Origin of the sequence: Neobacillus drentensis (assembly GCF_036962125.1) — a bacterium.
Classification (GTDB): Bacteria; Bacillota; Bacilli; order Bacillales; family Cytobacillaceae; genus Neobacillus; species Neobacillus drentensis_B.
The window spans coordinates 233,645-348,987 of sequence record NZ_JBALOA010000005.1 but is presented as its reverse complement, the minus strand read 5'-3'; the positions used below and the strand labels follow the sequence as shown (position 1 = coordinate 348,987).

At 38.6% G+C, this 115,343-nt stretch carries 85 protein-coding genes (2 of these 85 running past the window's edge); 7 read left to right on the top strand and 78 right to left on the bottom strand.

What is annotated here, in order from left to right; all coding sequences use genetic code 11:
• The 23 genes from V7121_RS06090 to V7121_RS05980 form a co-directional block, all read right to left on the bottom strand.
• A protein-coding gene (locus tag V7121_RS06090) for a S8 family serine peptidase (RefSeq protein WP_335546018.1) crosses the window boundary here: on the bottom strand, positions 1 to 2,005 show its 5' portion. The gene continues 1,988 nt to the left of window position 1, outside the view; the window shows 2,005 of its 3,993 coding nt (coding positions 1-2,005); it begins with the start codon at positions 2,003 to 2,005; its stop codon lies off the left edge, out of view.
• A gap of 196 nt (positions 2,006 to 2,201) precedes the next feature.
• Positions 2,202 to 3,857: a glycerol-3-phosphate dehydrogenase/oxidase gene (locus tag V7121_RS06085; RefSeq protein ID WP_335546016.1), complete on the bottom strand. Its 1,656-nt coding sequence runs from the start codon at positions 3,855 to 3,857 to the stop codon at positions 2,202 to 2,204.
• 183 nt (positions 3,858 to 4,040) lie between these two features.
• A complete protein-coding gene (locus V7121_RS06080; RefSeq protein ID WP_335546014.1) occupies positions 4,041 to 6,377 on the bottom strand; it encodes a YhgE/Pip domain-containing protein in 2,337 nt (778 codons plus the stop codon).
• A gap of 73 nt (positions 6,378 to 6,450) precedes the next feature.
• Positions 6,451 to 7,023, bottom strand: coding sequence for a TetR/AcrR family transcriptional regulator (locus V7121_RS06075; protein ID WP_335495259.1), 573 nt, complete (start codon positions 7,021 to 7,023; stop codon positions 6,451 to 6,453).
• Positions 7,024 to 7,128: 105 nt separating this feature from the next.
• Positions 7,129 to 8,097: a helix-turn-helix domain-containing protein gene (locus tag V7121_RS06070; RefSeq protein WP_335546011.1), complete on the bottom strand. Its 969-nt coding sequence runs from the start codon at positions 8,095 to 8,097 to the stop codon at positions 7,129 to 7,131.
• A 132-nt stretch (positions 8,098 to 8,229) separates the two neighbouring features.
• Positions 8,230 to 9,375 carry an iron-containing alcohol dehydrogenase gene (locus V7121_RS06065; RefSeq protein ID WP_420490555.1) on the bottom strand — a complete coding sequence of 382 codons (1,146 nt, stop codon included), beginning with the start codon at positions 9,373 to 9,375 and terminating at the stop codon, positions 8,230 to 8,232.
• Positions 9,376 to 9,463: 88 nt separating this feature from the next.
• Positions 9,464 to 10,291: a rhamnulose-1-phosphate aldolase gene (gene rhaD / locus V7121_RS06060; protein ID WP_335495533.1), complete on the bottom strand. Its 828-nt coding sequence runs from the start codon at positions 10,289 to 10,291 to the stop codon at positions 9,464 to 9,466.
• A 476-nt stretch (positions 10,292 to 10,767) separates the two neighbouring features.
• A complete protein-coding gene (locus tag V7121_RS06055) occupies positions 10,768 to 13,602 on the bottom strand; it encodes a family 78 glycoside hydrolase catalytic domain (protein WP_335546010.1) in 2,835 nt (944 codons plus the stop codon).
• A gap of 77 nt (positions 13,603 to 13,679) precedes the next feature.
• On the bottom strand, positions 13,680 to 14,573 hold the full coding sequence (locus tag V7121_RS06050; protein WP_335546008.1) for a carbohydrate ABC transporter permease: 894 nt from the start codon (positions 14,571 to 14,573) through the stop codon (positions 13,680 to 13,682).
• Entirely contained in the window at positions 14,573 to 15,439 is an 867-nt protein-coding gene (locus V7121_RS06045; protein ID WP_335495264.1) for a carbohydrate ABC transporter permease, read from the bottom strand. The genes V7121_RS06050 and V7121_RS06045 overlap by 1 nt, the downstream gene beginning before the upstream one ends.
• An 86-nt stretch (positions 15,440 to 15,525) precedes the next feature.
• A complete protein-coding gene (locus V7121_RS06040) occupies positions 15,526 to 16,851 on the bottom strand; it encodes an ABC transporter substrate-binding protein (protein ID WP_335546006.1) in 1,326 nt (441 codons plus the stop codon).
• Positions 16,852 to 17,078: 227 nt separating this feature from the next.
• Complete coding sequence (locus tag V7121_RS06035; protein WP_335546004.1) at positions 17,079 to 18,386, bottom strand: ABC transporter substrate-binding protein; 1,308 nt, start codon at positions 18,384 to 18,386, stop codon at positions 17,079 to 17,081.
• Between the two features lie 45 nt (positions 18,387 to 18,431).
• Positions 18,432 to 19,553, bottom strand: coding sequence for a response regulator (locus V7121_RS06030; RefSeq protein ID WP_335546002.1), 1,122 nt, complete (start codon positions 19,551 to 19,553; stop codon positions 18,432 to 18,434).
• 3 nt (positions 19,554 to 19,556) lie between these two features.
• Positions 19,557 to 21,323 (bottom strand): sensor histidine kinase, encoded by a 1,767-nt coding sequence (locus V7121_RS06025; RefSeq protein ID WP_335546000.1) that lies wholly within the window; start codon positions 21,321 to 21,323, stop codon positions 19,557 to 19,559.
• A gap of 233 nt (positions 21,324 to 21,556) precedes the next feature.
• Complete coding sequence (locus V7121_RS06020; protein WP_335546158.1) at positions 21,557 to 25,000, bottom strand: glycoside hydrolase family 3 C-terminal domain-containing protein; 3,444 nt, start codon at positions 24,998 to 25,000, stop codon at positions 21,557 to 21,559.
• A 205-nt stretch (positions 25,001 to 25,205) separates the two neighbouring features.
• Positions 25,206 to 26,774 (bottom strand): sugar hydrolase, encoded by a 1,569-nt coding sequence (locus V7121_RS06015; protein ID WP_335495272.1) that lies wholly within the window; start codon positions 26,772 to 26,774, stop codon positions 25,206 to 25,208.
• Positions 26,775 to 27,098: 324 nt separating this feature from the next.
• The gene (locus V7121_RS06010; protein WP_335495273.1) at positions 27,099 to 28,571 is read right to left on the bottom strand and encodes an apiosidase-like domain-containing protein; all 1,473 of its coding nucleotides are present in this window, start codon (positions 28,569 to 28,571) and stop codon (positions 27,099 to 27,101) included.
• Positions 28,572 to 28,917: 346 nt separating this feature from the next.
• Positions 28,918 to 31,758 carry a glycoside hydrolase family 78 protein gene (locus V7121_RS06005; RefSeq protein WP_335545998.1) on the bottom strand — a complete coding sequence of 947 codons (2,841 nt, stop codon included), beginning with the start codon at positions 31,756 to 31,758 and terminating at the stop codon, positions 28,918 to 28,920.
• 74 nt (positions 31,759 to 31,832) lie between these two features.
• A complete protein-coding gene (locus V7121_RS06000; RefSeq protein ID WP_335495279.1) occupies positions 31,833 to 33,557 on the bottom strand; it encodes a glycoside hydrolase family 3 protein in 1,725 nt (574 codons plus the stop codon).
• Positions 33,558 to 33,561: 4 nt separating this feature from the next.
• Positions 33,562 to 34,224 (bottom strand): beta-phosphoglucomutase, encoded by a 663-nt coding sequence (gene pgmB, locus V7121_RS05995; protein WP_335495281.1) that lies wholly within the window; start codon positions 34,222 to 34,224, stop codon positions 33,562 to 33,564.
• Positions 34,225 to 34,459: 235 nt separating this feature from the next.
• Positions 34,460 to 36,760, bottom strand: a complete 2,301-nt coding sequence (locus tag V7121_RS05990; RefSeq protein ID WP_335495282.1) for a glycoside hydrolase family 3 C-terminal domain-containing protein — start codon at positions 36,758 to 36,760, stop codon at positions 34,460 to 34,462.
• Between the two features lie 232 nt (positions 36,761 to 36,992).
• Positions 36,993 to 38,513 carry a glycoside hydrolase family 43 protein gene (locus V7121_RS05985; RefSeq protein WP_335495284.1) on the bottom strand — a complete coding sequence of 507 codons (1,521 nt, stop codon included), beginning with the start codon at positions 38,511 to 38,513 and terminating at the stop codon, positions 36,993 to 36,995.
• A gap of 67 nt (positions 38,514 to 38,580) precedes the next feature.
• Positions 38,581 to 39,873 (bottom strand): glycoside hydrolase family 1 protein, encoded by a 1,293-nt coding sequence (locus tag V7121_RS05980; RefSeq protein ID WP_335495286.1) that lies wholly within the window; start codon positions 39,871 to 39,873, stop codon positions 38,581 to 38,583.
• A 229-nt stretch (positions 39,874 to 40,102) separates the two neighbouring features.
• On the opposite strand from V7121_RS05980, the gene V7121_RS05975 reads away from it, so the two are divergent.
• Positions 40,103 to 41,089 carry an AraC family transcriptional regulator gene (locus V7121_RS05975; RefSeq protein WP_335495288.1) on the top strand — a complete coding sequence of 329 codons (987 nt, stop codon included), beginning with the start codon at positions 40,103 to 40,105 and terminating at the stop codon, positions 41,087 to 41,089.
• Between the two features lie 99 nt (positions 41,090 to 41,188).
• On the opposite strand, the gene V7121_RS05970 is transcribed toward V7121_RS05975, so the two are convergent.
• From V7121_RS05970 to V7121_RS05955, 4 genes are all read right to left on the bottom strand, one after another.
• Positions 41,189 to 42,475, bottom strand: coding sequence for an MFS transporter (locus V7121_RS05970; protein WP_335495290.1), 1,287 nt, complete (start codon positions 42,473 to 42,475; stop codon positions 41,189 to 41,191).
• 27 nt (positions 42,476 to 42,502) lie between these two features.
• A complete protein-coding gene (locus tag V7121_RS05965) occupies positions 42,503 to 43,540 on the bottom strand; it encodes an alpha/beta hydrolase (protein WP_335545996.1) in 1,038 nt (345 codons plus the stop codon).
• Positions 43,541 to 43,805: 265 nt separating this feature from the next.
• Positions 43,806 to 46,313, bottom strand: coding sequence for a GH39 family glycosyl hydrolase (locus V7121_RS05960; protein ID WP_335495293.1), 2,508 nt, complete (start codon positions 46,311 to 46,313; stop codon positions 43,806 to 43,808).
• A 15-nt stretch (positions 46,314 to 46,328) separates the two neighbouring features.
• On the bottom strand, positions 46,329 to 46,760 hold the full coding sequence (locus V7121_RS05955) for a MarR family transcriptional regulator (protein ID WP_335495295.1): 432 nt from the start codon (positions 46,758 to 46,760) through the stop codon (positions 46,329 to 46,331).
• Positions 46,761 to 46,906: 146 nt separating this feature from the next.
• Between V7121_RS05955 and V7121_RS05950 the strand changes: the two genes are divergently transcribed.
• On the top strand, positions 46,907 to 47,380 hold the full coding sequence (locus V7121_RS05950; RefSeq protein ID WP_335495296.1) for a DUF2798 domain-containing protein: 474 nt from the start codon (positions 46,907 to 46,909) through the stop codon (positions 47,378 to 47,380).
• A 73-nt stretch (positions 47,381 to 47,453) separates the two neighbouring features.
• Here the strand turns inward: V7121_RS05950 and V7121_RS05945 are convergent, their stop codons facing one another.
• The 12 genes from V7121_RS05945 to V7121_RS05890 all read right to left on the bottom strand — a co-directional run bounded on the left by V7121_RS05945 (position 47,454) and on the right by V7121_RS05890 (position 59,797).
• Positions 47,454 to 48,215 carry a DeoR/GlpR family DNA-binding transcription regulator gene (locus V7121_RS05945; RefSeq protein ID WP_335495297.1) on the bottom strand — a complete coding sequence of 254 codons (762 nt, stop codon included), beginning with the start codon at positions 48,213 to 48,215 and terminating at the stop codon, positions 47,454 to 47,456.
• A 285-nt stretch (positions 48,216 to 48,500) separates the two neighbouring features.
• Entirely contained in the window at positions 48,501 to 49,259 is a 759-nt protein-coding gene (locus V7121_RS05940; protein ID WP_335495298.1) for a tyrosine-protein phosphatase, read from the bottom strand.
• Positions 49,260 to 49,298: 39 nt separating this feature from the next.
• On the bottom strand, positions 49,299 to 50,138 hold the full coding sequence (locus V7121_RS05935) for a peptidoglycan bridge formation glycyltransferase FemA/FemB family protein (protein WP_335495299.1): 840 nt from the start codon (positions 50,136 to 50,138) through the stop codon (positions 49,299 to 49,301).
• Entirely contained in the window at positions 50,098 to 51,138 is a 1,041-nt protein-coding gene (locus tag V7121_RS05930; RefSeq protein WP_335495300.1) for a polysaccharide deacetylase family protein, read from the bottom strand. The genes V7121_RS05935 and V7121_RS05930 overlap by 41 nt, the downstream gene beginning before the upstream one ends.
• Positions 51,139 to 51,189: 51 nt before the next feature.
• Positions 51,190 to 52,479: an oligosaccharide flippase family protein gene (locus tag V7121_RS05925; protein WP_335495302.1), complete on the bottom strand. Its 1,290-nt coding sequence runs from the start codon at positions 52,477 to 52,479 to the stop codon at positions 51,190 to 51,192.
• The gene (locus V7121_RS05920; RefSeq protein WP_335545995.1) at positions 52,476 to 53,807 is read right to left on the bottom strand and encodes an O-antigen ligase family protein; all 1,332 of its coding nucleotides are present in this window, start codon (positions 53,805 to 53,807) and stop codon (positions 52,476 to 52,478) included. Before V7121_RS05920 ends, V7121_RS05925 begins: the two co-directional genes overlap by 4 nt.
• 77 nt (positions 53,808 to 53,884) lie before the next feature.
• Positions 53,885 to 54,997: a glycosyltransferase gene (locus V7121_RS05915; protein ID WP_335495306.1), complete on the bottom strand. Its 1,113-nt coding sequence runs from the start codon at positions 54,995 to 54,997 to the stop codon at positions 53,885 to 53,887.
• A gap of 81 nt (positions 54,998 to 55,078) precedes the next feature.
• Positions 55,079 to 56,020 carry a glycosyltransferase family 2 protein gene (locus tag V7121_RS05910; RefSeq protein WP_335495308.1) on the bottom strand — a complete coding sequence of 314 codons (942 nt, stop codon included), beginning with the start codon at positions 56,018 to 56,020 and terminating at the stop codon, positions 55,079 to 55,081.
• 27 nt (positions 56,021 to 56,047) lie between these two features.
• Complete coding sequence (locus V7121_RS05905; RefSeq protein ID WP_420490563.1) at positions 56,048 to 56,737, bottom strand: sugar transferase; 690 nt, start codon at positions 56,735 to 56,737, stop codon at positions 56,048 to 56,050.
• Positions 56,738 to 56,781: 44 nt separating this feature from the next.
• Positions 56,782 to 58,107 carry a UDP-glucose dehydrogenase family protein gene (locus tag V7121_RS05900; protein ID WP_335495312.1) on the bottom strand — a complete coding sequence of 442 codons (1,326 nt, stop codon included), beginning with the start codon at positions 58,105 to 58,107 and terminating at the stop codon, positions 56,782 to 56,784.
• Positions 58,108 to 58,374: 267 nt separating this feature from the next.
• Positions 58,375 to 59,055 (bottom strand): CpsD/CapB family tyrosine-protein kinase, encoded by a 681-nt coding sequence (locus V7121_RS05895; protein ID WP_335495537.1) that lies wholly within the window; start codon positions 59,053 to 59,055, stop codon positions 58,375 to 58,377.
• On the bottom strand, positions 59,045 to 59,797 hold the full coding sequence (locus V7121_RS05890) for a YveK family protein (RefSeq protein ID WP_335495313.1): 753 nt from the start codon (positions 59,795 to 59,797) through the stop codon (positions 59,045 to 59,047). The genes V7121_RS05895 and V7121_RS05890 overlap by 11 nt, the downstream gene beginning before the upstream one ends.
• A 270-nt stretch (positions 59,798 to 60,067) precedes the next feature.
• Here V7121_RS05890 and V7121_RS05885 point away from each other — a divergent pair, with 270 nt between their 5' ends.
• Complete coding sequence (locus V7121_RS05885) at positions 60,068 to 61,000, top strand: LCP family glycopolymer transferase (protein ID WP_335495314.1); 933 nt, start codon at positions 60,068 to 60,070, stop codon at positions 60,998 to 61,000.
• Between the two features lie 283 nt (positions 61,001 to 61,283).
• On the opposite strand, the gene V7121_RS05880 is transcribed toward V7121_RS05885, so the two are convergent.
• From V7121_RS05880 to V7121_RS05810, 15 genes are all read right to left on the bottom strand, one after another.
• A complete protein-coding gene (locus tag V7121_RS05880; protein ID WP_335495316.1) occupies positions 61,284 to 64,196 on the bottom strand; it encodes a family 78 glycoside hydrolase catalytic domain in 2,913 nt (970 codons plus the stop codon).
• 102 nt (positions 64,197 to 64,298) lie between these two features.
• Entirely contained in the window at positions 64,299 to 65,591 is a 1,293-nt protein-coding gene (locus tag V7121_RS05875) for an MFS transporter (RefSeq protein WP_335495318.1), read from the bottom strand.
• Between the two features lie 224 nt (positions 65,592 to 65,815).
• Complete coding sequence (locus V7121_RS05870; protein ID WP_335495320.1) at positions 65,816 to 67,084, bottom strand: glycoside hydrolase family 1 protein; 1,269 nt, start codon at positions 67,082 to 67,084, stop codon at positions 65,816 to 65,818.
• Positions 67,085 to 67,249: 165 nt separating this feature from the next.
• Entirely contained in the window at positions 67,250 to 68,275 is a 1,026-nt protein-coding gene (locus V7121_RS05865) for an AraC family transcriptional regulator (protein ID WP_335495322.1), read from the bottom strand.
• A gap of 269 nt (positions 68,276 to 68,544) precedes the next feature.
• The gene (gene rhaA, locus V7121_RS05860) at positions 68,545 to 69,798 is read right to left on the bottom strand and encodes an L-rhamnose isomerase (protein ID WP_335495324.1); all 1,254 of its coding nucleotides are present in this window, start codon (positions 69,796 to 69,798) and stop codon (positions 68,545 to 68,547) included.
• A gap of 21 nt (positions 69,799 to 69,819) precedes the next feature.
• Positions 69,820 to 71,238 carry a rhamnulokinase gene (rhaB, locus tag V7121_RS05855; RefSeq protein WP_335495326.1) on the bottom strand — a complete coding sequence of 473 codons (1,419 nt, stop codon included), beginning with the start codon at positions 71,236 to 71,238 and terminating at the stop codon, positions 69,820 to 69,822.
• A gap of 186 nt (positions 71,239 to 71,424) precedes the next feature.
• Positions 71,425 to 72,471: a rhamnose ABC transporter substrate-binding protein gene (gene rhaS, locus V7121_RS05850; protein WP_335495327.1), complete on the bottom strand. Its 1,047-nt coding sequence runs from the start codon at positions 72,469 to 72,471 to the stop codon at positions 71,425 to 71,427.
• 70 nt (positions 72,472 to 72,541) lie between these two features.
• The gene (locus V7121_RS05845; RefSeq protein WP_335495329.1) at positions 72,542 to 73,552 is read right to left on the bottom strand and encodes an ABC transporter permease; all 1,011 of its coding nucleotides are present in this window, start codon (positions 73,550 to 73,552) and stop codon (positions 72,542 to 72,544) included.
• 1 nt (position 73,553) lies between these two features.
• Positions 73,554 to 74,561, bottom strand: coding sequence for an ABC transporter permease (locus V7121_RS05840; RefSeq protein WP_335495331.1), 1,008 nt, complete (start codon positions 74,559 to 74,561; stop codon positions 73,554 to 73,556).
• 54 nt (positions 74,562 to 74,615) lie between these two features.
• The gene (locus tag V7121_RS05835; RefSeq protein WP_335495332.1) at positions 74,616 to 76,106 is read right to left on the bottom strand and encodes a sugar ABC transporter ATP-binding protein; all 1,491 of its coding nucleotides are present in this window, start codon (positions 76,104 to 76,106) and stop codon (positions 74,616 to 74,618) included.
• 198 nt (positions 76,107 to 76,304) lie between these two features.
• A complete protein-coding gene (locus tag V7121_RS05830) occupies positions 76,305 to 77,924 on the bottom strand; it encodes a response regulator transcription factor (protein ID WP_335495333.1) in 1,620 nt (539 codons plus the stop codon).
• A complete protein-coding gene (locus tag V7121_RS05825; RefSeq protein ID WP_335545993.1) occupies positions 77,917 to 79,773 on the bottom strand; it encodes a cache domain-containing sensor histidine kinase in 1,857 nt (618 codons plus the stop codon). Before V7121_RS05825 ends, V7121_RS05830 begins: the two co-directional genes overlap by 8 nt.
• Entirely contained in the window at positions 79,733 to 80,770 is a 1,038-nt protein-coding gene (locus V7121_RS05820) for an autoinducer 2 ABC transporter substrate-binding protein (protein ID WP_335495336.1), read from the bottom strand. Before V7121_RS05820 ends, V7121_RS05825 begins: the two co-directional genes overlap by 41 nt.
• Before the next feature lie 145 nt (positions 80,771 to 80,915).
• Positions 80,916 to 81,242 (bottom strand): L-rhamnose mutarotase, encoded by a 327-nt coding sequence (locus tag V7121_RS05815; RefSeq protein ID WP_335495337.1) that lies wholly within the window; start codon positions 81,240 to 81,242, stop codon positions 80,916 to 80,918.
• Positions 81,243 to 81,262: 20 nt separating this feature from the next.
• Positions 81,263 to 82,765, bottom strand: coding sequence for an L-fucose/L-arabinose isomerase family protein (locus V7121_RS05810; protein WP_335495339.1), 1,503 nt, complete (start codon positions 82,763 to 82,765; stop codon positions 81,263 to 81,265).
• A gap of 206 nt (positions 82,766 to 82,971) precedes the next feature.
• Here V7121_RS05810 and V7121_RS05805 point away from each other — a divergent pair, with 206 nt between their 5' ends.
• Positions 82,972 to 83,991, top strand: a complete 1,020-nt coding sequence (locus V7121_RS05805; protein ID WP_335495340.1) for an AraC family transcriptional regulator — start codon at positions 82,972 to 82,974, stop codon at positions 83,989 to 83,991.
• 17 nt (positions 83,992 to 84,008) lie between these two features.
• Here V7121_RS05805 and V7121_RS05800 read toward each other — a convergent pair whose 3' ends face one another.
• The 8 genes from V7121_RS05800 to V7121_RS05765 all read right to left on the bottom strand — a co-directional run bounded on the left by V7121_RS05800 (position 84,009) and on the right by V7121_RS05765 (position 94,494).
• Positions 84,009 to 86,849, bottom strand: coding sequence for an alpha-L-rhamnosidase (locus tag V7121_RS05800; protein WP_335495342.1), 2,841 nt, complete (start codon positions 86,847 to 86,849; stop codon positions 84,009 to 84,011).
• A 168-nt stretch (positions 86,850 to 87,017) separates the two neighbouring features.
• Positions 87,018 to 88,289, bottom strand: coding sequence for an MFS transporter (locus V7121_RS05795; RefSeq protein ID WP_335495343.1), 1,272 nt, complete (start codon positions 88,287 to 88,289; stop codon positions 87,018 to 87,020).
• Positions 88,290 to 88,647: 358 nt separating this feature from the next.
• Positions 88,648 to 89,091 (bottom strand): pyridoxamine 5'-phosphate oxidase, encoded by a 444-nt coding sequence (locus V7121_RS05790; RefSeq protein ID WP_335495344.1) that lies wholly within the window; start codon positions 89,089 to 89,091, stop codon positions 88,648 to 88,650.
• A gap of 14 nt (positions 89,092 to 89,105) precedes the next feature.
• On the bottom strand, positions 89,106 to 90,284 hold the full coding sequence (locus V7121_RS05785) for an acyl-CoA dehydrogenase family protein (protein WP_335545992.1): 1,179 nt from the start codon (positions 90,282 to 90,284) through the stop codon (positions 89,106 to 89,108).
• Between the two features lie 20 nt (positions 90,285 to 90,304).
• Positions 90,305 to 91,261 (bottom strand): VOC family protein, encoded by a 957-nt coding sequence (locus tag V7121_RS05780; RefSeq protein ID WP_335545990.1) that lies wholly within the window; start codon positions 91,259 to 91,261, stop codon positions 90,305 to 90,307.
• The gene (locus V7121_RS05775; RefSeq protein WP_335545988.1) at positions 91,254 to 92,195 is read right to left on the bottom strand and encodes a fumarylacetoacetate hydrolase family protein; all 942 of its coding nucleotides are present in this window, start codon (positions 92,193 to 92,195) and stop codon (positions 91,254 to 91,256) included. Before V7121_RS05775 ends, V7121_RS05780 begins: the two co-directional genes overlap by 8 nt.
• A 284-nt stretch (positions 92,196 to 92,479) precedes the next feature.
• The gene (locus V7121_RS05770; RefSeq protein WP_335495351.1) at positions 92,480 to 93,439 is read right to left on the bottom strand and encodes an alpha/beta hydrolase; all 960 of its coding nucleotides are present in this window, start codon (positions 93,437 to 93,439) and stop codon (positions 92,480 to 92,482) included.
• Entirely contained in the window at positions 93,439 to 94,494 is a 1,056-nt protein-coding gene (locus tag V7121_RS05765; RefSeq protein ID WP_335545986.1) for a quercetin 2,3-dioxygenase, read from the bottom strand. The genes V7121_RS05770 and V7121_RS05765 overlap by 1 nt, the downstream gene beginning before the upstream one ends.
• 233 nt (positions 94,495 to 94,727) lie before the next feature.
• Between V7121_RS05765 and V7121_RS05760 the strand changes: the two genes are divergently transcribed.
• Positions 94,728 to 95,633 (top strand): LysR family transcriptional regulator, encoded by a 906-nt coding sequence (locus V7121_RS05760; RefSeq protein WP_335545984.1) that lies wholly within the window; start codon positions 94,728 to 94,730, stop codon positions 95,631 to 95,633.
• Between the two features lie 51 nt (positions 95,634 to 95,684).
• On the opposite strand, the gene V7121_RS05755 is transcribed toward V7121_RS05760, so the two are convergent.
• The 6 genes from V7121_RS05755 to V7121_RS05730 form a co-directional block, all read right to left on the bottom strand.
• Entirely contained in the window at positions 95,685 to 96,896 is a 1,212-nt protein-coding gene (locus V7121_RS05755) for a 4-hydroxybenzoate 3-monooxygenase (protein WP_335495356.1), read from the bottom strand.
• A gap of 30 nt (positions 96,897 to 96,926) precedes the next feature.
• Positions 96,927 to 97,775 carry an extradiol ring-cleavage dioxygenase gene (locus V7121_RS05750; protein WP_335495358.1) on the bottom strand — a complete coding sequence of 283 codons (849 nt, stop codon included), beginning with the start codon at positions 97,773 to 97,775 and terminating at the stop codon, positions 96,927 to 96,929.
• A gap of 260 nt (positions 97,776 to 98,035) precedes the next feature.
• Complete coding sequence (locus V7121_RS05745; protein WP_335495359.1) at positions 98,036 to 98,221, bottom strand: 4-oxalocrotonate tautomerase; 186 nt, start codon at positions 98,219 to 98,221, stop codon at positions 98,036 to 98,038.
• A 13-nt stretch (positions 98,222 to 98,234) separates the two neighbouring features.
• Positions 98,235 to 99,017 (bottom strand): 2-keto-4-pentenoate hydratase, encoded by a 783-nt coding sequence (locus tag V7121_RS05740; RefSeq protein WP_335545982.1) that lies wholly within the window; start codon positions 99,015 to 99,017, stop codon positions 98,235 to 98,237.
• A 22-nt stretch (positions 99,018 to 99,039) separates the two neighbouring features.
• Positions 99,040 to 99,816, bottom strand: coding sequence for a 2-keto-4-pentenoate hydratase (locus V7121_RS05735; protein WP_335545980.1), 777 nt, complete (start codon positions 99,814 to 99,816; stop codon positions 99,040 to 99,042).
• A 17-nt stretch (positions 99,817 to 99,833) separates the two neighbouring features.
• A complete protein-coding gene (locus tag V7121_RS05730) occupies positions 99,834 to 101,297 on the bottom strand; it encodes an aldehyde dehydrogenase (RefSeq protein ID WP_335545978.1) in 1,464 nt (487 codons plus the stop codon).
• A gap of 218 nt (positions 101,298 to 101,515) precedes the next feature.
• Between V7121_RS05730 and V7121_RS05725 the strand changes: the two genes are divergently transcribed.
• Together V7121_RS05725 and V7121_RS05720 are read left to right on the top strand one after the other, a co-directional pair.
• A complete protein-coding gene (locus tag V7121_RS05725) occupies positions 101,516 to 102,298 on the top strand; it encodes an IclR family transcriptional regulator (RefSeq protein WP_335545976.1) in 783 nt (260 codons plus the stop codon).
• 17 nt (positions 102,299 to 102,315) lie between these two features.
• Positions 102,316 to 103,251, top strand: a complete 936-nt coding sequence (locus V7121_RS05720; protein ID WP_335495365.1) for an amidohydrolase family protein — start codon at positions 102,316 to 102,318, stop codon at positions 103,249 to 103,251.
• Between the two features lie 110 nt (positions 103,252 to 103,361).
• Here V7121_RS05720 and V7121_RS05715 read toward each other — a convergent pair whose 3' ends face one another.
• The 10 genes from V7121_RS05715 to V7121_RS05670 form a co-directional block, all read right to left on the bottom strand.
• Entirely contained in the window at positions 103,362 to 104,624 is a 1,263-nt protein-coding gene (locus V7121_RS05715) for an MFS transporter (RefSeq protein WP_335495367.1), read from the bottom strand.
• 183 nt (positions 104,625 to 104,807) lie between these two features.
• Positions 104,808 to 105,563: a cyclase family protein gene (locus V7121_RS05710; RefSeq protein ID WP_335495369.1), complete on the bottom strand. Its 756-nt coding sequence runs from the start codon at positions 105,561 to 105,563 to the stop codon at positions 104,808 to 104,810.
• A gap of 96 nt (positions 105,564 to 105,659) precedes the next feature.
• Complete coding sequence (locus tag V7121_RS05705) at positions 105,660 to 106,565, bottom strand: fumarylacetoacetate hydrolase family protein (RefSeq protein ID WP_335545974.1); 906 nt, start codon at positions 106,563 to 106,565, stop codon at positions 105,660 to 105,662.
• A 75-nt stretch (positions 106,566 to 106,640) separates the two neighbouring features.
• A complete protein-coding gene (locus V7121_RS05700; RefSeq protein WP_335495373.1) occupies positions 106,641 to 107,585 on the bottom strand; it encodes a VOC family protein in 945 nt (314 codons plus the stop codon).
• Positions 107,586 to 107,618: 33 nt separating this feature from the next.
• Positions 107,619 to 108,725, bottom strand: coding sequence for an alpha/beta hydrolase family protein (locus tag V7121_RS05695; protein WP_335495374.1), 1,107 nt, complete (start codon positions 108,723 to 108,725; stop codon positions 107,619 to 107,621).
• A 56-nt stretch (positions 108,726 to 108,781) separates the two neighbouring features.
• Positions 108,782 to 109,912: an FAD-dependent monooxygenase gene (locus tag V7121_RS05690; protein ID WP_335545972.1), complete on the bottom strand. Its 1,131-nt coding sequence runs from the start codon at positions 109,910 to 109,912 to the stop codon at positions 108,782 to 108,784.
• Positions 109,913 to 110,219: 307 nt separating this feature from the next.
• On the bottom strand, positions 110,220 to 111,971 hold the full coding sequence (locus V7121_RS05685; protein WP_335545970.1) for a sigma-54 interaction domain-containing protein: 1,752 nt from the start codon (positions 111,969 to 111,971) through the stop codon (positions 110,220 to 110,222).
• A 36-nt stretch (positions 111,972 to 112,007) separates the two neighbouring features.
• On the bottom strand, positions 112,008 to 113,753 hold the full coding sequence (locus tag V7121_RS05680; protein ID WP_335545969.1) for a sigma-54 interaction domain-containing protein: 1,746 nt from the start codon (positions 113,751 to 113,753) through the stop codon (positions 112,008 to 112,010).
• Between the two features lie 163 nt (positions 113,754 to 113,916).
• Positions 113,917 to 114,789, bottom strand: a complete 873-nt coding sequence (locus V7121_RS05675; protein ID WP_335495380.1) for a sugar phosphate isomerase/epimerase family protein — start codon at positions 114,787 to 114,789, stop codon at positions 113,917 to 113,919.
• A 20-nt stretch (positions 114,790 to 114,809) separates the two neighbouring features.
• Positions 114,810 to 115,343: the 3' portion of an MFS transporter gene (locus tag V7121_RS05670; RefSeq protein ID WP_335495381.1), read on the bottom strand. 702 nt of this gene lie beyond the right edge of the window; the window shows 534 of its 1,236 coding nt (coding positions 703-1,236); its start codon lies beyond the right edge, outside the window; the stop codon is at positions 114,810 to 114,812.

The following is a 115,343-nucleotide window of genomic DNA, read 5'->3' as shown; positions in this document are numbered from 1 at the left end:
AATCAGCAAACGGATAAGGCGATTCAAAGCGGTTTACATTATATTTGGTATCTGCATAAATTCCAACAAGATTGCCAGATTCATCAGTTAAACTTAAACCTTCTACATTCAAACTTGGTGCGATATCAGAAAAAACGTTTAAATGCAATGAATCCTTAACAAATGGTGATTTTTCTTGGCCTCCTAGCGCACTTTGTCCAGTTAACAACAAGTTCCCGCCATTTGATAAGTAATCTTTTAACATTTCAGTGTCTGCAGATGTTAAAGTTGTACCTTCCTCTGTAAATATTCCAAATCCATTTCCTGTAAACCACACCACTGCATCAAATGCGGCTAATTTAGATTTATCAATGTAATTTGAAAGGGATGAGTCAGAATTTACTGTTATGGTTGTTAGCGAAGAATAGCCGCTCAAAAGTTCTTTTTGATAAATAGGTAAATAATTTTTAAATAAGCTTGAAATTTCTGGATCACCTTTAAACATTTCTGCCAGGTCACTTTCATCATCTTGGACCAGAAGAATGTTCTTAGTTGAATCCACTCCTATATAATCTAGTGCTCTGTTAAAAGCATCTTGTCTTTGTGCCCCGGATAATTTTTCGTATCCAATGCCATCATAAATTGCTTTGTAATTTCCCCCGTTGATTTCTGCCGATGCTCCTGGCTGGTCAAGACCAATTGCTTTTAGAACGTCGTCCATCGGATATTTAGGAACAGAACTTAAGATATCGACACCTGGTGCAGCAACATCAACGGAATTGAAGCCATAATTGGAGAATGGAGCTAGTTTCCCTTTATTATCAACCGCTGCTACAGATAATATATTGGTAGATTCGAAGCCAGCTGGATAAGATCCGCCTTCATCGTTATCCATTCCATCATTTCCAGCTGCGGCAACAAATAAACTACCACTATTTGCTATGGCTTCTTCTAGCAAGGGGTCATATTCTTCTCCGCCCCAACTGTTATTCGTAATTTTTACGCCCATCGTTTTCGCATAAGCAATGGCCTCGATCGCATCTGCCGTTGTTCCCCCATCAGGACCTAGGAATTTTATCGGTAAAATCTTCACGTTTGGAGCAACACCGACTACACCTTTATTTGTACTAGTGTCTGTTCCCTCTAACTCAGCAGCAATGGTTCCAGACACGTGCGTTCCGTGCATGTCCCCATCAAGTGCATCATAGACAGTGTTATCTTTATGATAAAAATCCCACCCATTGAAATCGTCTATATAACCGTTTCCATCATCGTCTTTTCCCTCTTCACCATCTATTTCAATTTGATTTCTCCAAATCTTATCTTCTAAATCAGGATGACTAATATCAACACCCGTATCAATGACACCGACGACAACTTCCGGAAGCTTGGAACCAAAATTTCCCCAACCTTCTGGCGCATCTACATCTATGTCTACTAATCCATTAATCTCTTTGATCGCTTGTCCACTATTGTTTAGACCCCATAACTGATCATAATAGTTAGGAGCACTGTTTAAATCCGAAGGATAATATTTGTAATTAGGCTGGACAGATTCAATTGTATTATCGTTTTCTATTGTTTTAATATAATCAGTCATACTTTGCCCGGTAGGAATTTTGACAACCTCTGCATTAACTGACTTTAATTTCTTCATGGATTTTAGCGAAAATTTCTTCTGGAATGTGCTGATTTCCCCAGTCGTCACTTTCTTCTTATATTTTATGATTACTTCGCCTGTTTGATATGTACTCTTATTTTGTGAGCCCTGTTTATTTAGTTTTTCCTTGATTGCTGTTTCTAGTTTACTTTCTGGCTCCTTATTAATAGAAACCTTGTTGCTTGCTTTTTCTACTGCTTTCATTTGGCTTTTTCGAAGTGTGTTAGTAGAATTCACCTGACTTGCTGAAAGTACGGAACTGCTCTTCACTGTGGTTTGTTGTGTAGCCTGTACGGGCCCTGGAAAAACTGTTGATAATAACAGAAAGGCAGTAACCGGTAAAGATAAAAGTCTTTTTTTCTTCATTCTGCACCTCTCAAAATAGATTAATAGGATCATTGTATGAGAAAGCTCTTTATGTCTAGCAGAAGATAGTACTACTTACTCATATATTGCCATCATATACCAAAAGTAAATTTTTTGGTATAAAAATATTTAATTATCTTAAGAGAGGCTTAACGCCCGAAAACACTGTTTCCGGGCGTCATATTAAGGTTTAAGTTCAATCGCAAGGAGTCACAGCATCCCTTATCTCTCCGTCAAGTTCCTCTAGATATTGGATCGTTTGTTCCTCGTTCCAGCCAAATTTGTCTCCCATAAAAGCAATGACTTCTTCCTTCCATGTATGGACCCAGTTGATGTAAAAAAACAACGCCCCTGTACGGCGGATAAAGAAATCTGAAGGAGTTAACGTCATTTCATGCTCAATCGAGTACATTAATTGCGCAAAAACTGCTTTTGGCAATTTTACGTTTTCTAGATCATCAAATCTCTTGAGGTATAAGAAAATATCACTCGCATTTGAACCGTACCTTTGCACCAATTGCCGGGCTTCCTCTTTTGTTAATCCATATTCCATTGCTTCCTGTTCTTTTAGAAAAATAAATTGTTCAAATCCTTGAGAACCTCCGACTTTACCTCCTGAGATTGGATAGTTTTTGGTTTGTGATGCTTTAAATATTTGCCCATTCTCTAAAAGACGTTTTGAAATCAAGTCAACCACTGATTCTGCCATCTTCCGATACCCAGTGAGCTTTCCCCCCGCAATCGTGACCAAGCCACTTTCGGCCTCCCAAATTTCATCCTTACGTGAGATCTCTGAAGGGTCCTTGCCTTCTTCATAGATTAATGGACGGACACCTGCCCAGCTTGATTCGATATCTAAGTTGGTTACCTTTACCTCTGGAAACATAAAGTGAATGGCCTTTAATAAATAGTCACGGTCATCCGCACATACTTTTGGATGGGTTGCATCACCATCAAAAAAGGTATCAGTTGTTCCCACATACGTTTTCCCGTCACGGGGAATAGAAAACACCATCCGGCCATCGGGCGTGTCAAAATAGACCGCTTGGCGGAGCGGGAACACAGAATGGTCAATCACGAGATGAACACCCTTTGTTAAACGTAACTGTTTGTTATTTCTTCCGTAGTCTTTATACCGAATCTGATCCACCCAAGGACCTCCTGCATTGACCACTTTTTTCGCTCGTACGTTAAACACCTTGTTTGCATGCAAGTCCTTAACCCTGACACCCGTTATTACCTTATCTTGATAGATAAATTCCTCCGCTTTTACATAGTTCATAGCATTTGCCCCGTTCTCTACGGCTGCTTTTATTACTTCAATGGTTAGCCTCGCATCATCTGTACGGTATTCAACATAGTAGCCACCACCTAAAAGTCCTTCTCTTTTGATAAGCGGTTCTTTAGCAAGCGTTTCATTCCGTGAAAGCATGCTGCGGCGTTCTGTCTTTTTCACCCGTGCTAAAAAATCATAAATACGTAAACCGATGGAGGTGCTAAACGGACCAAATGTTCCACCTTGATGGAGCGGGAGCAGCATCCATTCAGGAGTCGTGACATGGGGACCATTCTCATAGACAATTGACCGCTCTTTTCCTACTTCTGCTACCACGTTGACTTGAAATTGCTTTAAGTACCGCAAACCGCCATGAACAAGCTTTGTTGACCGACTGGATGTGCCAGCAGCAAAGTCCTGCATTTCCACAAGGGCGACCTTCATTCCGCGAAGGGCCGCATCCAAAGCAATTCCTGCCCCAGTGATTCCTCCTCCAATGATAAGCAAGTCATATTCTTCCTCTGACATGATTTTAAGCCGGTCTTCCCTTTGTAACGCTGAAAATAATTCAGTCATTTTTGCTTCCTCCCAGGTGAATTTGGAAAAAGAAAGGCCAAAACTGTATTATAGCAAGAGCTATAACTATAGTTTTGGCCTCTCGAAATCTCGTTTCAATCGATATTAATTTAATTATAACAAACATATATATTACTTTAAAGTAATAAAACGCATCCCTTTGTCGGATTTTTCCAATTTTAATTATTGCAGCTGTAATTGAGGCCGACGTTTAAATTTCACAATGAAAAATGTCAAGGTTGCTGCAAGGAATAAGATAAAGAAGATCGCAATATGCCCAATATTATTCCACATGAAGCTAAAGTCACCAGAAGAGATAACTGCTCTAAAGCCAGAAATTGTATAGGTCATTGGCAGGTACTCCATAATATTTTGGAGGAATTTTGGACTTAATTCAATCGGATAGGTTCCTGCACTGCCTGTTAATTGCAAAATCAAGATAATAACAGCTAAGAATCGACCAGGATTATCAAGAGCCGTAACTAGGAATTGAATAATCGCTAGGAATGCCCAGCTGGTAAAAATACTTAGCAAGATAAAATATGGTACACTCTTCACGTCGAGTCCAAGACCTAATAACATGACCGCGTCTACCAAAAGCGCCTGGCCAATTCCGACAGCTAAAATGACACCTGTTTTTCCGATAAACCAACTAAATCCATTCTTCGGCTTCGATGCTGGTTCATACATTGGAAAAATAACAGAAAGCATAAGTGCACCGACAAATAGACTAAGAGACAAGAAATAAGGAGCCAATCCACTCCCGTAATTGGGAACATGATTGATTTTTTTATCCTCAAGATGAACTGGTGTTGCAAACATTTCATAAACTTGATTATTAGCCTTCACGTCACTGGTATCCTTAGCCCCATCAGCTAGTTGATTGCTCAATTCTTTCGAACCGTCCGCAAGTTTAGTCATCCCGCTGTTTAATTCCGCTGAACCACTGGAAAGAGAGGACATCCCGGTAGTTAAATCCTGTTCACCCTTATAAAGGGAACTAGTGCCTGTTGCTAATTGATTGGAACCCTGAGCCAGCTTACTTGTTCCATCTTGTAATAAAGTGGAGCCAGAAGCTAATTTTCCTAACCCAGTGGTTAAGCTGCTTGAACCACTTTCAATTTTACCAAGTCCAGATTGCGCTTCATCCAGTTTTGAACCAAACAGGGTAAGCCCTTGCGTTAACTGTCCTTGTCCGTCTAATACCTGCTTCGACCCATTAGATAATTGGTTGATCCCAGCCGCCAATTTAACTTGACCTTGATTCAACTTAGTAGCACCAGCTGCTAACGAACCTGCGCCCTGTTTTAATTGTCCTGCACTAGTCGACAATGTATCGACACCAGTAGCCACTTGCTGGCTGCCTTCAGATAATTGTGCCAAGCTGTTCATTAGCGCATTTAATTTTTCCTTCTCAGTGGGATCATTCGTATTTTCCACCATGTTGCTTACTTGACCCAACAGCTGCTGAAGTCCTTGGCTGACGGTGTCTGCCCCGGTTTTTGTTTGGTCTGCTCCAGTTTTCCACTTATCTAAGGAAGCAGACAAATGTGATGAACCATCCTCCAACTGCTTTGTTCCTGTTTGTAAATCAGGTAAATTTCCTGCAACTGAAGCTAAGCCATCTGATAATTGCTTTGTGCCCTCTTCCGCTTTGTTAGCACCTGCTAACAGCTTTGTGTTGCCATCTTTCAATTGTGTAAGTCCTGTACTGAATTGCTTCAATCCACTTTGAAGCTGCTCAGAACCAGAGGAAGCTGATTCCACTCCATTGGAGAAAGCGACAGCTTTTTCGGCTAAAACTCCAAGGTTTTGCTTGATCGTTTTCGCACCTTTATCCACGGATTTAGCACCGTTGGCTAACTTTTCAGCACCGCTCCCAGCCGATGTAATGCCATCTGATAAACTTCTAGTACCTTCTTTGGCTTCAACGACCCCGTCATAAAGCTCCCCGGCACCGTCACTTGCCTTATTTAACCCTGTAGCGACGTCTTTAATATTGTCGAACATGGATTCGGCGTACGTCTTCGTTACGGAGCTAGACACTGCTTCTTTTATTTTCTCAACAGCAGAATCACCAATTTTTGATGATAAATAATTATTTCCTTCATTAACAGTATAGATCAGATTAAGTTTTTTGGGATTGTCACTTTGCAGTGTGGTCGCATTTTTTGAAAAATCCTTTGGAATTTCAATTTCTAAATAATACTCTTCATTCATTAACCCTTGTTTTGCCTTACTAGCGCTAACAAACTCCCAATTAAATGTGTTTTTCTTCTTTAAATTATCAACCAAATCCGTGCCAATCGTTAATTGCTTTCCATTGTACTCGGCTCCATGGTCATTATTGACAATCGCAACCGGCATTCTGTCTAGGTGGGCATATGGATCCCAAAAGGCCCATAAGTAGGTTCCGCTGTATAACACAGGAATCGTCATTACACCAATAATGGCGATGAGCAATTTACGTGTGCGAATAATCCGAAGAAATTCACTTTTCATTGATGATAAAACTTTCATGTTACTCACCTCATTAATATTTACTGACTATAATGACCACAATCCTCATTCAGTCATTTTTAGGTAAAAAAATTTAATTTTTTATACCTTTTAATAAAAAAACCTTGATAATCTCTGCAATTTGCTCGGAACTTAATGGTTCATGACTTTTTTCCCAGTCTGAAACCAATGCAATATACATTTTAAATAGTAAAAAACTCGTCAGCTCCAGGTCAGTTTTAGGAATAATCCCCTTAGAAGATGCTCCTTCAATTTTCTGCTTGATATAGGTGAGAATTTCATTCTCTATATGCTGGAGCATCTCCGAAACGGCTATTGTCCCCATCTCTTTTTCTTCCTGTATCAGTTTAATCATTAGCTGGTGATGCGAACGAAACTCTAATAAACGAAATAAAGCACGATGTACATTTTCCGTAAATGGCAACCCCGGCTGAATAACCGCTTCAGCCTCATTTTTCATCTCATTCACTAATGATGAAACAATTTCAGCAAATAATTCTTCCTTGTTTTTAAAAAAGGTATAGATTGTGCCTTTTCCCACATTAGCTAATTTTGCTACCTGATCCATCGTCGTTGCCTTAAATCCAAACAACGAAAAAGATTTTGCTGCTGCCTCGATAATCAATTTTCTACGATCCGTGGCCATTGATTTCACTTCCTAATTGACCGTTTTAGTTTTTTAGTCATTTTTCACTTTACAAATATAACACACTATATTTTTTGATTCAACTATATTGTCAAATAGTCTTGTTTATAATCTTAAGGTCCTTTTTCTGAATTCCTTTGGTGTCAGTCCATATTTCCCTTTAAAAATTCGATAAAAATAACTGATATTATCATAGCCAACTTGCTCTACGATCGAAGCAATTGCCATATCGGTTCCTTCCAGTAATTCTTTGGCTTTGACAAGGCGCCTCTCCTGGAGAAGCTCTTTAAATGTGTGCGAGGTGCCCTTTTTTATCGTTTTACTTAAACCATAATGAGATTGTTTCAGTCGATCTGCTAATTCATATAACGAAGCATCCTTGAACTGTTTTTCAATATACTTCAGTGACTCAACAACCAAATAATGATTGATGGAAGCTTCTTCTTTTCTCTCGACTCGGTCGGAATTTTTAATCAGTTCAATCAGGAAAAGACCCATATAAAGCTTTATGGTTGATTCAGAAAAAGTGGAAGGATGCATGATTTCTCCTATCATTTTTCCAATCATACCTTGAATCTCAGGAACATCTGCCACTTTAAAATATAGAAATTGTCCGTTCTGCGTATTGTTATAAAGGCTATTGATGAGAAAATCACTGACAATATTTTCGGAACTTAAAAAGGAAAAAATAAAATCAAAGAAAGCTGGGCGGATGATGAAATTAATGACGATGTCATCTTTTGCACAGGCTTTTATTTCATGTTCAATATACTGATTTAAAAGGAGTAGTTCACCTTTTTTTAAGGTAATTTGTCTACCCCCAACCGTTTGATTCAATTCTCCGTTAAAGACATAATTCACTTCTATATAGTCATGCTTATGTAAGGGAAAATCTACAAACCTTGTGTGCTTGCGCACCATAATCATCTTATCTTTACTAAGAAATTTTTCACTTTCAATGATAAAATTGGTTTTACTAGTATAGATGTCTTTACTTACTTCTGTTTTTTGGTCAAGGATGTGCTTTTCTTCATCCGTTATTAACAAGAGCTCTTTTAGAAGGTCATGATTCACGTAATTCACCTATTCACTTAGATTTACATCTACTATCAATTTTAGTATAAGCAAAATCATAACATACTTACCTCCAACCATCAGAAAAAAAGAGCATCGGTATTCCGATACTCTTTTCATTCTTATTTTATATTAGACAATTTCCTTAAACATCTCAATAACTTCTTCTTTTGTCGGCTGGAATGGATTACCTGGTGCACAGGCATCATTTAATGAGTTTACTGCTAATTTTTCCAAATCTACTTCGTTCACTCCTAGCTCTGATAATTTGCTAGGGATTCCTACTTCAACAGAAAGAGCTTTTATTGCGGCAATAACTTCCTCTGCACATTGTTCATCTGTTTTTCCAGCTACTTCAAGACCAGCAGCTTTGGCAATCGCTCGGAATTTTCTTGGATCTCGTTTTGCATTTTCCCGTTCCACGATTGGAAGCAGCATGGCATTACAAACACCGTGTGGTAAATCATAAACGCCTCCAAGCTGATGCGCCATGGCATGAACAAAACCAAGACCGGCATTATTAAAGGCAATTCCGCCTAAGAACATAACGTACGTCATTTGTTCACGGGCTTCAATATCATGGCCGTTCCTAACCGCACGTGGCAAATAATTAAAGATGATTTCCACCGCCGCAAGAGCAGTCGCATCAGTTACCGCATAAGCTCCTGGGGTAACTATGGCCTCAATCGCATGTGTTAAAGCATCCATTCCTGTCGCTGCTGTTAACGATGCTGGCTTATCTACCATTAATTCTGGGTCATTTACGGAAATAGTAACTAAACTATTTTTATCAACCATAACCATTTTTACTTCACGTTCTTTATCGCTAATCACATAGTTGATCGTAAATTCACTGGATGTCCCGGCCGTTGTGTTGACTGCTATGATTGGAATAGACTTATTCTTAGTTTTTCCAACCCCTTCATAATCACGAATGTCCCCTCCATTGGTTATATAAAGACCAACTGCTTTTGCCGTATCCTGTGGTGAACCGCCGCCAACTGATACTAGACAATCACATTGGTTGGTTTTAAATACATCTGCTCCGGTATACACGTTTTCAATTGTTGGATTTGGCTTTACTTCATCATAAACAATATATTCAAGATTGATAGAATCTAGTTCTGCAAGAACTTTTCCAGCAACTCCACTTTGATTCAGGAATTTATCGGTAACAACCATCGCTTTTTTAAAGCCAAAATCTTTTACTAGTGGAGCAAGCTCCTTTAAACAGCCTCTACCCATTAAATTTGTACTTGGAACGTAATAAACACTCATTATAATTCCTCCTCTAATATGTTCACTATTTCACAAATTTATTTTTAAAATTAAGGGACGATGACGTCCCTTAATCATAAATCAGAGTCTATAAATTTAAAATTCCAGGTCTAGGGACTACGTTAAAAGCATCCGCAAGGTCTTGTAACTGCTGGTCAGTAATGGTTTGCTTTTTACCACCTTGGGCACATACAAGGGTATAAACTTGAGCAGCTTTTTCGGCTGTTTCAATCAAGCCAAATGTTTCATCCATTGTCGCCCCTGCCCCGAAAATACCATGGTGCGGCCAAACAACTAGGCGGACATGTTCCATTTTCTCAGCTGTTGCTTCACCAATTTCATTCGTACCCGGAATGATCCAAGGAATTACACCAACACCATCAGGGAAAACCACAATACATTCTGTACACATTTCCCAAAGTGTTTTAGTAAATTCTTCTTCCTTCAAACTATGTGAAAATGTCATGGCAATCAAATTTGTCGCATGGCAGTGCATAATCACGCGGTGGTTTTTGTCTGCTGCTAAACGCTTCATGTGATTCATTAAATGTGTTGGTAGCTCACTTGTTGCTACGCCGCCATCTTCTAGACCCCAAAGAATTTCGTAACTCTTCCCATCAGCTGCAATGCGAATAACTCCTAGGTTAGAAGCCGGATCTTCCTTCACATTTTTAAAGTATTTCCCAGAACCTGTAACTGCAAAATATCTTCCTGCTAGCTCAGAAGCATTAAAATTCATTGGTATTGTTCTTACCACATTTTCAACATCTAAGTAAGGTAGAACTTCATATTCATTTAACAGGTAACTAATATTTCCACCATTGCGTTCATCCCAGCCTAGTCTATATAGATTCGATGTCGCTTCAATCATTTCTTGAATAAAAGGGGCTGTATATATTAAATTTCTCAATGTCATACTCATAACCATTCTCCTCTTATAAAATTAATTTTTTTAAATGACTTACTGATTTTCTTCACATTTACATCATACCTCGATAATCCACATAAAACAACATAAACAAAAATTATATTTCTGTTTATTTCCGTTTTATTAATAATTTTGTCACAAATAACATTCATTTGCTTCTGGATAAACAAAATAAACAGACCGAAGAGGTCTGTTTATTTTTGTTCTTTTATAAATTATTCATAATCCTCAATCCGCCATTCATCTTTCCAATCTAGATAAGCCATTTTTCCATCAAATCGGAATGGGAGCCATACATAATCTGCTTTTGTTGTATCGACAACAAACTCAGGTCCCCTCTCTATTTCATTCTTATCAAAGTCCGGATTAAAAATTTGCTCAAAAATCTCTGCTGACTTCCTCAGCTTCTTCTTCCATTACCATGAAAACAAGCCAAACTTATCGTTTAAGTTTGGCTTTCAGAGTTAACCTATTTTCTTACCATTCACGAGCACTCTCGTTTTTTCAGGGGCTGCAATCTGAACATCAATTTCCTCCGGCAAGGTAATTTGCAAATCAATATACTCCCCTAAATCCTTACAATAAATATCAATTTTCCCTTGTGGAATGGGGACCGATCCTTTTATCCACTTTAATCCATTTAAGTTTGGAGATACCGCTACTTTCGTAAATCCGGGTTCTAATGGTTTTACGCCTAAAAAGAGCACTCCAAATACATAGGTTGGGGCTGCGGACCAGGCATGACAATGACTACGGCTAAAGTCTCCTTCGATTAATTCCCAGCCTTCCCAACACGTGGTCGCATCATTTTCAAGCATATAACCATAGATATCCTTGATATTTTCGAGTACGATATCATTCTTACGTAATTCCATTAGTGCTTGATAGTAGAAAAAGAGGACAAAGGGACTTTTAATTTGGACAAAGCTCTCTGGTGGGTCAACCAGATATTTTTCTATAACTTCTCTGCGCTCCCCTTCAGCACAATTTGTTAAATAAACCATTAGATTGGTTTGGATACTACGAGTTTTAGACGGCGTTCCATCATCATGAATACTATCAACAAAAACTTTTCCTTCTTCATCCCATAAATTTTGGTTGATCGCTTCTTTCAATTGATGAGCGAAAGTTATAAAAGCTACTTCATCCTCATTCTTCCCCAGGACGGACGCTAAGTACGCAGTCTGTTTTAAGGCATCTACTAGGAGTGCATTTTGATGCGTGACGATGGTTTGTTCAGTATCCATCGGTGCCCAATCCAACATATTCCAAGCTGATATTTCTAATAATCCTTCTTTATTAATAAATTCTTGAAATCGTTGAACTGTCAGTTTGAGTTCAGGATAAATCTCTTGAATAAAGGCTAAGTCTCCTGTAAAACGATAGTATTCGCGGCAGGCCTTCATCCACAGAATTGACCATGCAGTTAAAACATTCTGCCAGCCACTTGGTACATGAGATTCTGGAAGCGGCGACCGGTAAACTGATTTAGATATTAATCTTAAACAACGTTTGACTAAATCATAGTTTCCAAATGTATAGTAATTCATTAAAGAAATGTTATATGAATCGCCTGTCCAAAGTGCCTGCTCATAGGCTGGACAGTCAATGATAGTGTCTTGGGCACACATCCGAACCGTATGCTTTGATATTTCCCAAATTTTATTTAAGAGATAATCCGAACTGCTAAATGATCCTACATTTCCAGTAGGGAAAGTAGTTACATCTACCTTAATATTGAATATCTTACAACTTGTTTTTAAATTTCGAATGGTAAGCAGCATATATCGGAATCCTCTAGGAATAAAGGATCGGTACACTTGCCGGCCGTTCCTGGTAATATATCTTAATGAATTGTTCAATGAAAAAGTATGCTCGATTCTGCCATCTTGATGAATACTTTCAAATAAAAAAAAGTCAAAAATCGTCCCTTCTGCAGCCTCTACTTCGAACTCAATGTGTCCTAAATATTCCTTCCCAAAATCGATGAGATATTCTGTATCCCCTCGTTCCATTGGGTTGACCTTGGTAAAACTTTGATTCGGCAAGACCATATTATGATGCTGAAAACCAACTGGAAACGTTCTTAACTCATCTTTAAAAATCGAAAGAAGGCTAACATTATCAGTACAAACATGTTCATTTGGAATAGTTTTTGCCCACATTTTAAAGGGTTCTAACTCACTAAGGGATGATAGATGCTTCATTTGTAAATATTCATTTTCGAGAGGAATAGACCATTCGATTGGTTTTCCAAGTTGAAGCAAGGTCGTTGAATAAAAAGGGCCAAACCCTAAAAATCTAGTATGATCTTCACTGAATGGGGCTGTTACCTTTATTTCTTCAGGGAAATCAAAAGCAAGATGGATTGTTGGTTCGTGAAAGGAACCCCCTACATCTACAATCAATAAATTTGTACCTTTTCTTAGATTCACTTTTTCATATGTACCATTTTGCGTTTTATACTCTATTCCATTTATGGTAAATTCCCGTTTGGCCTCGGCATGTGCATCAAAGGTTAAGGTGATAACTCCGTCAACATCTTCGTTTGAATGAAGTTCAGTGACTAGATAACCTTGGATGATTTTACCTGAGTTACAATCCAACTCACCAGGAAAAAAGGTTGGTTTTAAATCAATCGAAAAGTGTTGTGATATTGGTCTCACTGCTTTTAACGATAATACACTTTTCGGAATAATAGGTTCATTGGTTAAATGGGGAATATCTCTAGGATTAAGAGTCCTCCACGGCTCTATTCCGTATGGACCGATTATTTCTGCATTAGCCCATTCTGTGTCGTCAAAAGAAAGCTGTTCCCATTCACCATTGAATAGATTTGCATCATATACCTCTGCCCAGGATAAACAATTGGACATCTTGACAGATTCTTTAATAAATCCATCATGGATGGCCGTCTTCCACTTTTCATTGGTAAGGAGCTGCCCAATCACCTCACCCTGATTATAGAAATCTATCTGCGCTAATAATCCGCCTCTTCCTTCTATATAATGCATGGTTCCCATACCATAATGATTAACTAAAACAGCAATAACATTTACCCCTTTTTTTAGTCTGTTTAACTCGTATTGGTCATTATACCATTCAGTGGTCCAGCCACGGACGGGACCAGACCCTATTTGTTCTCCATTCAGATAAACAACATATTTGGTATCCGCAGAGATGGATAATATGGCTGATTCATATTCCGAAGTGATTGTAAAGGTTCTTCTGAAGCATGTCCATTGATTCCTCGGATGTTCCCCGCTTAGGTCCCAAATCCAATTTGCTTTCCAATCCATCTTTCTTCCTCCAATGCACAAGACCCGACTCATTTAGGTAAATCTAGAAAGAATCGGGCCTTAACTTTATAGTCTTCTTACTTAACCGAGCCGGCTGTCATTCCGGCGACAATCTTCTTGTTAAAAATAATAAATAGAATGAGAGGTGGAATAGAAATTACTAGTATATTCGTAAAAAGTAAATTCCATTTTGTAATGTACATACTCATAAAGTTATAAAGTGTTAACTGTAATGTGGCGTTTTCCGCACCAGGAAAGAAGTATAAGGGATTAACGAAATCATTGTAGACACTTACGGCCGTTAATACAACCACTGTAGCAGATACTGGTTTTAATAATGGCAAAATAATATGAAAAAATAATTTAAACCTTCCGCATCCATCTATTAATGCAGCCTCATCAAGTGACTTAGGAATCGTAACCAGAAACCCTCGATACAAAATAATCGTAAATGGTAAGTTCAACGCCACCTCAACAAGCACAATTCCTGGCATCGTTTTAAACAGACCAATTTCTTGGAGCACCCATATGGTTGGAACCACTGCGGGAGGAATTATTAATCCAGCTAAGATTAAAAAATTAATATACGGAGTTACTTTTGAAACTTTACGCTGTAAGACATATCCGGCAGCAGCACCAAGGAAGATTAAGAGAATAATTGATAACCCTGTAATCATCACACTGTTATAAAAAGCATGGAGAATCATTCCATCTCTGGCACTTAAAACCTCTTGTAAATTCTCGATGAAATGGGAAGCACTTGGCCAATCCATATTTAACAATGATGATTCCTGGACATCTTTAAACGCATTGATAATAACAAAATAAAAGGGTATTCCAAAAATCCCCAATGTGGCTAAAACCGCGAAACATTCGATTAGCAGCTTCGATAATTTTTTGCGAGTTATTACCTTACTTTTGTCTGGAACTAAGGGTTTTGTTCCGATCCCATTTATGACAACCTTACTCATTATAAGTCCACCTCTTTACTATTAAGATACGCGTACAGAGGGAAGGCTAATGCAGAAACTAGGATGAATAAAATGACATTTCCTGCAGTTGAAAGGCCAAAAAATCCTGCCTGGTATTGCTTATATATAATAGAAGCAATCAGGTCGGTACTAAAACCTGGCCCCCCTTTTGTCATGGTCCAGATTAAATCAAACGAGCGTAACCCGCCAATAAAAGAAAGAATGATAACCGTGTTCATGGCAGGCCGGCTAAGAGGTAAGATGATATTCTTAAATTTATGCCATGCGTTTCCTCCATCAATCATAACTGCCTCATAATAATCTTCTGGAATCGACATAATTCCAGCAATAAAAATGACGGTCGCCATCCCGATTCCTTTCCAAACATCAACCAAGGCGACAGATAATAGAGCAATCTGGGTATTCCCTAACCAATCCGGCCCAACAATTCCCAAACCTTTTAGCACAATATTGATCAGTCCTTGTGAAGGATGCATCAGCATGGTAAATGCAATCCCAACGGCAATTGTACTTAACAAGGTTGGGAAGAAGATCATGGAACGAATAAATCCGACAGTTTTCAGTTTTGTACTTAGAAAAACACCAAGTAACAGTCCGAGTATGACTTTTAAACCACATGTGACCACCGCGTAGATTAGAGTATTTTTAAAGCCTATGTTTAAAGACGGTTCAGTTAAGAATGTTTTAAAGTTGTCAAACCCAATAAATTTCCAATCTGTTAACGTCCACCATGTCATACTGAAAAACAGGGACATAATGGTTGGCAACAAGAAAAAGGCGAAGTATACGATACCCGCTGGTAATAGAAAGTAATACGTGTACGTTTTATTTGTTAACTTATTCATCTGCTGTTCCTCCCTTCCATCCTTTATAAGATATTGGCCCTGCTAGAAACTAGTCAGGGCCAATAAATGAATAGTTTAATATTTTATTACCAACCCTCAAGACCAAGTTGTTTTGCTTGTTTTTCAACATCTTTATCGTATAGCTTAGCTCCCTCTTTGGCCGAACTAATGCCACTGCCCACTTGAGTTGTAATTTGCTCTAGATTAGGTCCTTTGACTGGGCTTAAGAATTCAAGTGCAGGAGCTGTATTGCCTGATTCAAAATATGGAAGCATATCCTGTACTGCTTGGTATACATCGCCGGAAAGCTTTATTCCTTTTATCGCTACAGGACCAGTTGGTTTGATTTTTGCAGTATATAAATCAGTACCTTCTTGTGATACATAAAACTCTAAAAATTTCTTAGCTGCATCAATATGTTCACTATTTTTATTGATAAAGATTCCAGCCGGCATCCAAACCGTTAAACCATTCTTATCCGCACTGTCACTTGGTTGTGGGAAGAAGCCAATATCTTGCATTTTGTCAGGGGAAGTTGCGGCAAGATTAGCCAATGCGAAAGTAATCATTGGATAGTGTACACCAGTACCATCGGCCAACATTTTCAACCCTGCATCATAACCAGTTGAAAGGAAATCTTTGTTTAAGTACCCTTTTTTATTCACATCTGCTAATTTCTCAAAACTGCGAAGGGCAGCTGGAGTAGTAGAAATTTTTGCTTTGTTTGCCGTAAAATCAGCTGCGAAATTCGGACTTTCCGCAAGGACATTGTAGTTATCAGCAAGAACAATCACCTGTGATGTCCAAGTATCTTTATACGTAGCAATAACAGCCGTTTTACCAGCTTGTTTAATTTTTTCATTATTAGCCATCAATTCATCCCATGTTTTGGGAACAGTAAGACCTAGTTCTGCATAAACTTTTTTGTTATATAACCAGCCACCTGCATTCGTTGGTGTGCCAGGAATTCCAAACACCTTCCCATTTGCGGTAACTGCTTCCTTGAAACCATCCATAATATTTTCCATGAAAGGTTCTTTACTTAAATCAACAAAATTTTGTTCCGGGTTAAGTGCCTGTAACTGTGATCCTGAGTTATTCCATACTAAATCATTCATATCACCAGTTGCTAATCTAGTTTTGATAATATTGTCACCCTCTGAGCCGCCAGGGCGTGTCTCAATTTCTACCTTAATATTAGTCTTCTTCTCAAATGCATCGATTATGGCATTAATTCCATCTAATTGTGTTTGATTGTCAATTAAAAATGTTACTTTTTCAGGTTCTTTTTCCTTACTTTTAGTACCACCCGAAGTGGTTTCTTCTTTGCTTGTACATCCAGCTAAAATCCCTGCCATTAGTGCACTGCTTAGCAATAATGAGGCAATCTTCTTTCTTTTATTTTGGATCATCTTTTTTCCCCCTTTTTAATTATGCGAACCTAGCCCATTTATGGCATTACTACTTGGTGATTACTTTAATTTTAAGCGCTTTCAACCTAATTAATAAGTGATGCTTTTTTTTGAATTATGTCCGTTTTTTTCAGAATGGAGTAATTATTTTGATTTTGATAAAAAAATAGTCTTTCTATCATTAAATGAAAGAAAGACTATTTTTTGGTAATTAACAAAACTCCCTTTTACCATCCTTGAAGACCGAGCTGTTTTGCTTGTTTTTCCACATCTTTATCGTATAACCGGGCACCAGCTTTTGCTGAAATTTGTCCACTGCCTACTTTTATCGTAATTTGCGGTAGGTTAGGACCTTTTAATGGGCTGAGATATTCAAGGGCGAGCGTTGTTTTTCCAGAATTAAAATAGGAGAGCATATCCTTTACCGCTGGGATCGTATTATTTGGTACATTTATACCCTCTATTGCAAGCGGTCCAACGGGACTCTTATCGGCAAACAACGTTTTAACACCTTCAGGAGAAACAAAATAGGCTAACCACTTTTTGGCCGCTTCCAAATGCTGTGTATTCTTATTTACATAAATCGCGGCTGGCATAAAGATTGTCATTCCATTTTTTTCAGGGGAGTCTCCAGGCTGAGCAAAGAATCCAATATCTTTATACTTTTCTGGATGGTTCTTTTCGATCGCCATTAATTTTCCAGAAAGCATAGGGTATTGGACACCTGTTCCATCAATGAGCATTTTCAAACCTTCTTTATTGTCAGCTGATTGAAAGTCCTTATTTAAAAGCCCCTTTTTATACACCTCTGCTAATTTTTCAAAGCTTCGTAATGCCGCGGATGTAGTAGTAAATTTTGCTTTATTTGCTGAAAAATCTGCCGGAAATGTCGGAGCCTCAGAAACAACATTATGAAAATCGGCCAGAACGATTAGCTGTGAAGTCCAGTCATCCCTATACGTACCAATTACTGCTGTTTTTCCAGCAGCCTTTATTTTTTCGCTGTTTGCTATTAATTCAGCCCACGTTCTTGGAACTGATAGACCCAGTTGTCTATAAACGTTTTTATTATACAGCCAACCGCCAGCACTGGCACTACCGATGGGGAGCCCCATGACCTTTCCGTTGACGGAAACTGATTTCTTAAAAGGGTCGACTATATTTTTCATAAACGGTTCATTCGATAAATCGACAAAGTATTCCTCCGGATTAAGAGATTGTAAGAGTGAACCAGAATTATAAATAACCAAATCGGCCATATCACCCGTTGCTAATCTGGTTTCCATCACTTGGTGACCTTCCACTCCACTTGGACGAGTTTCAATTTCCGTTTTTATATGATATTTGCTTTCTATTTTTTTAACGACAGCCCTGATTCCATCTTGATCTGCTTGATTTTCAATTAAGAGGGTCAAGGTAACTTCCTCTGGGGTTGAATGATTTGGCCCGTTACTATTGTTACTACAACCTGCTAAAATACAATATATTAATAGAATAGTGGATATAATTGATAATATTTTTCGATTATTCATCATACTTTCTTCCGCACTTTCTTTTCGTTCTGTTTGATTATGATAAGGTTAATGTAAAGTAAAAGAGTCTCGATATTGGCCCGGATTTACACCGACATGTTTCCTAAATAGTTCGGAGAAATGTCTATAAGTATGGTAACCTACTTTCTCACTCACATCTCCTACTTTATTCCCATCTTGCAAAAGTTCCTTAGCCCGCTCCATTCGTAGCTTGGTTAAGTATTTAATATATGATAGCTTCATTTCTTCCTTAAAAAGAAGACTAAAATATGTCGGATTCATCCCAACATGTTCCGCCACATCTTGTAATGTTAAATCTTTTGAAAAATTTCTTTCAATGTATGTACATGCCTTCTCGACTGCCTCATGTTTTCTATCCCTTCGTACCAGGAGGACACGTAACGCTTGGATTGCTTCTTTGTAGCTAATGGATGCATCAGTTAAGCTTGGATAGGTTTGTCCTATACCTATTGATATTCCATTCTCGTCCATTAGATATAATAACTGATCACGCAATTCTGCTGAAGTATCTTCAAAGTGATATATCACAAGTAAATGCTCGGCTCCATTCCGGATGTATACTGAAAAATAAGAAGGGTGACAAGGTAAATCCGGACCTTTTCCTGATAGTGCGAAAACGGTTACAGCCACTATGTTCTTTGCTTCTTTTTCAAAGTTTCTTCTCCACTTAGGTAGTGTTTCTTCCCCCTGTAGAAGTAAATCTAAGGTTGCTTTTTCTATTAGTTCGATTCGGCTGTCCTCCCATTTTTCTTTTAAGGAAAGAACGGTTTTCTTTTGAAGAAATTTTTCTAAGATTCTTTGGATCGTTTCCTCAATCATTGGGATGGTGATGGGTTTTTCCAAATAATCGGAAACACCGAGTTTTAAAGCTTTTTTAACATATTCAAATTCATTGAACCCACTAAAAACAACACAAATGATCTCAGGTGCAGCTTTTAGGACCTTTTCTACAACCTCCAGGCCATCCATTCCAGGCATGCGAATATCGGTAAAAACAATATCAGGAGAATGCGTTTCAACTAAATCAATTGCTTCGTACCCATTACTAGCAGTACCGACTAACTCAATCCCGTATTTTGACCAGTCAATCATCTTTTGCAATCCTTGAAGAACAATGTATTCATCATCAAACAATACTGCTTTAAGCAACCATTACTCCCCCTTTGCAACATTACGAAAACTAATCTCTATACAGGTTCCTTCATTAACCTTACTTGAGATGAAAAGTGTACTTTCCTCTCCGTAAAACAATTTGATTCGCTCACGAACATTCTTTATTCCAAAACCGGTATCGGTCTTCTTTATATCCTCTATTCCTATTCCATTATCCTTGATTGTAAACGTAATCCAGTCCTCAGAGATTCTTCCGATTAATTTAATGGTCCCCTCCCCAACTTTTGTCTCAAGCCCGTGATAAATTGCATTTTCAATAAATGGCTGAAGCAATAGTTTAAGAATCGGCTTTTCGAGTAAGGCTGAATCCACATCCTCGATGTAACGGAACCGGTCTTGATAGCGGAGATTCTGGATGGTTAAATAGTGGTGGATATGCTCCAATTCCTTTGAAATCGGAATCATATCTTCTCCATTATTTAGACTTAGTTTAAAACTTTGTGATAAGGCTACGGCAATCTCTGCGATATCCTCATTGTTTTGCAGAATGGCCATCCAATAAATGGAGTCAAGTGTATTATATAAAAAATGCGGCTTAATTTGAGCTTGTAATGCACGAAGCTCTGCTTCCCGTTCTTTTAACTGGGAATGTATAAGCCGCTCATTTAGTTCCTTATTTTCCACTGTTATTCTCTGGAATGTTTCACCGATTACATCTATGGTGTCAGATTCATTATCTTGTCCTGATCCCCAAAGCCCTTTGGCCCAATCAACCGTCATCTTCTTTAATTGCACCCATGGCTTTGCAACTTTACCAGATAATATGTAAGAGATTAATAAAGCGATAAAAGCAATAATTGTAGAAATACTAGCTGTAATAATTCCAATCTTATTTGACTGCTTTAAGAGTTCCTTTTCTTTAGTAATGTTTGCGAAGGTCCATCCTGTTGAATTATTTGTATAACTACTAATCAGATAACCTTTTTGTTCCAAGTTTTGAAACATGGATAAGGTATTCTTCACTCGAGACAATTCTTTATCCAATGTAGTGGAATTACTAAAAACCGTATTAACTCGATTATTAGAGGAATCGATTACAGCAATAACACTGTTACTATCATTTGATAGAACTCTAGAAAACATTGATTTTTTAATATTAACAACTAATAAGCCAATTTGCTTTGGGTTAAATACATTTTGTGGGTCACGCAATAGTTTAACTGAAGAAAAAGTAGTAACATCCTCTGTCTTTAACAAGACATTTTCACTAAAGAAAATTGGTCTGCCCTGAGCTTTAACGCTCTTTTGATACCATTCTGAATTAGTAATCTCCTTATACCTATTGTTAGTATCATAATTTCCAATGCTATTATGATTTCCATAGCAAACAGGGCGAAAATGTATATCAAAAAGACAGACCGAATCAATATCTTCAGTATCAATAAAATAACTAGAAATTAAATCTTGCATACGTTTGGTTGTATTGTGGTCTAGAGCATTCTTCCCCACTTCTGAAAAAGCAGCACTGTCAACTAATTCTTGGCGGACACTATTGCTCCATGAAATGACACGTTCCATATTGATGATATTTCGAAATAAAAGGTCAGTTACTTCACTGGAGGTGCGGAGATTATTTCCGGTTGTCTCCACTTGATTTTGAACTAGTGTATTTTTAGCTATATTAAAAGAAATAAACCCAAGTAATAATAGTGGAAATATGGAAAGGCAGAGCATAATAAAAAAGTATTTATATCTAATTTTGTCACTACGAATATAATTTCTGATTCTTCTGAATACTACATCCATACTTAGCCACCACTTTTAATTAACTTAATATTTTCATCATAACGGCAAATGAATCGTATTTCTATATGAAAATAAAAAAAGTTTTTGTTTCTGTTTGTTTTTTCTATAAAAATTGTTTTTTTGCTTCCGTTTTAAATATACCACAGCCCATACCTACAGGTAAGGGCTGTGATATTTACTACTTCATAAAGTGCTTTTATCTAGCACTAGTTAATTAATCACCGGAGGCTTAGTTATTTGACCTCAAATGCTAAGTTGTCAATTCGAAGGTCAGGTGCTTCAAAAACAATATAAATCGTATGCTGTCCTTTCGGAGTATTTTCGCCCAAGTCAATACTTACATTTTTATAACCTAACTCGTTTACCTGCACTCCAGCATTATTAATTGTATAAGTATTCTTCCCTGTCGTTGGAACATCAATTTCCGCAAAAGATGCACTGTCCACGGAATCAGCATGCAACGTTATTTTTCCGCCAGCACCATCGGAAGCAACACTTGCTGTTACCTTTTTAGAACCGGTCAGTACCATTTTCGGAATAGCGACCCAAGAACCACTTTGTTTAGAATGGACGGCATAATAACCGCCAACAACCTTCTTTGCTTTTAAGTTTTCAGCCGTTCTAGCCTTTGAAACTTCGTTATAAATAACTTGATTCGAAGCAAACGCATGGTCGAACACATTTATCTGCTTATTTGTTGGCAGCGCTGCAACCGATTCGCCAGAAATCTCGATTTCTTTCTCGTCTTGGATGTCCTTTGATGAAGCTCCAACCATAAGCTCATAATCTCCATCCTCCACAATGAAATCACCCGCATTTACGTCCCAAATCGCAAAATCTTTAGGGTCTACTGCAAGTGTTACTGTTTTTGTTTCACCGACAGCTAAAGCAACTTTATCGAATGCTGCTAATTGCTTTTGAGGTGCATGACTGCCGTAAGACGATTTTTTGTTTTTAACATACAACTGGACGACTTCGGAAGTATTTACCTTTCCAGCATTTTTAACTTTTACAGTTACTTTGAAAGGAGCCTTTCCATTCGCAATTTTCGGTGCAGTGAAATCGCTATAGGTGAACTTGCTGTATGAGAGACCGTAGCCGAATGGATAGGTTACCTTTGCTTTTGTGTACATATAGGTCAACTTTGATTCTTCTGGATCGGCATTCGTCATATCCACGGTATAGCGTGGATCGACACCGTCCAAGGTTACAGTTGTATTTCCTTCAGGAATCGAGTACTTATTGATGGCAGGGAATGCAAACATATCAGCATACCATGTAGAAGCTAAACGACCCGTCGGAGCGTAGTCACCATACAAAACCTTTGATAATGCATAGGAATCATATTGTCCACCATATGGTTGGTAAAGAATTGCAGTTACGTTTGGATTGTTTTGAATCTTTTCTATTCCAACAGGGAAGCTAGATTTAACAACAACCACTGTCTTTTTCCCTTTCGCTGCAAAAGCGGAAGATACTTTATCAACCAATTGGTAGTCAGCATCGCCCATATTCAAATCAGAGCGATCGGTACCTTCGCCTGCGCTGTGACGCGGAATTGCTCCTACAAATACGACAGCGTAATCGTCTGTTTCTGCGCGCTTAACAGCATCTGAGCCTACTTCCTTCACAACTGTTTGTTCAAATTTCACATCATCATTTCGATTCGCAGCGTTCGCTTTGTTTGTTAGTGTTGTGCCCGCGGTTTTCAGTTTACCATCGGAACTTGTTGTAATAAAGCGGCCGTTCGTGTAATACCAATTCGAGAAATCTCCGTTAAATCCAGTCCGGTACCCGCTCGAAATAAGTGAGACAGTCTTGTCTGAATTCTCCTCGATCCGAATGGTCGGGGGAATTGTACTTGTACTGCCTAGCATCTCGGCAAGATTCCAGTCATTATTTGTTAGGTTTAATGCCGTATTATTTGTGTTTTCAACAGCCGCATTCCCAGCAGTAGGAGATGTTACCCAACGTCCATTCTTTTGAGAACGAATGCTGTAACCCTTTTGTCCCCAATCAAACACTTCAAATAATTGGGCTGGGTTATTCACATCGAAAGGATTAGACGTCGTTACCAACTGGGAACCATTTGCAACATTTGCAGCATTTTCATTAGCCGTAACGATTTGGTTGTTTAGTTTGGATTTTAATGCTACGACTTTAGCTCCAGAAGCGTATGATACGTTATTAGCCCCATTTGCTTTAATAATTGCCAGTAACGGGGAGATACCAGAGTTTTCGATAGCTGGTGTCGTTCCAACCGAGTAAGTCGTTTTGAACCTCGCATCTGCATATACTCCTGAAACAGCAGCTTTCTTGTTCTTTGCAAGTGGCAGAGTACCATCGTTCTTGAGCAATACAATGCTCTCCTCTGCGGCACGTAGGGCTACTTGTTGGTGTTCAGGTGTATTGAAATTGGCTGGCGCCGTTCTTACGTCCTTTGCCTCTTCGGCAAATGGGTAATTTTTCGGAATTCCATTAGCGTCCACTTCGTTAAAGATACCAACTCGAACCATTTGATTTACATGCGGACGTGCTGCTTCGATTAAGTCCTCTTTTGTAAGACCGTATTTGCCTTGTTCTACTGCATTTACGATAGCAGCAACATCATCTTTTGCATTCTGTTCGTTAGGTCCTGGACGGCCTGCGTTTGCCTTGGCCAAAATCATTAAAATTGAGGCGTTCGTACGGTCTGTTGCATACTTCGTATCGTACCCATTCCCTTGCGAACCTTCTTGGAAAACAAGTTGGTCAGCATTAAAATCCGGAGAGCTGTAAACTCCGTACTTAGAAAAATTATTGGCATGACGTTGGTACGGAGAGAGAATGTTTGGAATTCCGTTCGTACGTCCGAAAGAAGTCATAACACCGCCTACCGATCCCGAGCTAAGCGCCTTCAAAGGACTCCTGGTTTGATATTCAAAAATCGACCGGGCACTTGCACTGTTACTAGCTGTTTGACGGAACCACTGGGCATTATAAACAGAAAAATGCTTCGTTCCTACCACAGCACGCGTCCAAAACCCATTATCACTCTTTTCTTGATCGGTACCGCTAAGACCCGATGCCATCTTATCGACCATCGTAGCAGCCATGTTTGGATCTTCGGAGAATCCTTCGTCAAATCTTCCACTTAGCGGATTAATTCGCATGTCACTAACGACTGTGAAGGCAACAGTCGCCGAAGCATTTGCACCACCGTGAATGTTAGATTCACCTTGTTTTACCTTTAAAGTACTGATTTTCTCGCTCCCCATCACTTTTCCAATATCAGTAAGAAGCTCCTTGTTCCAGGTTTGTCCCATACCGACAAGGGCTGGGAAATCTGTGGATATCCCCTGAACATTATCCGCTGCTGAAAGTGCACCAGGGATTACTCTGCCGGCATTTGATCCTCGCTGTAAAGTATAATGATTCCTTGAGCCAGTAGCATATACAGCTGGTCCTTCTAAACCAGTATAATCAAAATAAGCATCGACAAATGCATCAAGATGATTAGGTACGCCATCAAACAATGGCATTCCATCAAATACCCCGCCGACTTGCTTTTTAAATACAGTTATTTCTTCGGCTTTTTTCTTAGGTGCATGGAAACCAACTAAACCTGCTGCAAGTGTAGTAGTAAGGATTATTGATAGAGTTCTTTTTCCCATCTTAGTGAGCTGGGATGTTTTCATCAAATTCACACTTCCTCCCCTAAAAATTAAAGCGTTTCCATTTCTTTTCGAAAAATAAGGACCGGTCTCCTATACAAATATCATAGCCTGCACCATGATTGTTTGATAGTGTCAGATTTTTCTGATTAATGTACGCATTTTTTAGAAAAGGAAATTAATTGAAGAAAGACAACCAACTAATTGATTGTCCTTTCAAAAGTGCGAATTATAAGGCATACTTCCTAATTAAATAGGTCGGTGTGCAACTCCAAGCATGGCAATAACTGTTGATTAGATTGCTGCCATAGGGAGAAAAGTCTTTATTGTTGGGATCATATAATTCCCAAAAAGTATCTGCCCCATCTTGAATCATTCCGCCCCAGTAAGATTTCATTTCCTCGATTGCTCGATCTTTCTCCCCAGATACTAGCAGTGCTTCAACAAGATGGTGGTACATGTATGGGGTAGCGATACCAACTTCCGGATTTTCTGCTAATAAATGCTTCATCAGTTTATTATTTTCTTCTTTTGTCCAAACACCTGCAAGAACCATCCAAATTTGGCTAGCCCAAGAAACTTGGCGATCAGTTCCACTGATAAAAAATTGCTGTCCTTTATCCCATAAATGAGTTTTACTTGCCTCCACTATTTCCTCTAACCGTGCTTTTAAATTATCCTTTTCTGATATGTTTAATTCCTCAGCAAGAAGGATAGCTTGTTTCATGGTGTAGATTAACACTCCTTGAGATGGAGTTTGCTTGTTTAATCCTTCCTGCCAATCTATGAATGACCACCAATCAGAAGAATCTTTTAAAATATGATTTTCATCCAATCTTTCCAGCGCAACTTCAATCTGGCGATACGCAGTTGGCCACAGCTCTTTTAAGGTTTCTAAGTCATTTGTTGCAACATAATAATCATGTAAGGTTGCCACAAAGAATAAGGAATAATCGAAAAGATAGGTATCATCGGCAATTAGTTGTGGGGCTACAAATACATTGGCCGAAACCTTTCCCTTGTCATCCGGAACACCTGCAAATAGGTAAAGACATCGCTTAACGAGTTCATTGTTACCGAATGTTTCATAGTTTGCTAATGCTTGTAATCGCAAGTCACCGAGCCAGAGTCTGCGATCGCGTTTCGGTCCGTCTTCAAAAACATCCTGCATGCAATCTGCAAGTGTTTTGATACTGATTTCATCCATTCTTTGAAGTTCCGCATCTTGGTGAGAAATCTTTTGGACAGTATTTATATTTGCTGATGAAACAGCTCTGCATTCCACACTTTCAAAGACAACCTGATATTTTGGCGAGGTATCGATTACGTCAAACTTTACATATCTAAAACTGTATCGTCGCGGCAAGGTAATCACAGCTGGTAAAACATCCACAAAAATAGTTTCTTCCTGCAGCCACGAACTGCTGAGCCATCCCTTATAATTTTCAAAAGGCTCTGCAATCTCAACAGGCATCTCGCCAATTGTCAATTTAAGTTTAAGCGGTGCATCTGGCGGGCTTCCAGCAGGACGAATCTTCAATGATAGATAGCCAACCTGATGGTCACCAAAATCCAGAACAAACAAATCATTTTTCCCAAATTCAGAGTCTGAAAGAGTTGACGCGGGGGCAACAACCTCTGAACTCCATCCATGAATTGCTTCAGAATCCGCTTTAATTGCAACGATCGATGTAGGCTTTACAATGGTTTCATGAAGTTGTGGCTTCAGTTCTTCTGCGGTTTCTATAAAATTCTCGTTCCTCATTATTACTTGATTTACTAGTTTCTGAATACTCATCCCGCTTCCCCCATTTCTTCGGGTGGACTGTCCCGATCACTTTTACAAACATCATAGCCTAAGCTTTCGCCGGACAATAGTGTACCATTCTTTTGATTTATGTACTTATTTTTTAGAGTTGTAGTTAGGCTTGAAATAAAAAATTCGAGATGGAACCCCTTATCCTATATAATTAGATAAATAAATTTCAATTATCCTCTAGTAATGACTTACCGATTCTAGCAAGGGGTTCTTACAGAATCGAAAATGGATTAACTAATGTTTCATAAAAAAGACCGAATGTTGAACAATGATTTAATTGTTCAATATTCGGTCCTTTTTTAATTACCACATAAACGTTTTCTTGATTTCAGATGGTATAGGCATTTCACCGTACTTCCTTGCTTTGCCGGGGATTGATGTGTGACTTTTTTTATTCTCTATCACACAAACCCAATCCTTCTCTCTACCGCTAGTTGGTGTTTTTAATTTTAATACACCACTATTTATCACTTTTAAACTAATGGGTTTATCTGTTATGACATTTTCTTGGGTATAGCATTGTCCATCTCTGGGATTCAACCACCAAATCTGAACTTGATCTATTTTCAATCTACTTGTATCTATAGTTTCTTCTCCACCTGATGGGAAGTATAGATAAGCAAAGTTCCCTTCCTTTTCTATACATGCCTGTATGTGTTCATCTATAATATCTTCCTTCTTACCGTTTTGTTCAATTAATAATTCCTGACACGGTATACACTGACTTAAATCTCTAGATTCCAAAAAATCACGTAAGATTTTCATGTGCCATGCTCCTGGTTGGTCTAAAGCATCAAACCAAGAATATCTTCTGAAACTGTCTCTTTCCTTTTCTGAAATCATCCAACACACCGAAGGATGCCCATATGTATGACCAAACGCCCCGGCGAACAAACTCCAATAGGCACGTTTTCTCACCATCCATCCCCCATGAAAATCTGATCCAATCGGCCAAGTTGTTGGCATTTGTTCATAAGCAGGTTCTCCGTCAAAAACAGGCATGGGATTTTTTCTATTATAATCATTTTCCACCAATTCATAGTTTTTAGGTGTTAATCCATGACCAGATTGAATCATAATAAATGAAATCCAAGCTTCATCATCTGTCCAATAGGACATGGTTGAGCATTCCCCTGTCTCCGCTTCATGGCATGCATGATAAGTTATTAAAAGCTTTTGCCAATCAGGATCCTTGTCGTTATGTTTAAGATCTTTTAGTAGCACCCCATTGGCAATCCCTTCCGCCATATCTCGCCAAACATCTTTGTAATCCACTCCTAGATGAATCGGCTGCCGGTCCCCGCCTAGACACCAAATGATATTCGTTTTATCTTTATAGCGATTTCCAATCCATTTTCCGTATTGAAAAGCATTCTCCTTAGTGACAATCTTTTCTGAAAACTCACCCATCCAGTTATGACCTACCACAAGTTCTCCCCAAACAGGCAACAATAGTACATAAAATCCATATTCCGCTGCTTTGTAGATGATCCAGTCTAGGTATTCAAAATATTTTTCATTTGGAGTGTTCAAATTATCATTTAATAGAGCCTTTTCTCCGGTAGGATTTCTCATTTCCTTGTCCTGTTCCGGGTCAAGTGCTACAATCTGCAATACAGTAAATCCTTGTGATTTTCGCTTCTGCATCAAATATTCTGTATCGTCCCATTTTAATCTCTGTGCAATTGTCCAATCAGTATCTGCCAACCAAATAAATGGTTTCCCGTCCTGAAGTGTAAAAAATCTTCTATTCTCTGAGATTTTTAACCTATCCATTTTTTTCTCCTTTTTGAAAAGAATGCTAGTCTTTTATATTACCATTAAAATACAGGGTACCATCCCAAACAATTCCAGTCTTTTGGAGTAACCGGACCATAACTATGAGGTCGAAACGGTCCGGTTGGTGAATCTGCGATGAGGATTTGAGTCCCTACATTTTGAAAGGCTGATCTAAAAGGAGCGACTAGAAAAAATGAGCCCATATAATAATAACATTCTGGTGCCCAATAGATCTGTCTGCCCAGAAGTCTCCATGATTCATGACTTAAAATGTAAGGAACCCGTATATTGATTTTCATCAGTTTTCATCCGGCACTTCTCCACATAAAGTCTCTTTTTTAGGTTACTGTACTACGACTTTAATTTCCTTTAACTTTAAATCTAACTCATCCAGGATCTCTACCGAAATTGGCAAGAATGGCATATGGGACAGTTCTCTTAACGATTGGTGGCCTAAGTTGGTTAACATCTCCCTAGGTAAAGAAGCGGCTTGAGGCACAGTCTCTTCTAATACACTTTTTACTTCATCATTACTAGCCAATTCACTTAATGGCATATGTGTACTGTAGTATTTGATATATTCAACTTCTGGCATATATTCGAATTCCCAAGTTCCACTGTGTAACTCCACCTGCACCTTTTTACCGTTCTGACTTGCAATAACTCCTAAGCTACTTAAAGACTTTCTATTCACTTGGACGTTTTCCATGTCAGCATCAGGTAATTCAACGGTAGCTGTAGCATTAAAAGGAATAACAAACTTAAATGTCAATTGTCCATCTTTTGTTAGTTCCCACTGACTTTCGTATAATCCTGCCGCAGAATCCAGGGATGCCTTAGCATACTTCAATCGATAATCAGGTTGCGGTGCCAATCGAACATGTCTAAAACCAGGCTTATCTTCCACTGGGTTGATCCCTGCCACATATCGGTACATCCATTCCACAATGGAACCATATGCATAATGATTCAAAGAGTTCATATCTGTTCCACTAATTTTGCCGTCCGGTAATACGGAATTCCAACGTTCCCAAATCGTTGTCGCCCCCATAGTTACCGCATACAACCAGCTTGGATAATCTTTGTTTAGCAATAGAGTATAAGCTAAATCATTGTCTCCGTTCTCAGAAAGCACTCTGCACAAATATGGCGTGCCGACAAATCCTGTCTTCAAATGGTTTTTATCCTTTTTCAATCTTTCATGCAAATCAGTTGCTAGTCTATCTCGATGCTCCTTTGGAACAAGATCCATAAATAATGAAACAACTAACGCTGTTTGTGTGTTCAAGGCAAGACGTCCAGTCAATGTATAGTATTCGGATTGAATTGCCGCCCTTACTTCATTTGATAACTCTTCATATTCCTGTGCCATTTCCTTGCCTAATACCCTTGCTGCCTTTGCGACTAGCATCGAGGAATAGCAATAATAAGCTGAAGAGATAAAAGCTGTTTCTGTTCCACCCATCGGTGAATTCGGATCCTCTCCGTCTAATGCAAGCCAGTCCCCAAAATGGAAGCCTGTCGTCCATAGCCTTTTGGCACCTGAAGCATCATCGGCCCTTTTGATAAAATCAACCCAGCCCTTCATACTCTCGAATTGCTGTTCCAGTATGGCTTTATCACCATAATGAAGATAGACGTTCCAAGGGATTACAGTAGCCGCTTCTCCCCATGCACTTGAACCGCCGCCTTTAACAGTGGCCATTGGGACTACCATTGGAACCATTCCATCTAATGCTGCCTGTTCCTGAGCAAGGTCATACCCGTACTTACTAAAGAAAGCGTAGGTATCCATATTGAAGGCAGCTGTTCCTGAAAAGACTTGAGCGTCGCCAGTCCAGCCCATGCGTTCATCACGCTGAGGGCAATCTGTAGGCACATCCAAGAAATTACCTTTTTGACCCCATAAAGCGTTTAGAAATAATCTATTAACTAATCGATTGCTAGTTTCAATACTTCCGGTTTGGTCCATATCCGAATATAAGACGCATCCTGTAAAATCTTCCTTATTTACTTCACCGTTCCAGCCAGACACTTTCACATATCTAAAACCGTAAAAAGTAAAATGCGGCCTTACAGTAGATTCCTCTCCATTGGAAATATACCTGAACTCTGCCTTTGCTGTACGCAGATTGTCTTGATAAAAATTACCTTCCTGAAGAAGTTCGGCATACTGTAAAACAATTTCAGAACCCTTAGTAGCATTGGCTTTAAATTGAACCCACCCCACCATATTCTGACCCATATCTAGGACTGTTTCACCGGCTGGAGTAATGATAACCTCGATTGGCTTTAACTCTTCCTTCACCACTACAGGAAGGCTCAATCTTGCCTTTAAACGATTGTATCCCAAATCAAATTCCTTAACATCGTAGCAGGTGGCATCATTTGTCGATGTATCGTAAATTTCTCCGTCATAAATACCACTAAATAGAATTTGACTCTTTCTTGCTTTCCAAGAGTCATCCGAATTAATAACAGTTGTCGTTCCATCTGCATGATTTATGACAATCTCACATAAAAGGGCAAATTGATCACCATAAATTTCAGTTTCCCCGCCTTCAAACCCAAAGCGTCCCTTGTATAACCCATTTCCAAGACAAACCTCGACAGTGTTTTGGCCAGTTTTAATTAATCCTGTAATATCATAGGTCTGGTATTGTAGCCATTTGTCATAAGCGTTGAAATAAGGGGTGAGGTATTCATCCCCGGCCTTTTCACCATTAATCTCCATTTCATATAAACCCAAACCACAAACATAGGCACGTGCAGAAACAATTTCCTTGGGCAGGTCGAATTCCCTGATTAACACCGGATGAATTTCCTTGTCTAAAACTGGAGAAATCCACTTGGCACTCCATGGCTCTGTTAGTTTTGCCGTTTCAAACCATGCTAGTTCACTTGTTGCCTTATCGCCGTTATCCGCCCAAACCGTAACTTGCCAATAGTAGCGTGTACTTGGCTCTAAGTTAATCGGAAGTTCAAAAGCCAGGCTGTCAATCGCCTCGCTCACGCCACTATCAAATACAATGTTTGTAAACTCTTCATCAAGTGCAACCTGGATTTGTGCTGCTGTTTGTTTTGTAGCCGCAGTGTCGAAGGTTACAAAGGATAACCGTGGTTTTCCTAAGTCAAATCCTAACGGGTTTGTCATACGGTTGGTTTTCATATTTTTAATTCTCATTGTTCACTTTCCTTTCATAATCGTATCTCTATAAAAAGACGACACTTCATCTCAAAATGAAGTGCCCCAGTATTTTAGAGTCTAGTATCCCATTTTCCACAAAACGGATCTACTGGATTCATCCCTTTAAATTCCGATTTACCTAAGATTTTCTCGACAATAGCCTCTACTACAAATTCATTAGATGAGTAGGAATTAATATAGGTCTTGACCATTGGCACATCCTGAAGATGGTACGGATTAGCAACCGAGATAAACAATGTAGGAATATCTTTCACAAACCATGGAGCATTCGCATTCAAAGGCTGCTGCCAATTAATTCGTACTGTCGTCTGGTTACTTGCCGTTTCAAGGTTCGCTACGTATATAACAAGATCATATTTCACTTTAAAATCGTTCACACTCATGAATAACTCTTGGAAATTAACTTGCTTATCATTATAGAGATCCACTTGGAATCCAGCATTTTCAAGAGAGTTGATAAACGGTTGGGTTACCGAACCACTTTCTTTTAGCCCGCCTTCTTGATCACCTAGTACATAGAGGCGAACTCGTTTATATTCTTTTGCACTTATAGGCAACAATTTTTGTGTATCCTTTACTAATGTGACGGATTGGTCTGCACATTTTTTTGCCCAAACCTTGTGCTCTTCACACTGTAATACAGATAATTCAGCTTCACTGGGTACTAACGTGCCTTGTTGCTTTTGGACATGCAAACCTAGCGAAGCTTTTAGAGCCAGGATTCTTGTAACGGCTTCATCAACTCTCTCCAAAGTAAGGATTCCTGTTTCAATTCCCTTCAACATGAACTCATAATCTTCTTTAATATTACGATTGAAAAGGAACATATCACAGCCAGAAGCAATGGCTTTTGGTACCGCGATTTCTCTCTTTTCTGATACAGTGAATCCTAACATTGGAGACGCATCCGTTACAACCAACCCATTAAAGCCTAATTGTTCTCTAAGCAACCCGTTGAGTAATTCCGGAGCAAGTGTAGCCGGCATTATATTTTCATCTTCAATTCCGGGTAATAGCTTTCTCGAATATTCAGGAAGCATAATATGCCCCGCCATAATCGACTTCGCTCCGCTTTCAATCATCTCTTGGTAAACCATGCCAAATGTTTGATCCCATTCTCCTGTAGATAGACTATTTACAGATGATAAAAGATGCTGGTCCCGGTCATCTACCCCATCACCCGGGAAGTGTTTCACGGCAACGGCAAGTCCGCTTTCATGAATACCATTCATAAACGATTTAGCCATATTAGCAACTCGTTTTGGATCAGAACCGAACGTTCTAACGTTAGTAATCGGGGTACGATAATTCATATCAATATCTACAATTGGAGCAAATGCCCAGTTGCAGCCAACTGTCCGGCCTTCACGGCCAGCTACTAGCCCTAGCTTGTAGGCCATATCTACATTATCTGTTGCAGCCACCTGCATTTGTTTTCCGAAATAGGTACCATCCGTAGCAATCCCATTTCCTCCGGCTTCCAGGTTAGCTGAAATCAATAAAGGTACGGGAGAAAGCCCCTGTAACAACCGATGGGTTTCCTGTATTTTAGCGCCTGTATCTGGCCGATACATGATACCGCCTGGATGATATTCTTCTATAAATGCTTCTAATTCTTGTTTATTGTCTGAACTGCCAATCGGACAAAATAATTGCCCCACTTTTTCATGCAAGTTCATAGACTGAAGTGTTTCTTCGACCCATTCGATTTCTTTGTCATTAAGAAAAAAAGGTTTGTTTTTTAAGTGTGCTATGGTGGCATTTAGTTTAATCATGGGATCAACTCCTAAATTCGTTTACTTCTAATAATTGGTCTATATCTAAATTAGTGAGATCGCTTAATTTCATATCAGCATTTAAGCAATTCGCTGCTGACCCTATACCTACCGCCTTCATTCCGGCAGCTTTTGCAGCATCAATTCCTGCTTGAGCATCTTCAATAACAGCACATTCGACTGGTGGTATTCCTAACATTTTCGCTGCTAGTAAAAAGACCTCTGGATCGGGCTTACTATTTTTGATACTATTTCCATCCGCTATGGCATCAAAATTAGAAGTTAAACCTATTTGTTTTAAAATAAATGGAGTGTTCTTACTGGAAGAACCGATTGCTACCTTTATATTTCTTGCTTTTAAACTCAATAATAGATCAATAACCCCAGGCAAAATGTCGTCTGGCGATAACTTGTTAAGCAGTTCACAATAAATATCATTTTTCCTCTGTGCAAGAAGTCGTTTTTCATTTTCACTGTAGCTTTTATCAGAATGACTCAAGATAATATCCAGACTTTCCATTCTGCTTACTCCACGTAGTCTTTCATTTATTTCTCTATCAAAGTAAATTTCTTCCTGATCACTGATTTGTTTCCAAGCCTGGTAATGATATTCATCGGTAGAAACAATCACACCATCTAAATCAAAAATTATTGAGGATATTTTCATAGTTCCCATCCTTACATTGTTTAGTAAGCGACGTAACCACCAATTGTGGCAACATCTGAAAGCGTTTCCTTATACAATCATTATATAGGAACTGACTCATAACTTCTTTCCCCTTTTTGACTGAAAACAGGCCGATATTTGTTCTAAATACTTTTATTAGCTTGAGTAATCAGCAATAAAAAAGAGCCCGGCAAAGCCGCGACTCAGTTAAGAAGAGAATTTCTAATGATAGAAATCAATTTGAAGAATGAAGTTCGCTTAATTCATTTCCGTTTAATCTCTCAATAAGAGCATTTAACCTATCTTCAGAAAATTTTTCAGTGTTGAAAGTTGCTAATGCACGGAGAGGCAAAAACTTCATAAACGCCTGAAACATTTCAGCTGCATCAGGATCTTCTCCCATTGCAAATGGGCCTACGCCTTTTAATCTAGCTAAAGCTTCCTCATTTAAAATTCTTGAGAGTATAGGATCTTTCAAAACATCACCCATTGTTGTATTTCTGTGGATTAATTTCTTAACTGAAACTGTCGAGCTAACCTGTATACTCCCTTTTAATTGGATATCGACTGAGGATTTGCCTATTAAGATCTCAAAAACACCGCTTTCTACATGCCAGTCTTTAAGATCAACGTTGTAATAGGCAAATGCTCTTTTATCAAGGACAAAAGTAACTTCTTTCTCCTCACCCGGCTGTAAATCCACTTTTTCAAAGCTTTTTAGTTCTTTTTCAGGGCGGATAACACTGCTTTCCACATCCCGTACATATAGCTGAACAATTTCCTTGGCGGCTACTTCACCCGTATTTTTCACCTTTATTGAAATTTGTACCGTTTCCGTATCATCCATTTCCTGTTTATCAATCTCAAGATTTGAATAATCAAAGCTGGTATAGCTTAATCCATATCCAAATGGGAATAACGGTTCAATTTCTTTTGCGTCATAATAACGATAACCAACAAATAGTCCTTCCTTGTATTCTACCTTATCGCTTTCGCCTGGGAAGTTAAGATAGGAAGGATTGTGACGTAATGCTTGTGGGAAGGTTTCCGCTAATTTTCCACTTGGGCTTTCATGACCAAATAATAAATCAGCAATTGCCCCGCCCAGTGCCTGTCCTCCAAGATAGCCTTCAAGCAGGCCTTTCACCTTATCAAGCCAAGGCATCTCAATAGGTGCTCCATTACTTAAGACCACGACAACATTAGGTTGAACCTCTGCAACAGCTTCAATTAAAATACGGTGGTTTTCAGGAATCCTGAGGTGCTCTCTATCATAACCTTCGGATTCGTATCGTTCTGGCAGCCCGACAAATAGTACAGCCACATCAGAATGAGACGCAGCCACCTTTGCCTCATCCAATAAATTTTCATCAATGCTATCACTCTTTAATTCATAGCCTTGTGCATAAAGAACACTTGCACTAGAGGATGCCTTTTCAATTTCTTCAAAGATATTCTCGAGTTTTGTTGGGTTCACATGTGAGCTCCCCCCGCCTTGGTATCTCGGTGATTTAGCAAACTCACCTATGACAGCAATGGTTCCTTCCTTTTTCAATGGAAGAATAAGGTTTTCATTCTTTAAAAGAACCATGCTCTCTTTAGCTACAACTCTCGCTAATTGGTGATGAGCCTCCTGATCAAAGGTGGCATTTTGTTTTTTGTTATCTACTGCCTTAAAGATAATGTTTAAAACTCTTTCCACTGCTTTATCCAATACGTTTTCGGAAAATTCTCCGCCTTGAATAGCTTTTACAATTTTTTGGTCTCCTGCACCACTGCTAGAAGGCATTTCTAACTCTAGTCCAGCTTTCAACCCATCTACCCGCTCATTTACAGCGCCCCAGTCAGAGACAACAAACCCTTCAAATCCCCATTCATCTCTTAAAATATCTGACAATAAGGTTTTATTCTCTGAAGCATACTCTCCATTTACTTTATTGTAAGAAGACATAACAGTCCATGGTTGAGACTTCTTCACCGCGTTTTCAAAACTAGCAAGATAGATTTCTCGTAAGGTTCTTTCATCGATGATTGCATCCACTGACATTCTGCGATGTTCCTGGTTATTGGCTGCAAAATGTTTAAGCGAAGTACCGACTCCTTGACTTTGAACACCTTTAATATGACTTGCAGCCAATTCTGAGGATAGATAAGGATCCTCGGAAAAATACTCAAAATTTCTCCCACATAATGGTGAACGTTTTATATTAGCCCCTGGTCCTAAAAGGACGGCCACATCCTCTGCTTGACATTCCTCTCCTAATGCAATACCAACTTTTTCAATCAATGGTCGATTCCATGTGCTCGCAAGACCGACTGCAGACGGAAAGCAAGTTGCCGGAACACTATCATAAATACCTAAATGATCGGCACTTTCAGATTGTTTGCGTAAACCATGGGGGCCATCGGTAACCAATAGTGATGGAATACCCAACCTTTCAATCCCTTTTAAATGCCAAAAATCCAGCCCTGAGCAGAGGCTGGCCTTTTCTTCAAGAGTCATTTTTTCTATTAATTGTTTTATATTTCTATCCATAAAAATTCTCCTCTTTAATTAAGGTTAAGAATACGGCTCCGTGTTATTACGGATTATTATTCGAAACCGTTTTCTATCATAATTTTATAATATTAGGAATCTTTGTAGAACGCATTCCCCTTTTTACCTGAAAATAGGAAGATTTTTGTCCTTAAATATTTTTAAGATATTAAATCTGTCACGACTTTTAAGATCAAAAAGTGCACCTAAACGGTGCTCCTACTTTAAGGAATTATTTATAATACTCAAACCAATCAAAATAAGCAGGGGCACTAGTTTTCTGTCTAGTTCCTGTTGCGTAAAGTCCAAAGTATACGCCCGTAAAGCCACCCGCGACTTCCGTCGATAACAAAGAACATTCCCCCGTACCTATAATAATAGACTCTCCTCCTGGCAGTTGATAGGAAAACGTATAATTCTTCGCATCGGCATGAACAGTTAGAATAATACCTTCTTCCCCATACTCATGCTCAGACTCCACATTCCAAAGTGAACCGATTCTCCGTCTCACAAAGACCTTTCTTACACCTTCTCGTATACCTAAGGCGATTTCATAATGAAATCTCTCATTCATAAAGACAGTTAGGCCTGCCTCTTCCCCCTCCTGAGTTGGAGAGAATTCTAGTAATGTTGAAACATTGCAGTCAAAATGCTGTTGCCGGCGTCCTACGAACGCTTGAGAATCTAAATCATTCAAACCTGTTGATGAGCCATATAACGTAAGGAAACCGGGTCTATCAGTTAAAGACCAGCATTCTTCACCAGAGTTCCGCAAGAAATTCCAGGAGAAGTCTAAGGCAGGCTCATTAAAGTCATCTTTTCCTTTCCACAGTTCTTTTTCTTCTATCTGCAGTGTTCTTCCGTCCATTTCAAATTCGACTTGAGCGCCAATGATCGGCCACCCTTCTTCTGTCCAGTCCACTGGTGCCAAGAAAGTCTCTCGGCCAAGATGATGATGTTTTCCGCTAAAAGGAATAGGAGCAGGACGTATGCCTAAAAACACAGTCCACCAGCTACCATCGATATATTGAACTAAATCAGCATGTCCGGTAGCTTGAATTGGGCTTGCAGTGCTGCGATGAGTAAGAATAGGGTTAGTCGGATGACTTTCAAAAGGCCCAAAAGGCTGTTTACTGCGCGCCATGGTCACCATATGCCCGTATTCTGTTCCTCCCTCGGCAATCACTAAATAATACCAGCCGTTAATATGATAAAGATGCGGTCCCTCAGAATGAGCGCCCCCTGAACCTTGCCAAATTAATCGTCGCTCAGTAAAAATTTCCCCTGTATTTACATCTATTTCAGCCTGATAAATCCCTGATGGTTCCGAACTAAAAATATCTTGTGTTCCTGTTAAATAAACCTTCCCATTTTCATCAAATAATAGAGATGGATCTATTCCAGGCCAATCGAGCCAAATCGGTTCGGACCAAGGGCCTTCAGGTTTTTCTGACCACACTATAAAGTTTTTACCTATTGTAAGATTAGTAGTAATCATATAAAACTTGCCATTATTGAATCTAATCGTAGGTGCAAAAATCCCCATTGAACTCTTTGCTTCATATAAAGGTAATTGACTTTTACGAGTTAAACAATGACCTATCTGTTTCCAATTGACAAGGTCCTTTGAGTGAAAAATCGGTACACCTGGGAAGTATTCAAAGGAACTAGTGACTAAATAAAAATCTTCTCCTGCCTTACAAATACTTGGATCTGGGTGGAATCCGCTAATAACAGGGTTATTATACTTCATATAGGAATTTCCCCTCTTAATAAACTTTTAATAAAAAGGCAGGGTAATACCTGCCTTTTGGAAAAAACTAAAGACTCTTGGAGGCTTGATCTGACTCATAATTCACTGCATTGTTCTTCGAAATCTTCCCCAGCACTCGGCCGCTTTCTTTTACCACTCTCTCTTGTGTATCACGATTTACTCCAATAACCCCAAAATGCGGTTCATAACCGAATGTCCATTCATAGTTATCAAACGTGGACCAATATAGATAACCTAAAACTTGAATTCCGTCCTCCATACAAGCATGCAGGCCTTTCAGTCCGTGTTGGATAAATTCGATTCGGCGGTCATCATGATCCGTTGCAATGCCGTGCTCTGTTACCAAGACTGGGATATCTAACTCTCTGGCTACATTGCGAATGGTACCTGCCAAGGCTTCCGGATAAAACTCATACCCCATCGCCGTTACTTCTGTTCCTTCTGGTAGCGGAACTTGACCCTCGGGACCGTATATTTCACGCGTGTAGTTCTGGACCCCGATAAAGTCGTCCCCTTCTATGACGTCTTTGAATTGTCCAAAATAATCATGCCAAACTTTTGCAGCCTGCTCTTTCCCACCTTCTATGGCTTGAATTTCAGGAAGTGCCAAGGAAAGTCCTACTTTCGTAGATGGATTTACCTCTTTCATCACCTTTCTTGCTTTGCGGTGGGCATCCTTAACAATATCTAAAGACGTCTCGTCGGAAGCCATGTGGAAGGTGAAATATTGATCGATAGTTGTCCCGCATTTTGCGGCGGCAGATTCTCGCCAGCCTGGGGCTGTCCAAGATTTAGCATCCATCCCAACAGGAGGCATAAAGTTCATATTAATAAATAATTCTTTTAACATAACTGGCAAATTGACTTCATTCATCGTCAAAACGTAAGGAATATCCTGGCCAAACTCCTTAAATACGACCTCACAATATTTAGTAAATAGATCTGCCGTCTCAGGATTTTTCCAGCCGCCAAGTTTCATCAGCCACTGCGGAGACGTAAAATGCATCATTGTTACAACTGGAGTGATATTGTTGTCATAGCATACCTTAATTACGTCATGATAATGATCCAATTCCTTTTGTGAGAATACTCCTTGCTCGGGTTCAATTCTCGACCACTCAATTGAAAAACGGTAGGTGTTTAAACCTAATCTAGCCATAACTTCAATATCCTGTTTGTACCGATTATAGTGATCGACAGCATTACCTGAAAAATCCCTGTAAGGAGAACCTTCTGAGTACTCTTCAGCCCACATATCTGATTTATCATTGTTTCCTTCTACTTGATAGGCAGATGTTGCCGTTCCCCAAAGGAAGGATTTTGGAAAAATATATTTCATTGCTATTTACCTCCTGGTCTCATTGAGTAATTAATACTAATAAAATAATAATAGCAATCAATTACAGAAGTCATAATGTTAAAAAACGAGTTAATGATTGCTCGAATCATAGTGATTACAATTTTAAATAAAAACTAGCCTTATTGACTTTTTGCACTTATCGTAGGAAGTATTTATAATAAAAATAAAGAAATGGATTACTCTAATCATTTATTCATGGGGAGAATTTATGGAGCGAATAGAACTTGAAGGCTATTTAGGCACCTATCATTTAGGGCCAATTGATAAAGAAAGAGTATTAAAAGAGTATAATCCTCTAACTGTGATGATAAATGGAGAGCCTGTTTATCTATTTAATAAAGCATTTGATATAAACGATTCACCCATTGAAGATAATATATCTATTTCTCAGCAACCATATGGCTCGGTTATTCCTCTTCACATGCATGATTACATTGAGTTGATGTTTGTCTATCGTGGAACATGTACCGTTTTAATAAAAGGAAAAAGGGTTCATTTGAATAAAGGGGAATTAATTTTCATTAACAAAGAAGTACCTCATAGCGTAGCTGCAACCACCAAAGATGATACTGTTGTTAATATCATTTTGAAGCAGGACTATCTTTCACCGAGCTTTTTGAGAAGATTGTCACAGAAAAGCATAATCTCTCAATTCATGATTGAATCACTCGTCAGTCACCGGAAGCACAATCAGTTCTTGATTTTTAAACCTGAAGGCATTAAGGTCACGGAAATTATGGAGAATATTATGTGTGAATTTTTGGAACGTGATTTTTGTTCTACAGAAATTATTGATTCTTATTTAATCGTTTTATTTTCTACATTAATTCGCACCAATAATGTTCAGACAAGATATGAAGCCGTGGACGATAAAAATATCGTTTCTTTACTTGATTTTTTGAAATACATTGAGGACAATTACCGGGACTGTTCTCTGGTTAAAATGGGGCAGACTTTTGGCTTTAATCCGAGTTATTTATCTACATTGCTTAAAAAGGGGACTGGGAAATCATTTAAAGAACTTCTCCAAATCCAACGGCTGAATCAGGCTGCTTTATATTTGTCTAATACTGATTTACCAATACCTGAGATTGCCCAAGAAGTAGGCTATTCCAGCGTTACGTTCTTTTATAAAAAGTTTAAAGAACTTTTTAAGGACACGCCACATAGCTACAAGGAAAAGCATAAACCATGACAAAAACCATCCAAGGATGGTTTTAAATTGGTATTATAAAAACAACGATAGGGATGAATCTATACTCTCGTATAATTCATCCCTATTGAAATTATGGTTTTAAACCGCTTCACCGATATCAGAACTGACTTCCGACTTTGAGCCCATTTCCGGAATTGGGAGAACAAAAACAGCTGAAAGTAAGGAGAAGGCAGCTAGAACTAAGAAGAAGAACGTATATCCATCTCCACCGAACATACTTACTCCTAAACCGATTAACGCAGGTGCTGTGAAATTTACTAGTGTTGAAGCTAAATTTGTCGTTGTATTCATAATCGAGATATCTTTTGCAGCATTCTCTTTGGAAGGAAGAATACGGTTTACTAGTGCATTGTCCACTGCATTGTACATTCCAAAACCAAAGTTGAAGATAAAGTTACCGACAATTACCCAAGTTACGCTAGGAGCGAAGGCAAATACGACTAAACATATCCCTGTTAGAATAGCTGCTCCGATAACAAAAGGCTTTTGTTTCTTTATCTTATCTGATAGGAACCCGCCAAGGATTCCAGCCCCAACCATCATCAAAATCGTCGGTGCCATAAGCCCCATAATTTTAAAGATATCTGCTTCCCCTAAGTGGAATCTTGCGATATAGAAAAGGGTTAACATCGTCATACCAGCATTTGTAAAATAGATAAACAATTTAGTTAATAAGGCCCATGTATAGGAAGGATACTTTTTGAAACTTGGATAGAAACCACTGATTCCAAATGACTTCTTCTCATTTTTTGTTGTGACAGCAACATAATTATCTTTTATTAGTAGAGCAGCTAAAGCCCCACCAATCAGTTGAACAATAATCATGGTAATCATTTTATCTTGAAGAGTAGACTTAGCAAAAACTCCCATAATCATTTGACCAGTCATGACAAATGCAGGTGCTGCTGCACCAAGTAGGCCCGAAACTCGACCAAACTTTTCCTGTTCGACTTGTTCCGGAACAATCGCATAACATGAAAGTGAAACCATACCATAAAAGAAATTCGTTAGACATAATGTAATGACAAACATTGGGATGGATGAAGCATAGGTAAGGGCTAACATGGATAAAGCTCCCCCGATACTTCCTGCAATGATCCAGAATCGCCTTCTCCCCATCTTAACTCGGGTTTTATCTGCAATGACCCCACTAAATAATCCAAAAACTACTATCATAATACCGGTAATTCCTGAGGCTGTAGCAAATGCAGCAGTTGCATGTTCTTGGCCAACAATTTTAATAACAATAAAGGTAGAAATCCCAAATCCTAGTAATACTAATGGTGCGATCGAGGTACCGACCCCAAGCATTGCTGCGATTAATAGTCTTATAAAAGGTGTTTTTTTCATTTTAGTATTCTCCATTATGTAACCTCCTTGTATTTAAACGCATTAATTATTCTTAAATAATTGCTTTATACTTGAGGCAATTTCCTCCGCACAATCCTCCGCCTGAGGAAAAATTCCTATTTTATCAATAAATGCGTGGTCAATCCCATTATATCGTATCGTTTTAACCTTAACTCCAGCTTGCGAGAGTCTTTGAGCGTACGCTTCACCTTCCAACCGCAAATAGTCATATTCAGCGGTAATGATTACTGTTTCTGGTAAATTACTTAAATCATTTGCCAATAAAGGTGAAACATAAGGATTTAGTAAATCTTCTTCTTGCTCAGAATAAATCTTTGAAACATCAGGCAACTCTAGCAAGCCAGTTATCGTACTTTCGATTAATTTATGGTTATTCTGAATATTATACTCATGCAAATCCCAAGTAAAATATTCATTTATTTCCCTAGACAGGATTACTGTTGGATAAATAAGTGCTTGTAGTTTAATCATATTTGTTCCAAGATCTCTATCCATCAATGCACAGGCTGCTGATAAATTCCCCCCGGCACTATCACCTGAAACAGCTATTTGATCTGGATGAATATTAAATTCGTTTGCATGCTCATGGACCCATTTTACAGAATCATAGCAATCATGGAATCCTTTAGGAAACTTATTTTCAGGTGCTAGTCGATAATCGACTGAAACAACAACTGCTTCTGCCTTCTCTGCTAAACATTTACAAAAGTTCTCGACTGCCTTTAAACTCCCTCCAAAGAAGGCACCACCATGAAAGAAAACAATCGCAGGCATTTGTTGGCCTTTTAATTGAGAGTAGATTCGAACAGGAATTTTTCCATTTCTGCCCTCTATTGTCTTGTAAGTGGTTTCAATTTCTTCTACAGTTACATCAACATTTTCAAATCCCATAAATGATCGAATGGTTTCGATTGGTAATTGACTGATATCAATATCGATTGGAGGTTTATTCTGTTGCTGTTGAATCAACAGTTCCTTCACTCTTGGGTCTAAATCACCACTAGCGTCTGAATCTGGAATTCTTTTAATCTTAATGTCCAGTCCTTTTTCTTCTTTCATCACAAAACGCTCTTTCATTAAAGAAACTAACTCTCGATAATCTGTATTCGTTAGGATGTTGACCACCTCCGACTAAATTTCCGATGATATCATTAATAACTTTTCAACTGGAAACGCTTCCTTATGTACTTCATTATAGAGAGATGAAAACCTTTTCACTATCCGATATTTGTTCAAAGCAGGTACGTAAATTGTCTTTTCTGTACTTTATGGTTCTTTTTTCCTAATCTACTGCAACAAAAAAAGGCAGGTGTTAGATACCTGCCTAAAGTGTCCTTTGCGGAATGATTTCATATAACTGCACTTCATGGGGCTTGAGAGTGGTTCCTACTACAAAATTTTCTTCAATCCTAACTTCACTAATATGTTGTTTAGGGATACTAGAATTGCTAAGATAGTTTATTTCCTCAGAATTCAATTGCTGTGGTGCTCCCATTTCAATCCATTTATCATAAGCACTACCGTTCTCTCGACTTAATTGGTGCTGTTTGATTTTATAGATTCCTTTATCTAATCCACTCAAAATTAGTCTCATTCGGACATCGTTTCGATCTAGGAATACATTATATCGATTTTCCATATTGATATTTGAATGCTGATTCATACAATAAAGCCGGTCATAATGACAATAATGATAAAGGATAATCTGATAACCCCTAGCACTTTTGGTTACAAAATACCCTTCACCTGAAGCGACTAACTGATCTCCTAATTTACTTAATAAATCATAAGCATAAAAAGCAGATTTAGGAATATTGTTATTTGTTATTAATCCAAGTCCGCCGTGAAATGTATTCAATGCTGCTCTTTGTTCCTCGATTAAATCAGTCACAGTCCAGTAGCCAAAACTTTGAATCGAATCCATATTTTCGAGAAGGTTCTTAACAATAAAAGCCGCCTTAAAACTGGTATCATTGGTTAAATCCCGATGAAAAGCAGTCGAATTCCATTCCGTTAAATGGATTTCAACATCGTTCAAGTGTTTCTCAGCTAAGATTTGCTTCAGACTACTAATCTTATGGTTTAAAAAGTCTTCATCTCTGGAGATGTATCCAAATTCGAATGAGCTTTCATCTGATAACTTCTTTTTCTTATTGATATCCATCTCTTCATGCGAATAGCAGTGAAACGAAATAAAATCAGGAATACAGTTTTCACGTATACAAAAATCTAGGAATTGCTGTAACCAATCACTGGTATTGATGGAGACAATACTCGGTCCGCCTACTCGGTAAGCAGGGTTAATTTTTTTGACCGTATCATAGGTACTTTTATAAAGTGAGCAATAATCTTCAAATGTTCCTCTCCAGAATACAAAGAAATCTGGTTCATTCCATACCTCAAAATACCATTGTTCCACTTCTTCAACACCATACTTATTTTCATAATGAACAATAAAGTTTTTTAGAAGAAGGTTCCATTTATCGATATCCTTTGGTTTACTGACTATGCTTTTTTTATAAAAGACCGTTTCATCAGGGTTTTCCGCCAGTTCACTCGGCATAAACCCTAATTCCAAAAAGGGCTTAACCTGGATACTCTGTAAAAAATCAAATAATTTATCAGTATATAGAAAGTTAAACTCAGACTCGCCCAGTTCATTTTCACCATAGACCATCATTTCATCATCAAATATTCCATGGAAACGAAGATAGCGAAAGTTTGTTGCCTTATTTATATTTTTAAGCTGCAGTTGGACATCCGTATTTAGACACTCTTTTGCTTTACCAACTGTCATCAGGTTTTTCCAGTGATGATGCAGTTTCGTTGTCTTCTCTTCAAAATTGATGAGATAACTTTTTTTAATCACCGCTTGATGATCCACTTCCATTGCTTGTCCTTCTCGAGGTAAAAACAAAAACAACTTCGAGAAGGCCTGACTCTTGTCAATTTCAACATAGTTAGCAAGTGTCACCTTATTGCTATCCGTTTTCCTTGGTTCCATTTCCACCGCACGCCGATACTCGCTTGGTGTCTGATGATAAAATTCTTTAAATGCCCTGTTAAAGGCCTTTACACTGGAAAATCCATTTTCGAGAGCAATTTGTGTCAGCGGGATATCAGTGAAGACTATATCCTTCACCGCATGATCGAGCCGAATACTATCCACATATTTTGAAAAAGGCATGCCTAAATGCTTTTGGATAAATTTTGACAGATAATGAACCGATAAGAATTCAACTTGAGCTAGTTCATTTAAGGTAATCTCTTGTTTGAAATTGTCTTTCACATAGGATGTAATTCGCAGTAATCGTTCAATATGTTTCTGGCTAGAGAGTTTGTTTTCCTTTTCTGTCTCTTCCTTAAAATTTTTGATTAGCAAGTAGATTAATTGAAAGTACAACGACTTTATTTGTAATTCGTATCCTTCCCCCTCTTTGTTGATGACCCACATCATCTGTGCTAACAAAGAACGCAGTTCATTAAACTCCGCTTGGTGGTTTTCTTCATATAAAAATGATTTACAAGAGAAGACAAAGGAATCTACATCCTTTATATTTTCTTTTAACTCGGGAATCGGCAGTTGAATGGTTAGTAATAAATTTTCTTCCTGGTGTTGAATGGCATGGATATCGTTGGCATTGATTAGAAAAACATCTTTTTCATTTAGCTCGAAGCGCTTATCGTTAACAGACACGCTCACCTTACCTTTTAGCAGGAAGATGACTTCAATGCTGTCATGCCAATGATTCGTTACATAATCCACGCTATTTAGAAAAATATGCATCGGTAGTTCTTTGTTCATTTCGATTATTTCATAAGTAAAATTCATGTTTGTCACCCAACTTTAATTAGAGGTATCATACCAATCAGTTTGTAATAAATTCTTTATTAAAATTAAATTATCTTGCCCTATTTTTTCGGCTATTTCTTTTTCGATTCTATGTTTGATTAGTAAGGTATCGGAACAATAATTTTTTCCTTTTTCCGTTAGGATCAATGATTTATCCCTTTGATTATTACGAATAAAATCAATAAACCCCTTTTCAATTAAACCCTGTGCACATTTATGAGCTGCTTGTCGTGTAAAGTTCATCTTTCTTGCCGATTCAGCTATTGTCACACTTTCTTTTTCTATAATACTGAGCATATGGGATTCAGTCTGGTTTATATTGCCCATGCCTCTTTCATGCCATTGAGTATTCACTTTTCTACGTAACTGTAAGTGCCGTTCGCTCAATAAATCCACCAAGTTCAGTCCTTGCAAATGGTTTTTCATAATTCCTTCCTCTTGATAAAAGTATTTGTATACATATTATTTTATACAGAAGATTCATTGTCAAATATGTTGACAATGGGAGATTTATCTTGCTAAAATAAACCGTCAACAAAGTTGACGATATATTCGACAAAGGGGAATAAATAATGGGAAATAATTTGAAAGAAAGACTCGTTTTCACTACTCTAATGTGTGCTTTAATGGTATTTGGAATGAGTCTATACAACTTAGTACTACTTGATGGATTTTCACCTGACCTAGTGATAGATCTATTACGTGGATATTTGCCAGGATTTGCTGTTGCATTAATTCTTGATATTTTTGTAGTTGGAAGATTTGCGAAAGGACTACTACTCAAATTTACAAGTGAAAGGGATCACACAGCAAAAAAAGTTCTTCTAATGTCCTTATTCATGGTTACTGGAATGGTGTTATTCATGTCACTGTATGGAGCATTGGTGAACGGAGGCCTCAGTGCTGAACTGCCTCATAAATATTTAACCGGTATTATTCAGAATTTCATATTCGCGTTACCACTCCAGTTATTAATTATTGGACCAATTGTCAGAGTGGTATTCAATCGGATCTATTCTAAGGCGGATATGCTACCTTCAAATTAAATGAACTCCGGCACTATTACTAGCTAATAGTTATAAACAAAAAACAGACCATTAAGCCTGCAAGGTTTATGGTCTACTCCACTATTACGATATTTATTTCTTTCTCTTCCAACTCTTTTCTCGTTTGTTCATCAATTTTCGAATCCGTGATAATACAATTTATCTTTAATAGAGGAGCAATCTGTGAAAAGGCCCGTGTTCCAAATTTACTGGAGTCAACCATTAAGATTGTTTCATCAGCTATTTCCATCATTTGCTTTTTTAATAATGCTTGTGACTCATTAAAATCGCTTAGCCCTCTTTGAAGATGTACCCCTTTGCAGGAAAGAAACGCTTTATTCACGTGATACATACTGATGGAGCGTTCAGCAAGCGGCCCAACATAGGATAGAGATTGCGAGAGCAATGTTCCACCGGTAGAAATCACCTTGATTTGTTCCTTTTTACTGAGCTCAATCGCTACTTTAATCGAGTTTGTTAAAACAGTTAAAGGCATATCAATTAGTTCCTTTGCCACATACCACGCAGTGGTACTAGCATCTAACACAATTTGATCACCAGGCTCAATGAAACGAACGGATGCTCTTGCAATCGCTCTCTTTTGTTCCGCGTTTGTGATTTCTCTTTCCAGATAAGAAATCTCTCCTTGGTCTTTTTCAATACTAACGGCACCGCCATGGCTCCTCATTAACAGATTCTCTTTCTCAAGTTTCTCTAAATCACGCCGAATGGTTTCTTCGGTAACAGTGAATATTTTGCTAAGCTCCGTTACACGAATACTTAATCGTTCATTAACTAATTCTACAATCTTTTTTTGTCTCTCGGCTACAAGCACTCATTCTACCCCTTTCTGTTGCTTTTTACTTATGTTGTTTTATGTTTGTTTTTTACACATTCTCATTATAACTATACCATATTCTTTTGAAAAACAAACACTAATTATTTGAAAATAGAGATTCAGCGGGATTGTAAAGTAACAAAAAAAACAGAAGGTTCATCCCCTCCGTTTTCCTATCAATTCATTAAAGATCTTTCTGTAAAACCAACCGAATAACCCTTTCTCCTCATATTTCACGCTTCAAGGCTTTTAGAGGAACTAACAACCACGCCCAACAATGCGTTAGAGGAGACCGAGGAGTTTGTTTCTGGTGACCATCGTGGGTTCGAGAAGGTTGATGCTCAGATTGTTGACTAATAGCTGACTGTTTTCGAGGAACCTATCATAATAATCTCTGCCGAATTTCCATTTAACTTCAGTAAGGGCGGTTCCGAGCAGAAAGGCTCTGGATGTTGTATTGTGTGCATCCGAGGCAATAAAATGGGTAAGGTTTGCTCTAATAAGCTTGTGGGAGAATTTTTGTACTTTACGTCCAAATTTCCCTTTTATGCTTCCCGCAGTGATTTGGGTTAAAGCACCTTGTTTCACAAATTCATAAAGCATGTATGGATGCTGGAGCAGTTCCTCGTTTCGTTCAGGATGGACAATGATTGGAACATATCCTGCTATCAGCAGTTCAAAAAGAACCTGCTCGAAGTAGCGTGGCACATGCCCATCTGGTAATTCAACAAAAAGATATTTCGAATGATTTAATGTAAGAAGTTCGTTATTCTTCATATCTTTCAGCATATCACCATTAAGTCTTATTTCCTGTCCCGGCAGCAGATTGAGAGGAATTTGTACCTTTTTGAAAAGTTTATTTAATATCGAGATATGGAGCTTAATATTTTCAGGTGTATTTTCATACCTTCCGTTTTTATGATGGGGTGTAGCAATGATTGTGGTAATTCCTTGTGCTACAGCATCGATTGCCATAGCAAGGCTTTCTTCTTCCGTTTTTGCTCCATCATCGAGACAAGGGAGAATGGGAGTGAATATCAATCACAGGATACACCTCCTTAATTTTGACTCTTAATTTATCTAAGGGAAAAAACCCCTTTCCTTGGCCTTGGTCTGTTCGTTTCGAACCATATTGCCCTTTATCCGTTCCACTTGGTTGCGCCACTTTATTTTTAATAGGAGGACAAATAGGCTTCCTTTCAGCGTTTGCGGAATAAAGCTCCGATACTCTGTAACTTCTTCTCCGCCAAAGCTTCGTTTAAATTGATTGATATTTTGCTGGTCCTTATTATTTTCATCCAGTGATATTCCATAAAAATCATATAAATGATAGTTTTCCTTTTTAAAGTATAGAATATCATGCCAGTGCAGATAACGATTGGCACGGCCTACATCGTTTTTGGGTATATCGGTATTGGTTAATCTTATGGAGCCGGAATAAAACATACCGGCACGATTACCATCTGCCATATATAAATGTCCTGCCAGTAGATCCCCATTCTTATGAAAAACATAGGTAATGTAGAGTTTTCCATTACCTGCCATTCCGTTTATCCGCTCATCTTGGAATAATTCTATTCCTTTTTCTTTAGCATATACGTTAAAGAAGCGTTTAAAATCCTCAAGATCATTAGTATTGGGATTTGTAACCACTCGTATCGTTAAATGATCTCTGTCCGCTTTATTAATTTGATAGCGAGTTGATTTATTAAGTTCGGTTCGTAACTGTTCTTCTGACTTATGCAGATCTATGCACAGTGTTCGTGTTTCTTTATGCAACGTATTCCTCTTTGACGAATGGATTAACCCTGGCTGCTGAAAAAACGCGTGAACATCTGCTTTCTGAAGTTTCTCCGAGCTTTCGACGTTTCCGTATATCTCATTTATAGTAAAAAACAGTTTCTTCCACTTTATAATCATTTCTATCCTCCTTTTCATGAGTTATATCCGAGGCCAGCTCATTCATATTCCTGGTTCTGAATCCATACGTTTTTTGCAATTGTAAAAAATGCTCCAATATCTTCTCTAGGAATGCCAGATTTTCACTCGTATTCCTGCCAAAGTCATGTGGATGCCACCATAGGTGGTAAGCTTTTCCCTGTTGGGCAGCTGAAGTCATGTCGCTTAGTATTCGTTTCATTCGCAAGCCTTCAAGCGATTTTAATCTTTCCGAGCATCTTGCTAGATATCTGCTCGATGGAATATTAAGGGGAAGGGCATCAGAGAATCGCTGCGGCAGTTCAAACGTCTGGTGTCCGAATATATTAATATATCTATCTAACAAACGTAAGGCCCGTTTCAGATATCTTTTTTTCTCCGTGGATTGTATACGGTAAACCCAACTCTCCTCATTCCCGCGATAAGCAATCAATCCTAACCGCTTGCATTCCTTTAAATACTCTTCTTTGATTTGATTGCGGGGAAAAACAATGGACTTTAGTTCCCGGCCTGACTGCCGACTTTTTTTCTGAGCAAGTTGCAGGTCTGACGAAAATTGCTCCACCGTTTGTCCATCTTCCAAACAGTAATAATGGGAAAATGTATGCGTAGCTATTTCCTGATTGGGTGTTGAGGCAATACGCTCAATTAAATAAGGGGCAAAGAATAGATCCTGATCTTTTTCACCTATCAGATGATCCTGGAAATAAGTATAGGAGGATAGTTTTTCATTTTTGTAGGTCGGCTTTAAATCTGGTACAATCCGTGTTAATTCCTCTGGATTTTGACAATATATCATTCCAACGACCGCCCATGTCGCATGAATTCGATAGTGAGTAAACATCTCCAATAAGGACAGGACGACATTATGCGCTCCTCGAACATTTTGTTCATACTGTTCTTTTTTATAAACATCATGTACACCCCAAAAAAGTTCAAAATCAAGTGAAATAATAAAAGTACCTTGCTTATCATTTTGCATAGTAAGTCATCTCCTTCATTAAGTGGCCCATATCTTAGTAAGACCTTCACTTTATCCGCCAGATACCCATTCCTTCTGAGATGGAGAATGAAACATTTCCGTTGGCTTGATCTGAATTACATGACGAATATTAAAGATAAAAACAGTACCCTCCGCTAAAAAAACAGCCGCAGCCATTCCAAATTCCCGGAATACGATGGTAAGAGGAATGGAAAAAACAACAAACACGATAGCTGCTACAGAATAACCTTTATTTAATACATGTGATAAACTAACGGCATGCATAATTCTTGCCATTAAGGTATTGGCAGTCGAAAAGAAGACCACAATAGAAAACACACCAATCAGTGAAACAAGAGCGGAGTCCTTTTTACCTGAAACGATAGTTGCGATTGGTTCAGAGAATGCAAATAAGGTGATTCCGATTATAATGGAGAACAATAACCCTAACCCTAACAGCTTCCTTTTAAATAAGTAGAATTGGCCCCTCTTATTTTCATACAAATCGCATAAATACGGATAAAGCGCTTGAGTAAAAGGCTGTGTTAAACCATAAAAAGCTCCTTGTACTTTTTCTCCAATCCCAAAATTTCCTGTGGCACGGCTTCCGGATATAAATCCTAAAAGAATAATTGGACCCTGGCTATAAAAGTTAATCCATAGAGTTGTCATAAAGATATGTTTTCCACGGTTCAGTTCATCTTTTATTTTTTGGATATCGCGGACTGTCTTATAATGGATTTTCAATTTTATCTTTACAAAAAAAATGGAAATGATAGCAGGAAGAATGAAATAAAAGGTTTGAAAAATAACGGCAAGGTTAAGGTCGTTAGTATTTTTTATAAAAATAAAAATTAACAGGGTCACGAATGCTTTTACCATTAGATTGAAATAAGTAATATACTTCATTCTTTCCAGACCTTGGTACAGCCAAAGAGGAAAAAGAGTGTTGCCAATGATAATTAGAAAGCTTAAAAGAAAAGTTGTTCTATGTTCACTGAAAAAAGGGACGGTGATAACAAGACTGAAGTAGACAATTCCCACGATGAGGACGAACATTATCTTAATGGTTAATATCATGTTGTAAATCTCATTTACCTTATCCATTCGGTGCTTATGAATCGAAATATCCTTTGTTCCCGAAATATTAAAACCATAGTCTATAAAAATATTTAAAAATTGCATCATTCCAACGCAAAATAACAGTACTCCGTAATTTCCCACACCTAACGTTCTTATTAAGTAGGGAAATGTAATGACCGGAAACAGGTAATTGCTCCCCTGCAGCACGATCAAGGAAATAATGTTTCCAATTAATCGATTTCCCTTTATATTTCTCATTGGATTTCCCCTTTTATAGCAGTAGAAGGTTCCTTTTTAAAAAATATGAGATAATAACAAAGGGCAATTAACACCCAAAAATGTCTCCAGTGAAGTGCATCAACAACGATAATATTAACCAGTGTCCCTACTAATGAACATAAAAGGACTAAGAATAGATTAAAATCCCCTCTATCATGAGAAAGACTTCGCTTCAGTAAAACACCAGCTAGAAATAAGAAAAACAGCATCAGAAAAATACCGGCAAACCAGCCGTATTCCGCAAATAACCTTAAATAGGTATTATGAGTATCCATATAATAGATGGACGTTATTTCTCCCGGCCCTATTCCAAAAGGATGATTTTCTGCAACTTTCAAGGTGAAATAATTAGCGTCAAACCTTTCATTATCATAAGATTGAAGTGTTGTTCGATCCTTTAATTGGTTCATGAAATTTAAACCAGGGAATATAAAAGGGACGGATAGCAAAACTGAAAATGGGACCAGAATAAACTTGATAACAAAACCCAGCCTAAGCTGTCCTTTTAAGATTTTAACCGCTGCATACAGGGCCAAGGCAATGGCAAAGTTAATCCATCCTGCACGCGACATCGCCAATACTAGAGCACCAACCATTAAAACAATAGAAAGAAATTTGAATAGTTTAGATTTAAATAAACTTGGAGTAATACTGTCCTCGATTACTAACATAATGGCAATGACTACAAAAGGACTAAAGATATTGGGATCCTGAAAAAAACCTTCCAGACGATTGCCTCGGCCCTGGCTTTTGCCAGCCAGGTACCCAATCACTCCCAGCATACTATTCAAAATGGCCCCCACTACAAAGCCTTTCAGAAAATAAACTAGCTGTTTCTCATTTTTGATAATTAATACAAGAAAGAAAGCACTGAGCACCAAATAGACCGTAATCAAATGCCATGCTGTGCCCCTTTGGATATTAATTGAAAAGAATATGGAGAATGTCCCAAACAAAACAAATAAAAAAAGCATAAGAAAGAGATAGTTGTTCAGCATTTTCCTATTAAAAGGAATCCTCTTGACTAGAAACAAAAGAATCATCAGGCAAAACATCATTTCATAGGGAGATGGATCATTGAGTTGAAAACCAACACTTAGCGCAAACAGAAATAATAATTTCTCCCATTTTAAAAGAAATAAAACAACAAGGCCTACAGATCCAATGATAGGAAATAGAATCACGGGGAAAATAGTATGATTGGGTATATAAAAAAAGAATGTCAGATATACAGCCATAAATCCTAACAGTAATGACAGGAGCGCAATGAGCATGGTTTTGGAAAAATAATGTTTCAGCTGATACATGATTTCAACTCCGTTATTTGGACGTTCCTTTAATTTATTGTTACTCGCCACGAGTAGTTGCCCTGTCTACTAAGTACTTATTTTTCATAAACTTCTTCTAGCCTATGAATCATATTCTCGATATGAAACTTTTGTTTAAATAGTTGATAGCTATTTTTTTGAAACCGATCATTCTCAGATTTATCATTTATTAATTTGTAAAGATAAGCTACTGCTTGAGGCACATCTCCTTGAGGATAGAGATATCCGTTATACTCGTGAATAACGAGCTCATTATTCCCTTCGACATTGGACGCGACAATCGGCTTTTTCATTGCCATAGCTTCAATAATGGAATAGGGCAAAGCCTCGTGAAGCGAGGTTGATAAATAAATATCTATTTCACTTAAGAATGAATCTGTGGAACGAAGAAACCCGCAATATTTGATTTGTGGATTTTCCTTTATTGCTTCTAAAAATTCCTCTTTAAAATAATCTCCGTCTCCTGCATACCAAACCTCAACGTTAGGATGCATCCCCACAATCAAGTTGGCTATTTCAAGAAAGGTTTGTGGATCCTTTGACTTGTCAAACCTTGCCAAAGTACCAACAATTATTTTTTTCATTCTATTGGGATTGGGATGCCCTTCAAGCCTCTTCTCCTCAACGCCATTGTAAATAACCTCGCTTTTATGCGACCCAAAAACGTTATAGTGAAGCCCTATAGCCTGCTCCCCTTTTGATACGTTAATCGTATAATCAGTGACTTTGCCCAGATATTTTTCAATTAATCCAAATACTCGTTTTATTTGTTTATCAATGTATGGATACTGCATGATATAACCATGTGGAGTATAAATAATTTTCCTGGATTTATAAAAGAGGGCAGCCAGTCTGCCGGCTCCCCCTGCCTTTGAACTATGGCAGTGGATGATTTCAGGCTGGAAATCCTTAATAATACGATTTAATTGCATGATAGCTTTTAAATCCTGAAAAACCTTAACCTCCCTTACAAAAGCAGAAATGGGATAGAACGTATATCTTTCTATATTTTTATGAGCAAAATCCAAAAATATTTCATCGGCCCGATCTTCTCCATACGCAATGGCAATTTCAAATTTTTCCGGTGAAAGATATTGCAAAATATTAATAATATGTTTGCGAACGCCCCCACTTAGGGTTTCGCAAATGATTAACACTTTTTTTCTCATGATCTATCCCCAATTTTTATATGAGTTTAATTTGAACGGCACAATTTATGATAGAAGAAGGAGATTTACTAATGGAGAGCACTAAAAATGTAAAATCCTTTTTTGGAACACAAAATACATCTTCAAAAGTACTTTTTTATTTAAAAGTGTGCCAAGGTAAATAAAATATACCTTTGTGGAAAACGGATAAGCTTTTATAGCAGAGTTAAGGAATTCGCGGCCCTTGTTGATTATAGACCTGTTCTGGCTGACGATTCCTATTCTAACCATCACTTTTGCCATATTTACGTGTAAAATATGAAAATCCTTTTTATTTAACTGGTTTATTAACGAAGAGTACTTTTTATAAAAGACATAATGACCCGCTAAAACAGATTTTATATTCGTGGTAATTCTGCTTTCATCATGTTCGTTATATAGAACAAACGCATCTTTCACTACACCAAATTCAGTAATTTGGGCCAGCCTAACATACAAATCCCAATCCTGGCAGCTTGGCAATTCAGGATCAAAGTTCCCCACTTCTAAAAGAAGGTTTTTCTTTATAACAACCGTTGATGTAGTACCTATACAATTTTTCTTTAATAGTTCGGTTAACAGGTTTCCACTAAGATGAGGATGAACCTCAGACCGGACCGATGTTCCTGATACATTTTTATAGCCTGTATAAACAATGCCTACATTGCTGTTGTTTTTAAAGACTTCCATTTGTTTTTCCAGTTTTGTTGGAAGCCATTGGTCATCAGAGTCAAGAAAAGCAATATATTCGCCTGTAGCCCTATGAATCCCGGTATTTCTTGCTTGAGACCCTCCCTGGTTATACTCGTGTCGAACATAAACAATCCGGGGATCCCTTTCATTTTCAATTCGGCTTTGTGTATTATCCGTTGAGCAATCATCAACTACAATAATTTCAAGATTTTTATAGGTTTGATTTCTTAAGCTGTTTATCGCATCCATAACCAGAGCTTCTCTATTAAAGGTAGGAATCACTACACTAATCTTTTCTAGCAGATTTACCATAAAAATGAATCACACTTTCTGCTTTTTTTAGTAAGCACCTTTCTTCAAAACCACGACAAGTAAAGTCCTAAGCAATATTTTTATATCAAAGTACATGGACTGGTGATAAACATAATATAGTTCCAAATCTACTCGTTCCGGATACCCAACATCACTTCGTCCACATACTTGCCAGTATCCGGTCATTCCTGGTTTCACAGCAAGGAGGTCATACCTTTTTTGTTTATACTCTTTCAATTCCTCCTCAACTATTGGACGAGGACCAACTAAACTCATTTCACCCTTTAAAACATTGATTAATTGAGGAAGTTCATCAAGGCTGCTTTTGCGTAAAAACCTTCCAAACCTTGTAATTCTAGGGTCTTCATCCTGTTCCAGTTTATAATTATTATGGACATATCTTTGATAAAGAACTTTATTACATTTAAGTATTTCATCCGCATTAACTACCATTGATCGAAACTTATAAATATTAAAGAGTTTTTCATTCTTGCCATACCTCTGCTGTTTAAAAAATAATGGCCCTTTGGAATCACCAAAGCAGTACCAAATCCCAATGACTAAAAAAAAGGGCAATGCAATTATTAATCCAATAGATGCTCCTATAATATCGAGACTGCGTTTTCCGAATGAATATAGTGGTGAGATTGAGGCTTTTTCTATTTCCGAAGCAGTTGAAGTATTGGAAGGAGCAGATTTAATCTGAGAGGTTTCCATACTCATTATGAATTATCACCCACTGCTTTATGTTAATGACCAAGTCAAACATAAGTCTTTATTTCTAGGTTTTTAACTGTAGCCCTTCCCACCGAATGATATTCAATCTTCTGCATTCTCAATGTTTCAAGATTAAAGCAATTCCTGCCATCAATCACAAGTGGATACGCCATTGTTTCAAATAACTTTGGATCCAAACTCTTTATCTCTTCCCACTCGGTAACAATTAATGCTGCATCACAGCCAAGAATAGCTTCCGAAGTGCTATTGGCAAACTGAACCCGGTTATAAAAAATAGACTTCGCATTCTCCATCGCTTCAGGATCATAGGCAACAACAATGGCTCCCAGACTCACTAGTTCTTCAATGATTGGGATGGAGGCCGCCTCTCGTATATCATCGGTATTCGGTTTAAACGCCAGTCCTAGGACAGCAATTCTCTTTCCTGCTAGTGAGCTGATTCGGCTTTTTAATTTTCTTAATAGGAGACCTTGCTGCTGTTTATTTACATTGACGACACCCTTTAGCAATTCGAAATCATAGTCCACATTTCCGGCAATCTGGATAAGTGCCTTTGTATCTTTAGGAAAACAGGAACCTCCGTAGCCAATACCCGCATTCAGAAATTGGTTTCCGATACGCTTGTCGAGGCCCATGCCGTTTGCTACCTCCTCTACATTGGCACCCACACGCTCACAAATATTTGAAATTTCATTGATAAAACTAATTTTTGTGGCAAGAAAAGCGTTCGAAGCATATTTAATCATTTCAGCACTCCGGATATCAGTTTTATATACCGGCACCACAAATGGCTTATTTATCACCTCCAGAATATTAGCGGCTTCCTCACTATTGGCTCCTATGACAATGCGGTCACCATGGAAGGAATCGTGAATGGCGGATCCTTCTCTTAAAAACTCAGGATTTGATACAATTTCTACCTTTACATCATTTATAAGGTTATTGTTAATTATTTGTTTAATTCTATCATTCGTACCAACCGGGACGGTGCTCTTTGTAACTACAATGGTGTCTTGGTTTATATATTTAGCGATATCTAGGGCTGCTTGCATGACAAAACTAAGATTAGCGGAACCATCTTCATTTTCAGGAGTCCCTACAGCAATGTAAATAATCTCAGATTCACCAAACCCTTGTTCAAGGTCTGTGGTAAAGGACAACCGGTTTGCCTCCATATTCTTTTTCATGTATTCACTTAAAAACGGTTCGAAGATAGGCGAGATTCCTCGTTTCAGCATCTCAACCTTTGCTTCATCAATATCGATACAGGTTACCTGATGGCCAATTTCGGAAAGACTGACACCAGTCACAAGACCAACATACCCTGTACCAACTACAGCAATATTCATCATTTCACCTCCTGTTAATACAGAAGAATATTATGCGGCTTTTTCCATATGGAAATTTTCCAGCATTACTATTACTTCCTGAATTTTTGTCATTCGGTTTTCCCCCAATAAACTTAAACTTCTTAGACAATTCTATTTTCATGATCAGTTACTCCCATAGACTAATTTAATCTATGAAGGAATTTTTATAGATATGACTATTTACTCACTAGGATAAAAAGTGACTTCGGTCTGGGAAGTCACTTTTTTATCTTTATATAAAGAATCTCAATAATAGTAGTAGGATTTTTTCTTGTCCGAGTCATTTAATATTGTTCCTAGAATCTTTCCATCCGCAGCTTTTAGTGCTTCTATGGCTTTTTGTGCAGCTTCAATTTCTGTACATTTACTACGAACAACTAAAATAGATCCATCACATAAATTAGCTAGAATTTTTGCATCTGTCACAATTAAAATGGGAGGCGTATCAATCAAAATGATGTCATACAGCCCCCTTGCTTCTTCAAGTAAAGTTTTCATTCTTTTTGAATCAAGCAGTTCAGATGGATTGGGCGGAATTGGACCACTGGTAAGGATATCCAGATTATCCACATCACTTGAAATAACTGCCTCATTGAGTGTTTTCTCACCAATCAGCACATTGCTAAGGCCCTGAGAATTATCCACACGAAAGGTATAATGTACAGTGGGCTTCCGTAAATCTGCATCAATAATCAGAACCGATTTGCCATGCTGAGCGTAGACAACAGCAAGATTTGCTGTTGTCATCGATTTCCCTTCCCCAGGAGAGGCTGAGGCCACGAGTATGACTTGTACTCCCTCCCCCACTGATGCAAAGTGTATATTTGTTCTGACTGTACGGTACTGTTCAGAAATAAGGGAACGTGGACTCAGTTTTGTAATTAAATAACGTATTTGTGAATAATTAGGTCGGTTCTTACGAGGCATCACCAAGCACCACTCCTTTTTCATCTTTGACAGATTCAGCCGCATCGTTGTTGGAGATTTCTTTCTCCCCGACGTGGGAAATTATACCAAGAACAGGTATCTGCAATTTTTTTAAAATATCATCTTCTGTTTTGATTTTGTTATTTAAGTATTCCATTAAAAAGGCTATTCCCCCACCTGCCATGGCGCCTAATATCATGGCAACAGCGATATTCAGCACTTTATTTGGAGAAACAGGTTTTGGATTAGATGGCACCTCTGCAACGGATAAAATTTTAACATTATCAACATTCATCAGATTGGGGATTTCTGTCTGGAAAGTGGTAACAATTGTATTGGCAATATTGGCTGCAAGTATAGGATCATTATCTGTCGCTAACACCGTAACAACCTGAGAACTCTCTGCACTAGATATTTCGATTTTTTCCACTAGATCATTACTTGGCATCTTCAAATTTAATTCCTCAGTGACACTGTCCAAGATCCTTGGGCTTAGAATAATTGCCTTATAGGTATTAATTAATTCAACATTGGTCCGTATATCATTCTCAGAAAACACCTGTCCAGGAGCGGTATTCTTCTGATTCACTATGAATTGCGAGCTATTTTGGTATACGGGCTTTAGGACAAAGAAACTAATTATGGCTGCAAGTATCGCCGCTCCAAAAGTCAAATATAGAATAAGCCACCACCATTTCCTAAAAACCATAAATCCCTCTCTTATGGATAACTTTTCTTCCATTGATCTACCTCCATTTTATTGGTGCAATTAGACATGGGTCTATTTCATAATTATTCCCGTCCAATAGTTTTGATGACCTAAAGATATAGTTTGAGATAGGAAGTAGGAAGTCTTTATTTTTCAAGACTAAGGGCTCATATTCCGCATTTAACTGGCATAGTCATTAACCGTAGTTCTCTTGTTATTAATTAATTTCTAGGTGTTTCTTATGATGGCAGTAATTAATTTATAGTTTACTAAGTCCACTGTTTACAGGAAAGGAAAAGGAGAATGAAGAAATCTATAGTAATCATCACATGTGTTGTTGCTTTAATTGCAATTGGAATTGGTGGATATGCCTTCTATTTATATGATTCCGCAAAAGAAACAGCTACTAAGATGCATGAAATTATAAAAATGAACAGGCCACAGACCAAGCCAGTAATTAGTTCCGCCCACCAGACTGCCGTTTCCTCGGAATCCCCCCAGCCAATCTCCATTTTACTAATGGGAGTAGACGAGTGGGCTGGAGACAAGGGCCGCTCCGATACCTTAATTGTTATGACATTGAATCCTAGAAATAAAAAAATGCAAATGGTAAGCATTCCTCGTGATACTAGAACAGAAATTATTGGCCATGGTACAATTGATAAAATCAATCATGCCTATGCCTTTGGCGGACCAAAAATGGCAATAGAAACTGTTGAAAACTTTACTAACGTACAAATGGATTATTATATTCGTGTCAATATGAGAGCATTGAAAGCCCTGGTGAATGCTGTTGGAGGGGTTACGGTTTATAATGAACTGGACTGGTTCGATGAGGGATATTATGAAAAAGGGTTTCATTATAAAAAAGGTAACATCGAGCTGAATGGAGATAAAACACTGGGATACGTTCGAATGAGACACTTGGATCCTGATGGCGACTTCGGCCGAAATAAACGTCAGCGGCAAATTATTAAGGCAATAATCACCAAGGCTACAAGCATTTCTTCTATCACCCGTTTTAATGAAATACTTAAGGCCCTTGGTGATAATGTAAAAACAAACATGACCTTCGATGACATGATGAATATACAGAAAAACTATCGCTCCTGCATAAACAATATCTCACAATATGAAATTCAAGGAACAGGAGCAAAAATCGGCGGAATATACTATTTAAAGATATCCAATGAAGAAAGAGCAAAAGTCACCAAAATGCTAAAGGATAATTTATAGAAAAACAGCTACCCCCTGCATGAATCTTATCCCGCTCTAATTAAAGAATTGAGCATATAGAGGAAGTATACTTTTATTCAAAAAAACCGCCAATTAGGCGGATTTACCAAGTCATTTTTTTACATTACCACTAGTCTTGTTATCGCGATATTCTTTAGGCGTCTTCATTAAATTTATTATAGAAAAAAATTCAGGATATATTAACAAATCCACCAACAACCGCAAAAAGAGGCTGCCCCAAAAGATCGTCGAATAGCGTCTCTTTTGGTTCTACCTCTTTAATCTATTTATTTACTAGTACAGCTTCCAATTCCAGCGCTTTTAACTCCTCAATAATGGCTTTAACCTTATCAACTGTTAGGTCCGCCTCTTGTAATTCTGCCAATTCCTTCAAGCTTCTAGCTTTTGTTGAAAAAATAGCAGGTGGTTTGGTGATACCAGGGGCAAATTTCTCTAAAACAGCAACTACCTCATTATAATCCAGGAAATCAATAATTGGTGTATCATCCGTAAAGCTTGGTTTCAATCCACCCTCGTTTCGATACATAAAATGATAAAATCCAGAGCCTACAGTGAGTCGTACACCATCTACTGTTTCCATATAGGAATGAATGTCCCCTGAAGCCAATGGTTTATTTCCTTCCCGAACATCTTTGAGACGAGCTCTAGGTAAAAGGATGTCTGCAGTTGTATTAGCAGGAATTTCAACCTCAACTTCTACTACTTCATTTGTTAGGTTCCAAGAGGATAAAATCCTTCCATACATGGATTCAAAGACAGCTTTTGCTTGAGTAAACGAAATTCCTGCAAATTTTGGTTCGATCTTTATTTTCTTATATGCTGATAATGCAGGATCCATATCAATCCCTGCTACGACTTTATACATCCAATTTCCAATGGAACCGTAGGCGTAATGATTGAAAGAGTTCATTTGGTCACTCCAGAACGAACCGTCTTGCTTAATGCTATCCCAATGTTCCCAAACGGTTGTCGCACCTTTTTTTACTTGGTAAAGCCAGGATGGGAAATCATCCTTCATTAATAATTTGACGGCTGTTTCATGATATCCGCCTTTGGAAAGCGCTAAACTGATATAAGGTGTCCCGACAAATCCAGTGTTCAAATGATAATCATTTTGAATGAGTAGTTGGTTTAACTCATAGGCTGTCCGGTCTTTGGCTTTTCCTTCAACCATATCAAACATTAGCGCAATGACATGGGCTGTTTGTGTTGGTGACACTAGTCTGCCTGATGGTGAGATAAATTCATGATTAAATTGTTCAATTATTTTGTCTAATAAGAAACTATATTCGTGAACTTCCTCCACATTCCCAAGTACCTTTGCGGCATTTCTAAGAATCCTAGTTGAATGAGCATAAAATACGGTGGCAATAAAGTCTTTTGCCGTGGCACCAACAAAGCTATTTTCTTTGGCATCTAAGGCTAACCAATCACCAAAATGAAAACCTGTATCCCAAAGATATTCGTTCTTTCCCTGTCTGCGGATATATTCCACCCATGCCTTCATACTGTCATATTGCTCAGCTAGTACACGTTTATCTCCGTAAGTTTGGTAAACAGTCCATGGTATAATTGTCGCAGCATCTCCCCAAGCGGCCGAACCCTTTCCACCTTCTACATTTGGAATCACAAACGGAACATTGCCGTCTGGAAGCTGATCAGCCTTCAAATCTCTGAGCCACTTTGTAAAAAATGGACCACCTTGATAATTAAAAAGTGCAGTTGGAATAAAGACTTGTGCATCCGCTGTCCACCCCAACCGTTCACTTCGCTGCGGACAATCTGTCGGTACATCTACGAAATTCCCTCTTTGCCCCCAAACAATATTCTCCTGAAGCCGATTAACTAACGGATCTGAACATTCGAATTCCCCAACCCGCTCCATATCCGAATGAATAACTTCACCCACGAAGTTTTCAAGCGGCAAACCGTTTTCCTGTCCCGGAAAACCTTCCACTTTTACATATCGGAATCCCTGGAACGTGAAATGTGGAGCAAATGATTCAAGTCCTTCACCTTTTGTAATATATTCTACCTTTTGCTTTGCAAATTTTAGATTGCCAAAATAAATATTCCCGTCTTTATCTAGAACCTCTGCATGTTTTAAGACAATACGGGTTCCAGTAGGAGCATTCACCTTCAATCTAATTCTACCGACCATGTTTTGACCCATGTCTAATATGGTATCACCCGCAGGGGTTACAAAAGTGTCAATTGGTTTTAGTACTTCTGTTACACGAGTGGGGACATTTTCTTGTGCCACCAGCTGGGTATTAGGCATTTCTTGAATAATCGTACCACTCCAATCCTGCTCATTATAATTGGATTGGCTCCAACCTTCTTTTTCAAGTCTTGCATCATACGTTTCCCCGTGGTAAATCTCCGAAAACACAATAGGCCCTGTTGAGGCTTTCCATGTATTGTCGGTTACTATGACTTCTTCTGTACCATCATTATAGGTTACATGGATTTGGAAGAAAGCAGCTCGTCTGTTTCCATAAATATTGCGGTTATTTTCCCTGACAAGATTTCCTTTATACCAGCCGTCAGCCAAGATAATGCCGATAGCATTTGTACCATCCTGAAGCTGCTTGGTCACATCATACGTTTGGTATTGGAGCCGGTTATGATAGCTCGTCCAACCAGGCGCGAGAAGTTCATCACTGACGCGTTCTCCATTTAAATATAGTTCATATAACCCAACACCAGTGCCATAAATACGGGCTGACTTAATACCGGCTTTTAGTGTAAATTCTTTTCTTAATAAAAAAGCGGGCTCGCTCAGTGGATTGATTCCTGCAGGATCGGGTGTGATCCATTCTGCTTGCCAATCTTCAGGGGATAACAGACCTGTCTCCAACCAAGCTGTTTCACTCCACTCTGTTTCACGATTAAAATTATCCCGGACCTTTACTTTGTAAAAATACCTTGTTTTAGACTTTAATTCTGGCCCTCCATATTCAATGTGAATGGATTCATCAGATTCAGTAATTCCTGTATCCCAAATGATTTCGGTAAAATCCTCTTCATACGCCACTTGAATATGATATGCCTGTTGCATGGTTCCGCGGCGGTCTGATTTAACTTTCCAGCTTACCCGTGGTCTTTTTATATCAATTCCAAGTGGGTTTTTTCGGTATTCACAGGTTAAATTTTCTACTTTTAATAGGGTCATTTTTCTAATTCCTTTCAATCATTACCTTGTTGATACTTAAAGACAATAGGGATGATTGTATACGGTATACATTCATCCCTCGTTTTATTTTACAGTAATTAATTAAATAACGATTTCATTTGTTGAATCATGGTTACTTTCTGTTTTGGATCTCATTTCAGGAATTGGCAAGACTACAACGGCAGAAAGGATAGAGAATACAGCAAGTACCAAGAAGAAGAGTGTATAACCATCTCCGCCAAACAAACTCGTCCCTAAAGCAATTATCGCAGGTGCTGCAAAATTCACTAGTGTTGATGACAAACTAGTTGTTGTATTCATAATCGAGATATCTTTTGCTGCATTTTCCTTAGAAGGAAGAATTCGGTTTACCAGGGCATTGTCCACTGCACCGTACATCCCAAAACCAAAGTTGAAGATAAAGTTACCGACAACAACCCAGGTAATGTTAGACGAGAAAGCAAAGGCGATTAAACAGATTCCTGTTACAAGGGCGGCCCCCATTACAAACGGCTTTTGTTTTTTCACTTTATCTGATAGAAAACCACCAAGGATACCTGCTACGACCATTAGCATGATCGCTGGAGCCGTAAGAGCCATTAATTGAAAAATTTTTGTTTCACTTAAATGGAATCTCGTGATATAGAAAAGGGTTAACATTCCCATACCAGCATTTGAAAAGTTTATAAACAACTTTGTTAATAACGCCCAGGTGTAGGAAGGATGCTTTTTAAAACTTGGATAGAAACCACCAATTCCAATTGACTTTTTCTCACCCTTTGCTGCCCCGGCAAAATAATTATCTTTAATCAGAAGGGCGGCTACTATTCCACCTATCAGTTGAACAATAATAATTGTAATCATCTTTTCCTCAAGTGTAGATTTTGCAAAAGCTCCCATCACCATTTGACCAGTCATTACGAAGGCAGGTGCAGCCCCACCGATTAACCCGGAAACTCGACCAAACTTCTCTGGTTCTACCTGTTCAGGAACAATTGCATAACAAGAGAGTGAAACCATACCATAAAAGAAATTCACTAGACATATAGAAATAATAAACATCGGAATGGATGTAGCAAAGGTAAGGGCTAACATTGAAAGTGCTCCCCCAATACTACCTGCAATCATCCAAAATCTTCTTCTTCCCATTTTTAAACGCGTTTTATCTGCTATCACACCGCTAAAAAGTCCAAAAATGACAACTGCTATACCGGAAATCCCCGTGGCTGTAGCAAAGGCTGCGGTTGCATGTTCTTGTCCAACAATTCTGATAACAATAAAGGTAGAAAGTCCAAAACTCAATAATACTAATGGAGCGATTGATGTACCGACTCCAAGCATAGCTGCAACGATTAATCTTCCAAAAGGTGTCTTTTTCAACATACTATTTTCCATATTATTAACCCCCTATAATTTAAACGCTTTAATAAATAAATCAACGCTTTGGGTTAAAACAAATAATACTATTTAAGAGGGACCACTCCTTTAAAGTTGTTTTATCTTTAAAATCAGCAAGCGGTTTCAAAGAATAATATTTAATAAAATTTAAACAATTTTCTTGTGCTAATCAAAGAATTGCTCTTTTTCGCCCACGAGCAGCACCCGGAGTCCCAAGAATTTTAGTTAGAAACGAATGAGTTCATTTTTGCAATACTTCCCAGACAACGTGCGCTCTCTTTTGCTTTTCGTTCTTGTGTGGTGCGGTCAACTTCAATAAGGCCAAATTTCATTGAGTAACCAGATTGCCATTCGAAATTATCAAAAGTAGTCCAGTGAAGATAGCCTCTGACTTCAATCCCTTCGTTTATACAAGCCTGAACACCTTCTAAAGCTTTACTGATGAATTCCACCCTGCGTGTGTCATCATCTGTAGCTATACCGTGTTCTGTAATGATAATTGGAATGGATAGATCTTTTGAAACCTTACGAATCACATTTCCAAGTGCTTCAGGGTAAAACTCGTATCCCATTTGGGTTAGTTCTGCCCCTTCAGCAGGCCTCACTTGCCCTTCAGGTCCGTAAACCTCTCTTGTGTAATTTTGTAGACCGAAGAAGTCGTCGCCTTCTATCATCAACAAATATTGTCTAAAGTAACTATGCCATTTTTGCTCAGCCAACTCCTCTCCTCCCGGGATCGACTGAATATCTGATAGAGCCATCGATAAACCTACTTTGGTATTGGGCTGAATCCTCTTAATGGCCTCACGTGCCTTCAGATGTGTTTCTTTTAATATTTTGATAGAAGACTCATCTGAAATCATATGGAATGTAAAATAATTTTCAATGGTGGTTCCACACAATTTTGCAGCGGACTCTCTCCATTTCGGAGCCACCCAAGCATCCCTTTCAATCCCGACTGGTGGAATAAAACCAATTTTCGAGAAAATCTCTCGGAGCATTACTGGAAGGTTAATCTCATTCATTGTCAATGCGTATGGGATTAAATGCCCTAATTCACGGAATACCACTTCACAATATTTAGCAAAACGATCAGGAACCTCCGGGCTAGACCATCCGCCCAGTCTCATCAGCCATTTAGGTGACGAGAAATGATGCATAGCAACGACAGGTGTGATTCCGTGTTGGTGGCAGGTTTCAAGAACTTCCCGATAATGCTCGATGGCTGAACGTGAATATTGCCCTGGTTCGGTTTCGATTCGTGACCATTCGATCGAGAACCGGTAAGTATTCAAGCCTAGACTGGCCATAAGGGCAAGATCTTCTCGATACAGCCGGTAATGGTCAATGGTATCCCCTGATTTATCTTTATAAGGTGAGCCATCCGCATGTTCTTCCGCCCAGAAATCGCTATTATAATTATTCCCTTCCACTTGATATGCTGCTGTTGTAGAACCCCAAAGAAAATTGGATGGAAAATGAAATTCCATTTTAAAACACTCCTTGTCTTCTTATATCCTGCTGATTACCTATATTGTAGCAAGCGTTTTCAGAATATTTAATATCAAAAACAAAGGGGTTTATTGCTCGAATCAAAGATTTTAATAACACCACACAATTTCACAAAAAATAAAACCGCTGATTAGGCGGTTTCACTACATGATGTGACTTTGATCCATATAATTTTGAGACTTGTAATCCCGATATTCTTTTGGTGTTTGGAGGTAAACTTCATTAAATTTTTTATAGAAAAAAGATAAACTTGAATAACCCACTTCCTCAGAAATATCCGGAATAGAGAGATCTGAGTTTGTTAGATATAAAGCAGCCTTATTTAATCTTTGAATCTGAAGAAGCTCCTTAAAGGATTTACCTGTAGCTTTTTTAAGAACAGCAGAAATATAGTTTGGATGATATTTATAGTGATTCGCTAATTCCGTTAAGCTGCAGTCTTTAAAATGGTCATCAATATATTTTAGAAACCCTAGTACCATCGCATCCTTTTGCTTTAAATCATCTTTCTGGTTGGTGTTCGAGCTATTGCTGTGGCGAATTAATTCAGTAAACAAGATGAAAAGATACGCATCAATCATTTCCGACGTAAATACATCCTTTTCAAAGTACTCGCACATAATTTGCTCCATAATACCAACAACCTTTGAATGTACTTCACTAGGGAAGTATAAATAGTTATTGGCCCTTCGACTATCGATTAAGGAATCAATCAAAAATTGCGAGATAATACTTTTATTGGTAAATCGGCTAAGGAAACCGGTAGATAAATAGTCATGCTTTAGTTTCATCTCAATAACGATATCAGATGTTGATATTTCTTTTATTGTATGAGGGGTATTTTTGTCAATCATAATCGTACCGCCCTCAGTAATATTAACTTCATGATCTTGCATGATGACCGTGCATTTACCTTGATAGACGTAGATTAGTTCAATATATTCATGAATATGCATTGGCACGAACGCAGCAACGGGACCCTGAGATATGAAAATGTTATCTTCAATCGGATTGATAGAGGGATCAAAAATCATACTAAAATTGTAAACAGGCTGTCCATTAACTACATTTACCTGTTCTGGATGATAGGTGTTTTTTATAACATCCCAATTGGGTGCCTCCCTGGTGTTGTTGGAATGAAGTAAAGACCGTAAATCATCACTTTTCATATGAAGCCACCTCTATCATTAAAAAATTATATTACTTGTTAGTTTAAAACTAGTTTAAAGTACGTATTAATCTCTGTAAATGAAAATCCCTCTACTAGTTACCGTTGGACCCTTTTTTCTACCTCAACGGGCATTAGTCGCTTCTACTAGTTACCTTTGAACCCTATTTGCATTCCATCCTCAGACAATGAACCGTCGTATCTATAAAAAGAAAGACTCGATTAAGAGTTTTTCAATCTCCTAATCGAGTCTTTCCCACATAACTCTACTTATCGCTTTAATAAAACCTCTTGCTCATACGCTTTTACTTCTTCTAACCAAGATTCTCTTACTGGTACACCCATTTTTTCGCAATAGTAATCCCAGACTGCGCCAAATGGATAGGTTTTGAATTCCTCCATTAATGCTAATCTTTCGGTAAAGTTGCCATCTTCTTGAAGTTGTTTTAAATACTCGTTTGGAACTAACATGGCAGAAAGTAATGCCTTAATCATATTACGTGTACCGATTGTCCAAGCAGCGACACGGTTAATACTTGCATCAAAGAAATCAAGTCCGATGATGACACGGTCTAACGCATCATTTCGAACAATTTCTAAAGCAATTTCCTTTAATTCATCGTCTAATATAACGACATGGTCACTATCCCAACGAACAGGTCTTGAAACATGCAAAGCAAGCTTTTCACTAAATAAAAGCATCGATGAAATCTTATTGGATACTGTTTCAGTTGGATGATAGTGCCCTGTATCTAGTAAGCAGAGTTTATCATTCTTCATTGCATAATTTAGATAAAATTCATGTGAACCAACCACATAAGATTCTGAGCCAAGTCCAAATACTTTACTTTCCACGGCATCAAGATTATAGTTTTCATCTACTTCAACAGCAAAAATCTTATCTAATGATTCTTTTAATCTCTTTCTAGGTGTCAAGCGGTCGCTTGGAATATCCTTGTAGCCATCTGGAATCCAAATGTTTGTTAATGCTGGTGAACCAAGCTCTTTTCCAAAATACTCACCAATTTTCCGGCTGCCAATGCAGTGATTAATCCAGAACTCGCGAATTTCTTCGTTTGGATGAGAAAGAGTTAAGCCATCATCTGCTTTAGGATGTGAAAACAATGTGGGGTTGTAGTCTAATCCTAAACCATTTTCTTTTGCCCATTTCACCCAGTTTTCGAAGTGCTTTGGTTCTAATTGATCTCTTTCCACGAATTCTCCATTTGTTTCCGCATAAATAGCATGTAAGTTAACTCGATGTTTACCAGGAATCAAGGAAAGTGCTTTTTCTAAGTCAGCCCTTAATTCTTCAGGCGTTGACGCTTTACCAGGATAATTCCCTGTTACGGAAATCCCACCAGATAGTTCTTTTTGGTTTACTTCGAATCCGCCCACGTCATCACCTTGCCAGCAATGAATCGAAATCGGAACATTTTTTAAAGTCTCGATTACTTGATCAACATTAATTCCCCATTTTTCATAAGCCTTCTTAGCAAGTTCGTAGTTTTCTTGAACAGACATGTCATTCTTCCTCTCTATCTATTAGTTTGTAATTTGTGCAGTGGGTAAATATTTTTTAACTTCGAAAGAATTTTTCACAATGTTACGAGCCTCTTTTATATTTTGGATTTCATCGAGCGCCATTAACTGAGCGACGATATTTCCGATGGCGGTCGCTTCAACAGGTCCAGCGTAAACTTCCTTCTCTGTTACATCAGCCACAAGTTGGTTTAACATTTCGTTCTGGCAGCCGCCGCCGATGACATTGATTTTTTCAAATCGCTTTTCAAAAATTTCTTCGATTTCGTTAACGGCATCCTGATAGCTGACTGCTAAACTATCATATACGCATTTTGCGACTTCACCAGGTGTGCTAGGAATTGGCTGACCTGTTTCCACACAGTAGTTCATGATTTCTTGAATCATGTTTTCAGGTTTTAGGAAACGGTCATCATTTACATTAACCACAGCCTTAAAGTCCTTAGCCTCTCTCGCCAAATCAACCAGCTCGGCAAAGGAATATTCATTATTGTAGTTGCGTCGTACCTCTTGAATCATCCATAGGCCCATAATATTTTTTAAGAAGCGGTATTGATAATCAATTCCGCCCTCATTGGTGAAATTGTAGTCCAGTGCTTTGGTAACACAGATTGGGAAGTAGTTTTCTACGCCAATCAGCGACCAAGTACCTGAACTAATATAAATTGTTTCATTTTCTTCTGGTACTGCAATAACAGCTGAACCAGTATCATGTGTGGCCGGTAGAATCACTTGCAAGTCAAAGCCTAACTCTGAAACTAGTTCTTCTTTTAAGTTTCCGAGGATCGTTTTAGGTGTCTTAATTTCCTGGAACATTTCTTGATTGATTCCTAGCACATCTAATAAGTCATGATCCCACTTTTTTGTAAAAGCATTGACTAATTGAGTAGATGTAGCATTGGTGTATTCGTTTGCTTTTTTTCCGGTAAGCAAATAATTGAAGTAATCGGGAATCATTAAAAATGATTTTGCTTTATTTAAGATTTCTGGTGAGTTTTGTTTCATGGAATACAATTGATAGATCGTATTAAACTTTTGGAATTGGATGCCTGTTTCTAGATACAAGCGTTCTTTCATGATTTTTTCAAAAACTTGCTCCATCATTCCGTCTGTTCTAGGGTCACGATAAGAGACTGCCTCTGTTAATGGCTGATCGTTTTCATCCAATAGCACAAAGTCAACAGCCCAGGTATCGATTCCGATACTATCCGGTTTAATACCAAGTTCATTGCACTTTTTTAGTCCTTTTTTGATTTCCTGAAAAAGTGTATCGGCTTCCCAGCAATAGGATTCACCTTTTTTCACAATTTGGTTTTCAAAACGATGAATTTCATCTAGTTTTAATAATCCATTTTCTAAGTAGCCTAAAATAAGCCGGCCGCTTGAAGCACCAATATCAACAGCAATACTGTATTTTGTCATTAACAATCACCTCTCGCTTGGAAACGCTTACTGATATCTCTATCTTACTAGAAAAATACGATTTTCCTATATCGTGATTCGGCTAATTTATTGTCCTTATTTGCCAATAAGGGATTCATTACCTCGTTACATAATAGAAAAACTTGCAGACTGAGGATCATCTGCAAGCTGCTCAAAATCTAGTTATTAATAAACTTCCTTCCACTCAGCAATGTTACCTGAATCGAATTTGAATGGATCGCCTAGCATGATTTGTGTTCCGTCTCCATCTTGAACAACTTCTTTATCACCTAGGTCACCTGCTGTGAACTTATCTCCGACTTTACCTGTGATTTTACCGCTCACAAGTGCATCTGCCGCGTAGCCTGCAAGATATCCAACATCAATTGGATTCCATAGGTACATCCAATCACAGACACCGCTTTCAATATACTCCGCCATTTCACTTGGTAAGCCAAGACCCGTCAATTTTACCTTACCTTTTAATCCTTTATCCGTTAACACTTTTCCTGCCGCAGCAATACCAACCGTTGTAGGAGCAATGATTCCTTTTAGGTTTGGATAAGATTTTAATAGTGCTTCTGTTTCAGAAACACTCTTGTCTCTTAAATCATCACCATAGGCAACTTTTACAAGTTCAATGTCTTTGTATTTAGGGTCTTCTAATTCTTTTTTCATCCATTCAATCCATGTATTTTGATTTGTAGCCTGTGAAGTTGCACTTAATACAGCAATTTGTCCTTTACCGCCGATCATTTCAGAAATAGCCTGGATTTGGACGCGGCCGATTCTTTCAGGGTCAGCCTGGTTTACGTGCACCATCCGGCTCTTTGCATTAACAGCGGAATCTAATGATAGAACCTTAATGCCTTGATCCATTGCCTTTTTCAATGCTGGCTGGAGCGCATCAGGATCATTCCCAACAATGGCGATACTGTCTACTTTTTGTGAGATAAGTTCCTCAATCATTTGAATTTGTGCCTCTGCCGTTGGCTGGTCTGGAGCTTTTAAGATTGCTTCATGGCCAAGCTCTTCAATCGCATTTTTAAACCCTTCCATCTGCTTTTCCCCATATGGATTCCCCGTGTTTTTAAAGACGATTGCAAATCTCTTCTTACCATCTTTAGCCCCTTGTTCTTTTCCCCCGCTGCTACTTGGAGCAGATTGACTACAGGCGGCTAATACTGAAAATACCATAAAAATCGAGAGAAATATCATACTCAGTTTTTTCATAGATTCGAACCCCTTTTTCGTTTATTTTTTTTACATAAACAGTCAAAGACTGATTTGTAACAAAGAAAGATTATCCAGCAATTTGTTTTGATTGACTCTTAACTGCTTTGGTTTTTAGCTTGACTTTGGGCTTAAGGTTTGGAACCATAACAGCAATAATTAGGAGAAGACCAATAATAATCATCAGTACCTGCGCTGGCATGTTTATTAAGCCAAGACCATTACGAAGGAAACCAATTAAGAATACTGCGATCACCGCACCAACCATTCTTCCTTTACCTCCAGCCGTACTGATTCCGCCTAAAACTACCATCGCAATCACATCAAGTTCATAACCTGTGGCTACATTTGGTCTCGTGCTTCCCATTCTTGAAGTTAAAAACAGTGCGGTGATCGCAGCCATAATGCCTGCTAGTGTAAACACAATAACTTTAATTTTATCAACCTGAACTCCTGAAAAACGGGCAGCAGTCGGATTGTTACCGATGGCGTATACCCTGCGTCCAAAGGTAGTTTTGTGCAAAAGAAGGCCAAAAATTATCGCCATCACAACAAAAGCAATCAGAATAAATGGAATTCCGAAAACATACCCCCATCCAAGGAAACCAAACCATTCTGGAAATGACCCTGCCGATTGATCCTCAAGGATGATATATGCAATCCCACGGTAGATGATCATGGTAGACAGGGTAACAATAACCGCCGATAATTCCTTGAATTTCACAATTAGCAATCCGTTAATTAAACCGCAGATTGCACCAACCGCTAGGCAAATCACTATCGTCATTTCCATTGGAACTCCAAGTGAATATAGATGCGCCATTATAACAGAAGCAAGTGCCACAATCGATGCAACAGAAATATCAATATCGCGAAGGATAATAATCAGTACCATCGGAAATACCATGAAGGCCTTATCAAGGAACGTCATCGTTGCGTCTCTTAAACTATTAAAATTAAGATAGTAGGGTGACAAGTTTGTATTAATAATGTTTACTAAAATGAACAGCAAGACGAGCAGCCATTCCCACTGAAGGAAAAATGTTTTTAATGAGAAATTCTTTTTGCTGAGATTTTCCATGTTAGATTTTCCTCCTCATGAGGGCATTTAAATCTACTCCTCTTTTTACAAGAGCATTCAGTATTACTGCAATTAGGATTATGGAGCCTTGAATCCCCATTTGCCAGAATGGTGACACATTAATAAGTGGAAGAGCATTGTTCAAAATTCCAATCAGTACGGATCCTAAAATCAGTCCAGAGATTTTTCCAGAGCCTCCCGCAATATTCACCCCTCCAAGTACACATGCAGCAATAACGGTTAATTCATAGCCTGATGCGGTATCGCCCTGTGCGGAAGCGAATTTCGAGACCCATAAAACACCAGCAAGACCTGATAGGCCACCCATCAATGTGTATACTAGCCAAATGATGCGATCATGATTAATTCCGCTAATCTTTGCTGAATCAGGATTACTTCCGACTGCGTAAATTTGTCTTCCTGTTCTGGTATGATTAATAAAATAAAAGAATATCAGGTACGTAATTACAGCGATTAAAATTAAATTGTTAATCCCTAGGAAAGATCCTGTTGCAATTCCTTTGAAACTTACTGGCATTTGATGGGCACTCACCCATTTTCCACCGCTTACCATAAAGGTTAAACCTCTGAAAATATACATCATCCCCAAGGTTGCAATAATGGGTAAAACGCCCCCTTTGGAAATAATCACTCCAAGTATTCCACCGCTTACGATACCTACAAGAATTCCTAACAGAATGGCCATAATGGGGTTTAGGTTTGGATATGCACCTACGGTTAGTGCCGTAATCATTCCTGACAATGCTAGCGTGGCCCCAATCGAAAGGTCGATTCCCCCAGTGATAATCACAAGCATCATACCAATAGCAAGAATACTTAAGATTGCTGTGTTGGTAATCATATCGTTAAGGTTTTCAAGTGTTAAAAAACTTGGATTTCTTAATTGAACTACAATAGACATGAGAATAATAAATCCTAGTAATCCAACTTCCCGAAAACGAGCAATACTGGCACTAAGCGACACCTTTGCTGTTGGCTTTTCTGACATTCTCATCACCCCCCTTTATAAACCTGCAGCTTCAAGCGGCTCTACTTTGGCCTCTTAATTGGTCATTGCTGCTTCTAAAATGGCTTCTTGTGTTGCGTACTTCCCATCGATTTCTGCAGTGATTCTTCCCTCACGCATCACGAGAATTCGATCACACATACTAAGAACTTCCGGCATTTCAGAGGAAACCATAATCACACCATAGCCTTGGCAAGCAAGGTCTGAGATAATTTCATAGATCGCTGATTTTGCTCCAACATCAACCCCTTTGGTCGGTTCATCAAGGATGATAATATCCAAATCAGAGGTTAGTAGTTTTGCTACTGCTACCTTTTGTTGATTTCCGCCCGATAACGAACTGACAAGATTATAAATACTTGGCGTTTTTACACTTACTTTTTTAGATAAGCTGCTAGCAATCGCTTCTTCTTTTTTCTTGTTTAACCAGCCTTTACTTGATAAATGATCTAATGAAGGCAGTGTAATATTCTTATCGATTCCCCAAGATAGAATCAGCCCCTGTTGCTGTCGGTCTTCTGGCAAGTAACCAATTCCTTGTTTCATCGCCTGTTGTGGATTGGTAATCTTTTTTTCTAGTCCTTTTATTCGGATCTTTCCTTTATCTGCTGGTTCTATTCCAAATAAAGCTTGACATACCTCACTTCTACCAGCACCGACTAAACCCGTGAGGCCTAAAATTTCTCCTTTTCGAAGGTTAAAAGAGACCCCTGCAAAAAAACCTGTTCTCCCCAGATTCTCTACACTTAGTACTTCTTCCCCAATGACGGCTTCGGTTTTAGGGAATAACTGCTTGATTTCCCGTCCAACCATAGCTACAATCAGCTCTTCATTGGAGATGTCATGGACACCCCAAGAACCAATGTATTTTGAATCGCGGAAAACTGTCACTTTGCTGGCGAGCCGGTACATATCTTCAAAGCGATGCGAGATAAAAATGACAGAAGTTCCACTATCTCTTAGCTTTTCTGTAATCCGGTAAAGTTCTTCACTTTCGTTCCGAGTTAACGCCGCAGTCGGTTCGTCCATGATAATAATTTTTGCGTTTGTTGAAAGAGCTTTGGCAATTTCGACAATTTGCTGTTCGGCCACACTTAGGGTCCCCATCAAGGCTTTTGCATCAAAATTGGCTCCTAGTTCCCTTAATAGTTTGTTTGCCTCCGCATGCATCTCTTTCCAGAGGATTCTTCGTGTTCCTTTTTGAACTTTTTCATGTCCCATAAATATATTTTCAGTTACATTCAAATCTGGATAACAGGTTACATGCTGATAAATCGCAGCAATCCCCTGATTTTTCGCTTCCTTAGGATTTCGAAACTCAACCTTTTGACCGTTAAGATACATTTCCCCTTCATCCGGTTGATGAACACCCGTGATCACCTTTATAAATGTTGACTTTCCCGCTCCGTTTTCCCCCATCAACGCATGGATTTCTCCTGGTTTAAGTTGAAAATGAACATCGTCGAGAGCCTTAACACCTGGGAAGGTTTTCGTAATTCCTCTTAGTTCGAGCACAAATTCAGACATTTTCCCACCCCTATCAATTGCTTCTATTCCTTCGTCCTAATACTATTTATCTATTACATAGATATTTAAAATCATTAACTGAATCCGCTTACATTCAGATTACTCATTCCCCATAGCTGCGAAAAGGAGAGAACTTTCGGGTTTGGGGGTCAATCCTCGGTAGTATACTGAAAATTTAAAAAACCCCCAAAATGGGGGTTAGGCGTTATTTTTTGCTTTTTCCTTAAATTTTGAAGGTACATCACCGAAATACTTTTTAAATAGTTTACTAAAGTACTTGGTATCAGAGTAACCTACAAACTGTGATATATCATAGATTTTTAGATCGGTGTCTATTAATAATACTTTTGCTTTTTCTAATCGAACCTTGGTTACATAATCAAGGATAGTATCCCCTGTTTGACTTTTGAAGTACTCACAAAAATAGGTGGGATTCATATGTATTTTCCTTGCAATTTTGTCAATCGTTATATTCTCACCTAAATTATTCAAAATCCACTTCTTTGCTGTCTCAACCGGATCCACTAATTCACGTTGATTCAATCTATCCAATACATTAAATACTTTTTGAATCCAACCAGTTATCTTCTTCTTTAATTCAAGAAAATTGGCTGATTTCTTTGTCAGTTGAAGTCCTTCCTGAATCAAGAAAACCTCGTCTTTTGCCCTTGCATTCCTCAATAAGAAATTTACCGTCTGAATGGACAACGATTGAATGTTCCTATCAATCTCTTGGGGGGAGTTCAGCCTTCCTAATTCTTTAAGAAACTGATATAAAAGCTCAAAAGTCTCCTCCTTTTGAAAACGTTCAAGTGAATTCAATATTTTAGTAATGGTTCGATCTAATTCTTTTGATTCCTTTACTTTTTCCCTTTCCAATAGTTTCTTTTCCATTATCGTATAGGTATAGACCTGATTCCCTCCATAAATGAGTCGGAATTGTAGTAAGGAGAGAAGATCATCTCTCATGTTTGGAAGGAGTGCCACATCATGAAATTCATTGCTAATGGCAATGGTTGCGGATTGCTGATAATCATATTTTATTTTGGCCCGCAACTGCTCAGCAAGCAAGCTTTCCTGCAATTCCTCGCAACGGTCATTCTGAATTAACACCCAACAAGAAAACTCTTCACCTTTCCAGTACCAAAACCGAGTGGCAGTCTCTTTATAAAAATTGGTTAATATTGAGTTGATTTCGGTTTCAACGAATGTAGTCCAATTTTCTGAAATTGCAGTTTGTTTCACATTTGAGATATGGTCCTTTGAGATACATAACAAAAAGTAAGAGCCAATTGGAAATCCCCTCGTCCATTCCATTTCAGAGAGGTCAATATCCTGTCCTCTTATTAATTCACTTAATCTTTGCACCTGCTTCACAAAATTAAGCTCTGAGTCCATCTCCTCTATTTTCTCTTCCTCTGTCCATTTTCTAATAATTTTCCCCTTTATTTTCCCAAGCTGCTTTCTGAATTCTTCTCGTAATAGCGGTTTAACCATATAATCAATGGCGCCTTCCCGAAGGGCTGTTTGTAAATATTTAAAATCACTAAATCCACTAATAACCACAGCTTCAAAGGAAGCCCAATTCTTCAATTCCTTTATCAATTCCAGGCCATCCATTCCTGGCATTTTAATATCAGTAAAGAGTAAATCAAAGTCTATCTTCTCCATTTGAATGGACTTGATTAACTCCAGTCCATTTTTAAAACTCCCAACAATTTCATATTCCTCACCGCAAGACATTATTAATCTTTCAATTCCACGTCTAATGCGATTTTCATCATCCACTACAATTATTCTTATTTTTCTCTTATTCAATCTCCCCACCTCCGTCCATATTTTCTCTCATATTTTCCTTCGTTAATAAAGGAATCGATATCGTTACAACTGTCCCCTTATTTATCTCACTTGTTATCGTCAACCCATATTGTGCTCCGAACATCATGATTAATCTTCCGTGGACGTTGATTAATCCGAATTTAGAATCCCTTTTTCCCATCGGGTCCGACTCTAAATATCTATTAAGTTCTAATAAAATTGATTCAGGAATCCCAGGACCATTATCACTTATTGTAAAAATTGCTTCCTCTTTACTTTTTAAAGAAGAGCTATTTTTCGAGATCAATACCTCAATTTTTACCGACTCAAGATTGTCTAACCCATGTTTTAGAGCATTCTCTACGATCGGCTGAAGGATAAACTTTGGTGTGTAATACTTTTCTGTATCAATTCCTTCTTGAACGAAAAAATCTATTCGATCTTCAAATCTAATTTTTTGAATCGTTAAATAGTCTTTCATATGTTGAACTTCTTGAGAAATGGTAACTATTTTTTCTTTATTACTAATTGAATACCTTAACATTCGACCAAGAAGTGATACCATTTCAACAACAACCTCTTCTTCATCTTCTTCTACCGCCATTCCAATCGTTTCAAGGGTGTTGTACATAAAATGAGGATTAATCTGGGATTGCAGGGCGTATAATTCTGCTTCTTTTTGCTGTAATTTAATGTGATAATTTTGCTTAATTAAATCCTTGATTTCTAAAACCATTGAATTAAAGCTTTTTGCCAAGACGCCCACTTCATCCGTGCTCTCGATAGGAAGATCGACATCAAAGTTCCCTTTTTCCACCTTTTTCATTAATCTTGATAAACGATGGATCGGTCTAGATACGTTCCAGGCTAGAAATAAAGAGAATACTATACTTAATAACACAACAACGATAAAAACAATAATGGTTCCATATCGAACCATATCTGTTTTTCCGGTCAAATTTTTCAATAATACACTATCTGCAAGTATCCATTGGTTGGGTCCTGACCTACTAATACTAATAAGCTTATTTTCTTTTAATGTGTTAGTTTTAAAGCTGCCATTTATGTTTGGGTACTTTATCAAATCTGCATTTACTCTTCCAATTTTAGCTGGGTCCGTATGGTATATTATTTTTCCGCTCTCATCCATTAACCAGATATCAGCTTTGTTAACGGTTTCTAAATTTTCTACGATATTTTTTATAAAGGTTAATTCAACAGCGATAAATATTGTACCTAAATTCATCCGATTCTCAGTATCGGTTATCTGTTTCATTAACAAGATATATGGTGGGTTATTTTTAAATCTTAGAGTGGTTTGACTAGGAAAGATGATTTCCTGTTTACCTTGTAAATCCATTTCCTGTCCAAAAGGAATCGCTTTTTGTTCAAAGCCAGTATAAGGAATTTTCGAACTCTCAAACAACCTGTTTTTTGATAAAATAAATACTCCAAGGATGTCGGAATTTCCTCCGTTAATATAGGTATTCATTAGATAACTATTAATAAGAAATTTATCATGTAATAATGAGGATTTGTTTTGGTAGGAATCTTTTCTAAGCACCTCAATAACCTGGGTGGAATTGTAGAGGAGATCGGGCAGCTGTCTTAATTCTCCCACTTGATCATTTATTCTCTCGTTGGCTTGGTCCAATACCTTTGGAATATACTCTCCTACTTGCTCCTCAATTGATTTGGTATATTGATTGTATGCAATGTAACCAAGTAATGACATGGGTATTACAGTAAATAAAGTGTAAGTAATAATAAGTTTGGTCATTAAACGGTAGTTTTTAAATTTCTTCCACTTAAAAATCATATTGATCCACATTTTCCTTTGTAAAATCAATCGGTTCCCCCATGATCACCATGTCATTAAATACACTAATTTTGCCCACTTGAGGAATTTGCTGGCGATCATAGGGCTTCGTTCCGTCTAGCAGATTAGCCGCCAATGATACCGTTAAATATCCCAATTTTTTGGGACTCCATAGTGTTACAACCTGTGCAGAGTCCTCTTTTAAGTATTGATTCATTGGATTAGGTGGAGATAGCCCTACAACAACTACCTTTCCAGCCTTTCCTAATTCATGGATCGCTTGGGCTGCTGCAGGCGGGCCGACCGAAGAGTTACCAATAATGCCCTTTAGATTTGGGTAGGTTGTAAGTAGTTCTTTTGCTAGGATATAAGCCTTCTGGGGATCATCATCTGATGCGACCACTTTTACTAGATTCATCTTGGGGTAGTTTTCTCTTTGTTGTATTTTAATCCAACTTAACCAGGTATTTAAATTAGCTGCCGAATTCGATCCTGTAATAATAGCAAAGTCGCCTTCTTCATTTACATTCCATGCAAGAGTATCCATCAAATGCCGGCCAAGTGTTTCTGGATTTACCATGTTAATGAAAAACTCCCTGGAACTTGAATGTGTGTCTGCATCCCATGTAATTACTTTGATATGATGGCTTTGTGCCTTTTTTAATACTGGAACCAATTTGTCTGGATCATTAGCAGACACAGCAATGACATCTACCTTTTGATTAATTAATTCATTAATTATCTTTATTTGTTGAGCCGAATCCGCTATAGTAGGACCTTTATAGATGACGGTTACCCCAAGTTCTTCCCCGGCTTCCTTTGCTCCCTCCTCGACTGCATTGAAATAAGGGATATTAATCAACTTAGGAACAAGAGCAATGGTAACTTGACGCTTTTCACTTTGAGCTTGTGGACTTTTCACCTCTTCACCCTTCGAATAGATAATTTCATATTCGGCTTTTTTACTGCAACCGCTTGCAAAAATAAGCACAAGTAAGGAACATAACATAAAAACGGATCTAGTCAAAGAAGTTCCCCCCTCCTTAAAAATATGAGTTTATTCCTAAAATTCAAATATATTTACTATCATTCAGCATAACACAAGACCCAACCCTTTTTAATACAAAAATCGATAAAAAAAGACGCCTGTAACTGACGTCTACTTCATAGATCTATTTTAGATAAAACACTTCCCGTAGGGGTTTGATAGGATCCGGTTCTTTAAAACTAAAGGAGCCCTTTACCATTTTTGAAGTAATTGCATTCCAGCGGTTACAGGCATCACTTTTGGCTATATAGTTAAAAGCTGCATCGACATTATCGCATTCAAAACAATAGAAAAACTGGTTTCCATTTTGGAAGATGGAGTAATTCTTTATACCAGCCTTGCTATGCTCTTCAAGTATCTCATTCCAAGGATTTAAATGAAGATTGATATATTCTTCTAAATGTTCTTCTTTTATTTCCCATGTCCATGCATATTTACTACTGTTATCCATCTAATTCATCCCCTTCATCATTATAAAGAAATAGTCTTACAGTTTAATAATTCTCCAACTTTAGTAAACAATCCCTCATTGTTACCGATGGACAGGGCACAATGGTGTGTCGGCGCTTCATTGAACCATCTTTCCATGTAAACATCAGGATGCTCCTTAAACTTAACAGGTGTTTGCGTGTTGCCAATTCGCATGATGGGTCCGTTTGTTGAAATTCCTTCGCTGACGATCAACTTAAGCCTGCCATCGCCTGTTTGGGTAACATTCAAGGTAGTTATAGGACCTGTCTTAACCTTCGCTTCAACGGATACACCTGTCCCTTGCTTGCCATGGTAAAGACCCATTCCTCTTAGAATTGGCTTTCCATCGGAGATAGCTAAGTGAAATGGTCCATCATGGCCGAGGAGAATCGTTTCATCAATATAATCGACGACAACTATTTCTGAGAAGCTGCCCCCCGTGCCGAGGATATCAGAGATTTTCATAGCTACAGCTGTTTTCAAATCCCCTTCACCCGCACATGGAATTCCTTTTGCTGTTAATAATGAATGACCTACAATAAAGCCTGACTGAAGCTTCTCGTATTCACTGTTTGGAGAACCGTGATAATAGTAGGAAAGAGCATCAAGGTCATACTCCCTCACCAATTTTTCTTGAGCAACTGCCACTTTACATGACCACTCCATTTGCTCAGGAGTCGGTTTTTTAGCAATTGGATCAGACGGGGAGTCCCCGCTTATTTCAAAGAATTGATATACTTCCTCTAGCTTACTTTTTACTTCGAATTCTGTAACATCTTTCAACAGCCGATCTAGATCACACATCTCCAAGACCTCAACATGAACGCCGGTTTGCGCCTGAATCATCGTAAAGTCGCTATACATATCAAGCATGCCGCTGTAGGTGTTACCAAGGAACCCAAATCGGCTATGTCTCAAGGTACGGGGAACGGATGCGGCACGAATCCATTCATTGATTTGGTTCCAAGCGGCAATCGCTTCTTTTCTGTCATTTGTTTTTTCATTAGTTAGTGAAATAGCAGGAGTATAATCTAAGCCTAGGAGTCCATTGACCACTCTAAATTTAATTCCACTGCGATTGAAGATATTGGAAATTTCTGGTGTCGGACAGGCCCCGCAATGGGCGAGCCATTCACCTGTAGTTGTTTTCTCATAATTGATTCGTTCAGTTGGCTGAAGGTTCAATATCACTGCCGGTGCTTTACAAATTTGATGGACCGGTAGAATCGCAGAACTCGTCGAGTAGGTGCCTGAATGGCAAAAAACTAAATCAACATTCCTTTCATTAAACCATTCCCCTGCTCTTCTCGCTTTAGACTCTGAATCAACTAAACCGAAATTATACACTTCACCGTACTTTGACATCTTTTTCTCAATAAAACTGCCATATTCCATTAATCTTTCTTTTAACCCAGGGAACTGATTCCAATAAGCTTGAAGTCCAATGGTGTATAAACCTACTCTACCTTTTTTTATCGATTTGACTGGTGAAAGTGATTGCATTCATTAACCTCCCCGAATAATACTTTATTAATAGATTGTATTCGTTTACAATTTTAATAACAGAATAAATATATATAAAGTTAATTACTTGGCACTGAAAGCCTTTACCTCTAGATTACTAATATTATTACTTGTTTAAAAGGTGATAAACTTCGGCATTAGGGGTCTATATTCGGGATATATACAACATAGGAGGGTGATTTAACGTGGTAAATTCTATTCTGGATAAACAGTTAAGGGAATTGAGTGACTTTGAAAAAAGGTATTCCGGCACTGCTGAACAACCTAGACATTATTCCCATTTAGAAGACTCGGAACTTACTCTTTCTAATATCCTTGATAAACCTTCAATTGTTCCGGTAGATTATTTTTTTAAACCTGATCAAAATGTTGTCTTTTTAAAACATCCTCGTTTTATAAAATTCACCGAACATAGACATTCATTTATTGAAATGAATTATGTATATTCAGGTACTTGTACACAGTACATTAATGGTAAGGAGGTAATATTAAAGGAAGGAGACCTCTGTTTACTTGATACAAATGTTATTCATGGAATTGAAAGCGCCTCTGAAAATGATATTATTATTAATATCATGATTCGAACCAGTTATTTTGATTCGGCACTCATTCAAAGACTATCAGGGAATGATTTACTAACAGACTTTTTCGTTCAGGCCATTTACCAACAAAAAAAAGACAGCCGCTATATCCTATTTCCGAAGGGTCAAAACAATCGACTGAGTGAAATAATTTTCCAGGCATTAGAGGAATACTTTCACCCGCAGCTTTGCTCGAATGAGGCCATCAATTCTTATATGTTATTGATTTTTACAGAGCTTTTAAGGATTTATAATAGCTTCTCTAAAAACAAAGAAGAACCAACCTTTAAAAAAGCCATTATCTCGGATATTTTAAGTTATATGGAACAGAATTATCAGACGATGACATTAGAGACAACAGCGGAAAAATTTCATTTTCATCCCAATCATTTAACAAGGTTGCTTAAAACAAATTTAGGCAAGACATTTATTGAGTTATCTCACCAACTTAAAATTAAAAATACCTGTACCCTGCTTGATAACACGGACTTAACCATCGATCAAATCGCAAATAGAGTCGGGTATACTAATATTACATTTTTCTATAAATCATTTAAAAAGATTCATGGTGCTACTCCTGCTGAATACCGGAAGAAAACGAGCAAAAGCCCTACTCGGTTATAGAGAGGGCTTTCGTTTGTTTATCTTTTTAACTGCTCTGATTTTTCAATTTGACTGGGTTCATGTAATTTCCATTTGATTTCAAGCTCTCCTGAACCTGCGATGAATTCAAATCTTTTTTCTTCATGATTGTATTGAATATCTGAATATCCCTTTCCGTAAACAAAATCATGTAGTTCTTTAATACAGTCCGGATTGACATTCGGTAAGGTAATAACAGCTGTTGTATTTGCTGGAACTTTAACTTGAAGTATCATATTCTTCTCGTCTTGTTTCTCCCATTTCACCTTAATCTCACCATAAAAAGACTCATATTTAGTTTCAGCAAAATTTAATCGGTCACCAAAGTGAGGTTCAACCTTAAATTTACTGTACCCTGGCTCAATTGGGGTTAACCCGCCAATATGGCGGACAAGCCAATCCCCGATACAACCGAATGCATTATGGTTAAAAGAAAAAGCACCGACTGTACCATCTGGTTTAATCGCTTCCCAGGATTCCCAAATGGTTGTTGCCCCGTTCTTTACTTCATATAGCCAAGAAGGACAGGCCGTTTGGTAGAGCAGTTTATAAGCAATATCCTCATATCCATTATCACATAAGACATCCATAATAAAAGGCACTGATAAAAACCCAGTATCGAGTTTATAATCATTATTTACTATTAAGCCTACTAATCTTTCTATTGCTTTTTTCTGTTGTGCATCTGTCAAAAGATTAAATGCAAGTGCGATGGTATATACTCCCTGATAATCAGCAGTCATCATCCCAGAATCCTTAACATAAACAATTCTAAAGGCTTCTTTCACCTTATTATGAAGGGTATGATAATATACAGCCTTATCTTGTTTTCCGATTACTTTAGCAATTTTTGCTAGTAATTCCGCAGAATATGCATAGTACGCAGTGGCAATTGGATCCTTCGTGGCAACAGCAGAAGCAATTGGTCCTTGCGGCTCTTCACCAAGCATAAAGCTCGGAATCATCCAGTCCCCAAAATGGAACTTAGTATCCCATAGATATCTCTCATAATCATTTTCAGCCTTATCTTTATTTTGTGCTGCACTTTTTTGTACAAAATCAAGCCATTTTTCCATTTCAGGGAAGCATTGTTCCAGGATTCTTACATCTCCGTACCTCTGATAAAGCACCCACGGAACAATAATAATAGCGTCGCCCCAACCCGCTGAGGAGATCGTTCCAGTGAATTTCTTATCATTCCAAATATCCTTGGGTGCAGGGCAGTAATTTAGAATTTCTCCTTCTTCTGTTTGCTCCAGCTGCAAATTCCAAAGCCATCTTGTTAAAAAGGCTTGAACATCCATATTAATAGCAGCAGTTGGAGCGAACACCTGGATATCACCGGTCCATCCTGCTTTTTCTCGTTGCGGGCAGTCAGTCGGAATCGATAACATATTGCCTTTTTGACTCCATTGGATATTATTCCAGAGTTGATTAATTTCTGGATCAGAAGTTGTGAATTGACCTGTTACCTTCATATCCGAATACAAAACAATCGCTGAAATATCTTCTGGATGAAGCTGAGAATGATAGCCTGATAGTCGAACATAGCGGAATCCATGGTAAGTGAATGTTGGTTCAAAGACCTCTCCATTCTTACCGCCCGTTACATAATAATCGATTTGTTCTTTATTCCTACCTACTATATTGTTGAAAAACTCTCCATTCTCATTTAAGACTTCACAATGTTCAAATTTAAGTTCCTGTCCGCTTGGACCATTTACATGAAGTCGGATACGTCCGGCGATGACTTGCCCAAAGTCGATAATATAATTTTGATTTTGATCCTTCCAAATAGAAATTGGGGACAGTTCTTCAACTGGTTTTACCAGTTCCCCATATTGTGCTCGCAGATTATCTAGCTTATGGCCAACGACTGCAACGGGTGCCCATTCATGGGTTAAACCATTATATCCCGGCTGTGCCCAACCCGACTTTTCTAGATTTATATCCTGTTTTTCACCAATGAAAAGGTCGCTGTAAACATAATGGCTGGTAGATGATAGAAATGAATCGTCTGTTGCAATGATTTGTTTCGTTTGGTCAGTATAAGTGATTTCTAATTGCGCCAGCAATCCTAGTCTATTGCCAAATTGAGCACTTCCTCCAGGGACGCTGATTCTGCCTGCGTACCATCCATCGGCAAGAATTACTCCTAATACATTTTCTCCTGAGAGTAAAAAGGGCAAGATATCATAGGTTTGATATTGCAGGTAATTGTTATAGGATGTGTAGTCTGGGGTAAATTCCGCATCCGTGATTTTCTGACCATTGATTTTTGCATGATAAAGCCCATGAGCAGTAATGTAAAGACGCGCCTTTTCTATTTCCTTTTGGTCAATGTGGAAGGATTTACGAACCAATTTTGGCGGATGCAGTCTCTGTTTCGGCGATGGCTGATCCCCTTTCTTCTTATTAATAAACATGTCCTCTAATGTCAGTTCCGGTTCTTCTGTTACATCTTCCTGCTGGGGCTCAATCCATTTTGCTGCCCAATCTTCCACGTGGAGAAGTCCCATTTCCCATTGTCCTTCACTGCTCCATGCCGATTCCTCTCCATTAGAACACCAAATACGGACTTGCCAGGAATAGGTGGCTTTACTTTGTAAAGGTGGTCCTTCATATGGAATGTTGACTGAAACACGGGAATTCACTTTATTTGAATCCCAAATTATCCTTTTATAACCTGAGGATTGTTTTTCAAAAACATTAATTTGATAGGTAGCCTGTGAAATGCCCTTGTTTTCACTTTCTAGTTTCCAGCTGAACCGTGGTCGTAGAATGTCCGTTCCAAGTAGACTTTCTTGATTTTCTAGTTTTGATTTAATGACCTTTAACACGTTATTTCCTCCTTAAGTTCTGTCTGTTTCTCATGTTGTTAACAATTAGAGGTGTTAAATATAGTTCAAAAAGAATGATTAAAGCTGCGATGATGATTAAGGTAATACTCATCTCTATCCCCCTACAAATATGGATAAAATCCACGCTAGTTTCAGCGCGGATTCATTTTACTGAGCCAATTCAATATTAGAAGGTTCTTTTCTTTCCAATTCTGGAATTGGCTTAACCATGACTCCAGCCAGAATTCCAAAGACAGCAAGTACACCAAAGAATAATGGATAGCCTCCTGCTGCAACAATTGGACTAGCAGCCGAGTTGGCAAGAGATTGCCCAATATCATTGGCAATGTTGACGATTCCCATATCTTTTGCTGCATCTTCAGGATGTGGAAGGACTCTTGACATAAGGGCGATATCTACTGCTAAGAACATTCCAAATCCAAGGGAAATGATTGAACCACATACATAGGAAAAGCCAATACTTGGAGCAAAACCAAATCCTAAGATACCAATAGCAGTAACAACTGCTGCAAGAAAGACAAATGGTTTTTGACGTCCAAATTTGTCAGAGAGACTACCGCCGATTATACTAGCAACCGCTAAGATTGGAATCGTAATATTCATGCTCGTTGAAACAATTCCTGCTAAATCTTGTTGAGAAACATGAAAATGTTCAAGATAATAGACACTCGTAAAAGAAGAGGCTGTATAGGCAATACCCATGAAGAATCTTGTTAATACTCCATATGTGAAGTACGGATATTTTCTGGGACTTGGATAGATCCGGGACATTTTTTCGCCGAATGATAAAGAATCTTTGTTACCACGTTCTTTTTCATAATCTACTTTATCTTCTTTTATCAATAAACTCGCAATAATGGCAAAGACAATACAAATCATTCCAAGTAATAAGAATTTACTTTGTATAGCCCAGGTATTTAAAATAAACATTAAATTTATCCCAACCATAATGGCCAGAGGACTGACAAGACCATATATTCCTGATGCCGTACCTCGTTTATCTTCCGGCACTTGGTCGGGAATTAAAGCTGTGATGGCCGTGCCCATAAAACTAAACAAGAGTTTGGCTAAAGCCCAAAACAACAAGACCATTGTAAAAGATTTAGCTAAACCAATTCCGTAAAGTGCGGCCGCTCCGCCTATTGAGCCAATCAAAATCCAAGGGCGTCTTCGTCCAAATTTCCATGTGGTTCTATCACTGATGAGCCCGGCCAAATATTGACTAAAAATACCAATTATACCAGTCGTTAAACCAATTATACTAAAATTCTTGGTAACGTTTGCAGGGTCGAGCATAGCCAGCTTTACAGTGAGCAAGAATGCGATAGGTGTAATCAGAGCAAGATTATAACCAAAGCTGCCAAGCGAAATACCTGCAATTAACCGAGGAAAAGGTGTTTTCACTACATTTGAATTCATTTTTAAACCTTCTTTCCTTTTCTATTTTTTGAAAATTGAAAGCGCTTCTATCCTTAGTTTAGAGGAGACACTAAAGGATAACTATAGCCATATGTGACTTAATTCCTATCCATTTCAAACATCATGGTTTGAGTATTGTAAATACTCATCCAATTCAAACATATATATTTGCTTCACTAATTTTTCGTAGGTAAATACTAAAAAAACAACGAAGCTTTCCTCCATTATGGAGAAAAGCTTCGTTGTTTTACATACTCTCTTTTATAAAGACGTCAACTTACACAAAAAACTACATTTTAAATAATTTATCCATTATTTTGTAGCAATATTATTTAAATAAACAGTCAGTATATCAATTTTATATTAATTGTTCATAAATCTCTGTATCTAATTTCTTAGCAAGTTCAGGATTATAAGTCTTCTCATATTTTGGTTCAATGGTTACCTTTCCACCATAGAACATTACATTTTCTACTGCACCAATCTCGATTGTTACCACACAAAACTTCATTGTACGTTCTATTACGTTTGAAAGGGAAGCTGTCCCACGGATCTCAAAACAACTTCCTGCTCCAATTACCCCTAACACCACGTTTGGATTACTCTTAATGTTAATGAGACTGGATGCCTTATGCCCAAGTGCTATCTTTATTTGCGTACCGTTCGGTTTAGCATATACCCACGATACGACGCTTAATTGAGGTAATTTTGTTTCAGCATCTAATGTGATCAATGAAACCATCTTTTCTCCTTGTAAAGAAGAAACTAATTCTGTAGTCAATCGTTCTAAAGTGATGGTCATAATTTTCCCCTCTCTTAATATTCAACATTGACTGGAAGGCCGAGTTCCAGTTTGCCAAATAGTTCTCCTACCCAATCAAAGTTAAAAGCAGTATGCTGTGCGCCGGCATGAATATCACGCCAAAATTGCTGCAGAGGATGGCGCTCCGCAGAGGCTGCGGCACCGCTGCTTGTATATATGGCTTCCATTGCTTCTGTACACATTTCCGCACAATAAGCATAATTACAGCGCAAGCGCACCCGTTCCGGATAATCAAGGACCCGGCCGGACTCGACTAGTTCGAGAGATTTATGAAGAAGGGCGTCGGCTGCTTCAATTTTTGCCGCTACCTTTGCGAGTCGAATTTGTTGATGCGTTAAGTTCGCAACTGCCCCTCCGCCTCTTGTTTTATTTTTCCCGATTACTTGGTCTCGCCAAATCGTATAAGCTCCTTTGGTTGCCCCAAGAATAACGGACAATAAGGTAACAGGCATAACTGCTGATAGTTGGATCCGGTAAAGCGGAGCTGTATTCAAGTCCATCCCAGGAGAAATCCCCTGAAGATTCCATGGCTCCAATTCCATGGTTCGGTGTTCAGGAACGAAAACGTCCGTTAACTGTAATAAATTACTGCCTGTTCCTCTCATTCCAATGACTCGCCATACATCAATTACCTTCAAATCACTTTTTGGAACAAGAAAATATAATGCTTTGGTTTCTCCTTCTGATACGGGTGTCTGTGCACTGATCATGACCCATTCACAGTGATTAATTCCTGAGGAAAACCCCCATTTGCCACTTAACTTATATCCACCATTCACACGAGTGATTGTTGAATCTGAGCTTGGGTTAATTGAAGTTGCGAGACATGCATCGGGATTTGTTTGCCATACGTCCGCTTGTGCCTGATTTGGAAAAAATGCCAGCATCCAATTGTGCAAGAGCAGCAATGAATAGCACCAGCCTGCAGAAGCATCACCCTTCGAAACTTCCATCGCTGTATCCGCTAATGTTTTCCAATTAAGTTCATGTCCTCCCCAGCGACTTGGGACCAAGGATCTCACTAAACCAGAGGAAATGAATTCCTGTATGGTTTCTGGCGGCTGATGCCGCAATTCTTCCCCAAGGTTTGGCCGTAATTGTAAGGATGCTGCTAATTCCTTTGCACGTTCAATCGCTTCCTCATAGGAAAACTTCTTTAACACTTCATTCATGTTCTCGAACCTCCACTGGGTTATTTGTCTGTGTTTGGTGTACCATACGTATGAAAAGTAGCTGGTAGCGGTGTTCCCCATGCTAAGCCTTTTTTCCGTTCTTTCGGTGTCCAAGTCACTGTCTCCCAATCTGGTGAAAAGATAAGAAACCCGCCGGAGCAAACCTCAATCCGATTGCCGCCCGGTTCATACACATAGACAAACATCGTTTGCCCGGCCACATGTTTATTAGGGGGAGCTTCGATAAAAATGCCATTGTCTAGAAACACATCGGCCGCTCGCAGGACCATTTCAGGACTTTCAACTTTAAAGGCGGCATGATGGAAACGCCCCTTCTCACCCGATTTATCTAGTGAAATGGCTAGGTCATAGGATTTATTGGTGACATGGAGCCAAGCTGTTGTTTGCTTACCCTCATCGGTTATTGCTTGTTCACTCAATTTAAAACCGAGTTGATTTCGATAAAAGATGCTATCAGCGTCTACATCTGAACTAAATAAATTAATATGATCCAACTGTGTGACAGACGCTCCTCTGGCAGAGAATCTCTGTGGCATATTTTTCAAACCAGGTTTTAAATGGGCTGGTGTGACATATTTATCAGCTTCATAAAATACTTCAAGGTTGTGTCCATCCGCATCGGTGAAGCGATAGGATTTGCCATGACCATAATCTCCATTAGTCCATCCAATTCCAAGACCACTTTGTCCGAGATCACGCGCACGCTGCTCAAGTGCGTGATTCGAAAAGGTTCTCATGGCCATATGACCTAAACCTGCTTGTTTAGCTTCTGTCAGCTTTAAGCTATAAAGCTGCTGGTCGCCCCACCCCCGCAGGAAAACGGATTGTCCTTTACTGTGAACCACTTCCATCCCCAGTAAGTTACGGAAGAAATCGAGGCTCTCATTTGGTTTAGCTGTAAATAACTCGATATGGTGCAGGTGGGCAATATCCCTAATCGGCTCACGATTATTCATGCTTGGTCACCTCTTTAATAGTCGTTTCAATGGCTCCAATTCCAGAAATTTCAACCCTTACGAGATCACCATCTTGAAGAAACTTACCTTGTGCTTCTCCTACTCCACCCGGTGTCCCCGTGCAGACAATATCACCCGGTTCTAAAGTGAAGATTCCTGATAAAAATTCGATGAGGTGATTAACATTGAACAAAAGCTGCTCCGTATTAGATTGTTGCCTTAACTCACCGTTAACGGTTAAAGAAATATCAAGGCAGTGCGGGTTAGCTATTTCATCCTTTGTGACCAAAACCGGTCCGAGTGGAAGACTTTTATCCAACGTCTTTCCTTGCAGCCATTGAATTGTTCGTTTTTGCATATCGCGGGCTGTGATATCATTTGCCACAGAGTAGCCATAAACATAGTCCAAAGCATCTTCAGATTTAATGTCCTTTCCAGTTTTACCAATCACAAACGCTAATTCTGCCTCGTAATCTAGTTTTTGGGTTAAATTAGAATTAAGCGGGAAGACGTCATTAGGACCAGCAATTGCTGTCGCAAACTTGGCAAAAATAACAGGATGTGCTGGGAAATCGCGTTTCATTTCAAGAATATGATTCTTGTAATTTAGGCCGACGCAGATGATTTTATTTGGTTTCAGTACTGGTGGTCCAATTTGTACATTTTCTTTCTTGTATATAGCGGCAGTTTGCTGTGAATTTTCGAGCGCATAATTAACCGCTTCATTAGCCGTTTGAAGTGCCAGGTCGCCACCCGCGATAAATTCTGTTTGATTCTGAGGCACTAAAGCGTTTGCAATCTCATCCGCTCTTTCCTGACCGCGATCCTTTAGCAACTCAATATATGCTTGCTGTGGGTCGACAATCGTATGCTCATCTACCAAAACTCCGAGTCGTAACGGGTTATTTTTACTAGAATAGGTTAATAATTTCAAATGAATACCTCCTCAAGTTTTAAACATCAAAAGTGCTTTCTCTATAAATCCATGATAAGGCACAGAAATTTAATTTTGAAATACACAATTTGTATTTGAGAAATCTCAATTTCTGATGATTACATCATTTTCAAAAAAAATAACCCCGCCTGTGCGGAGTCATACTTCCATGTCTGCTTGCAGCTTTATGATTACCGTTGAACTGAAAATTTCCCTCTTGCGGTAACCATACCCCCTTTATGATTACCCTTAAACCTGAAATTTCCCTATTACGGTAATCATAGCTATTTGAAGAGGCTGCAACTTTTCTGAAGATGTCTTCGAAAAAAGTTTTCTACCAATTCGAATATTTTAATTTCACACTTTTGAATTTGCTCAGTTTCACCAGGACCTGCTTTGTGAAGGGTAACAGGATAAAGGACCTCATCCAAATCATTATTATTAAAAAATGCATGTCCCAACTCTTCGATTAAACAAAGTGTCGCCTCATTCCCTTGTGCAACCATTGCTTCATAAAGCAATTCACTTTGCTGAGCAGGTACGGCTGAGTCACTCACTCCATGCATGATAAGAAATGGTGGTGCATCTTGATTAATATAGGTAATGGGATTCGCTTCACGGACCCGATCCGGGACCGATTCTATTGGCGCCCCCAATAATTGTGACTCCGGAGAATCCTTTACTGCATGAGTACGAGGTGGAGACAACAGAACAGATTCTGTATCAGTAGATACCGCAACCTGAGAATTACTCGCTGAATCCAATTTTAAAAAATCTGTCGGGCCATACCCGTCCACAACAGCCTGAACGTCACTCGAAAACTCTGGACAGCCAAGTTCAAAATCTTCAAGAATACCACTTCCTGTAGTGCCAGCAAGGGCCGCTAGATGTCCTCCTGCAGAGGATCCCCATAAGCCAATACGACTGCCGTCAAGCCCATGTTCATTAGCAACCGAACGGAGCCATCGAATGGCGGCCTTCACGTCATGAATCTGAGCTGGAAAAATCGCCTCACCACTTAATCGATACTCTATACTCGCCATCGCGTATCCACGCTCTGCAAATCTCACACGAAAGTCTGGACCCAGTTTCCGGTCGCCAATCCTCCAACCGCCCCCATGAAGCCAAACAATCACAGGTACCGATTTTCCAGTATCTAGAGGAAGATATAAATCGAGAAGTAACGGTTTTCCATTAGGTGCTGCAAACGCAAGGTCAGACAGTACCTTTACTTCATATCTCATTATCTACTTACCTCTTCGACTGGAGCTGCAGGTGGACCTGGAGGCTTGCCAAACAATATTAAATCTAACTCCTCAATTCGTTGGATGACTCTATCAAATCTATACGGCGCAGGGTCAGTTGGGAAGATAGGATATTCATATGGGTCGCCAAGAATGCGAAAGAAATCTTCAAACTGTCCAGGTGTTAATACTCCCAAAAACTTCGTGTAGTGGGCATCACAGCGGAAACGGTGCCCAATCCCTGCTGGAACATAGGCAAAATCCCCTGGCAGCAAATGAAGCTCTTCCCCGTCCACCCAAAGAGTCATTTCCCCTTGTAAGCACATAAACGTTTCGTTCGTATATTTATGCGCGTGCTCACCGATAGGTTGTCCCTTTGGCCCTTCCGATATTAGTGCTAGAAACTTCCCACCTGTCGCCTCTTTTGTGGTTAGTAGCGAATGAACTGTATCACCACTTAGAAGATGAATACCTTCGCCTGCTTCCAATACATATGGCTGGACCTCCTTTGGAATGGTACAACCTTGGACTAAATGGGGTATACCCATAGTTTGCTGGCTAGAAACGAGTTTGATATCAATGGTGGTAGGAACTTTAGAAAAACTTTCGTCATCGAGGGGTATTTTTGAAACTGGAGGCCGTTCAAACTTATCAAAAGGCTCTCCTATGATAGAGTATAATTTCGAGAGATTTCCGTTAATTGTAAATGAGCAAAAGCGTGTTCGGTGGCTCTGCATCCAATAGGAATGCACCGTTCCTGCCGGGATCGATACATAGTCACCAGCCGTCAATAGATGTACTTGACCATTTAGTTCTACTTCAAGTCTTCCATCGAGAACAACGATCCCTTCGTGAGCATCCTTATGAACATGTGCCGGAAAATAATCCCCTTTACCTCCCGACAATTGGACAATTTCCAGATTGTCTCCAGTACTTTCAGCTGTTGCGACAATTGATGCAACCTGAGTACCGAAGTGATAACGCTCGCCTTCTCCACTTTTAATAAAATACGGCTTCTTTTCATTAGGCAATTTACCAATGACCTGCTGAACCATCTAACCACACTCCTTAAATATAATGACTATTTATAAGCGCTTTCAACTTAACCATAATACGTGAGTAGTAGAAATGGAAATATACGATTTCGATTTCTGTAATCCAGATTTCATATTATTATAGTGAATTATCCTTATTTTATCTATCTAATAGAATGAAAAGTATAAGTATTTCGTCAACTTGTATTTCATATGTTAAAATAATTAAAAATATATGGTAAGCGAGGGCTTATATGGATATTCGCCAATTACGTTATTTTATTACCGTAGCAGAACATTTAAACTTTACCAAAGCTGCCAATCAGCTATTCGTGGCTCAATCCGCAATTAGCCATCAAATCGCCGATCTCGAAGAACAATTAGGGGTTAAATTATTCATTCGAAACAAACGGTCAGTGCAGCTAACACCTGCCGGTTCTGTTTTTTTAAAAGAAGCAGTTGAAATTATTGAAAAGACTAACGGGGCTATTGAAAAAGCAAAACAAACTGATGCCGGTATTATTGGCAGTCTTTCGATTGGCTTTTTAACTGTCCATGTACGAAGTTTTTTACCAGATTTAATCAAACAGTTCCGTGCGCTTTACCCGAAGGTTGAACTCCATCTAAATCACCTTCCTAGTAAAATGTTAAAGGAAACGTTGGAGGAAGGGGAGATAGATTTAGCTTTTACATTGCCAGCAGGGTTACATAGAATTGAAGAAATTGAAATTCAAACAGTGGCAAAAGAGCCATATTGTATTGTCATGCATAAAAATCATACACTTTCTAGTAAAGAGAAGATCAAACTTTCAGATTTGGCAACAGAGCCTTTCATCATTCATAACCGCCATGCTTCACCGGTGGGGTCCTATGATTTCATCGTACATTTATGTGAACAAAGCGGTTTTACTCCAAGAATTGTGAATCAACCTCGATTTGTAGATAGCGTGCCTATTCTGGTTGAATCCGAAATGGGTATCTCGATTTTACCGAAAAGTTTTGAAGCATTTGCGAGCGCGTCGCTCAGTTTTATTGAAATAGAAGGGGCAAAGAATCACGATTGCGAACTTGTTGCTGCTTGGAAGAAAAACAATTTGAATCCATCTATACAGCTTTTTTTAGAGGTTCTTGAAGAAAAGATAATGACTTCAATAAAATGAGTTAAAACCGTACTGCCATTAGTACGGTTTATTTTTAATAGCCTTTGTCGATTACCTTTTTTGCATAAATTCATGTTTGAATATGGGGCGTTCAAATGGTAAACCTACATAATTTTCAGCAAGATTCGCTGCAGCATTTCGGGATGATGTAACATTATCAAGTTCTGTCAATTGAATACCGTATTCAAATGGACTATGGTTTTGGTTGGTATGAAGGATGGTGGTCATCCACCATGAGAATCTTTGTGCCCTCCAAACCCTTTTTAAACAGATTTGGGAGTACTGCTGCAGAATTTCCTGATTCCCTTGTTCATAAAACTCCCGAATCCCCTGGCTTAAAACTTGGATATCTGCGACGGCTAAATTGAGCCCCTTTGCCCCTGTAGGAGGCACGATATGTGCAGCATCCCCTGCTAAAAAGAGCCTCCCATAGTGCATCGTTTCACAAACAAAACTTCTCATCGAAACAATATTTTTTTGAATAATCGGACCTTCTGGAAGAGTCCAGCCTTCCATATCAACTCTCGCATGCAGCTCCAACCAAATTCGGTCATCCGACCAGTTTGCTATATCATCATTTGGGTCAACTTGCAGATAGTGCCGCTGCAGTGATGGGGTGCGGGTACTCAGTAAGGCAAAACCTCGTTTATGGTGGGCATAAATTAATTCTGGGTTCACTTGAGGTGTTTCTGCAATAATCCCCAGCCATCCAAATGGATAGATTTGTTGTTTTTCAATTCTTACGCTTTTGGGGATGGACTGTCTGCTTGGTCCGTGGAATCCATCACAGCCTGCAATAAAATCACATTCGATGACATGTCGCTCACCAAGTTCATTCGTATACTCTATTGTGGGTTGAGTAGATTCAATATTTACTAGTTTAACATCACTTACATTAAAGAAAATGGTCCCATTAGCTTGTAATCGTGCCTCAACCAAATCTTTAATGACTTCATGCTGTGGATAGACCATAATTCGTTTTCCGCCAGTTAGCTCTGCAAAATCAATACGATGTCTATTGCCATTGAATTGCAATTCAATCCCTTCGTGAACATGACCTTCGCTCATCATTCGTTCACCGACACCAGAAGCATTTAGTAGATCAACCGTACCTTGCTCTAACACCCCTGCACGGATGGTGCCCTCAATTTCTTCCCTTGAACGGGACTCTATAATTGTGGTTTCTATTCCTTGTAAATGTAATAAATGTGATAGCAGCAGCCCAGCAGGACCAGCTCCGATAATCCCTACTTGTGTACGCATTTACCATCCTCCTTTCTCATCTTTAGGAGATTACTTAACATATTCACTTTCAACTTTAGATTTGATATTTGCCATTTCGCTTTTTTCAAAGGTAATTAACGCATTCCAGCTTCCTGAGGATTGGCCTTCTGCTAGATAAGTAGGAACACAATCTTCCTCAAGCATCGTGAACAACATGGCGAGATGCCGTCCCCCTGATTCCACTCTAGCCATTCTTGCATATTCCGGCAGCATGTCATAAGCCGCTTGATAATCTTTCTTCATCACAAATTCAATAAACTGCTTATCCAAAGCATGTTCAGTAACAGTAGGCTTATTATGTCTGCCTCGGACTAAATTATGGGATAAGGCACCACTTGAAAGAAATACTATCTTTTTATCACTTTCACGCAATATCTTGGCAATTACTTGCCCCCATTTATAGGTTTCTTCTAAACTTGCAGCTAACGTAACAGATAAATTAATGACTGGGATATCCTCGTCTGGGACTAGGTAACGTAAAGGAACCACACTTCCATAATCCCAAATAAAATAAGGATCGTTCACACCTTGAACTTGAAGATTAGCTTCTTCCCCTGCTTTAACTAAATCATTTGCTAGTTTTTCATCACCAGGATAATGATAAGGAACATCCTTAATTAAATCAGGTGCCTCAAACGCAGTAAGAATCCCTTTATGAGTAGGCGTGCAGTCTACATAATGAAAAAAGGTGGAGGGCCAATGACAGGAAACTAACACAATAACGTCTGGATTTATTTCTTTGATTTGTTTCCCCATTTTTTTCATTTCTACTGCCATGTTCTGTTGGAATTCTGGTACTTGCTCCTCATCACAGAGGCTCGGAACATGAGGCACTAACATACTCAATTCAATTGGCATAATTTCCTCCCCTTAAATTTCGCAATTTCAGTAATCGCTTACAAATTTTCCCTTTTCTATGTTACCAGTTCTCTTTTTTATCGCTGTTTGGGTCACATAGAACCACTTTATGTGACCGGTTTCCATCTTCCGCTTCGGCTTCGGGTTTATAGAACCTCTCTACGTGACCCAATATACCTCTTCCCTTCGGTTTCGGTCACATAGGACTTATCTATGTGACCGGTTTCCACCCTTTTCTTTGCTAACGGTACTATAGAAACTTACCGCTTTGAAACAGGTACCCCTGCGATTCCCCAATGGGATTTCGGTATCTCTGTTACTATGACTCTTATGCTCTCTTTTGGGGCATCTAATGTTTCTGAAACGGTATTGGTAATATTAAAAATGACTTCTTCTATTTTCTCTTTTGGTCTTCCTTCTAATATTTGAACGTTAATAATTGGCATGAAAATACTCCTCTTAATCAGTTACTGTAAAGGCCACTTCACCTAAACCATCAAATTTACCGCTTACTATATCTCCATATTTCAACTGAACTGCACTAGTAATTCCGCCAGTTAAGATTAAATCCCCTTTACGAACCTTTTCTCCTTTTCTTGCCAGCATATTGGCAAGCATGGCAATGGAATTTGCGGGGTGGCCAAGGACTGCTGCTCCTGCCCCTAATTCCTTGATTTCACCATTGATTGAAAGTGTGGCCCCAACTAAATCTAGTTCAAATTGCTCCGGCTTTTTAAGCGTGGTACCAAACACCACTCTTGAAGTGGAAGCATTATCCGCAATTACGTCGGGTAAGGTAAATTGAAAATTTTCGTATCGGCTGTCAATAATCTCTAAAGCTGGTAAAACATACTCTGTTTTTGCTAAAACTTGAGCCCCTGTCACGCCAGGACCTTCAATATCTTCACCAATCACAAAGGCAATTTCAGCTTCCACCTTTGGGTGAATTACTTCGTGCAATGGCACCTGACCGCCATTTTCGATGATCATATAGTCAAACACATACCCATAAATTGGTTCTTCAATCCCCATTTGTTTCATTTTGGCCTGACTAGTTAAGCCCATTTTCGGGCCAATGATTTTTTTTCCTTCATCTAATTTGGAGTTTACAATTTCCTGTTGTACTTGATACGCTTCTTCCACTGTTAAATCAGTCTTCAAGTTCAGGGTTACCTTGGCAACCTCTCGCTTTTCGAGTTCCGCTGATTCTAAATAATGGGCAATCTCTTTGTATTGATTCATTCTAATTTCCTCCTCTAGTCGGTTAAAATCGTACACTGACCTGACCGATATGAGCGAATCTTGCTGTAAAGGTGTCGCCCTTTTGAGCGGCTTCAGCTGCTGACAATGCCCCTGAAAGAATCACTTCACCAGCTTTAAGCGAAATATCAAATTCGGCTAATTTATTGGCTAACCAGGCGACACACTTGGCTGGATTTCCTAAAGCGGCTGCACCGACCCCCGTATTAACTTGTTCACCATTTTTTGTTAAGACCATACCCATTAACTCAAGATCAATGTCCTCTATCTTTGTTGGCTTACCGCCAAGCACATAGAATCCCGATGAAGCATTATCAGCTACCGTATCTGCCAACGTAATCTTCCAATTTTTAATTCTACTATCAACAATTTCAAGAGCAGGTACAACATAATCAGTTGCCTGAAGGACATCAAGCGTTGTAAGATTCGGCCCTCGTAATTCTTTTTTTAGAATAAAGGCAATCTCCGCTTCTACTTTTGGTTGAAGGACTTGTTCAAAGCTAATTTGGCCACCGTTTTCTACGACCATCCCATCTAGCAAATGTCCGTAATCCGGTTCATCAACTCCTAATAAATTCTGCATCGCCAAAGAGGTTAATCCAATCTTTTTCCCGACAATTTTTTGCCCCTGTTCTAGTTTCCGCTGAATGTTTTCCAATTGAATATGATAGGCTTCTCTAACCGTAAGCTCCAAATCTACTGAAGTAAGTGGATCAGTACCGATTCGAGTATTCTCCGCCTCGACTAATTTTTCTGCATATTGCTTTAATTTACTTTCCAATGATAGGACTCCCCTTCTTACAATTTAATTGTGATATTTGACAATTCTGAGTAAAAATCAATGCTATGCATTCCGCCTGTTCTGCCGATCCCGCTATTTTTCATCCCGCCGAATGGGGTACGTAAATCACGTAAAAACCAAGTGTTTACCCAAATGATTCCTGCTTCAATTTGATGAGCAACCCGGTGAGCACGTCTTAAATCATTCGTCCAAATCGTCGCGCTTAACCCGTAATGGGTATCATTTGCCTGCATAATGACTTCTTCTTCCATATCAAAAGGCATAACCGTTACAACCGGTCCAAAAATTTCTTCGCGGACACAACGGGAATTCCGGTCCACTCCGGTAATAATCGTTGGTTCTAAATAGTAACCCCTATCCATTCCCTCCGGGCGTTTCCCTCCTGTCAGGAGCGTCGCGCCTTCATTTCTAGCAATCTCAATATAGCTATTAACTCGATCATAATGCTCCTTGCTGATTAAGGCGCCAACATTTGTATCTTCTTTCTCAGGGTAACCAACTTTTAACGACTTTACCTTCTCGACAAATTTGTTGAGGAATTCTTCATATGCCGGACGCTCAACGTAAATCCGTGAACCGCAGAGACACACCTCACCTTGATTAATAAAACTTGATTTGATGGTTGTTTCAACCACTTCATCCAGATCAGAGTCGGCAAAAATAATGTTAGGATTTTTTCCTCCTAATTCAAAGGACAGCTTTTTCAGAGAACTTGCAGCCGCTTTCATGATAGCTGTTCCTGTGCCTGGTTCACCAATGAATGATATTGCATCAATATCCGGATGTTCTGAGATGGCTCCTCCTGCCGAATTTGGCCCAAAACCATGAACTAGATTCACCACACCATCCGGTACCCCGGCTTCTTTACAAATTTCCATCAAAAGGGTGGCAGTCATTGGCGTCCATTCAGCCGGTTTAATCACCGCAGTATTCCCCATTGCCAAACAAGGCGCTAATTTCCAAGTTAGTAATAATAATGGTAAATTCCAAGGTTTAATGATGCCAACCACACCAACCGGGCGCCGATAGGAGTAATGAATGGCCGTGTCGTCCTGTTGGTTTGCATCCGTATTAACCGATATCATATAGTCGGCAAAAAAGTGGAAATTATAAGCTGCCCTCGGGACATCAATACTATTAGCCAACCAGAATGGTTTACCTGTGTCCAACGATTCCAGCCGTGCAAATTCCTCTTGTCTTTCCAAAATTAAATCTCCAATTCGGCGAAGAATCTTTGAACGTTCTCCTGTCGTCATCTTTTTCCAACTGCCATTTAATGCTCTTCTGGCGGCTGCTACGGCATAATCAACCTCGTCTTTTCCCCCTTCTGCTACCATGCCTAAAACTTCTTCCGTGGCGGGATTAATATTCTCAAATGTTTTTTTGTTTTGCGACTCAACAAATTGGCCGTTAATGAAATGCAAACAATTGATTGCCTTTACTCTTGTTTCGACAGTCATCTTTTTATTCCTCCAATTAAAAAACTATATATTCTTAACTAGAAGATATCCTCTTTTAATTTCATATACAACACCATTGTTTCTCTATGTGAAACAATTAAAAATAATTTCAATTTTTCAAAAATAACTTTTCTTTTCTTTTTTCTTTTGATATATTGACCACTATAGAGCAACGCTGTTTTACATAATGAAACAGTGCGCACAGGAGGAATGAAGTAATGGAAACAAACAACCAAGGAGATCATTATCTTTCTTCATTAAAAAATGCTCTGCGAATATTAAATAGTTTCTCTATGGATGAACCTGAAAAGAAAGTTAGTGAAATATCCTCTTCACTAGGGTTAAACAAAAGTACTGTCAGCCGGACCATGGCAACACTTGCAAGCGAGGGGTTTGTATATAAAGATCCTGAAACAAAGAAATATCGTTTAGGCCTATCTATCCTTACTCTCAGTGGTGTTGTTAATAGCTCAATGGATATCTATCGGGAATCGCAACCTATATTAAACGAATTAGTTGAAACTCTGGGTGAAACCGCTCATATTTCTGTCTTAGACCACTTAGATGTCATCTATCTTCATAAAGTAGAATGCAATCATCCTGTAAGATTTTTAACTCATGTCGGTAGAAGGAATCCACCTTACTGCACAAGTTCAGGAAAAGTATTGCTTGCATTCTCCAATGAAGCTGTGCTTCATAGTGTAATTGAAAAAGGGCTTGATAAATATTCTAAAAACACGATCACAGACCCATTAAAGCTCCATGCCAATTTACGTGAGGTAAAGAAAAATGGGTATGCCTCCAGTGTGGAAGAATTACTAGATGGAGTAACTTCAATTGCTGCGCCTATTTATGATTACAAGGGAAAAGTAATCGCAGCCTTATCCATTGTGGGTCCCAAACAAAGAATCCCCTCTCATAAAATCCAAGGTATAGCTAAAAAAGTAATCAGTGCTGGTTTAGAAATCTCTCGAAATATGGGATATAGAAAAATAGATTAATACAGGAGTGATTTAATATGGATGATTTTCATACTCATTTTATCCCACCGGAAGTTATTACTTGGCTTAAAGACAATCAAACAATCGTTAACGCTAAATGGATCAATAAAGATGATGGGAAAGACCCGTTCCTAACTATTAATGAAAAATGGGGATTTGAGCTTAAAAAAGGCTTTATTGAAGGTGAATATTATTTGGCCGAACAAGAAAAAGCCGGCGTATCTCATTCGCTCATCTCACCGATTCCCCAACTATTTCTGTATGATTTCTCTGAAGATATTACAACTGAAATGGCTACTCTATACAATCAAGCTTTAGCAAATTGGACCAACAAAACACCGCAGAAACTCTCTGCTTTAGGTACTGTCCCTCTCGCCAACCCAGAAAAAGCTGCACAAGTCTTAAATCATGCGATGCATCTTGGATTAAAGGGAGTCATCATAGGTCCCGGTTTATCTAACCATATGTTATCTGATGACTTTTTTATCCCCTTTTTCGAAGAAGCCAATCGGTTACATGCGATTATTTTTATTCACCCATTGTTATGTGAGGACCCGCGCTTAAAGAGAAGAATGATGCCTAATTTAATTGGGGTTCCATGGGAAACAACTGTTTGTGCAACTGACCTTCTGTTGAGCGGGCTTATTGATCGTTATCCAAACATAAAAATTTTATTTGCTCATGGCGGAGGCTTCATGCCTTACCAGATTGGCAGACAGGATAAGGGATATGAACAGTGGAAACTTGTATCCTCTAATTTAAAAGCACCACCATCCGAATATTTGAAACGCTTTTGGTATGACTCAGTATTGTGGAACCAGGAAAGTCTAGAATTCCTCATCAATACAGTTGGAGAGGACAAGGTTGTCCCCGGCTCGGATTACCCTTTTGATCTTTGTGTATGGCCGCCTGAAAGCAAAAACAATCTAGGTGCGATTTCATTATTAGGTTGAAACTAAAGAACTCCGCATGAGTTTTCTTATGCGGAGTTCTTTTAGGTCAAAATAACCTGTCTTACACCCATACTCTATAATGATATTTAACTGTGAACAAAATGCTTTCTTTATAAGGTTGAATCGATTCCTGAATTTTCAGAAATTTCTCCATATACTTTTATAGGTGCTGTTTCCTTTAGTAAGAAGGACAATAAGAAGAAAACAACTGCCGTCCCACTGGCAAGCCATAATGGTGCGTAAAGGTTAAACTTATCAGCAAGTATTCCTGCAATCACAGGGCCAGCTGTTCCTCCAATGATTTCTCCGGTTAGCACTACAGCAGCAATCGCTGTGGCCGCAAAAATCCTGGGTACTGACTCTGACGGGATAATAGCAAGATAGAGCGGCTGTGCCCCAAATCCAAGACTTAGGATAAAGATAGAAATGGCCAGCAGGGCAAAATTAGTATGGAAAGCTGCAACCGCAAGTGGAAGCAGAATTGCAATAAAAGTTGCTGGAACAATGATAGTCTTTCTTCCTAGTTTATCGGATAAAAATGGTAATAGAAATTGCCAAAAGAACATCCCAATCCCTAGGACTCCCAATATAGCCCCATATTGTGCATCACTATATTTCGATACTCCGGATAAAAATAGCGGCATAAAGGCTGTAAATACTAATAGGTACATCATGTAAAAAATCGCCATAAGCATACCTACCCAAACATTACGTGTTTTATATACACTTTTGTATTCCTGAAACGATGGTTTAACCTTTTTGGCGTTCGTAACTTGGCCCATATTAAAATTAGGCTCTTTCATATAAATCATTAAAATCAGAGCTAAAATGACTCCCGGAATCGCTAAGGCAAAAAATGAATACCGCCAATTTGATGATGCTGCAATTGCCACGACTAACACAGGTGCGATGGCATTCCCTAGTAATGGGCCTGAACCCTGGATTAACCCTAAATTTAAGCCCCTTCTTTTTGGAGTTGATTCAGCCATCATGGTTGACTGGACCAAAGGAATAACAGGGCCTTCCGTAACCCCCATCAACAAACGAACTAGAATAAGCGAACCCAACCCAGCAACTAAACCTGAAGTAAATGTCGCAATGGAAAATCCGAGGATAAAAACAATTAAAGTTAGTTTCTTTTTACCAAAAAAATCAGAAACACTAGCAAAAAGCAGGGTTGAAATCCCCCAGGCAATGCTTGTAGCTCCGACAATCATTCCCATTTGAGTGTTGTTCAATTTTAACTCCTCAGCTGCAAATGGAAATAAGTAGATAATGCTCAACCGGTCCATAAATACAAGACCAAAGATCAAAAATAGGATAATAAGCAGGCTATTTTCATATCTGAAAAATGATTGGTTCTTTTTACTCACAACTCCACCCCTCCTTTATTGGTTTAGCACATGAAACCTACTTTTTTCATCATTGTAAGCGCTTTACTATTTAATAGTATAGGGTAATTAAAATGGTTAGAGAAATATAAAATATTGTTTACTGTAATACGATTTTTTTGTATATATTTGGATAACCCACCCACATCTATTCTACAAAATATTCTATTCAAGAATTGCTACTGCCCGCGTCCAGCCACCACTTCCGGCTTTAATTTTTACTGGAAAAACCGAAACCTTAAACCCATATGGTGGTAATTGATCCAAGTTTGCTAGTTTTTCGATTTGACAATATTCTTTTTCTTTCCCTGCAAAATGGGCTGCCCAAAGAACGTCCGGACGAGGATTTTCCTTATAATCAGCGGCTTGAATAGACAGCGGTGTATCCCATCCCCATCCATCCGTCCCCATCACTTTAATACCTTGGTCAATCAGCCAAAGTGTCGCTTCAGCCGAAACTCCAACATGTATTTCACTATAGTTAGGCTCGTACCTTTTTTTATCGGCATCACAGCGAATCATCACGATATCAAAAGGCTTTAACTGGTACTCTATTTTTTGTAATCTTTCCTGCAAGTCTAAAATGGTGATTGCATAACCTGCAGGCTTGTTTGTAAAGTCCAGAACAACGCCATCATTAAAGAACCATTCTAGCGGCATTTCATCAATCGTCCTTGCTGGTTTCCCTTCTGAGGTAGGCCAGTAATGCCAGGGTGCATCGACATGTGTGCCGGCATGGCTTGTCAATTTCAAAAACTCACCTGCCAGACCCTTCCTCTCGGGAAAATCATCTGGTGATACACCAACCAGCTTTGCACCGAATTCCGCACCTTCTTCATGCGTTTCATACCGGATTGAAAATGGAAGTGGATCTTTTAACTCTTTTTCGAGTGAAACACTTAAATCTATTATTCTAGACATACTTTACCCTCCGTCTGTAAATTAATCTGTAAGCTATTAATTTTCATTGGTTATGGTTCTGAGGCTATTGCTGCAATACCAGATATCGTTTGCTGTTTAACCAATCCTATTCCTTAAAACTCCCAGCCCCGTAATCCCCAATTCTATTTCATCTCCGGGCTCCAGCCAGCGGTACTCTTCTGTTCCCAATTCTAAAATACATCCAAAGCCGACGGTTCCAGAGCCGATAATATCACCTGGATACATGGTGACATCCTCAGAAGCACGCTCAATCATTCGTCCAAATGAATAGAAAATATCTTTAAAATTCCCATGGGACCAAACTTCTCCGTTCACTTTGGCCGTCATCTCCAAGTCGAAGCGATCATCGATTTTGTATGGGAGCAATTCATCTTTTGTTACAATCCAGGGTCCTATTGATGTAGCAAAGTCTTTTCCCTTTGCAGGTCCAAGTAAAACTTTCATTTCCTGGGCCTGAAGGTCACGGGCGGACCAATCATTCAAAATCGTATAACCGAAAATATACTCCTCTGCTTCACTGGCTTGAATGTTTTTCCCTTGTTTCCCGATGACACAAGCCATTTCTAATTCATAATCCAATTTCACACACTTTTTAGGTCGTGCCACCTCTTCCCCAGGTCCCCTCATGGCATTTGGATTTGAGAAATAAAAAATCGGTACTTCATACCATTCAGGCGCCACAGTGCTGCCATGGGTTGCGGATGCATTTTTTACATGTGTTTCAAAAGCTACAAAATCCCGAAAGGTACAAGGGTTTGGCAGTGGGGCCAATAGTTCAATTTCTTCGATTGAATAATTCGGCTGGACTTCTTTTTCTATCGAATGGATTACTGGCATATATTCTTCTTGATGTTCCAACAATTCACGAATGCTGACCGGTAATTTCCCTTGTCCGGCAAGCTCCATATCCACTACTCCATCGCCACTCAACCACCCACCGCGTTGTTTCCCATTAGGATTTCGAAATGTAATAAATTTCATTGTCTGATCTCCTCGATTCTATTAAACTAACAAAGGACATCTATCCAGACGTCCTTAATTACTTTTTCAGTACCTCTAAGCTTTTTCTCTAATACTATCAAACTGCGCTGATTCAAAAATATTTACTTCATCCCAAGCATCGTTTGGATTTTCCTCAACCTTCCACATCTTAGGACCGTAATCTGGAGCAAAGTACAATGGTGAACCACCATAAATTTCAATCCGATTTCCGCCTGGTTCAATCGCATACGTCGTAAAGGCTTCTCCAACAGCATGCTTAAATGGTTTCATCTCTAACCTGTAGCCGTTATCAACCACATAATCAGCGGTCTCTAGCACCTGATCTCGATTTTCCACCGCAAAACATAAATGGTTCAGCTGTCCATGCTCCTTCTTAAAATCAGCAAATAATGCAATTTCATGTGAAAGACTCGAGACGGCTAATAAAGACCCAACCTCTGTACCATTTGGAATGACAATTCCTTCATTATGCTTAAAACCTAACTCTTTATAGAAATTTGTATGACGAGTTACATTACTGGTCCATAGAGTTACATGGTCCAAACGTCTTACAGATGCCCCGCGGCTTGGATTTTTTTGCGGACGGGATCTCCATTTACTTTTCAGATGGGCAGGAATCTCGGCCAGCTCCACATCCCAAAAAATTTCCTCTAAATGTCCATCAGGTGAGTAATATTGATAGGCCTTGCCATGTCCAAGGTCCCCTTCAATCCAGCCTTTTCCGCATCCCAAATTCTCAATATATTGAACAGCATCCAGCAAATCTTCATCACTTTCCGCACGCCAGCTAATATGTCCGACTCCGTTTGTCTTTGCTTCTGTAATTTTTAAACTATGGTGAAAAAACTCACCCCATGCACGCATGTAAACCGATTGGCCGATTCTTCCCGATTCCTCCATTCCCAAGATATCTTTGAAAAATTTTACGGACTGTTCTGGTTTTGGACTTAGAAGTTCCACGTGGGCTAATTGAGAAATAAAGTGATTTCTTTTTGGCATGATTTCTTCCTCCTAATAATGAAAAGTATTTTATTATGCGTTCAACTGAATCTTGAGCCAATCATACATCTCGTAAGTCTCGGTTACGTTATCCACCTGGCAGTGAGCAGATCCCGGACTGCTTTTCGGAACAATCTTCAACCATCTTGGGCAGGTTAAATGATTATATAGATTATAGGCATTCTCTACGGAGACTTGACGATCGTCCTCACCATGTATAATGTAGGTTGGCATGGTGATTTTTTCAGCCTCCCCTTTAAGATTAAATAGATCTAGCTTTTGACGCGCCTCCGTCATGGTTTCCGCACCAACAACATGCTGGAGAATTTTGGCCAAAGGATGATTATCAGGACGCTTGGACCAAACAGATTGATAATCATAAACAGCTCCCCAAATGGCGCATGCCTTAAAGCGCGGTTCAAAGGCTGCTGATCTTGCGGCCATATAGCCACCCATGGATACGGCCATAATTCCTAATCGATTGGCATCGATATCAAGGTTCTGAATAGCCCAATCATATGCGGCTGTTCCGGCAACATTGTAATCATATCGAGAAGAGATATGATTTAATCTTAATGCTCCGCCCTGGCCAGGACCGTCTACTGCCAGCAGTGCAATTCCACGTTCCTTTAACAGCTGGGCAGGACCAAAATAAAGTTCTTCTGCTGTCGAATCAAGCCCGCCAAACATAACCACTAATGGGCTGTCTTTTTTACCTGGTACTTCGAAAAAGTATCCTGGCAGAAACGAGTTTTCATAAGGAATTTGGACTGCCCTTGGCGGATTTCCGAGCATTTCAGCTCCTTTTCGAAAGGATTCAACCCCTTTTAAATAGGTAGGTATTTTCCTAGGATCATCCGGCTGAAGGAAAAATTCGGCCGTCCGAATATAATTGGAAGCCCGAAAAAAAGCGGCTCTTGCCGTTTCAGTCTGTTCTTTGTCAAGGGCTTCATTGGCAACGGCTAACGAGCGGTTACCAATTCCCATCCATGCGTTATGAAAGCTATCCGTATCACCCAGGGTAATATTGCCGGCTGCCTCTAGAATTTCATTCACTTCTCCGCCGCCAAAATGAGCTTGGCTAAACATCCTTACAATTTGGTATGACCACATATAATGTTCAGGAAAATAATGCCACATATTACTTCACTCCATACTCTTTGAATTTTTTAACCCACAGTTGGTAATTCAGTTTATTAGATAGTTTCTGTCATTCTCATTAAGCTCTGTGCAACAATCGCGTTAGGGTTATTCTCTTTTGGCAGCCGGCCTTCGAGCTGCAAGAGTTCCCAATTAACCAATGTGTTTGAATTTTCAACAATAAATTTACAGCGCTCAAAACGCCTGTCCATGAATTCACTTAAAATATCTGAAACTGGCTCTTCTTTTTGAAGTAATTCTGCTAAAACAAGGGCATCCTCAATCGCAATCGCCGCGCCTTGTGCTAAATGAGGTACGGTTGCATGTGCAGCATCCCCGATTAATAATACCCGGTCTCGATACCAAGGTTTTTCGACAATTAGGGTTTCGAGCGGCCGATAAACCACTTCCTTTGGATCGGTAATTTGTTCACTTAGTTCACGAATTAAGCCGCCAAACTCATGAAAGGCTTCACGCATCTCAACATGTAGTTGGTCCTCTTGCTTCCACGGGTTTCCAGGTTCTGCTGTCACAATAAAAACATAAGCACTATCCTTGGTCATGGGAACAATGCCGGCTTTTGCTTTCCGCCCATAATACATCGTAATGTTCTCGATATCCTTAGGACGGTTTAGAGTGTAGCGCCAAACGGCCTGGCCCACAAATGTCGGTTCAAGTTCACCAAACACCAGGTTACGAACCTTCGATCTGACCCCATCAGATCCAATCACAATATCATAGGTCCCTGAGGTACCATCCGTAAACTTCGTATAGACAAAACTGTCTGCATTCTCAATCACATCAACTGTTGTGCCCATTCGAATTTTCGTTCCGTTTTTCATAGCAGCCCGGAGCAATATTTCATGAAAATCTCTTCGCGGTATTCCTCCCGTCAAGTTGAACTTTCCGGAAGGATGAATAGGTGCATCAAAGATCATATTTCCTTGGGAGTCACGGATATGTAGGGCTGAATGAGTTGTTCCAGCAGCTAAAAATTCTTCCGTGAGCCCAAGTGCATCAATGGCCCTAAGTGCATTGGATTGAAGAATAATGCCTACCCCATAAACATTCCATTCCTTTTGCTTTTCAACGATTTCAGTTTGAACTCCAGCTTTCTGTAAAGCAATAGCTGTTGCCAGCCCTCCAATGCCTCCTCCAACAATTAGAACCTTTTTTACGTTTGACATGGAAACCCCTCCTTTAATTGGTTTTAGAATTCATCTGTTTCAGTAATCAAAAATATTAATCTTTGCACAGTGTAGATAGTAAAAAAAGAATTAATGAATCCTATGCCAATTAACAATGCAAGAACCGTACCAACTTAGAAAACGTTATCATTTACAATATTCAAAAAAATACTCAATCAAATTTTCTTGTTTTTTGTATGAAAACACTACACAACTGTTCGAAGTGTCCGAAATCACTACAACACTTCAGGTGTAAAGGAGGGAGATTCCAATTAAAAAAGAACCTACCAAAATTTATGGTAGATTCTTAACTAAATAATTTATACTGATACATTTTTTCATATAAAGTCGATCGAGCGATCCCGAGCTTTTTGGCCGCTTTGCTTTTGTTCCCTTTTGACTCTTTAAGTGCGTTGATTATTAAGTGCTGTTCCATGACACTCTTAGGCTTTTGTGAGGAAGATGAGTCAATAGAAGATTCACTTGGAGAGGGCGTAGATTCTGTATTTATATTTTGCCATTCCAGCAAACGCTTCGGTAAATGTTGATAGTTAATTTCTCCATTTGCCAGAATAACGGCACGTTCCATTATATTTTCTAATTCCCTGATATTCCCAGGCCATGTATAGTTTTTAAGAACTTCCATGATCCGATCTGATAGGTATGGAACTTCCCTTTTTTCACGTTTCGCAATCTTTTCCATTAATTTATTAACTAGTAAATGAAGATCTCCTTTTCGATCACCTAGAGCAGGAACAAATAAATTAATGACATTCAGACGATAGTACAGATCATTTCGGAAACTTCCTTCTGATACCTCTTGCGCCAAATTTCGATTGGTAGCAGCAATGATTCGGATATTAATCGGGATTGGTTCATTTCCCCCGATCCTCGTAATTGACCGGCTTTGAATAACCCGGAGAAGCTTGGATTGAATCTCTAATGGCATTTCCCCTATTTCATCCAGAAAAACTGTCCCACCGTTGGCCCGTTCAAATTTCCCCATTCTGCCCCCTTTGTGAGAGCCGGTAAACGCACCGAACTCATAACCAAATAATTCACTTTCTACTAGATTTCGTGGTATCGCTGAGCAATCAATGACCACAAATGGCTTTTTTGATCGATAGCTGTGATTATGAATGGATTGGGCTATGAGTTCCTTTCCGGTTCCGCTCTCACCTTCAATTAAGATACTTGAGTCCTGCAACGCCGCTTTTTTCGCTAAATCGATTAAGTTTTCCATCTCTTTACATTGATATATAATATCGTCAAAGTGAAAAAAACTCTTTGTATTTACGATCATTTCTACTTCTTTTCTAATATCTTTAAAATGAAAGACAATTCCGATTGGTTCATCCAAATTATCATAAAGGGGGACGGAAGATAATTGAAAATAATATTGTCCTTTATTAATTTTTATTTTTATTTCTTTATCTATGATCGGTTTACCTGTGTTCAAGACTTTTAGTGAAAATGCCTGATTATCGAAAACATCATAAATTTGCTTTCCTATAACTTCATCAGCAGTCAAACCGAGCATTTCTGCTCCCACTTCATTAATTATCATAACAGTTCCGAATTTATCAACAGATAAACTGCCAGCACTTACGGTTTCCGTTATCTGTTTCATATGATCATTTTTTAAAAAAATCTCTTGAAGTTTTATGTGTGTTTCAAGCCGTTTGCTTATATACTTCGCCAACATTTCTAAAATAATAAGAGTAAAGGAGTCATGGTTAAGTTGAGAGGTGGAAATAAGAAAATATTTCGTTTTTTGATCTAGAATAATCGGTGATGAGTAAAGATAGTGCCCATCCCTATCCATTCCAGTGAAACCGTTATCGCAGCATGTCGTTTCATCGGTTAAGGTTATATCATTAGAAAAGTTAATTGCCCTGTCACATTCCACAACTACCGCTTTTAAAATTGGATCATAATGACAAAGGTAGGAGTAATCCAAGTCAATGATTTGCACCTCTGAATCTACTTCAATGTCATTATTAACTTGCCCAAAAATCTTTTTAACCTCGTCCACGACAAACCCGGTCTGAATGCTCATCTTGTAAACACCCTCTTGTTAAAATTCAAGTACCGCTTATATATTATATTTTGCTATTTTTTCATATAAGTTCGATCGGGAAATCCCTAATTTTCGTGCTGCTAAACTTTTGTTCCCATTCACCTTATGAAGAGTGTTAATAATTAACTCCCTTTCCATCCCTTTAAAAGAACCAGCATTTTTCTCAGTTAGAGTTAGAGTTAAATCCTTCCCAGGCATACTCTTTTCCCTTAAAAAAGCAGCATGATGAATATATTTTGGCAAGTGTTCAGGCTCGATCACATCATGCGCTATTAAGATGGCTCGTTCAATAACATTCTCTAATTCTCTTATATTTCCAGGCCATGTATAACTTTCAAGTATTTTCATTGTATCCTGAGAGATTTTTGGAGAATAGCGATTGGTTCGATTGGCTGCTACTTCCACCAATGTTTTGGCAAGCAATGGAATATCACCATCTCTCTCTCTTAATGATGGGACAGTCAACTGCAGGACATTTAATCGATAATAAAGGTCTAATCGAAAATTATCATTTTCAACCTCTTCCTCAAGATTTCTGTTCGTTGCTGCTATTATTCTAACGTTGCTTGGAATGGGATCATGTCCTCCTACCCGTGTAATCGTACGGCTTTGTAAAACACGCAGCAACTTTACCTGAATTTCTAAAGGCATTTCTCCTATTTCATCGAGAAATACAGTACCTCCATTGGCCACTTCAAATTTTCCCAACCTGCCTCCTTTGCGGGCTCCTGTAAAAGCACCATCTACGTATCCGAATAACTCACTCTCTACTAAATCCCTTGGTATAGAGGAACAGTCAATCACAACAAAAGGTTTTCCTTTTCGCTGACTTTGATTATGTATAGATTGAGCAATTAACTCTTTACCTGTCCCGCTTTCCCCTTCTATTAATATATTCGACTCAGTTTTGGCAGCAACTTTTGCCGTTTTAATCAATTCCTGCATCGCACGGCTTTTATAGATGATATCCTCGAATTGAAAAATTGGTTTAATGCTAACTAAGCTCTCTAACTTTTTCATAATAATTTTCATCTCTTTGAAGGTAATGACAATCCCAACAGGCAGTCCATTTTCAATCAAAGGGGTCACAGAAAAAATAAGATGAATCTTACCCTTCGGTAAATCAAAAAATACTTCCCGATTCACCCAATTTTCCATCGTATTTAGTGTGTCAAGCGGTGAGGGATAAAAATTAGGCAGAACTTTGATAAGAGGCTGGCCTATTATCATATTATCATCGATACCAAGGATATTTTTCCCAGTATGGTTGATAAATGTAATGATTCCTTTTTTATCAACGGTTAAATATCCTTCATCAATAGTGTTCGTTATTTGCTGCTGATATGTACTTTGTAAAAATAGGGATGTAAGGTTTGGCTGGGTAACTAGATGATAACTTAGTTGTTTAGCAAGGAGGTCTAAGATTTGAAGTAATTTCTTATTATTTTTTTCCGGATACTTTATGACCAAAAAATATTTATGTTCGCCTTTGTGTGAAATCGGTCGAGTATAGATCCACTCCGATTGGGCTTCCTTATATGAAAATGATTTGGAATCGGAATATTCATTCCAACTTACCCGTGTAATCCAGTCCATCCTATCTTTATTAAATTCTATTTTTCTTTCCTGAACATTGTAATGGCAATGGTATGTATAGCGATTACTAAGAAGGATAATGTTTGAAATTCCTGTTTCATAATTTCCAATTGAGCTGCAAACTTTTTGAAAGTAATCGATTACAGAATCTTTTAAAGTTTTCACCTAGTATTCACCACCTTTTTGAAATAAATTATATCATATATTCTGACTATTTAGATATTTTACCCTTTATTTCACTTGCCAAGAATATTAAAAAACCGCAAAAGTTTTAGCTATAACTTTGCGGTTCATCTAACTTTCCAATATGTTGTAAAGATTAATTAATTTATTTTAAATCATGTACATATTTCTCCATGACTTTTAAATCACTCTCAATACTCGAGAATTTATTTCCAAGCTGTCCCTCATTTTCTACAATAGCATAACGGATGTATCCTAATTGATGTAACTTCTGATAGGTCTCCTGAAAATTTACAAGTCCGGTCCCTAAATTAACAAAATCAGTTGGTTTCACATACTCTGTGTAGATTTTCATCGTATCTAAAGTGTTTCCTTGTGGTAAAGACACAAAAATATTAACTGGATTTACGTGCTTACTTAAGTCTTTTTGATGGACCATATCACAACGATTACCCAGTTTTTCAAGTAATGCCAACGGATCATGTCCACCTCTCAACACCCATACGAGGTCTAACTCAAATTTCACATGTGCTGGATCAGTATTTTCTTCGAGCAGTTCAAATAATGATGTTTCTTCTATTCTCTTAAACTCATGTGCATGGTTATGATAGTAAAAGTTTAAACCCGCTTCTTTGCACTTCTTTCCAATTAGATTTAGATGTTCTGCTGTGCGAAGTGTGTCTTCACGTCCTGAAATCATTGCCATTGGAAAAACAATTGACTGACATCCAAGTTCTGCATTTTCTTGGATAATCCGATCCCAATCGGCATCCATAATTGCACTTCCTGGAGCTACACCTTCATGTGCTGAAAAAGCTTTTAACCCTAATTCACTTAACTTTTGTTTAATCACCGGAAGAGAAAAAGTATTGGTGTAGCGCTTACCTGTAGAAAAATTTACAGTTATCAACTCGACATTTTTATATCCTATTTCTGCTACCTTTTCCAAGGTTCCGAAGTAATCTTCATTTAGTTCTTTAAATACTGAGAATAAATTTAATCCAATTTCGATGGTCATATACTCTTCTCCTTTTGGGATTATTTTTGTCTACTTAAAATTGAAATAAAGTCAGAATTTTGTCTTGCTCTCTGATTCCATGCCACACACATGATAATACTACCCAACAAAATAACGGCACCAAATATAAATGGAACATTATAGGATACATCAAATAAAATTCCTGCTAAAGAAGGCCCGATTATATTTCCTAAACTACTATAGGCATTGTTCATCCCCGCAGCAAAGCCTTGTTCACTGCCTGCCATTTTTGATAGTAACGTATTAATGGCTGGGCGAAGAATGGATGTAAACAAGATAAACAAAATATTCATAGATAACATGAATATAAAATTCCCAGAAATTAAAATAAGAACCATGGTTACAGCTGATAAGAAGAAACAAATATTAATTACTCGAATCTCATCAAAACGTTGAATAAGCTTATCTACCAAAAGCGCCTGAATGATAACCCCGGTCAAAGCTGCGATAGTCATGATGATGGAAATATCTTTAGGTGTATACTCATACTTTTCACTAACATATATTCCAAAGATAGTTTCAAAGTTTGCCAG

What these genes read in the sequence shown, in the direction of transcription:
- V7121_RS06085 (WP_335546016.1), bottom strand. Translation starts at nt 3,857, where the DNA reads ATGACTGAATTATTTTCAGCGTTACAAAGGGAAGACCGGCTTAAAATC.
- V7121_RS06080 (WP_335546014.1), bottom strand. Translation starts at nt 6,377, where the DNA reads ATGAAAGTTTTATCATCAATGAAAAGTGAATTTCTTCGGATTATTCGC.
- V7121_RS06075 (WP_335495259.1), bottom strand. Translation starts at nt 7,023, where the DNA reads ATGGCCACGGATCGTAGAAAATTGATTATCGAGGCAGCAGCAAAATCT.
- V7121_RS06065 (WP_420490555.1), bottom strand. Translation starts at nt 9,375, where the DNA reads ATGAGTGTTTATTACGTTCCAAGTACAAATTTAATGGGTAGAGGCTGT.
- rhaD (WP_335495533.1), bottom strand. Translation starts at nt 10,291, where the DNA reads ATGACATTGAGAAATTTAATATATACAGCCCCTTTTATTCAAGAAATG.
- V7121_RS06055 (WP_335546010.1), bottom strand. Translation starts at nt 13,602, where the DNA reads ATGGATTGGAAAGCAAATTGGATTTGGGACCTAAGCGGGGAACATCCG.
- V7121_RS06050 (WP_335546008.1), bottom strand. Translation starts at nt 14,573, where the DNA reads ATGAGTAAGGTTGTCATAAATGGGATCGGAACAAAACCCTTAGTTCCA.
- V7121_RS06045 (WP_335495264.1), bottom strand. Translation starts at nt 15,439, where the DNA reads ATGAATAAGTTAACAAATAAAACGTACACGTATTACTTTCTATTACCA.
- V7121_RS06040 (WP_335546006.1), bottom strand. Translation starts at nt 16,851, where the DNA reads ATGATCCAAAATAAAAGAAAGAAGATTGCCTCATTATTGCTAAGCAGT.
- V7121_RS06035 (WP_335546004.1), bottom strand. Translation starts at nt 18,386, where the DNA reads ATGATGAATAATCGAAAAATATTATCAATTATATCCACTATTCTATTA.
- V7121_RS06025 (WP_335546000.1), bottom strand. Translation starts at nt 21,323, where the DNA reads ATGGATGTAGTATTCAGAAGAATCAGAAATTATATTCGTAGTGACAAA.
- V7121_RS06020 (WP_335546158.1), bottom strand. Translation starts at nt 25,000, where the DNA reads ATGAAAACATCCCAGCTCACTAAGATGGGAAAAAGAACTCTATCAATA.
- V7121_RS06015 (WP_335495272.1), bottom strand. Translation starts at nt 26,774, where the DNA reads ATGAGTATTCAGAAACTAGTAAATCAAGTAATAATGAGGAACGAGAAT.
- V7121_RS06010 (WP_335495273.1), bottom strand. Translation starts at nt 28,571, where the DNA reads ATGGATAGGTTAAAAATCTCAGAGAATAGAAGATTTTTTACACTTCAG.
- V7121_RS06005 (WP_335545998.1), bottom strand. Translation starts at nt 31,758, where the DNA reads ATGAGAATTAAAAATATGAAAACCAACCGTATGACAAACCCGTTAGGA.
- V7121_RS06000 (WP_335495279.1), bottom strand. Translation starts at nt 33,557, where the DNA reads ATGATTAAACTAAATGCCACCATAGCACACTTAAAAAACAAACCTTTT.
- pgmB (WP_335495281.1), bottom strand. Translation starts at nt 34,224, where the DNA reads ATGAAAATATCCTCAATAATTTTTGATTTAGATGGTGTGATTGTTTCT.
- V7121_RS05990 (WP_335495282.1), bottom strand. Translation starts at nt 36,760, where the DNA reads ATGGATAGAAATATAAAACAATTAATAGAAAAAATGACTCTTGAAGAA.
- V7121_RS05985 (WP_335495284.1), bottom strand. Translation starts at nt 38,513, where the DNA reads ATGAAGTATAATAACCCTGTTATTAGCGGATTCCACCCAGATCCAAGT.
- V7121_RS05980 (WP_335495286.1), bottom strand. Translation starts at nt 39,873, where the DNA reads ATGAAATATATTTTTCCAAAATCCTTCCTTTGGGGAACGGCAACATCT.
- V7121_RS05975 (WP_335495288.1), top strand. Translation starts at nt 40,103, where the DNA reads ATGGAGCGAATAGAACTTGAAGGCTATTTAGGCACCTATCATTTAGGG.
- V7121_RS05970 (WP_335495290.1), bottom strand. Translation starts at nt 42,475, where the DNA reads ATGGAGAATACTAAAATGAAAAAAACACCTTTTATAAGACTATTAATC.
- V7121_RS05965 (WP_335545996.1), bottom strand. Translation starts at nt 43,540, where the DNA reads ATGAAAGAAGAAAAAGGACTGGACATTAAGATTAAAAGAATTCCAGAT.
- V7121_RS05960 (WP_335495293.1), bottom strand. Translation starts at nt 46,313, where the DNA reads ATGAATTTTACTTATGAAATAATCGAAATGAACAAAGAACTACCGATG.
- V7121_RS05955 (WP_335495295.1), bottom strand. Translation starts at nt 46,760, where the DNA reads ATGAAAAACCATTTGCAAGGACTGAACTTGGTGGATTTATTGAGCGAA.
- V7121_RS05950 (WP_335495296.1), top strand. Translation starts at nt 46,907, where the DNA reads ATGGGAAATAATTTGAAAGAAAGACTCGTTTTCACTACTCTAATGTGT.
- V7121_RS05935 (WP_335495299.1), bottom strand. Translation starts at nt 50,138, where the DNA reads ATGATTATAAAGTGGAAGAAACTGTTTTTTACTATAAATGAGATATAC.
- V7121_RS05930 (WP_335495300.1), bottom strand. Translation starts at nt 51,138, where the DNA reads ATGCAAAATGATAAGCAAGGTACTTTTATTATTTCACTTGATTTTGAA.
- V7121_RS05925 (WP_335495302.1), bottom strand. Translation starts at nt 52,479, where the DNA reads ATGAGAAATATAAAGGGAAATCGATTAATTGGAAACATTATTTCCTTG.
- V7121_RS05920 (WP_335545995.1), bottom strand. Translation starts at nt 53,807, where the DNA reads ATGTATCAGCTGAAACATTATTTTTCCAAAACCATGCTCATTGCGCTC.
- V7121_RS05915 (WP_335495306.1), bottom strand. Translation starts at nt 54,997, where the DNA reads ATGAGAAAAAAAGTGTTAATCATTTGCGAAACCCTAAGTGGGGGCGTT.
- V7121_RS05910 (WP_335495308.1), bottom strand. Translation starts at nt 56,020, where the DNA reads ATGGTAAATCTGCTAGAAAAGATTAGTGTAGTGATTCCTACCTTTAAT.
- V7121_RS05905 (WP_420490563.1), bottom strand. Translation starts at nt 56,737, where the DNA reads ATGGAAACCTCTCAGATTAAATCTGCTCCTTCCAATACTTCAACTGCT.
- V7121_RS05900 (WP_335495312.1), bottom strand. Translation starts at nt 58,107, where the DNA reads ATGAATATTGCTGTAGTTGGTACAGGGTATGTTGGTCTTGTGACTGGT.
- V7121_RS05895 (WP_335495537.1), bottom strand. Translation starts at nt 59,055, where the DNA reads ATGCCTCGTAAGAACCGACCTAATTATTCACAAATACGTTATTTAATT.
- V7121_RS05890 (WP_335495313.1), bottom strand. Translation starts at nt 59,797, where the DNA reads ATGGAAGAAAAGTTATCCATAAGAGAGGGATTTATGGTTTTTAGGAAA.
- V7121_RS05885 (WP_335495314.1), top strand. Translation starts at nt 60,068, where the DNA reads ATGAAGAAATCTATAGTAATCATCACATGTGTTGTTGCTTTAATTGCA.
- V7121_RS05880 (WP_335495316.1), bottom strand. Translation starts at nt 64,196, where the DNA reads ATGACCCTATTAAAAGTAGAAAATTTAACCTGTGAATACCGAAAAAAC.
- V7121_RS05875 (WP_335495318.1), bottom strand. Translation starts at nt 65,591, where the DNA reads ATGGAAAATAGTATGTTGAAAAAGACACCTTTTGGAAGATTAATCGTT.
- V7121_RS05870 (WP_335495320.1), bottom strand. Translation starts at nt 67,084, where the DNA reads ATGGAATTTCATTTTCCATCCAATTTTCTTTGGGGTTCTACAACAGCA.
- V7121_RS05865 (WP_335495322.1), bottom strand. Translation starts at nt 68,275, where the DNA reads ATGAAAAGTGATGATTTACGGTCTTTACTTCATTCCAACAACACCAGG.
- rhaA (WP_335495324.1), bottom strand. Translation starts at nt 69,798, where the DNA reads ATGTCTGTTCAAGAAAACTACGAACTTGCTAAGAAGGCTTATGAAAAA.
- rhaB (WP_335495326.1), bottom strand. Translation starts at nt 71,238, where the DNA reads ATGACAAAATACAGTATTGCTGTTGATATTGGTGCTTCAAGCGGCCGG.
- rhaS (WP_335495327.1), bottom strand. Translation starts at nt 72,471, where the DNA reads ATGAAAAAACTGAGTATGATATTTCTCTCGATTTTTATGGTATTTTCA.
- V7121_RS05845 (WP_335495329.1), bottom strand. Translation starts at nt 73,552, where the DNA reads ATGGAAAATCTCAGCAAAAAGAATTTCTCATTAAAAACATTTTTCCTT.
- V7121_RS05840 (WP_335495331.1), bottom strand. Translation starts at nt 74,561, where the DNA reads ATGTCAGAAAAGCCAACAGCAAAGGTGTCGCTTAGTGCCAGTATTGCT.
- V7121_RS05835 (WP_335495332.1), bottom strand. Translation starts at nt 76,106, where the DNA reads ATGTCTGAATTTGTGCTCGAACTAAGAGGAATTACGAAAACCTTCCCA.
- V7121_RS05815 (WP_335495337.1), bottom strand. Translation starts at nt 81,242, where the DNA reads ATGGATAACAGTAGTAAATATGCATGGACATGGGAAATAAAAGAAGAA.
- V7121_RS05810 (WP_335495339.1), bottom strand. Translation starts at nt 82,765, where the DNA reads ATGCAATCACTTTCACCAGTCAAATCGATAAAAAAAGGTAGAGTAGGT.
- V7121_RS05795 (WP_335495343.1), bottom strand. Translation starts at nt 88,289, where the DNA reads ATGAATTCAAATGTAGTGAAAACACCTTTTCCTCGGTTAATTGCAGGT.
- V7121_RS05790 (WP_335495344.1), bottom strand. Translation starts at nt 89,091, where the DNA reads ATGACCATCACTTTAGAACGATTGACTACAGAATTAGTTTCTTCTTTA.
- V7121_RS05785 (WP_335545992.1), bottom strand. Translation starts at nt 90,284, where the DNA reads ATGAATGAAGTGTTAAAGAAGTTTTCCTATGAGGAAGCGATTGAACGT.
- V7121_RS05780 (WP_335545990.1), bottom strand. Translation starts at nt 91,261, where the DNA reads ATGAATAATCGTGAGCCGATTAGGGATATTGCCCACCTGCACCATATC.
- V7121_RS05770 (WP_335495351.1), bottom strand. Translation starts at nt 93,439, where the DNA reads ATGAGATATGAAGTAAAGGTACTGTCTGACCTTGCGTTTGCAGCACCT.
- V7121_RS05765 (WP_335545986.1), bottom strand. Translation starts at nt 94,494, where the DNA reads ATGGTTCAGCAGGTCATTGGTAAATTGCCTAATGAAAAGAAGCCGTAT.
- V7121_RS05760 (WP_335545984.1), top strand. Translation starts at nt 94,728, where the DNA reads ATGGATATTCGCCAATTACGTTATTTTATTACCGTAGCAGAACATTTA.
- V7121_RS05755 (WP_335495356.1), bottom strand. Translation starts at nt 96,896, where the DNA reads ATGCGTACACAAGTAGGGATTATCGGAGCTGGTCCTGCTGGGCTGCTG.
- V7121_RS05750 (WP_335495358.1), bottom strand. Translation starts at nt 97,775, where the DNA reads ATGCCAATTGAATTGAGTATGTTAGTGCCTCATGTTCCGAGCCTCTGT.
- V7121_RS05745 (WP_335495359.1), bottom strand. Translation starts at nt 98,221, where the DNA reads ATGCCAATTATTAACGTTCAAATATTAGAAGGAAGACCAAAAGAGAAA.
- V7121_RS05740 (WP_335545982.1), bottom strand. Translation starts at nt 99,017, where the DNA reads ATGAATCAATACAAAGAGATTGCCCATTATTTAGAATCAGCGGAACTC.
- V7121_RS05730 (WP_335545978.1), bottom strand. Translation starts at nt 101,297, where the DNA reads ATGACTGTCGAAACAAGAGTAAAGGCAATCAATTGTTTGCATTTCATT.
- V7121_RS05725 (WP_335545976.1), top strand. Translation starts at nt 101,516, where the DNA reads ATGGAAACAAACAACCAAGGAGATCATTATCTTTCTTCATTAAAAAAT.
- V7121_RS05720 (WP_335495365.1), top strand. Translation starts at nt 102,316, where the DNA reads ATGGATGATTTTCATACTCATTTTATCCCACCGGAAGTTATTACTTGG.
- V7121_RS05710 (WP_335495369.1), bottom strand. Translation starts at nt 105,563, where the DNA reads ATGTCTAGAATAATAGATTTAAGTGTTTCACTCGAAAAAGAGTTAAAA.
- V7121_RS05705 (WP_335545974.1), bottom strand. Translation starts at nt 106,565, where the DNA reads ATGAAATTTATTACATTTCGAAATCCTAATGGGAAACAACGCGGTGGG.
- V7121_RS05700 (WP_335495373.1), bottom strand. Translation starts at nt 107,585, where the DNA reads ATGCCAAAAAGAAATCACTTTATTTCTCAATTAGCCCACGTGGAACTT.
- V7121_RS05695 (WP_335495374.1), bottom strand. Translation starts at nt 108,725, where the DNA reads ATGTGGCATTATTTTCCTGAACATTATATGTGGTCATACCAAATTGTA.
- V7121_RS05690 (WP_335545972.1), bottom strand. Translation starts at nt 109,912, where the DNA reads ATGTCAAACGTAAAAAAGGTTCTAATTGTTGGAGGAGGCATTGGAGGG.
- V7121_RS05685 (WP_335545970.1), bottom strand. Translation starts at nt 111,971, where the DNA reads ATGAGCATTCAGACCGGGTTTGTCGTGGACGAGGTTAAAAAGATTTTT.
- V7121_RS05675 (WP_335495380.1), bottom strand. Translation starts at nt 114,789, where the DNA reads ATGACCATCGAAATTGGATTAAATTTATTCTCAGTATTTAAAGAACTA.